The sequence below is a fragment of the Pigmentiphaga sp. NML080357 genome (assembly GCF_002188465.1).
Lineage (GTDB): Bacteria > Pseudomonadota > Gammaproteobacteria > Burkholderiales > Burkholderiaceae_B > Pigmentiphaga.
The window spans coordinates 112,128-227,470 of the sequence record NZ_NINW01000037.1 but is presented as its reverse complement, the minus strand read 5'-3'; the positions used below and the strand labels follow the sequence as shown (position 1 = coordinate 227,470).

The 115,343-nt window shown below is 67.9% G+C and carries 94 protein-coding genes and 3 pseudogenes (2 of these 97 cut by a window edge); 64 read left to right on the top strand and 33 right to left on the bottom strand.

Features of this window, described 5'->3' with window-relative positions; translation table 11 throughout:
- Nucleotides 1-3,242, top strand: the end of a protein-coding gene (locus CDO44_RS16190) for a filamentous haemagglutinin family protein (RefSeq protein ID WP_087781296.1). It extends 10,222 nt beyond the left edge of the window; the window shows 3,242 of its 13,464 coding nt (coding positions 10,223-13,464); its start codon lies beyond the left edge, outside the window; it ends in the stop codon at nucleotides 3,240-3,242.
- A gap of 62 nt (nucleotides 3,243-3,304) precedes the next feature.
- Here CDO44_RS16190 and CDO44_RS16185 read toward each other — a convergent pair whose 3' ends face one another.
- A complete protein-coding gene (locus tag CDO44_RS16185; RefSeq protein ID WP_087781295.1) occupies nucleotides 3,305-3,664 on the bottom strand; it encodes a hypothetical protein in 360 nt (119 codons plus the stop codon).
- A 347-nt stretch (nucleotides 3,665-4,011) separates the two neighbouring features.
- Between CDO44_RS16185 and CDO44_RS16180 the strand changes: the two genes are divergently transcribed.
- The 15 genes from CDO44_RS16180 to CDO44_RS16110 all read left to right on the top strand — a co-directional run bounded on the left by CDO44_RS16180 (nucleotide 4,012) and on the right by CDO44_RS16110 (nucleotide 29,352).
- The gene (locus CDO44_RS16180; protein ID WP_087781294.1) at nucleotides 4,012-5,664 is read left to right on the top strand and encodes a ShlB/FhaC/HecB family hemolysin secretion/activation protein; all 1,653 of its coding nucleotides are present in this window, start codon (nucleotides 4,012-4,014) and stop codon (nucleotides 5,662-5,664) included.
- Between the two features lie 55 nt (nucleotides 5,665-5,719).
- The gene (locus CDO44_RS16175) at nucleotides 5,720-7,513 is read left to right on the top strand and encodes a DUF2341 domain-containing protein (protein ID WP_087781293.1); all 1,794 of its coding nucleotides are present in this window, start codon (nucleotides 5,720-5,722) and stop codon (nucleotides 7,511-7,513) included.
- A gap of 14 nt (nucleotides 7,514-7,527) precedes the next feature.
- Nucleotides 7,528-7,938, top strand: coding sequence for a biopolymer transporter ExbD (locus tag CDO44_RS16170; protein ID WP_087781292.1), 411 nt, complete (start codon nucleotides 7,528-7,530; stop codon nucleotides 7,936-7,938).
- A gap of 10 nt (nucleotides 7,939-7,948) precedes the next feature.
- A complete protein-coding gene (locus CDO44_RS16165; RefSeq protein ID WP_233146215.1) occupies nucleotides 7,949-8,665 on the top strand; it encodes an energy transducer TonB in 717 nt (238 codons plus the stop codon).
- Nucleotides 8,666-8,715: 50 nt separating this feature from the next.
- Entirely contained in the window at nucleotides 8,716-10,548 is a 1,833-nt protein-coding gene (locus CDO44_RS16160; RefSeq protein WP_087781456.1) for a putative porin, read from the top strand.
- A gap of 10 nt (nucleotides 10,549-10,558) precedes the next feature.
- Nucleotides 10,559-11,257, top strand: a complete 699-nt coding sequence (locus tag CDO44_RS16155) for a hypothetical protein (protein ID WP_144389536.1) — start codon at nucleotides 10,559-10,561, stop codon at nucleotides 11,255-11,257.
- 105 nt (nucleotides 11,258-11,362) lie between these two features.
- Nucleotides 11,363-12,295: a peptidylprolyl isomerase gene (locus CDO44_RS16150; protein WP_087781290.1), complete on the top strand. Its 933-nt coding sequence runs from the start codon at nucleotides 11,363-11,365 to the stop codon at nucleotides 12,293-12,295.
- A gap of 51 nt (nucleotides 12,296-12,346) precedes the next feature.
- Nucleotides 12,347-12,874, top strand: a complete 528-nt coding sequence (locus CDO44_RS16145; protein ID WP_087781289.1) for a YbjN domain-containing protein — start codon at nucleotides 12,347-12,349, stop codon at nucleotides 12,872-12,874.
- A gap of 45 nt (nucleotides 12,875-12,919) precedes the next feature.
- On the top strand, nucleotides 12,920-13,198 hold the full coding sequence (locus tag CDO44_RS16140) for a hypothetical protein (protein ID WP_087781288.1): 279 nt from the start codon (nucleotides 12,920-12,922) through the stop codon (nucleotides 13,196-13,198).
- Between the two features lie 132 nt (nucleotides 13,199-13,330).
- Entirely contained in the window at nucleotides 13,331-14,029 is a 699-nt protein-coding gene (locus CDO44_RS16135) for an STN domain-containing protein (RefSeq protein WP_144389535.1), read from the top strand.
- Between the two features lies 1 nt (nucleotide 14,030).
- A complete protein-coding gene (locus tag CDO44_RS16130; RefSeq protein ID WP_087781286.1) occupies nucleotides 14,031-14,552 on the top strand; it encodes an RNA polymerase sigma factor in 522 nt (173 codons plus the stop codon).
- Nucleotides 14,549-15,619, top strand: coding sequence for a FecR domain-containing protein (locus tag CDO44_RS16125; protein WP_087781285.1), 1,071 nt, complete (start codon nucleotides 14,549-14,551; stop codon nucleotides 15,617-15,619). The genes CDO44_RS16130 and CDO44_RS16125 overlap by 4 nt, the downstream gene beginning before the upstream one ends.
- Before the next feature lie 86 nt (nucleotides 15,620-15,705).
- Nucleotides 15,706-26,982: a filamentous hemagglutinin family protein gene (locus CDO44_RS16120; protein ID WP_087781284.1), complete on the top strand. Its 11,277-nt coding sequence runs from the start codon at nucleotides 15,706-15,708 to the stop codon at nucleotides 26,980-26,982.
- A gap of 5 nt (nucleotides 26,983-26,987) precedes the next feature.
- Nucleotides 26,988-27,581, top strand: a complete 594-nt coding sequence (locus CDO44_RS16115) for an RNA polymerase sigma factor (RefSeq protein ID WP_087781282.1) — start codon at nucleotides 26,988-26,990, stop codon at nucleotides 27,579-27,581.
- A gap of 121 nt (nucleotides 27,582-27,702) precedes the next feature.
- Entirely contained in the window at nucleotides 27,703-29,352 is a 1,650-nt protein-coding gene (locus CDO44_RS16110; RefSeq protein ID WP_087781280.1) for a tannase/feruloyl esterase family alpha/beta hydrolase, read from the top strand.
- Nucleotides 29,353-29,385: 33 nt separating this feature from the next.
- On the opposite strand, the pseudogene CDO44_RS16105 reads toward CDO44_RS16110, so the two are convergent.
- Nucleotides 29,386-29,846: pseudogene (locus tag CDO44_RS16105) on the bottom strand (isochorismatase family protein).
- A gap of 157 nt (nucleotides 29,847-30,003) precedes the next feature.
- Complete coding sequence (locus CDO44_RS16100) at nucleotides 30,004-30,870, bottom strand: pirin family protein (RefSeq protein WP_087781278.1); 867 nt, start codon at nucleotides 30,868-30,870, stop codon at nucleotides 30,004-30,006.
- A 116-nt stretch (nucleotides 30,871-30,986) separates the two neighbouring features.
- Between CDO44_RS16100 and CDO44_RS16095 the strand changes: the two genes are divergently transcribed.
- A complete protein-coding gene (locus tag CDO44_RS16095; RefSeq protein ID WP_087781455.1) occupies nucleotides 30,987-31,889 on the top strand; it encodes a LysR family transcriptional regulator in 903 nt (300 codons plus the stop codon).
- A gap of 42 nt (nucleotides 31,890-31,931) precedes the next feature.
- On the opposite strand, the gene CDO44_RS16090 is transcribed toward CDO44_RS16095, so the two are convergent.
- Entirely contained in the window at nucleotides 31,932-32,726 is a 795-nt protein-coding gene (locus CDO44_RS16090; RefSeq protein ID WP_087781276.1) for an SDR family NAD(P)-dependent oxidoreductase, read from the bottom strand.
- Between the two features lie 183 nt (nucleotides 32,727-32,909).
- Between CDO44_RS16090 and CDO44_RS16085 the strand changes: the two genes are divergently transcribed.
- Complete coding sequence (locus CDO44_RS16085) at nucleotides 32,910-33,836, top strand: LysR family transcriptional regulator (RefSeq protein ID WP_158213307.1); 927 nt, start codon at nucleotides 32,910-32,912, stop codon at nucleotides 33,834-33,836.
- An 18-nt stretch (nucleotides 33,837-33,854) separates the two neighbouring features.
- Here the strand turns inward: CDO44_RS16085 and CDO44_RS16080 are convergent, their stop codons facing one another.
- A complete protein-coding gene (locus tag CDO44_RS16080) occupies nucleotides 33,855-34,829 on the bottom strand; it encodes a tripartite tricarboxylate transporter substrate binding protein (protein ID WP_087781272.1) in 975 nt (324 codons plus the stop codon).
- 155 nt (nucleotides 34,830-34,984) lie between these two features.
- Between CDO44_RS16080 and CDO44_RS16075 the strand changes: the two genes are divergently transcribed.
- From CDO44_RS16075 to CDO44_RS16055, 5 genes are all read left to right on the top strand, one after another.
- The gene (locus CDO44_RS16075; RefSeq protein ID WP_087781270.1) at nucleotides 34,985-35,698 is read left to right on the top strand and encodes a class II aldolase/adducin family protein; all 714 of its coding nucleotides are present in this window, start codon (nucleotides 34,985-34,987) and stop codon (nucleotides 35,696-35,698) included.
- A 250-nt stretch (nucleotides 35,699-35,948) separates the two neighbouring features.
- The gene (locus tag CDO44_RS16070) at nucleotides 35,949-36,860 is read left to right on the top strand and encodes an SMP-30/gluconolactonase/LRE family protein (RefSeq protein WP_087781269.1); all 912 of its coding nucleotides are present in this window, start codon (nucleotides 35,949-35,951) and stop codon (nucleotides 36,858-36,860) included.
- A gap of 23 nt (nucleotides 36,861-36,883) precedes the next feature.
- Nucleotides 36,884-37,861, top strand: a complete 978-nt coding sequence (locus tag CDO44_RS16065) for a tripartite tricarboxylate transporter substrate binding protein (protein WP_087781267.1) — start codon at nucleotides 36,884-36,886, stop codon at nucleotides 37,859-37,861.
- Nucleotides 37,862-37,914: 53 nt separating this feature from the next.
- Complete coding sequence (locus tag CDO44_RS16060) at nucleotides 37,915-38,679, top strand: enoyl-CoA hydratase/isomerase family protein (RefSeq protein ID WP_087781265.1); 765 nt, start codon at nucleotides 37,915-37,917, stop codon at nucleotides 38,677-38,679.
- A gap of 65 nt (nucleotides 38,680-38,744) precedes the next feature.
- Complete coding sequence (locus CDO44_RS16055; RefSeq protein WP_087781264.1) at nucleotides 38,745-39,566, top strand: IclR family transcriptional regulator C-terminal domain-containing protein; 822 nt, start codon at nucleotides 38,745-38,747, stop codon at nucleotides 39,564-39,566.
- 68 nt (nucleotides 39,567-39,634) lie between these two features.
- Here CDO44_RS16055 and CDO44_RS16050 read toward each other — a convergent pair whose 3' ends face one another.
- From CDO44_RS16050 to CDO44_RS16035, 4 genes are all read right to left on the bottom strand, one after another.
- Nucleotides 39,635-40,609, bottom strand: a complete 975-nt coding sequence (locus CDO44_RS16050; protein ID WP_233146214.1) for a fumarylacetoacetate hydrolase family protein — start codon at nucleotides 40,607-40,609, stop codon at nucleotides 39,635-39,637.
- 110 nt (nucleotides 40,610-40,719) lie between these two features.
- Nucleotides 40,720-41,508 (bottom strand): helix-turn-helix domain-containing protein, encoded by a 789-nt coding sequence (locus tag CDO44_RS16045; RefSeq protein WP_087781263.1) that lies wholly within the window; start codon nucleotides 41,506-41,508, stop codon nucleotides 40,720-40,722.
- Nucleotides 41,509-41,661: 153 nt separating this feature from the next.
- Complete coding sequence (locus CDO44_RS16040) at nucleotides 41,662-43,008, bottom strand: hypothetical protein (protein WP_087781261.1); 1,347 nt, start codon at nucleotides 43,006-43,008, stop codon at nucleotides 41,662-41,664.
- A complete protein-coding gene (locus CDO44_RS16035; protein ID WP_233146213.1) occupies nucleotides 43,005-45,683 on the bottom strand; it encodes a tannase/feruloyl esterase family alpha/beta hydrolase in 2,679 nt (892 codons plus the stop codon). The genes CDO44_RS16040 and CDO44_RS16035 overlap by 4 nt, the downstream gene beginning before the upstream one ends.
- Nucleotides 45,684-45,792: 109 nt before the next feature.
- Between CDO44_RS16035 and CDO44_RS16030 the strand changes: the two genes are divergently transcribed.
- Both CDO44_RS16030 and CDO44_RS16025 read left to right on the top strand, forming a co-directional pair.
- The gene (locus CDO44_RS16030) at nucleotides 45,793-46,704 is read left to right on the top strand and encodes a LysR family transcriptional regulator (protein ID WP_087781258.1); all 912 of its coding nucleotides are present in this window, start codon (nucleotides 45,793-45,795) and stop codon (nucleotides 46,702-46,704) included.
- Nucleotides 46,701-47,732: a tripartite tricarboxylate transporter substrate binding protein gene (locus tag CDO44_RS16025; RefSeq protein ID WP_087781256.1), complete on the top strand. Its 1,032-nt coding sequence runs from the start codon at nucleotides 46,701-46,703 to the stop codon at nucleotides 47,730-47,732. Before CDO44_RS16030 ends, CDO44_RS16025 begins: the two co-directional genes overlap by 4 nt.
- A 15-nt stretch (nucleotides 47,733-47,747) precedes the next feature.
- Here CDO44_RS16025 and CDO44_RS16020 read toward each other — a convergent pair whose 3' ends face one another.
- The gene (locus CDO44_RS16020; protein ID WP_158213306.1) at nucleotides 47,748-49,163 is read right to left on the bottom strand and encodes an MFS transporter; all 1,416 of its coding nucleotides are present in this window, start codon (nucleotides 49,161-49,163) and stop codon (nucleotides 47,748-47,750) included.
- 128 nt (nucleotides 49,164-49,291) lie between these two features.
- Between CDO44_RS16020 and CDO44_RS16015 the strand changes: the two genes are divergently transcribed.
- Nucleotides 49,292-50,158: a LysR substrate-binding domain-containing protein gene (locus CDO44_RS16015; protein ID WP_087781453.1), complete on the top strand. Its 867-nt coding sequence runs from the start codon at nucleotides 49,292-49,294 to the stop codon at nucleotides 50,156-50,158.
- A gap of 6 nt (nucleotides 50,159-50,164) precedes the next feature.
- Here the strand turns inward: CDO44_RS16015 and CDO44_RS16010 are convergent, their stop codons facing one another.
- Nucleotides 50,165-50,677, bottom strand: a complete 513-nt coding sequence (locus tag CDO44_RS16010) for a hypothetical protein (protein ID WP_087781252.1) — start codon at nucleotides 50,675-50,677, stop codon at nucleotides 50,165-50,167.
- 44 nt (nucleotides 50,678-50,721) lie between these two features.
- On the opposite strand from CDO44_RS16010, the gene CDO44_RS16005 reads away from it, so the two are divergent.
- The 3 genes from CDO44_RS16005 (at nucleotide 50,722) to pnp (ending at nucleotide 54,726) form a co-directional block, all read left to right on the top strand.
- Nucleotides 50,722-52,005 carry a branched-chain amino acid ABC transporter substrate-binding protein gene (locus tag CDO44_RS16005; RefSeq protein ID WP_369824684.1) on the top strand — a complete coding sequence of 428 codons (1,284 nt, stop codon included), beginning with the start codon at nucleotides 50,722-50,724 and terminating at the stop codon, nucleotides 52,003-52,005.
- 141 nt (nucleotides 52,006-52,146) lie between these two features.
- Nucleotides 52,147-52,416 (top strand): 30S ribosomal protein S15, encoded by a 270-nt coding sequence (rpsO, locus tag CDO44_RS16000; protein WP_087781249.1) that lies wholly within the window; start codon nucleotides 52,147-52,149, stop codon nucleotides 52,414-52,416.
- Between the two features lie 207 nt (nucleotides 52,417-52,623).
- Nucleotides 52,624-54,726 carry a polyribonucleotide nucleotidyltransferase gene (pnp, locus tag CDO44_RS15995; RefSeq protein WP_087781247.1) on the top strand — a complete coding sequence of 701 codons (2,103 nt, stop codon included), beginning with the start codon at nucleotides 52,624-52,626 and terminating at the stop codon, nucleotides 54,724-54,726.
- A gap of 244 nt (nucleotides 54,727-54,970) precedes the next feature.
- Here the strand turns inward: pnp and CDO44_RS15990 are convergent, their stop codons facing one another.
- Nucleotides 54,971-55,873: a LysR family transcriptional regulator gene (locus tag CDO44_RS15990; protein WP_087781245.1), complete on the bottom strand. Its 903-nt coding sequence runs from the start codon at nucleotides 55,871-55,873 to the stop codon at nucleotides 54,971-54,973.
- Between the two features lie 184 nt (nucleotides 55,874-56,057).
- Here CDO44_RS15990 and CDO44_RS15985 point away from each other — a divergent pair, with 184 nt between their 5' ends.
- The 4 genes from CDO44_RS15985 to CDO44_RS15970 all read left to right on the top strand — a co-directional run bounded on the left by CDO44_RS15985 (nucleotide 56,058) and on the right by CDO44_RS15970 (nucleotide 60,090).
- Nucleotides 56,058-56,480, top strand: a complete 423-nt coding sequence (locus CDO44_RS15985) for a sel1 repeat family protein (RefSeq protein WP_233146212.1) — start codon at nucleotides 56,058-56,060, stop codon at nucleotides 56,478-56,480.
- A 112-nt stretch (nucleotides 56,481-56,592) separates the two neighbouring features.
- Nucleotides 56,593-58,107: an ABC transporter ATP-binding protein gene (locus tag CDO44_RS15980; protein WP_087781241.1), complete on the top strand. Its 1,515-nt coding sequence runs from the start codon at nucleotides 56,593-56,595 to the stop codon at nucleotides 58,105-58,107.
- Complete coding sequence (locus tag CDO44_RS15975; protein ID WP_087781239.1) at nucleotides 58,094-59,167, top strand: ABC transporter permease; 1,074 nt, start codon at nucleotides 58,094-58,096, stop codon at nucleotides 59,165-59,167. The genes CDO44_RS15980 and CDO44_RS15975 overlap by 14 nt, the downstream gene beginning before the upstream one ends.
- Nucleotides 59,168-59,172: 5 nt before the next feature.
- Complete coding sequence (locus CDO44_RS15970) at nucleotides 59,173-60,090, top strand: ABC transporter permease (protein WP_087781452.1); 918 nt, start codon at nucleotides 59,173-59,175, stop codon at nucleotides 60,088-60,090.
- A gap of 25 nt (nucleotides 60,091-60,115) precedes the next feature.
- Here CDO44_RS15970 and CDO44_RS15965 read toward each other — a convergent pair whose 3' ends face one another.
- Nucleotides 60,116-62,557, bottom strand: a complete 2,442-nt coding sequence (locus CDO44_RS15965) for a penicillin acylase family protein (RefSeq protein ID WP_087781237.1) — start codon at nucleotides 62,555-62,557, stop codon at nucleotides 60,116-60,118.
- A gap of 233 nt (nucleotides 62,558-62,790) precedes the next feature.
- Entirely contained in the window at nucleotides 62,791-64,236 is a 1,446-nt protein-coding gene (locus tag CDO44_RS15960; protein WP_087781235.1) for a catalase, read from the bottom strand.
- Nucleotides 64,237-64,472: 236 nt separating this feature from the next.
- Here CDO44_RS15960 and CDO44_RS15955 point away from each other — a divergent pair, with 236 nt between their 5' ends.
- From CDO44_RS15955 to CDO44_RS15945, 3 genes are all read left to right on the top strand, one after another.
- On the top strand, nucleotides 64,473-65,651 hold the full coding sequence (locus CDO44_RS15955) for a BMP family ABC transporter substrate-binding protein (protein WP_233146211.1): 1,179 nt from the start codon (nucleotides 64,473-64,475) through the stop codon (nucleotides 65,649-65,651).
- Nucleotides 65,652-65,824: 173 nt separating this feature from the next.
- On the top strand, nucleotides 65,825-68,353 hold the full coding sequence (locus tag CDO44_RS15950; protein ID WP_233146210.1) for an ABC transporter permease: 2,529 nt from the start codon (nucleotides 65,825-65,827) through the stop codon (nucleotides 68,351-68,353).
- Between the two features lie 26 nt (nucleotides 68,354-68,379).
- Nucleotides 68,380-68,814 carry a group II truncated hemoglobin gene (locus CDO44_RS15945; RefSeq protein ID WP_087781233.1) on the top strand — a complete coding sequence of 145 codons (435 nt, stop codon included), beginning with the start codon at nucleotides 68,380-68,382 and terminating at the stop codon, nucleotides 68,812-68,814.
- Nucleotides 68,815-68,825: 11 nt separating this feature from the next.
- Here CDO44_RS15945 and CDO44_RS15940 read toward each other — a convergent pair whose 3' ends face one another.
- Complete coding sequence (locus tag CDO44_RS15940) at nucleotides 68,826-69,746, bottom strand: LysR family transcriptional regulator (RefSeq protein WP_087781231.1); 921 nt, start codon at nucleotides 69,744-69,746, stop codon at nucleotides 68,826-68,828.
- Between the two features lie 99 nt (nucleotides 69,747-69,845).
- Between CDO44_RS15940 and CDO44_RS15935 the strand changes: the two genes are divergently transcribed.
- From CDO44_RS15935 to phoU, 15 genes are all read left to right on the top strand, one after another.
- Nucleotides 69,846-71,204 carry an FAD-dependent oxidoreductase gene (locus tag CDO44_RS15935; RefSeq protein ID WP_087781229.1) on the top strand — a complete coding sequence of 453 codons (1,359 nt, stop codon included), beginning with the start codon at nucleotides 69,846-69,848 and terminating at the stop codon, nucleotides 71,202-71,204.
- 40 nt (nucleotides 71,205-71,244) lie between these two features.
- Nucleotides 71,245-72,207: a tripartite tricarboxylate transporter substrate binding protein gene (locus CDO44_RS15930; RefSeq protein WP_233146209.1), complete on the top strand. Its 963-nt coding sequence runs from the start codon at nucleotides 71,245-71,247 to the stop codon at nucleotides 72,205-72,207.
- 109 nt (nucleotides 72,208-72,316) lie between these two features.
- Nucleotides 72,317-73,798, top strand: coding sequence for a DNA recombination protein RmuC (gene rmuC / locus CDO44_RS15925; protein WP_087781228.1), 1,482 nt, complete (start codon nucleotides 72,317-72,319; stop codon nucleotides 73,796-73,798).
- Nucleotides 73,799-73,879: 81 nt separating this feature from the next.
- A complete protein-coding gene (locus tag CDO44_RS15920) occupies nucleotides 73,880-74,398 on the top strand; it encodes an SRPBCC family protein (protein ID WP_087781226.1) in 519 nt (172 codons plus the stop codon).
- The gene (locus tag CDO44_RS15915) at nucleotides 74,382-74,711 is read left to right on the top strand and encodes a helix-turn-helix transcriptional regulator (RefSeq protein ID WP_087781224.1); all 330 of its coding nucleotides are present in this window, start codon (nucleotides 74,382-74,384) and stop codon (nucleotides 74,709-74,711) included. Before CDO44_RS15920 ends, CDO44_RS15915 begins: the two co-directional genes overlap by 17 nt.
- 31 nt (nucleotides 74,712-74,742) lie before the next feature.
- Nucleotides 74,743-75,147 (top strand): VOC family protein, encoded by a 405-nt coding sequence (locus CDO44_RS15910; RefSeq protein ID WP_087781222.1) that lies wholly within the window; start codon nucleotides 74,743-74,745, stop codon nucleotides 75,145-75,147.
- Nucleotides 75,148-75,220: 73 nt separating this feature from the next.
- On the top strand, nucleotides 75,221-75,535 hold the full coding sequence (locus CDO44_RS15905; protein ID WP_087781221.1) for a helix-turn-helix transcriptional regulator: 315 nt from the start codon (nucleotides 75,221-75,223) through the stop codon (nucleotides 75,533-75,535).
- Complete coding sequence (locus CDO44_RS15900) at nucleotides 75,535-76,020, top strand: SRPBCC family protein (RefSeq protein ID WP_087781219.1); 486 nt, start codon at nucleotides 75,535-75,537, stop codon at nucleotides 76,018-76,020. Before CDO44_RS15905 ends, CDO44_RS15900 begins: the two co-directional genes overlap by 1 nt.
- A gap of 132 nt (nucleotides 76,021-76,152) precedes the next feature.
- Entirely contained in the window at nucleotides 76,153-76,356 is a 204-nt protein-coding gene (locus CDO44_RS15895; RefSeq protein WP_087781217.1) for an MAPEG family protein, read from the top strand.
- A gap of 118 nt (nucleotides 76,357-76,474) precedes the next feature.
- Nucleotides 76,475-76,936: a (2Fe-2S)-binding protein gene (locus CDO44_RS15890; RefSeq protein ID WP_087781215.1), complete on the top strand. Its 462-nt coding sequence runs from the start codon at nucleotides 76,475-76,477 to the stop codon at nucleotides 76,934-76,936.
- An 11-nt stretch (nucleotides 76,937-76,947) separates the two neighbouring features.
- Nucleotides 76,948-79,194, top strand: coding sequence for a xanthine dehydrogenase family protein molybdopterin-binding subunit (locus CDO44_RS15885; protein ID WP_087781213.1), 2,247 nt, complete (start codon nucleotides 76,948-76,950; stop codon nucleotides 79,192-79,194).
- Between the two features lie 43 nt (nucleotides 79,195-79,237).
- Entirely contained in the window at nucleotides 79,238-80,200 is a 963-nt protein-coding gene (locus tag CDO44_RS15880; RefSeq protein ID WP_087781448.1) for an AraC family transcriptional regulator, read from the top strand.
- Nucleotides 80,201-80,269: 69 nt separating this feature from the next.
- Entirely contained in the window at nucleotides 80,270-81,934 is a 1,665-nt protein-coding gene (locus CDO44_RS15875; protein WP_087781211.1) for an isovaleryl-CoA dehydrogenase, read from the top strand.
- Between the two features lie 110 nt (nucleotides 81,935-82,044).
- Entirely contained in the window at nucleotides 82,045-82,731 is a 687-nt protein-coding gene (gene rpiA, locus CDO44_RS15870; protein WP_087781209.1) for a ribose-5-phosphate isomerase RpiA, read from the top strand.
- A gap of 128 nt (nucleotides 82,732-82,859) precedes the next feature.
- The gene (gene phoU / locus CDO44_RS15865; protein ID WP_087781447.1) at nucleotides 82,860-83,558 is read left to right on the top strand and encodes a phosphate signaling complex protein PhoU; all 699 of its coding nucleotides are present in this window, start codon (nucleotides 82,860-82,862) and stop codon (nucleotides 83,556-83,558) included.
- Between the two features lie 245 nt (nucleotides 83,559-83,803).
- Here phoU and CDO44_RS15860 read toward each other — a convergent pair whose 3' ends face one another.
- Complete coding sequence (locus CDO44_RS15860; RefSeq protein WP_087781207.1) at nucleotides 83,804-84,073, bottom strand: oxidative damage protection protein; 270 nt, start codon at nucleotides 84,071-84,073, stop codon at nucleotides 83,804-83,806.
- Nucleotides 84,074-84,167: 94 nt separating this feature from the next.
- Nucleotides 84,168-84,884 carry a GntR family transcriptional regulator gene (locus CDO44_RS15855; RefSeq protein WP_087781205.1) on the bottom strand — a complete coding sequence of 239 codons (717 nt, stop codon included), beginning with the start codon at nucleotides 84,882-84,884 and terminating at the stop codon, nucleotides 84,168-84,170.
- Between the two features lie 156 nt (nucleotides 84,885-85,040).
- Here CDO44_RS15855 and CDO44_RS15850 point away from each other — a divergent pair, with 156 nt between their 5' ends.
- Together CDO44_RS15850 and CDO44_RS15845 are read left to right on the top strand one after the other, a co-directional pair.
- Nucleotides 85,041-86,198, top strand: a complete 1,158-nt coding sequence (locus tag CDO44_RS15850) for a hypothetical protein (RefSeq protein WP_087781203.1) — start codon at nucleotides 85,041-85,043, stop codon at nucleotides 86,196-86,198.
- A gap of 73 nt (nucleotides 86,199-86,271) precedes the next feature.
- On the top strand, nucleotides 86,272-87,270 hold the full coding sequence (locus tag CDO44_RS15845) for a tripartite tricarboxylate transporter substrate binding protein (RefSeq protein WP_087781202.1): 999 nt from the start codon (nucleotides 86,272-86,274) through the stop codon (nucleotides 87,268-87,270).
- 49 nt (nucleotides 87,271-87,319) lie between these two features.
- Here the strand turns inward: CDO44_RS15845 and CDO44_RS15840 are convergent, their stop codons facing one another.
- Nucleotides 87,320-87,904: a hypothetical protein gene (locus CDO44_RS15840; protein ID WP_087781200.1), complete on the bottom strand. Its 585-nt coding sequence runs from the start codon at nucleotides 87,902-87,904 to the stop codon at nucleotides 87,320-87,322.
- A complete protein-coding gene (locus CDO44_RS15835; RefSeq protein ID WP_144389533.1) occupies nucleotides 87,904-89,673 on the bottom strand; it encodes a hypothetical protein in 1,770 nt (589 codons plus the stop codon). The genes CDO44_RS15840 and CDO44_RS15835 overlap by 1 nt, the downstream gene beginning before the upstream one ends.
- A 194-nt stretch (nucleotides 89,674-89,867) precedes the next feature.
- Here CDO44_RS15835 and CDO44_RS15830 point away from each other — a divergent pair, with 194 nt between their 5' ends.
- Entirely contained in the window at nucleotides 89,868-90,200 is a 333-nt protein-coding gene (locus CDO44_RS15830; RefSeq protein ID WP_087781197.1) for a DUF962 domain-containing protein, read from the top strand.
- A 10-nt stretch (nucleotides 90,201-90,210) separates the two neighbouring features.
- Here CDO44_RS15830 and CDO44_RS15825 read toward each other — a convergent pair.
- Nucleotides 90,211-90,966, bottom strand: a pseudogene (locus CDO44_RS15825) (amidase family protein); the annotation flags it as partial.
- A 44-nt stretch (nucleotides 90,967-91,010) separates the two neighbouring features.
- On the opposite strand from CDO44_RS15825, the gene CDO44_RS15820 reads away from it, so the two are divergent.
- Together CDO44_RS15820 and CDO44_RS27645 are read left to right on the top strand one after the other, a co-directional pair.
- Complete coding sequence (locus CDO44_RS15820) at nucleotides 91,011-91,775, top strand: IclR family transcriptional regulator (protein ID WP_087781194.1); 765 nt, start codon at nucleotides 91,011-91,013, stop codon at nucleotides 91,773-91,775.
- On the top strand, nucleotides 91,772-91,939 hold the full coding sequence (locus CDO44_RS27645; protein WP_158213305.1) for a hypothetical protein: 168 nt from the start codon (nucleotides 91,772-91,774) through the stop codon (nucleotides 91,937-91,939). The genes CDO44_RS15820 and CDO44_RS27645 overlap by 4 nt, the downstream gene beginning before the upstream one ends.
- Nucleotides 91,940-91,955: 16 nt before the next feature.
- On the opposite strand, the gene CDO44_RS15815 is transcribed toward CDO44_RS27645, so the two are convergent.
- Nucleotides 91,956-92,348, bottom strand: coding sequence for a RidA family protein (locus CDO44_RS15815; protein WP_087781192.1), 393 nt, complete (start codon nucleotides 92,346-92,348; stop codon nucleotides 91,956-91,958).
- Nucleotides 92,349-92,411: 63 nt separating this feature from the next.
- Between CDO44_RS15815 and CDO44_RS15810 the strand changes: the two genes are divergently transcribed.
- Nucleotides 92,412-93,128: a GntR family transcriptional regulator gene (locus CDO44_RS15810; protein ID WP_144389532.1), complete on the top strand. Its 717-nt coding sequence runs from the start codon at nucleotides 92,412-92,414 to the stop codon at nucleotides 93,126-93,128.
- Nucleotides 93,129-93,134: 6 nt separating this feature from the next.
- Here CDO44_RS15810 and CDO44_RS15805 read toward each other — a convergent pair whose 3' ends face one another.
- A complete protein-coding gene (locus CDO44_RS15805; protein ID WP_087781189.1) occupies nucleotides 93,135-93,350 on the bottom strand; it encodes a DUF3820 family protein in 216 nt (71 codons plus the stop codon).
- Nucleotides 93,351-93,394: 44 nt separating this feature from the next.
- Between CDO44_RS15805 and CDO44_RS15800 the strand changes: the two genes are divergently transcribed.
- Together CDO44_RS15800 and CDO44_RS15795 are read left to right on the top strand one after the other, a co-directional pair.
- The gene (locus tag CDO44_RS15800; RefSeq protein WP_087781188.1) at nucleotides 93,395-94,267 is read left to right on the top strand and encodes an endonuclease/exonuclease/phosphatase family protein; all 873 of its coding nucleotides are present in this window, start codon (nucleotides 93,395-93,397) and stop codon (nucleotides 94,265-94,267) included.
- A 97-nt stretch (nucleotides 94,268-94,364) separates the two neighbouring features.
- A complete protein-coding gene (locus CDO44_RS15795) occupies nucleotides 94,365-96,065 on the top strand; it encodes an amidohydrolase (RefSeq protein ID WP_233146207.1) in 1,701 nt (566 codons plus the stop codon).
- A 20-nt stretch (nucleotides 96,066-96,085) separates the two neighbouring features.
- Here the strand turns inward: CDO44_RS15795 and CDO44_RS15790 are convergent, their stop codons facing one another.
- From CDO44_RS15790 to CDO44_RS15775, 4 genes are all read right to left on the bottom strand, one after another.
- Nucleotides 96,086-97,255 (bottom strand): zinc-dependent alcohol dehydrogenase, encoded by a 1,170-nt coding sequence (locus CDO44_RS15790; protein ID WP_087781186.1) that lies wholly within the window; start codon nucleotides 97,253-97,255, stop codon nucleotides 96,086-96,088.
- Between the two features lie 228 nt (nucleotides 97,256-97,483).
- Nucleotides 97,484-98,659: a 4-hydroxybenzoate 3-monooxygenase gene (locus CDO44_RS15785; protein ID WP_087781184.1), complete on the bottom strand. Its 1,176-nt coding sequence runs from the start codon at nucleotides 98,657-98,659 to the stop codon at nucleotides 97,484-97,486.
- Nucleotides 98,656-99,495, bottom strand: a complete 840-nt coding sequence (locus tag CDO44_RS15780; protein WP_087781183.1) for a class III extradiol dioxygenase family protein — start codon at nucleotides 99,493-99,495, stop codon at nucleotides 98,656-98,658. The genes CDO44_RS15785 and CDO44_RS15780 overlap by 4 nt, the downstream gene beginning before the upstream one ends.
- Before the next feature lies 1 nt (nucleotide 99,496).
- A complete protein-coding gene (locus tag CDO44_RS15775; protein ID WP_087781181.1) occupies nucleotides 99,497-99,859 on the bottom strand; it encodes a protocatechuate 3,4-dioxygenase in 363 nt (120 codons plus the stop codon).
- Between the two features lie 143 nt (nucleotides 99,860-100,002).
- Between CDO44_RS15775 and CDO44_RS15770 the strand changes: the two genes are divergently transcribed.
- A complete protein-coding gene (locus CDO44_RS15770) occupies nucleotides 100,003-100,542 on the top strand; it encodes a MarR family winged helix-turn-helix transcriptional regulator (RefSeq protein WP_087781180.1) in 540 nt (179 codons plus the stop codon).
- Between the two features lie 18 nt (nucleotides 100,543-100,560).
- Here the strand turns inward: CDO44_RS15770 and CDO44_RS15765 are convergent, their stop codons facing one another.
- The 5 genes from CDO44_RS15765 to argA form a co-directional block, all read right to left on the bottom strand.
- A complete protein-coding gene (locus CDO44_RS15765) occupies nucleotides 100,561-101,562 on the bottom strand; it encodes a tripartite tricarboxylate transporter substrate binding protein (RefSeq protein ID WP_087781178.1) in 1,002 nt (333 codons plus the stop codon).
- A 60-nt stretch (nucleotides 101,563-101,622) separates the two neighbouring features.
- A complete protein-coding gene (locus tag CDO44_RS15760) occupies nucleotides 101,623-102,678 on the bottom strand; it encodes an aromatic ring-hydroxylating dioxygenase subunit alpha (protein WP_158213304.1) in 1,056 nt (351 codons plus the stop codon).
- Between the two features lie 170 nt (nucleotides 102,679-102,848).
- Entirely contained in the window at nucleotides 102,849-105,152 is a 2,304-nt protein-coding gene (locus CDO44_RS15755; protein WP_087781175.1) for a molybdopterin-dependent oxidoreductase, read from the bottom strand.
- A 47-nt stretch (nucleotides 105,153-105,199) separates the two neighbouring features.
- Nucleotides 105,200-106,171 (bottom strand): tripartite tricarboxylate transporter substrate binding protein, encoded by a 972-nt coding sequence (locus CDO44_RS15750; RefSeq protein ID WP_087781174.1) that lies wholly within the window; start codon nucleotides 106,169-106,171, stop codon nucleotides 105,200-105,202.
- 276 nt (nucleotides 106,172-106,447) lie between these two features.
- The gene (argA, locus tag CDO44_RS15745) at nucleotides 106,448-107,800 is read right to left on the bottom strand and encodes an amino-acid N-acetyltransferase (protein ID WP_087781172.1); all 1,353 of its coding nucleotides are present in this window, start codon (nucleotides 107,798-107,800) and stop codon (nucleotides 106,448-106,450) included.
- On the opposite strand from argA, the pseudogene hrpA reads away from it, so the two are divergent.
- Nucleotides 107,695-111,696, top strand: a pseudogene (gene hrpA, locus CDO44_RS15740) (ATP-dependent RNA helicase HrpA); the annotation flags it as partial. The gene argA and the pseudogene hrpA overlap by 106 nt on opposite strands.
- A 52-nt stretch (nucleotides 111,697-111,748) precedes the next feature.
- Here hrpA and CDO44_RS15735 read toward each other — a convergent pair.
- Nucleotides 111,749-112,129, bottom strand: a complete 381-nt coding sequence (locus tag CDO44_RS15735) for a thioredoxin family protein (protein ID WP_087781169.1) — start codon at nucleotides 112,127-112,129, stop codon at nucleotides 111,749-111,751.
- A gap of 84 nt (nucleotides 112,130-112,213) precedes the next feature.
- Here CDO44_RS15735 and CDO44_RS15730 point away from each other — a divergent pair, with 84 nt between their 5' ends.
- Together CDO44_RS15730 and CDO44_RS15725 are read left to right on the top strand one after the other, a co-directional pair.
- Nucleotides 112,214-112,993 (top strand): EI24 domain-containing protein, encoded by a 780-nt coding sequence (locus tag CDO44_RS15730; protein WP_087781167.1) that lies wholly within the window; start codon nucleotides 112,214-112,216, stop codon nucleotides 112,991-112,993.
- Nucleotides 112,990-113,799 (top strand): molybdopterin-binding protein, encoded by an 810-nt coding sequence (locus tag CDO44_RS15725; RefSeq protein ID WP_087781165.1) that lies wholly within the window; start codon nucleotides 112,990-112,992, stop codon nucleotides 113,797-113,799. Before CDO44_RS15730 ends, CDO44_RS15725 begins: the two co-directional genes overlap by 4 nt.
- A 14-nt stretch (nucleotides 113,800-113,813) precedes the next feature.
- Here CDO44_RS15725 and CDO44_RS15720 read toward each other — a convergent pair whose 3' ends face one another.
- Nucleotides 113,814-114,785: a tripartite tricarboxylate transporter substrate binding protein gene (locus tag CDO44_RS15720; RefSeq protein ID WP_087781163.1), complete on the bottom strand. Its 972-nt coding sequence runs from the start codon at nucleotides 114,783-114,785 to the stop codon at nucleotides 113,814-113,816.
- Nucleotides 114,786-114,942: 157 nt separating this feature from the next.
- Between CDO44_RS15720 and CDO44_RS15715 the strand changes: the two genes are divergently transcribed.
- On the top strand, nucleotides 114,943-115,343 hold the 5' portion of the coding sequence (locus CDO44_RS15715) for an isochorismatase family protein (RefSeq protein ID WP_087781161.1). It continues 334 nt past the right edge of the window; 401 of the gene's 735 nt are visible here — the first part of the coding sequence; it begins with the start codon at nucleotides 114,943-114,945; its stop codon lies off the right edge, out of view.

Here is a 115,343-nt window from a genome sequence, read left to right as displayed (position 1 = left end):
GCGCCACCGGCCAGACCGATCCTTACGGTACGAGGCTATTCGGCAATGCCCCTTTCCTGGTGGGCTTCACCGGCATCGGCACGCTCGGTGGCGGCAATCTAGTCGTGGAGGCCGGCGGCGATGCCGGCATGATCGATGCGCGCGGCCTTCAGGCGACCTGGAACGAGACGCGCCATACGCCGCGCAGCCAGGGTCTGCATCTGGCCGTGGCCAGTACCGGTCGCATCACGCCGAGCGGCGAACTGGTGCAGACCGGCGGCGGTGACCTCTCGCTGCGCCTGGGCGGTACCTTGAATCCGAACCCGGAACTACGGGTCAACGAGCACGACCTGAACAGTACCTTCGTCAATCTGCGCGGCGCCACAACGATCGATGCCGGCGCCATTGGCGGGGTGAAGCTCGGCTATGGCGGGCGGGATCAGATGGATTCCCGCCGGGGCGACGTGTACGCGGCCGGGGGCGGCCAAGCCACCGGCGGGCCTATTCTGGTGCTGGGCGATTCCGCTGTCCGCATCGAAACCCGTGGCGATCTGGTGTTGGGCGGTACGGCCGACCCCGGCCGGACCCTGCTGCTCAATGCAACCCCTTTCACCTACCAAGGCGCGGATTACGCCGGTGACGGTTGGACCTGGTTCTCGCTGTGGACGCCGGCTACCGCCATCGATCTGTTCAGCGCAGGCGGCAACCTGACTCCCACCACGACCTGGGACGAAAGGGATATCAACGAAAACGTGCGCGGAGGCGGCAAGGGCCGCAACCAGTCGGCCAACGGTGACGGCTCTTTCTACCCGTCCGTCCTGCGAGCGGCCGCCGCCAATGGCAGCCTGTACTACGGCGCCAGCGCCAGCAGCGCGCGCCATTTTTCCACCGGAATCATGCGCTATGCCCACGGCACTGTGCTGGCGCCTTCGCCGGTCGGCGCGCAGTTCGTCAATGCTACCGGCAAGGGCGAACTGCAGCTGCTGGCGCAGGATTCGATTCATGGCGCAGGCTATGTGTTCTCGACCTCAACGGCCGACCCGTTGGGGATGGCCAGCCCGTTCCGTCCCGGTTTTGTCGGCATGCTGGCTCAAACCGGTGGCGGCCAGTACGGCACCGATCCGCTTCTGGTCCACAACGCGTCGGCCGAAGCGGCGCTGTACCACGATTGGCTGGGGAGCCAAACCTTGGGACGCATCAATACTGCCGCGTTGTTTACCTTTGGCGGCACGGCGACCTTCGCCGGGGCGGCCGTGGGACGGGAGCCGGCGCGCTATTACGCGGTGCAAGGCGACATCGTCGGCCTGCGCGTCGGCCAGGAAGTGTTGCTGGGCTATCCGGCGGGCTCGGCAGGGTCGCGCTACGAGGCGTCGGGTCCGGTGGCGATACGCGCCGGCCGCGACATCACGGATTCCGGTACGCCGCTGGGCCAGAAGGATCCGACGGCAGGGCGCCTGGACTCGACCGCCTCGACCCGCGGCAACCTGATCGCTCATGCCTATGCCGACGAGATATCGGTGGTGCAGGCCGGCCGCGATCTGCGCAGCAGCAGCTTCTATATCCTCGGCCCGGGCCTGCTCGATGTATCGGCTGGCCGCCACGTCTATCTGGGCAACAAGGGCGAGATCAAGAGCCTGGGGCCGCTCGGCGGTGTCGAGGCGTCGGGCGGCCGCAGCGGCGGCGCCAGTATCTCGGTGTCGGCGGGAATGGGCGAGGGCGCTTACTGGGATGCCTTTGCCAGGCGTTATCTGGACCCGTCCAACCAGGCCGATCCGGGCCGGCCCTTCGCTGACCAGCCAGGCAAGGCCTTGATCGTCTACAGCGGCAAGCTCACGCTGGCGCAATGGCTGCAAAGCGAGTTCGGCTACACCGGCGACGAGGCCGGCGCGCAAGACTTCCTGGCGCAGCAGCAGGCGCAGCTGGATGAGGCGCGCGCCGCCGCGCTGGCCCAGGGCCGCACCGCCAGCAACCGTTCGCTGGCGCGCGAGTTCCAGCAGCAAAGCCAGTTGCACCTGGTGAACTGGCTGAGCGACCGCTTCGGCGGCGCCAATGGCCTGGGCCTGCATTTCGATGCGGCGACTACAGACGCGCGCGCCTTCTTCGATGCACTGCCGCCGGAGCAGCGGCACGCCTACTTGCGCAATGTCTATTATGCCGAGTTGCGCGAGTCCGGCCGCGAGTACAACGATGCCGACGGCAAGCGCTTCGGCAGCTACCTGCGCGGCCGTGAAGCCATCGCGACCTTGTTCCCCGAGCAGGACGCGCGGGGCAGGGCACTGACGTACGAAGGCGACCTGACGATGTTCAGCAGCGCGCTCTACTACAACGCCGACTATGCAAACAACCCCGCCGGCCAGGCGCGTCCGACACCGGGCACGACCTACATCACCAAGGCGCAGTGGGAGGCGCTGGGTAGCCCCGGTTACAACGTGTCGTTCTACGATGTGCTGGACGCCGGCATCCACACCAACTTCGGCGGCGACATCAGCATCATGACGCCGGGCGGCCGCACGCTGGTCGGCATCGACGGTGGCTTCAACCCGGGGCCCGGCTCCGGTGTGATGACACAAGGCGAGGGCGACATCAGCATCTATTCCCACGACAGCATCCTGTTGGGGCAGAGCCGCGTCTTCACCACCTTCGGCGGCAATATCCTGGGCTGGTCGGCGGCCGGCGACATCAACGCGGGACGGGGCTCCAAGACGACGGTGGTCTATACGCCCTCGCGGCGCACGTACGACAGCGTCGGCAACGTCACCCTGTCGCCGCAGGCGCCGAGCACGGGCGCCGGCATCGCCACGCTGAACCCGATCCCGGAGGTGCCTCCCGGCGACATCGACCTGATCGCGCCCTTGGGCACGATCGACGCGGGCGAGGCGGGGATCCGGGTGTCGGGCAACGTGAACCTGGCGGCGCTGCGCGTGGTGAACGCGGAGAACATCCAGGTGCAGGGCAAGGCGGTGGGGATTCCGGTCGTGGCGGCGGTGAACGTGGCGGCGTTGACCAATGCCAGCGCGGCGGCCTCGCAGGCGGCGACGGCGGCGCAGGAGGTGCTGCAGCGCGAACGGGCGGCTTCGCGCCAGGCCCTGCCGTCGGTCTTTACCGTGCGGGTGCTGGGGTTCGGCAACGAGACCGCGCCCGCGTCGCAGGAACCTGCGGCGCCGCGTGCACCGGAACCTTCGGCTTATCGGCCCGAGGGGCTGGTGAAGGTGGTGGACCCGTCGGCGCTGACGGCGCAGGAGCGGGCGCGGCTGGGGCTGTAGCGGCGATGGCGTAGTCGGAGCGGTGCGCGGTCGGGATCTCCGGACCGCGCACCGTTCTTTTATCAGCGCGGCCCGAACACCGGGCTGCCGTACTGCGGCGCGGGCGGCCGCTGCGGATACACCGACGTGCCGAAGGTGTTGCCCATGCGGTTCGCCGTGGCCGCCCGGTTGAACAGACCCAACTGGTTCGAGGAGCGCTGGACGATGGCTTCGGAGGCCAGTTCCGGCGTGCCTTCCAGGTTCCTGGGCGCGGGAGTGGGCTGCAGTTTCTGGGTCAGGCACCCGTAGGAGGGCGAGCGCTGGCCGTTTACCTCGACTTCGATGCAGGAGGACGCCGGCGCGGCATCGGCCGCCGACGCCGCGCCGGCAAACAGGTGGGCGGCCAGCAGTGCGGCCAGGGAAACGAACGATTTGCGGTTCATCGGGGGATCTCCTGCGTCCCGACCCTGCAAAAGGCGGCGGGAATCGATGCCGGGCAAGGCAAGCGCGCTCGACAGCGCCTTGATTCCATCCTAGCACCGGAGCAGGAATCGGACCACCTCGCGCGCGTGTCTCGGGACGCTCCGCTCGGCGGCCGGATTTCTTTCATGAACTTTTCGTGACAAACGGCAGTCCGGCGCTTCCTCATCCGTCTATGCAAACGTACGCAACGCCGACATGCGCACGCTCCGACATGTCGAGCGGCGCTGTCCGGACCCTGTGTCCGTCCAGCCGTGGGGGCGAGGACGGCATGCCGCGAAGGCTACTACTTGAGAAACGATTTCGACACATGCATGAGCTGAAAAAGAACGGGCCGTCGGCGGCATGGCGAGCCCTCTGCCTGGCGGCGATGTCGCTGGGCCTTCCCGGCGTTGCGCCGGCCCAGGCACCGGGCGCCGGAGCGGCGCCTGCCGCCGACGTTTCGACCGGCGCGGAACGCCGGGTCGACATCAACGAATACATCGTACGGGGCAACACGGTGCTGGACGCCAGGTCGATCGAGAAGGCGGTGACGCCGTTCCTCGGACCGGGCCGTACCCTCAAGGACATGGAGGCCGCGCGCGACGCATTGCTCGCGGTCTACCAGGCCAAGGGCTACCAGTCCGTGTACGTCGACCTGCCCGAACAGCAGGTCGTCGGCGGCATCGTGTTCCTCCAGGTATCGGAGACCAAGGTAGGCCGGGTGCGTGTGGTTGGCGCGGAATACTCGTCGCCGCTGGCGGTGCGCGACCAGGTGCCGGCCCTGAAAGAGGGCGAGGTGCCCGACTTCAACCAGGCGCAGTCCGAGTTGACCGCCTTGAACCGCACCGGCCGCCGGCAGGTCATGCCGCTCGTCAGGCAGGGCAGCCTGCCCGGCACCATGGACGTCGACCTGAAAGTGGAAGACAGCAGTCCGTGGCGCGCCAGCGTGGGCCTGAACAACGATCGCAGCCCCGACACCAAGCCGCTGCGGGCCACGGCCTCTATCGGCCACGACAACCTGTGGCAGCTTGGGCACAGCGCGTCGCTCAGCTTCTTCGGCACGCCCCAGGACCTGAACCAGACCAAGGTTTGGTCGGGATCCTACATCGCTCCGTTGAAAGATTCGAACTGGAGCCTCGAGATGTCGGGCTACGTTTCCGACAGCAACGTCTCGACGGTGGGCGGCACGACGGTGGGCGGCACGACGGTGCTCGGCAAGGGGCACTCCATCGGCCTGAAGGCCACCTACACGGTACCCAACGCAGGCGACTGGTGGCACGCGTTCAGCGCGGGCGTCGATTTCAAGCGCAACAAGGAACAGCTGTGGCTGGGCACCACGGGCGACGACGTCCCGCTCAGGTACGCGCCGATCACCTTGTCCTATTCCGGATTCCGCCAGACCGAGCGCGGCCAGTATGCGCTCGGCATGTCGTTCCTGACCGGTACGCGCAGCCTGTTCGGCTACGGCAGCAATTGGCGCGAGTTCGACTACAAGCGCTATAAGGCGTCGCCCAGCTTCATGGTGCTGAAGGCCGATGTGAACGCCACCTACAACTTCGCCAACGATTCGCAGCTGGGGTTCAGGCTGGCGGGCCAGATGACCGATTCGCCGCTGGTGTCCGGCGAACAGATCGCCGCCGGCGGCATGAACTCGGTGCGCGGCTACATGTCGGCCGAGTCCACCGGCGACTACGGCCTGGTCGGTTCGGCCGAATGGCGGACCAAGCCCTTGCCCTGGGCCGGCTCCTGGGTGGAGAACTGGCGTGCCTATGTATTCCTGGATGCCGCGCAGTTGCGGCTGCGCGATCCGCTGCCCGAACAGGATGCCCGCTTCACGCTGGCCTCGGTGGGAATGGGAACGAGCTTTCGCATCGGCCAGCGCGTGACCGGACGGCTCGACTTCGGCTATCCGCTCAAGGACGGTCCTCGCACCGAGCGGCACGATCCGCGCCTGACCTTCAGCATCAACGCCAGCTATTGATCAACGCCACTAGCTTCTATTCATGTCTTCCAGACAAGTCTTCGGAGAGTCTTCCATGCGTCGCATTCTGCTTTTCGCGCTCACCATGCTGAGCGCGGTCCTGCCCGGCCTGGCGCAGGCCTGGTGGCAACCCGACTGGGCCTACCGCAAACCCATCACCATCGATGCCACGCAGCAGGGCGCCGCGCTGGGCGGCGAGGCGGGGCGTACGCCGGTGCTGATCCGCCTGCACACCGGCAACTTCAGCTTCGAGGGCGTGAGCGAGAACGGTTCGGACCTGCGCTTCGTGGCGGGCGACGACAAGACCGTGCTCAATCACCAGATCGAGCAGTTCGATCCCTTGCTGGGCATCGCGCTGGTATGGGTCGACGTGCCCAATGTGTCGGCCAATGGCGCCCAGCAACTGTGGATGTACTACGGCAACCCCAAGGCTCCGGCTTCGGCCAATGGCCAGTTGACGTTCGATCCGGACTACACGCTGGTCTATCACTTCTCCGAAGCCAACGTGCCGCCGCGCGACACCACCGCCTATGGCAACCATGGGCAGACCGCCGTCGTGAGCGTGGACGGCACAGTCATCGGCAAGGGCGCCCAGCTCGGCGTCTCGCCCCTGATGCTGCCCGCCTCGCCGTCGCTGGCGCTGCAGGCCGGCGCGCCGTTCACGTTCTCCGCCTGGGTGCGGCCCGATCAGCTGGGTGCCGAGCAGGCCATCTATGTGCGCCGCGACGGCGCCAACGAGTTCGTCGTGGGGGTGAACCAGGGCGTGCCGTTCGTTCAGGTCAACGGGCAGCGCAGCGCGCCCGGCCAGCCCATCCAGGCGGGCCAGTGGTCGCACATCGCGGTCAAGTCCGAGGGCGGCAATGTCGCCCTGTACGTGAGCGGCCGCCAGGCCGCCGCCGTGGCGGCCAGCGTTCCCGCTTTCAACACTGCCGCGGCGATCGGTGGCGACGTGGCGCGCAACGGCGCCGCCGCGCCCGCCGCGCCGGCGCTTGGCGCCTTCACCGGGGCCATCGACGAACTGCGTCTTTCCAAGACCGCCCGTCCCGACGCGTTGATCCTGGCCGATGCCATTTCGCAAGGCGCCGATTCGCGCCTGACCGCCTTCGGCGCCGACGAGCAGCAGGCCGGCAAGAGCCACTTCGGCTTCATCCTCGCGGCAATGCCGCTGGACGCCTGGGTCGTGGTGGCCATCCTGGCCCTGATGATGCTGGTTTCCTGGGCCATCATGATCGGCAAGGGCCGCAGCTACGGCGCGATGGCACGCGCCAACGACGCGTTCATGGCCTTCTTTCGCGAATCGGCCGGCGCGCCGCTCGACCACCTCGCCAAGAGCAACCGCGTTCCGGAGGACGTCAAGCAGGATTCGCCGCTCTACCGCCTCTATGAAGTGGCGATCGATGAAATGCGCCGCCGCCAGGAGCGCGGGTATGACATCAACGCGGTATCGGATGCCACCATCGGGGCCATCCGCGCGGCGATGGACGGTGTGATGGTGCGCGAGAACGAGCGCATGTCCAAGCGCATGAACTGGCTGTCGACCACCATCGAAGGGGCCCCGTACGTGGGCCTGTTCGGCACGGTGATCGGGATCATGCTGGTGTTCGTGGTGGCGGCCATGGCCGGCGCGGTGGACATCAACTCTGTCGCGCCCGGCATGGCGGCCGCGCTGCTGTGTACCGCGGCCGGCCTGGGCGTCGCGATTCCCGCGCTGTTCGGCTACAACTGGCTCGCCTCGCGTTCGGAAGCCATCGGCGCCGACATGGCCGTGTTCGTGGACGAGTTCTCCACGCGCCTGGCCGAAGAGCAGGGCGAGGGCCGTCAGGCCCGCCCGGCCCTGCAGCGCGCTTGACGGAGCGGGCGACCATGGCAACCGCTGTCAAGTTCGGCACCAAGAAGCGCGCCAACGGCATCAACATCACGCCTTTCGTCGACGTGCTGCTGGTGGTGCTTGTCATTTTCATCCTGACCAGCAACGCCAGCATTCCCGGCATCCGCGTGGACCTGCCCAAGGCCAGCGCCTCGGTCCCGCTGGAAAAACCCAAGACCAAGGCCATCACCATCGACAACGCCGGCCAGGTATTCCTCGATGCCTATCCGGTCACCCTGCCTGAACTGGAAGAGCGGCTGCGCACCGAAAAGGCGTTGTCGCCCGATTTCCCGGTCATCGTCCGCGGCGACGCGTCGGTCCAGTACGCGAAGGTGGTCGAAGTGCTGGACCTGCTCCGCCGGATCGAGCTCAACCAGGTCGGCCTGGTGACGGGCAAGCCGGCGTGAGGAGAGCAATGTGATCAGTCGCGATCCCATCCCTCGCGAGACGTCGGCCGGCAGCCGCCTGTGGCGGCGCTGGGGGGGACTTGTCATCGGGTTGGGCGTCCTGGCCATTCTTGCCGGGCTGCTGTGGTATCTGCTTGCCGATACCGCCAGTACCAAGCGTGAAGTAGCGGCCCCCCCCATGCTGATGCTTCCTCCGCCGCCTCCGCCGCCGCCCGAGCCGGAAAAGCTTCCGGAGCCCGAGCCCGAGGTCAAGCCGGAAGTGGTCGAACCCGAGCCGACGCCCATCGAACCGCTCGATACGCCGCCGGAAGAAGCGCCCCCGAGCCCGTCGCAGGACCTGGGCGATCCCGTCACCATCGACGGGGCCGCGCAGGCCGGCACGGACGCCTTCGGCGTGGCCGCGGGCCGGGGCGGCGGATCGACCGGAGCAGGGCGCGGCGGGCTGGGCAATTCCGCGTACTCCGCGTACTACGCGAGCGCCTTGCAGCGGCTGTTGGCCCGCGATGCGCGGACCCGCCACCTGGCGTTCCAGGACATGCGCGTCGACCTCTGGCTGAGTGCAGAGGGCCGGGTGGCGAAAGCTCAACTGGTCCAGGGCACCGGCGACGCCGACATCGACAAGACCGTCCTGGCGGCGCTGCGGGATGCCGACGTGATCGACGAACGTCCTCCCGCCTCGATGCGCTACCCGATGCGGATCACCATCAAGGGACAGCGTCCGTCATGAACCTGCCGCTGCCGTCCCATCCGTTTCCATCCCATTCCGTGAACTCGCTCATGAATCAATCGACAACCTCCGAGCGCCGCGCAGCCCGCGGCAGCCATCCCCGGGAACAGCGGCCGGCCGCGGGTGCGGCGCGCAGCCGCCCCGGTCTCCGCGCCATCGCCGCCGCCGTCGCGTCGGTGGCAGGACTGCTGGGAACGGTCCCGGCCCATGCCCAGACCGCGGCGGCGCCCACCGAAAGCGCGATGGTCCGCCTGATCCGAGGCCTGATCCAGAGCGGCGCCCTCTCCAAGGACGTGGGCGAAGCCTTGCTCGCCCAGGCGCAGACCGAAGCCCTGGCGGCCCAGCAGGCGCAGCGCCAGGCCGCGGCCGCCGCGACGGCCACCGCGCCGGCGGCAGGGGTGCTGCGCCCCGAACCCGGCGACGTGCGGGTGCCCTATATCCCGGAGACCGTGCGCGACCAGATCCGCGACGAGATCAAGGGCCAGGTCATGGCCCAGGCCAAGGCCGAAGGCTGGGCCGCGCCCAACGAGACGCCCGAATGGACCAAGCGCATCCGTGTGGAAGGCGACATCCGGGTCCGCAACGAGTCCCGCTTCTACTCGGGCGGCAACAGCAACATCGAGGTGGACTGGGCGGCCATCAACGAGGGCGGCGGCTACGACGTCAATCCGAACACCAACCTGGGCCTGCCCGATACGATCAATACGCGCCAGAACCGCAAGAACCTGTTCCGCGCGCGTGCCCGCCTGGGCGTCTACGCGGATATCTCCGACCGCACGACGGCCGGGATCCGGCTTGCCACCGGCAGCGATACCAGCCCGGTGTCGACCACCCAGACGCTGGGCGGCGGCCTGGGCAAGAAGAGCGTCTGGCTCGACCAGGCCTGGCTGTCGTACAAGCCGACGGAGTGGCTGACGGTTACCGGCGGCCGCTTCGGCAATCCGTTCTTCTCCACCGATACGCTGTTCTCGTCGGATCTGAATTTCGACGGTATCGCCGCGACGGCGGAGCGTCCGCTGGCGGCCAATCCGGACGTCTCGCTGTTCGGCAGCCTGGGCCTGATTCCGCTGGAGTACTCGTCGGACAGCTTCCCCGGCACCAGCCAGGACAAGATGCGCAGCCGGAACAAGTGGCTGATCGGCGCGCAGGTCGGCTCCAACTGGAAGGTGAACGAGGACAACCGCCTGCGCGGCGCCGTCGCGTACTACGATTTCCGCAACATCAGCGGCAGGCTGTCGGAGCCCTGCGCCCTGTACGCCGGCGCGGATCACTGCAGTTCCGACTGGTCGCGGCCGGCGTTCATGCAGAAGGGCAACACGCTGATGCTGTTGCGCAATATCGCGCTCGATCCGCTGGATCCCGCCAATACGTCCATGCCGCAATACGTGGGCCTGGCTTCCAAGTTCCAATTGCTGGACCTGAACTTCCGCTGGGACACCAAGGTGGCGGGCGGCTACGGGCTGCGCCTGGACGCCAACTTCATCCGCAACCTAGCCTACGACGCCGACGAAATGTGGACCCGCTCCAACGGGGGCATCGTCAACAACTTCGGCGGTTCCGGCGGCACCGGCCGTCCCGATTTCAAGAGCGGCCCCAATGCCTACATGGTGCAGCTGACTTTCGGCAAGCCCAGTCCGACCGCGAAGGGCGACTGGAACCTGCTGGCGGGATACAAGCGCATCGAGCCCGACGCGTTGCCGGATGCCTACAACGACTCGTCCTTCCACCTGGGCGGCACCAACGCCAAGGGCTATTACCTGGGAGGTTCGTATGCCGTCGACAAGAGCGTCTGGTTCACCGGCCGCTGGATCTCGTCGAAGGAAGTCTACGGTCCGCCGCTGTCGATCGACATGCTGCAGGTCGAGTTCAACGCTCGCTTCTAAGGAGACCGACGTGCACAGAGCATCCTGGAAGCCGGCCGGGCGGGCGATGCGGCGAACCGCATGGGCGCTGGCGCTATCGCTGGCCGCCGCGGGGTCCGCCTCGGCCCAGCAGGCGCAAAGCATGGAAGAGCGCTTGCGCGCCCAGCTGCGCATCACCACATCGCAGCTCCAGCAGGCGCAGAACGAGCTGGCCGCGCTGAAAGCGAAGGGCGGCGGGGTCTCCGCCGCCCCGGCCGATGCGGGGGAGCTGGCTGAACTGAAAGAGGAACTGTCCCGGGCCAAGGCGCAACTGGCGGCGGAGCGGGAATCCCGCCAGAAGGCGCGCGACGACAGCGTGCGCCTGAAGGAGCAGGCCGAGGCCGCGCTGGAGAAGGCCTCCGGCCAGGTGGCGCAATACCGCAACGCCTATGACGAGCTGCTCAAGATGGCCCGGGCGTCGGAGGGCGAGCGGCAACGCCTGGCGACGGAAGCGGCGAGCCACCGTACCGCCATCGGGCAGTGCGAGGCCAAGAACGCGCAGCTGTATGCCGTCGGCCAGGAAATCCTGCGCGCCTACGAGACCATCGACCTGGGCACGGTGATGTCTGCCCGGCAGCCGTTTGCCGGCAAGGCGAGGGTCAAGCTCGACGAGATCGCCCAGCAGTACGGGGACAAGCTGTACGAAGGACGTTTCGATGCCCGCGGCGCGGCGCAGCCCGCCGCGCAATAGGGAAATCGTGCGGACGCACGGGGTTTTTCAGTGGCCGAGGTGGTTTTGTCATATTGCTTCGCTGCAATAGCCGCCAGCTGCCACTACAGAAGGAAGTTGAACGATATGAAAGTCAAACATCATCAGCCGGCCTGCCGCCGGTCGGCCATCGCGGCGGCATTGATCGCCGCCTGCCTCGGTACCGCCGGCCTCGCTCATGCCGCGGAAGGCGGCGCCACCGTGGCCAGCATCGGCAACGTGTCCATCAAGCAACAGGAGATCGAACGCCTGCTGCAGTCGATGCCTGACGCCGAGCGCAATGCGGCCAAGGAGGATCGGTCGAGCATCGAAGGCTGGCTGCGCCAGCGGCTGGCCAGCGAGGCCTTGCTGCAGGAAGCCCAGGGCAAGGGCTGGGAGCGCCGTCCCGAGATCAAGGCGAGGATAGACGCCGCCGTGCGCGAGGTCACGGACCGGATCGTCGCCACGTCGTACCTGAATTCCGTGGCCCAGGTTCCCGACGCCTATCCCTCGGACGCCGAAGTGCGCGAAGCCTATGAACGCGCCAAGGACGGATTCCAGATTCCCGCCACCTACCACGTCGCCCAGATCTTCCTCGCCGCGCCTGGCAACGATTCGGCAGCCGTGACCAAGGCCCGCGCGCAGGCGCAGCTACTGGCGGCCCAGGCCAAGAGCGGCGATTTCGCCGACCTGGCCCGCAAGAACTCGCAGGACGAACGGTCCGCGGCCCGCGGCGGCGACGTGGGCACCTTGCCCTTGACCCAATTGCTGCCCGAGGTACGCGACACGGTGGCTCGCCTCAAGCCGGGCCAGGTCAGCGAGCCTGTCCAGTCGGCCGCCGGATTCCACATCCTGAAGCTGCTGGAGTCTCATGCGGCGCGCACCGCGTCGCTGGACGAAGTCAAGCCACGCCTGCGCCAGGTCCTGCGGCAGCAGCGGCAGCAGGAGCTGATCGACGCCTACATGGCCAAGCTGGCCCCCTCCGGTTCGGTGAAGATCGACAACGCCGCGCTGGACGAGGCGCTGCGCAAGGCGAACTGAGCGCGTCGCCCGGTATCCGACACCACAACACCATTCATTTCAGGAAACATCATGAGCAAGAACGCCACGCCCGCCGAGGCCGAGAAAACCGGAACCCAGATGCTGACCTTCGTCGGCCCCGATCAAGTGGCCGACGCCATCAAGGCCGCCGGCTGCGCCGTGACACCTATCGAGCAGGACGGCATCGTCCGCCTGCACAGCGCCTGCCACGGCGTCGGGTTCCAGGTGCTGTGGGGCAACGCCCAGGCCAAGGACCAGTATGCGGATTTCACGTTCAGCTGCCCGCTGCGCGTGCAAGGCGGCGACCTGCCCGCGGCGCTGCTGACCGAATGGCACCGTACCAAGCGTTTCGCCCGCGTGTCCCGGCATGGTGATTTCGTCGTGCTGGAGATGGACGTGGTGGCCGCCGGCGGCGTGTCCGCCAGCCACCTGGTAGTCGCGGCGCAGATCTGGACGCAGATGATGGGCCAGTTCTTCCTGTACCTGCGCAACTTCCGCGCCGAGCAGGCCGGGGCGGACGCTGCCGCGACGCAGGCAGCCGTGCAGGCGGAGGGGGAACCCGCGGCCGTTTCGGCTTGATTTCCCGCCCACTGCCGTAGTCCTCTGCAACACCGGAGAAACACGATGACGGAGACGGCCGAGTTCCACTGCGATGCGGATGCGAACCTGCACGAGCACATGCGCCGGCAGTTGAATGCCACCGCGCGACAGCTCGAACGGACGCGACGGGTGGAGACCGTGCGCATCCGCCAGCGCGAGCGGCTGCTGCGCCTGCTGGTGGAATCGATGGTGGAGCTCGGCATTTCCGGCGCCGAGCTCCAGGCCGCCCGGCGCGCCTACAAGCAGGCGGGGAGCAAGGCGAAATCGGCCGCGGAGCAGCCGCGCAAGGCCGGGCGGTCCTGATCCGCGCGACGGCCGGGTCGCCATATTTCACACCGGCGTCACAAACGGCTTCTACCATCACGGGCTTCCCGGTAAGGGGAGCCCGGGTTTGCTTTCAAAGACCTCCGAACATGGATTTCCTGGCTGCCGCGGATGGCAAGGAAAGTAGCCTTCGCCGCGAGATGGGCCGTAGCGATGCACCTGGCCGCCGCCGCGTTGTCGCCCATTCCCGGATGGCCGGAAGACATGACGCACGATGCGCAGGGACATCTCATCCATTTCGATCTGCCGGCACAGCCGCTCGCCGCGGCGCTAGACGCCTACGCGGCGGCATCCGGCCGTTCCGTACTGTTTCCCGATACGCTGGTCGCGGGCAGGGTGTCGGCGCCGATCCACGGTTCGTATGGCGGGCGCGAGGCGCTCGACCTGATGCTGGCGGGGACGGGGCTCATCGCGGACGACGTGGGCACTCCGGGCATCGATGCCTTCGTGCTGAAACCGTCCGGGGCGTCCGGGCCCGAGCCGCCGCCACCCGCCGCGGCATCGGCACACGCAATCGACCGCTACGGGGGCCTGGTCCAGGCGAGGCTGCTGCGGGTGCTGTGCGACGATATGCTGACCGCGCCCGGCGATTATCGGGCGCTATTGCGCCTGGCCGTCGATGACCGCGGCAAGGCCGACGTGCGGTTGCTGGGGAGCACTGGCGACGGCCGGCGCGACGCGGCGATCCTGCGGGCGCTGGGCCGGACCCGTTTCATCGCGCCGCCGGCCGACGTGCCCCAGCCTCTGACTCTTCTCATCCTGCCCAGAACCGAGATCGCGGGCACGGACTGCCCGCCGCGAGCCCCCTAGCATGGCGCAGAAAGACGACGCACGACCGCTGCTCAGATCGTTGCTGGTGGAACGCTACAACGACCTCAAGCGCCAGCTGACCCGCAGGCTGGGCAATGCCGAGCTGGCGGGGGACGCGTTGCAGGATACCTGGCTGCGGCTGCAGGCGCAGGACGATCGCGGAGGCATGGTTGCCAGGCCATACTCCTATCTGCTGCGCATGGCGGTCAACATCGCCGTCGATGCCCAACGCAGCCAGACCCGGATGCTCTCGGCGGAGGAAATCGAGGCACTGGCCGAATTGCCCGATCCCGCGCCCGGACCGGTACAAACCGCCGAGGACCGTGCCCAGGTCGAGGCCTTGCTCAAGGCCGTCCAGCGCATGCCCGAGCGATGCCGGCAAGTGCTCGTGCTGGTGCGCTGGGAAGGTTTGCCCCAGGTGGAGGTCGCCCGCCGGCTGGGCATCTCGGTACGCGCGGTCGAATACGAGCTCAAGAAAGCCCAGGACTTGTGCATGGCGCGCATTGGCCGGGAGAAGCGATGAAAAAAGATTGGGAATCCGGCCGTTCGGGAACGTCTTTTCATCACGAACCCGAGCAGGTCGACACCATGAACACGCCGCCTACCCACGACCATGGCCATGCGCTGGATGAATCGCTGCGGCGCGAGGCCCGGGCATGGCTGCGGTTGTTCGCGTCCGGCAAGGTCAGCCAATGGGACGCCATGTCGTTCAACCGCTGGCGGGCGGCGAGCGACCGGCATGGCGCGGCGTTCGACGAAGCCAGGCGGGAGTGGCGGCTGTTGGGGCCGGCCATCGGCAGCCTGCTGGCCGGCGACCCCGCCGTGGCCGGTGCGCACCGGCGGGCGGTCCAGGCCGACCGCAGGCAGCAACGCCGCGCCTTCATCGGGGCGGCGGCGGGCGCCGCGGCCGTGGTGGCCGTTGCGGCGGTTCATCCGCCGTTCGGCCTGTGGCCGGCCATCGCTGATTGGGATGCCGATTTCGGCACCGGTCCCGGCGAGCGCCAGCGCATCGTCGTCGCCGACGGTGTCGACGTGGAGCTGAATACCCGCACCCGGGTACGCCGGCAGGTGGCCGATGGCAGGGACGTCGGCATCGAGCTGATCCAGGGCGAGGCGGCCATCGACCTGCCGGAAACCCCGGCACCTTTCGTGGTGCTGGCCGGATCCGGCCGGAGCATCGCCCGTGCGGCCCATTTCCAGGTCAAGTGCGTTGCGGACACGGTTTCCGTGACGTGCATCGACGGCAGCGTCCGGATCGAGCATCCCGCCGGTGTGCGAACCTTGCATGCGCGGCAGCAGCTCGCCTATGGCGAGCGGGGGCTGGGCGGGACGCAGCCCGCGGTGCCGGAAGATGCCTCGGCGTGGCGGCGAGGCATGCTGGTGTTCAGGCAGGCCCGGCTCGCCGAGGTGATCGAGGAGATCAACCGCTATCGCGCCGGACGCGTGGTGCTGATGGCCAAAGAGATGAGCGACAACAAGGTCAGTGGCCGCTTCTCCACCAGGGACCTAGAGGCCGTCTTGCTGCAGATCCAGCACTCCTTCGCGCTCAACGCGCGCACGCTGCCGGGCGGGGTCGTCATCCTGAGTTGAACGCCTTCAAAATTTAATTCGGGGAATCGGGCCGCGGTACCCGTCTCTAGGAGTAACAGGATTTCGTTACTCGAGCGAGAGAACAGATGATCACATGCGTACGCGCCGCCGCGGCCTCCCGCGCTTCCGATATCACCGCGGGCGGAACCCTGCGCCTGGCGCCGCTGGCCCGCGCCATCGCGCTGGCTGCGGCCTCGGGCGCAATTGCAAGCGGCGCGCAGGCCCAGCATGCATTCAGTCCCGCGTGGTTCAGCGCCAAAGGCGCGCTGCAAAGCACCGCGACCGCCACCGGCCGCCTGCCCAATGGCCAGCCGGCTTCGTCCCTGACCGACCCGTCCCGCTACCAGGCCCGCGCCAATGAGCAGGTCCAGCGCTCCATCCGGCACCTGAACCAGGCAGCGCAATCGATCGCGGCCCAGCAGGCCGCGCAGGCCGCCGCCAGGCTGGCCGCCGCGCAGGGCCAGTCGCTCATTCCGGACGGCCTGGCCGAGGGCGGCCTGGAGGTCGACGCCGGGTCGCTGACTGCCGGCTGGCTGAACGCCAAGGCGCCGGTGCAGAGCGCCCAGGGAGGTCAAACCACCGTCACCATCGAGCAGACGGCGGAAAAGGCGATCCTGAATTGGGAGACCTTCAATGTGGGGCGCAACACCACGGTCAACTTCGACCAGCGCGCGGGCACGAGCGCGACGGACGGAAGCAACCACTGGATCGCCCTGAACCGGGTCAACGATCCGTCCGGGCGGCCCAGCCAGATCGCGGGCCGCATCAACGCCGATGGCGCGGTGTACATCATTAACCGCAACGGCATCGTGTTCACCGGGAGCAGCCAGGTGAATGCGAGCACATTGGTGGCGGCCAGCCTGCGCCTGACGGACGAACAGTTCAACAAGGGCATCAACAAGCCATCCTATTTCCCCGGATTCGCCGGCACGGACTATGCGATTCCGACTTTCGGCGACTACGGGGAAACCTTCCTGCCGCTGTTCGGCAGCGAGATGTACACGCCCGGCGCCGCGCCGGGCGCCGTGGAGGTGCAGGCGGGCGCTCGACTGGACGTGGATGCCGGCGGCAAGCTCATGCTGTTCGCGCCCAAGGTGCGCAACGCCGGCCGGCTGTCGGCTCCGGATGGCCAGATCATCATGGCGGCGGGCGAGAACGTCTTCCTGAAGACGGCGGAAAACGAAACGGGCACGAGCGGTCCGCCCGAGGTGCGGGGGCTGGAGGTGGCGGTCGCCGCGCCGGCGCCCAAGCATTTCAGCTACTACCAGGCGCGCGATGGCGTGTATGGAATCGGCAACGGCGTGGAGCCGATGCGCGAGGTCATGGACATCATGGACGCGCGGGCCGCCCAGATCGGCTATGAAGTCGTCAACGCCGGCATGGCCGAGGCGGAGCGCGGCAACATCACCATGCAGTCGCTCAACGTCACGCAGAATGGCGTGTTGTCGGCCACTACGGCCTTGAACAACCGGAACGGGTCCATCGTGCTGCGCGCCTGGGGGCAGGGCACCCATGCCTTCGCCGACAGCGTGAGGCAGATGCGCAGCTGGTCCTCGGGCACGCTGACGCTGGCGCCAGGCAGCGTGACGACGGTCACGCCGGACGCCGGCGATACCAGCGAAATCGAGGCCTCGGCCCTGGCGACACGCTACGCGCCCGGCAGCGTGAGGCTGTACGGCAAGCTGGTCGACATCCAGTCCGAGGCCACGGTACGCGTGCCCGCGGGGATCATCGACGTGCGGTCGGCGGCCAGCGCCTTCACCATCCAGGAGCACGACCTGCCCGGCACCGCGCCGGACGGCAGCCGCATCTATCTCGACGGGAATGCTTTCCTGAGCGTCGCGGGGCTGCAGGAGGTCGAGGTGCCGATGGCGCGCAATTTCATCGAGGCGGAGCTGCGCATCAATGAGCTGCGCGATTCCCCGCTGCTGCGCGATTCGTGGCTGCGCGGCAAGAAGGTCGTCATCGACCGGCGGGCGGCGGGGCAGTTCGGCGACGGGGTCATGTCGGGCGTGCAATGGGTGCCGGACGGCAAGGGCGGCTATGTGCCCGGGGCCTGGGTCGGTACGCCGCTCGGCGACATGACGGGCTGGGTGGGCGTGGGCAAGACGGACCTGGCGGAGATCTCCACCAGCGCCGGATCCATCTCGCTGGTGACCGATGGCGGCGAAGTCGTCGCGCGGCCCGGATCGCTGATGGACATCGCCGGCGGGTCGGTGCGCTACGGAGGCGGCATGAATACCGCCACCAAATTGGTCGGCGCGGACGGCCGCATCTATCCGATCGCGCAGGCGACGCCCGACATGATCTATGTCGGCATAGCCGGGCAGTACGAACAGCAGCACGGCCGCTGGGGCGTGTCCAATACCTGGAAGAGCGCCGTGCTCGGGGCCGACCACCACGAGTCCGGCTATCTCGAGGGACGCAGCGCCGGCGCCATCCAGATCAATGCGGGCGCCGCCATCGTGCTGGAAGGCGAGATATGGGCTGGCGCAACCCAGGCCGACCGGGACCAGGCCAAACCCGCTCGGCCGGGCGGGAGCCTGACGGTGGGGGGCGGCGCGTTCACCGATACGGTCTGGTCGCCGGGGCACGTGATCATCACGCCCACGCCCCTGCAGTTGCCGGCGGACTTCGGCGCCGACGCGCCCATCCCGGCCGATTGGTATGTCGCCGAACGCCCCGATGCCGGCGACGGGAAAACCTCCTTCGAAAAGCATACGTACCTCTCCGACGCCATGCTGAACCGGTCCGGCCTGGGCGTCATCAATCTGTTCGCCACCGACGATTCGACGATCGTGGATGCCGCGGCCCTGGACCTCTTTCCGGGCACGCAGTTCAACCTGTACGCCGTCGAGAACGCGGGCATCGACATCGCGGTGCATGGGCAAATACGCGCGCCCGGCGGAGCCATCCGGCTGGAGACCCAGGGCGGCGACGTGATGCTGGGCGCGGGCAGCCGCCTCGACGTGGCCGGCATGTGGGCCAATGCCTGGCAAGGAGGCGGGGCGGGCGCGCCGTGGGCCGTCGATGCGGGCTCGATATCCATGCTGCAGACCAATCCGGGAGACGGCCGGCTGATCGCCGAGGCCGGCGCCGTTCTCGACGCGTCGGGTGGCGGCCGCATCTATCGCGCGGCGAACGGCAAGCCGGCCATCGGGCGCGGCGATGGCGGCGAGCTGATGCTCGGAGGCGTCGATGCCGCGACGGGCTTGAGCGGGATCGCGTTCATCGGCCATGCCCCCGGCGCCGGCGCGAGCCTGCTGCTGGGGGTTGCCGCCGACGTGCAAATGGGCGGAACCGATGCGCCCGATGGAACGATCGTGCTGCCGCCTTCGCTGTATGCGGACAAGGGATTCCGCGAATTGGCCATCCGCGGCTCGGGGCGTCGCGTTACCGTGCCGGACGGCGCGAAAATTTCGCAAGAGGTCGTCAGTGTCGATCTCGGCAATGCCGGACTTGCCGATTGGACGAAAGGAGCCTCCGGCATGCCGGAGCGGCTGGCTACGTTGCGTCCCGATCAGCGCCTGGCCAGGTCGCCGAACCGGCTCGCCATCGATGCCGGCGAGATCGTGATCGGCCAGGGAGCTTCGATCCGGACGGACCTCGGCGGCGCGATCGAGTTCGGACATCTCCAGTCCGGGGCCTCCATCGACGTACGCGGCACGCTGGAAGCGCCGGCAGGGAGCATCCGATTGAACGCCGCTCGCATCGTCCTGGATGACGGCGCGCAGCTCCTGGCCCGCGGCGCCGATGCAACCTATCGGAACAGCCAGGGCTGGCGCGTGGGCACCGTGCTGCCCGGCGGCCGCGTCGAACTGGCCTCCGAGAATCTCGACATGCGGCGTGGGGCCCTCATCGACGTGTCGGGTGCCGCCGGCATCATCGACAGTCCGCCTGGCATCGGCGGTTATCGGTTCGGCGACACGCACGGCGTGGCGATCGCCAGCCGCGGCGGAAGCATCGCCGTGACGGGCGGCGGCGTCGTCGAAGGCACGCTGCGCGGGCACGCCGGCGGCGCGGGGACGGCGGGCGGCAGCGTTTCGTTCGAATTTGCCCCGCCGCCGGGCGATCCGGGCGGCTCGCCCCTGGAGCAGATCCAGTCGATGCTGAGCGTCATGGATCCCGATTGCTACGGCATCGCGGGAGACGGCATTTGCGGCTCCAATGACTGGAGCGAGGCGCTGGGCGTGGACTGGCGTCCCTACTTCCTGGACTTCTGGGGCATTGCCATCGAGACGCCCATGGTCTTGCCGCCCGAGCTGCAGACCCTGCTTGCCGGAAGCCGGAACTTCATCGTTTCGGACACCGTGCCGGGGAATATCGCCGTCAAGCCCCCGCTGGACCCCGCGGACTTCGGCCTGACTCCGGAAGCGCTGGACCTGTTCCGGGACTATTTCATTTATACCGACGCGCTGCGCGAGGCGTTCCAGTCGCCGGGTCAGGACCTCGCCATGATCGTCAGGCCTTCGACGATCTCGGGTGGCGGTTTTGCAGATCTTGCCCTGTCGACCGTGGAGCAGGCGCCGATCCGACTGGATGGCGTCTCGTTGACGCTGGGCCGATCCATTTCCATTACCGGCGAGATCGCCCAGTACCGCGAGGCGGCATCCCGGCTGAGCGCGCCCGTGATCTCCCTGGGCGGAACCGCCGCCTCGGCCGAGCCGGCACGAGCCGGTGCGGGGGGGCTGGCAGGCCGGCTCACGCTGGATGCGCAACTGGTCGATGTCCGGGGCGAGACGACAATAACCGGCTGGGGAAGCCGCATCGGCGGATTCGATCAGACCCTGATCGAGGCGGATGAGGTACGGCTCGGACGCCTGCCAGGCGAATCCGTCGATTTCGCCGTGGATGGAAGTCTCGTCATCCGGTCCGCGCAGATCTATCCCGGGACGGCGACGTCGGCGACGGTCCGCGCAGGCGACCTGCTGCGCATTGAACGGATGGGAGGCGCCTCGGCGCCGCTTTCCGCCGGCGGCCGCCTGACGATGCAGGCCCCCGTCATCGAGCAGCATGGCGTGCTGCGCGCGCCCCACGGCCAGCTCGTTCTCGACGCCGCGGAAAGACTGGTGCTGGGCACAGGCAGCGTCACCTCCGTGTCGGGCACGGGCGTCGTCGTGCCCTATGGCGTATTGCGCAACAACGAGCATTGGCGCGACCCGGCCCAGATCGTGATCGACGAGACCGATCCTACCCAGGGCCTCCTGGACGCCCCGCCGGAGAAGCGCGTCGAGCTCAAGGCTCCCGAGGTGGACATGGCCGACGGCGCGCTGGTCGACATTTCGGGCGGGGGAGATTTGTATGCATGGGAGTTCGTTCCCGGCCCGGGCGGCTCGCACGATGTGCTGACCCAGCCGGGCATGTACGCGATCCTGCCGGGCTACGATGGCGCCTCGCCCGAGGCGGGCGCGGCGGCCGGCGAGCGGATCTGGCTGGCCGGCGGCCCCGGGCTCGCGGCGGGCTGGTATGCCTTGCTGCCCGCACGCTATGCGCTGCTGCCCGGCGCTTTTGCGGTCCAGCCCACCGACAAGACCTGGACCGGCATCGCGGCGGGAGCGACGCAAGCGGCCGACGGAAGCCTGGTCATGCAGGGACGCCGCGGCAATGGCTACGGCGAGACGCAGGATGCCCAGGCTTCGGCATGGCGGGTGCTGTCGGGCGACATCGTACGGCGCTATACCGAATACAACGAGGCGATGGCCAACGACTTCTTTTCGTCGGACGCCTTCAAACTCACCCAGTACCGCCTGACCGGCCAGAATATCGTGACGCCCCGCCTGCCGCGCGACGGCGGCGCCGCGGTGTTCAGCGCGGGACGCTCGCTGACGCTCGATGGCCGGTTGCATTCGCAGCCCGGCGAGCAGGGGCGAGGCGGGTTGCTCGATATCACGGGCGAGAAAATCGCCATCGTGGGCGCCGGCCAGGACCCCGCGGATCTCATCGACGCGGGCTTCCTGCTGATCGATGCGCAGGATTTGAGCGGCTTTGGCGCCGGCAGCGTGCTGATCGGCGGCACCCGCCGCGGCGACCCCCTTGGCCTTGCGCTCGACGTGACGGCCAGCAATATCGTCGTTCGCAACGACGCCGGCTCGGTGCTGGCGGGGCCGGAGATCATCCTGGCGGCCAGCGAGCTGCTCAGTATCGACGCCGGCAGCGTGGTGGAGGCCAGCGGCACCCCGGCCGCCGCGAGCGACCTGATCGTGGCGCCGCAGCAGGCGGCCGAGTACAACGACAGCGGCACGCCCGACGATCCCGCGGACGATACGCTCATCGTGCCGGAGCGGGATTGGGGCACGCTGCTGCGCGTCGCGGCCGGCGATGCCGCGCGTGTCGTGAGGCACAGCGTCGATACCACGCGCGGCGGCCAGGTGCGCATCGGCGAACGGGCGCGGGTAGAGGGTTCCGGCGCGCTCCTGATCGACGCGACGCGCACGACCGACATGGCCAGTTCGGCGGTGCTGGGCGGGCGCGACCTTTCTGTGGCGTCGGGGCGCATAGGCTTCGGTGGCGATGGCGAGGGGCTGCTGCTGGATGCGGCGGCGCTGGCGCAGTTGTCCCGGACCGAGTCGCTCACGCTACGCAGCTATTCGAGCTTCGATTTCCACCAATCCGCCGACCTGCAGGCAGCGGGCCTGCGCGCGGTGATATTCGATGGAGGAGAATGGGCCGGCTACGGCGACCAGGATGTGACGGTGCGGGGCGCCACCGTCATCTTGCTCAACAGCGGCCAGGAGCACGGTCCCGCCGGGGGCGGCGCCGGGAGTCTGATCCTGGCCGCCGACACGATCGTCCTCGACGAAGGCAAGAAGCGCATTTCGGGCTTCGGCACGGTGGCGCTGGAAGCCGCCGATCGCATCATCGGGCAAGGGCAGGGCGAGCTCGACGCCGGCGCGGCTGCGCTGACGCTGCGCACGCCGCTCCTTACCGGCGGCAGTGCGGCCAGTCTCGCGCTGCGGACCACCGGGGTGCTCGACGTGCTGGCCAGCGGAGATGCCAACGGGCCCGGCCAGGAAGCCGCGCCGCACGACAGCCTGGGTGCGCGTCTCGCATTGACCGGCGGCAGCGTACGCGTGGGCGGCCGGATCGCGGCCTTGGGCGGCACCATCGCGGTGACGGCCGTCGGCGGCGACATCACGCTCGAGCAGAGCAGTATCGTGGACGTGGGCGGCTTTGCCAGACAGTTCTACGACCTGTCCGAGTACGGGGACGCGGGCAGGGTCGAACTGACCGCGGTCGATGGGAGCGTACGGATCGAGGCGGGCAGCCGGCTGAACCTGTCCGCCCAGGCCGGGGGCGGCAGCGCCGGCACGCTGGCGCTGGCCGCGGGCAACGGCGGCCGCGTGCTGCTGGAGGGAGACGTCCGCGCGCATGCGGGCGAAGGCGGCCTGCCCGGATCATTGAGCCTGGACATCGACGCCCTGCCGGATTTCGCCGGCTTCAACGCCCGCCTGAATGACGCGGGCTTCCTGTACGCGCGCGAGTTCCGCATACGCACCGGCGACGTGACGGTGGATGGCGGCACGACCGTGGAACGGCTGCTCGTGGCCGCCGATCGCGGACATGTGAACATTGCCGGCAGGATCGACGCGCGCGCGGCCTACGGCGGTTCCATCCGCATCGTCGGCGGTGGCGGCGTCTCCATGAGCGACGGAGCGGAGTTGCTGGCCGGCGCCACGGCCGCCATCGGCAGCGGCCGCGTCACGCTGGACGCGGCCGGCGGCAGGCTCGACCTGGCGGGCGGATCGATCGACGTGAGTGGTGGAGAAGGCGGCAGGATCCTCGTCCGCGCGCAGCGTACGGAGAATAACCTCGACCTGGCCATGGACCGGCTCGCGACGCGCATCGCCGGCGCGAGGTCGGCCGTGGTCGAGGGGACTCGGACGTACGAAAGCGATTCCGTCGATGCGGTCAGGCAGGCCGCGGTCGACGAGGCCAACGCGTTCGCGGCACGCCGGGATGCCATCGCCGGGCGCCTGGGCACGGCACCGGGCTGGAGCGTCGCCGCCGGCATAGAAATCGTCGCCGACGGCGATCTCGCCCTGGCGGCGGACTGGAACCTGTTCGAGGACCTTGCCGCTTCCCGTGGCGGCAGCCTGACCTTGCGCGCGGCCGGAAACCTGATCATCGGCGGCCATCTGAGCGATGGGTTCGACCGTGCGGACCGCACCGGCGCGCTGCAAGACACTCAAGGCTGGAACCTCAACCTGGCCGCGGGCGCGGACCTGTCCGCCGCCGACCGACTGGCGCTGCGTCCTCATGCCGCCATCGCCGAGAACCAGGGTTCCATCATCGTCGGCAGGGCCGACACCGATCCCGGCGAGGAAGACAATGGCGCCGGAAAACTGGTTCGCACCGGCACGGGCGATCTGTCGGTGCGCGCCGGCCGCGACGTCAGGCTTGCCCACGAGGAGTCCGTGATCTACACCGCCGGGCGGCGCGACCCGACGACCTGGGACGATTTCACGACGGCGCGGGCCGATGCGGTCTATGGGGTAGAAGGCGGACACCTCGATATCGTCGCCCAGGGCGCAATCTCCGCCCAGCCATCCGGCCAGCGTTTCGTCCAATGGCTGAACCGGCAGGGCGCCGTCAACGCGGACCACTATTTCGGCGACTATCTCGGCGGCGAGTACGGCGAACTGCCCGACGGCAGCTACGGACCCATCCGGCGGCCGGCCGAGCAGTCGAGCTGGTGGATCGACTATGGCATGTTCCAGCAGGGCGTGGGCGCGCTTGGCGGCGGAAACGTGTCGGTCCATGCAGGCGGCGATCTCTCCAACCTGGTGGTGGCGCTGCCGACCAACATGCGCATGCGCGGCGGCCGCAGCGCCACCGAAGCGCGAGTCATGGAGACGCGCAACGGCGGCGCGCTGACGGTCGAGGCGGGCGGCGCGATCCTCGGCGGGCAATACTACGTGGCGCGTGGCGTCGGCCGCATCCGCGCGGGCGAAACCGGCACAGGGCACGAGGTCACCGTCACCATTGCCGACTGGGACGGGGGCCGGGACTACGTGTTCCCGCTTTCGCCCATCCTCGCCGTAGGCGACGCGACCTTGAGCGTGCGCACCCAGGGCAACCTGCAGGTCCAGTCCGTCGTCGACCCTTTGATGGTGCGCTACGGTAGCGACGGCAGCGGCGACCTGCCGCAGATCGTCCGTGGCGCCTACATGAGCGGCTACACCGGCGCGACCGCGCTGGATCTCGTTTCGGTGGGCGGCAGCATTTCGCTGGTCAACCAGGCCGACTACGCATTCCGCGACGTCACGCTGGAAAGCCATACCACGGATCAGGACAATCTCATCGGGTATGGCGGCAATCTCTACCCCGCGCAATTGAAGATCGTCGCCATGAACGGCGGTGTGGAAATCCAGGGACCGCTGTACGTCATGCCCTCGACCGACAACGACGTGACGCTGGCGGCGCAGGCCGATCTGCGCTTCGGCAGGCCGGACGCATTGCGCTATGCGCGCGACGGCTACCGCCTGCAGCTGGCCGAGCCGGGCCTGTACATGGCCTACGCCACGCCGGAAATGATTCCTTCTCCGGCGATGCCGGTGGGGTTCGAAGAGCATCTGATCACCGGGATGGCGACGCTGCTGCGCAACGAGATCGGCACTGCCTCCTTGCCATTGGGCAGCGCCTATTTCAACAGCGTGGCCAACCCCGAAGTCTTGCCCCTGGCGAACGACCACGCCCCCAGCCGCATCTATGCCGGCGGCTCGATCGACGGGTTGAACCTGATCGCCAGCGAGCAGACCTGGGTGCGCGCCGGCCGCGACATCCGCGGCTTGCACGTGCTGGCGCGCAACCTGCGTCCGTCGGACGTGACCTTGCTGGAAGCCGGCAACGACATCCTGGAAGTGGGGACGCCGCTATCGGAATACTTCAACCACATCGAGGTCCAGGGCCCGGGCGCGCTCGTGCTGTCGGCCGGCCGCGACATCTATGCCAACAAGCTGCGCGCTATGACGCTCGGCAATGTCGGCCGCTACGACGACAACAACCGGCCCTTGAACAACGCGGTCATACGCGGCCTGCCCGCGCAAGGCGCGAGCATCAGCGCGCTGGCGGGCATCAACGGGGATGTGGCCTACGACGCCTTCGCCGATGCCTACCTGAACCCCGGCCAGGTCGCCGGCATGCCGTCCTACCTGACGCAGACGGCGGCCGACGGCACGGTACTGCCGCTGTACCTGACGGATGGCACCGAGGCGCGCGAAGACGGCACGAGCAAGACCACCCGGCGGGGCCTGGTTTCCTACGTGAAGGCGATGACGGGCGAGGAGCTGGCTCCGCTCGCGGCCTGGGAGCGTTTTCAGGAATTGCCGGCCCTGGTCCGGCAACAGTTCCTGCGGCAGGTGCTGCTCCTGGAGCTGCGCGACGCCGGCCGCGACCAGAATTTTCCCGGCGAGAACGGCTTGCCGCGCAACGGCGGCTACAACCGCGGCTACGCGGCCATCGAGGCGTTGTTCCCCGGCGACGGCTGGCGCGGAGACATCGCCGCCAACAACCTGATGCTGCGCACCATGGCCGGCGGCGACATCAGCGTGCTGACGCCGGGAGGCGGTTTGCAGCTCGCCGCGCTCGGCGCCACTGTTCCGCCGGGTCATGGATTGGTGACGTTGGCTTCGGGGCACATCAACGTGTTTGCCCGCGACGATGTGACCGTCAACCGCTCGCGCCTCCTGTCGTTCGTCCCCGCCGCCACGCGCGAGGGCAGCGACCAGATCGTCTGGTCCACCCTGGGCGACATCGACGCCGGGCGGGGCGCGAAGACCGTGAGGGTGCCTTCGTCGGCGGACATCGTGACCGACGAGGACGGCAACACGGAAATGCGCGAGCGCTCCGACATGAGCGGCAGCGGCATCGGGACCGTGGGCGATGGCGACGTGGACCTGGTCGCTCCGGTGGGAACGGTCAATGCCGGGGACGCGGGCATACGGGTGGCGGGCAATCTGAACGTGGCCGCGCTCTACGTGCTCAATGCCGAGAACATCCAGGTAAAGGGCAAGGTCACCGGATTGCCCGCCGTGGCGGCGGTCAACGTGGGCGCGCTGACTGCCGCCAGCGCCGCGGCGTCGCAGGCCGCGGCCGCCGCGCAGGAGGTGTTGCAGCAGGAGCGCAAGGCCGCCCGCAACAGCCTGCCCTCCGTGTTCACCGTCAGGGTACTCGGCTTCGGCAGCGAACCGGCTCCGGCCACGGACAGGCAGGAAGGAGCCATGGGCGATGAGCCCGCCACCAGCGCGCGAGGCAGCGATCCGGCCAGCTACATCCAGATCGTCGGGGCTGGCCGGCACTTCGACGCCGGCCAGCTTGCCCGTCTCACGCCCGCCGAGCGGCACCAGCTGATGCAGGAAAGGTAGGCGACATGAGCTTTCCGGACCGCTCGGAGGCTTCGGCCTTGAAGGCGGCCGTGGCTGGCCGCCACGGCCGCTTGCAGGATGTCCTTGCCGGGAACTATGCCGGCTTGCACAAACGCCTTACCCGGCAGCTCGGTTGCCCGGACCTGGCCAGCGAGAGCCTGCACGAGGCCTGGCTGCGGCTGGGCGGGGCCGTGCTGGTACGAGAGCCGGAGAACCCCGAAGGTTACGTGTTCCGTGTCGCGTGCAATGCCGCCGTCGACCTGGTGCGCGCCAGCCGGACGCTCCGGTCACGGGAGGACGCCGATGCGCTCGACGGTATCCAGGATGATGCGCCGGGACCCGAGCGCATCGCCGCCGCGCGCGCATCGGTCCGGGCCTTGGACCGGGCCTACCGGCGCCTGCCGGGGCGGCACCAGACGATCCTGTTCGCGCTGTGCGTCGACGAGTCGCCGCGCAGGGAAGTGGCGGCGCGCCATGGGTTGTCGCTGCGCAACGTCGACACCGCCTTGCGCCAGGCAATACGCCGATGCGCAACCGAAATGGAGGCGGCGCCCGAGGCACCGGCGGGGCGCCGCGAGCAATCCGTTTCTTATTGGTAGGGCTTTTTTTAGTTTACTTTGTGAACGATTTGGGGCATGGTTGGCGCCATGCACGCGCGATGGCCGTGTGTCGGCCGACGCGCGCGAGAACGACAAGAATCCCGCACCCGGAGGAGACATCATGGAGATTCGTCGCGCCCCGTTTCCGGCATTCCTGCTCGCTGCGTTGGCCGCCTGCGGCGGCAGCGACGACCCGGCCCCGAACCCGCCGCCTCCCGGGCCGTCCGCCGAGCAGTCCTGCAGCGACCTGAACGGCAGGATGATCTCCAAGGCCGAAATCGGCAAACCTTCTTCGGGCGCGGTCGTGCAGTCGGCCGTTTTGGTCAAGGCGGACGCGCAAGGCAACGCCAACGGCGAGTATTGCGCGGTGCGGGGCATCGTCATGCCCGTGGATCCTGCCGCGCCCAACCTGGAGTTCCAGGTCAACCTGCCCACCAACTGGAACAAGCGGGCGCTGCAGCTGGGCGGCGGCGCCTTCAACGGTACGCTGGTCACCGGACTGGGCAAATATCCCCTGCAGCCGGCCGAATCCCAGGCTCCCCTGGCGCAGGGTTACGTGACGCTCGGCAGCGACGGGGGGCACAAGTCCAGTGCGGGGTTCGACGCGTCGTTCGCGTTGAATGCCGAAGCATTGATGAACTTCGGCCAGTTGTCCATCAAGAAGACGCACGACGTCGCGATGGCGCTGATCAAGGCGCGCTATGGCGTGGCGCCCGAGCGCTTCTATTTCATCGGGGCCTCGCAGGGCGGCCACGAGGCGCTCGACGCGGCGGCCCGCTATCCCGAGGACTACGACGGCGTCGTGTCGAACTATCCTGCGTACAACGTGACCATGCTGCACCTGGGATCGCTGAACGCGGGCCGCGCCATGTACGGCAACGGCGGCGCCAACTGGATGAACGCCGCCAAGGTCAAGCTGCTGACCGACGCGGTCTATGCGGCATGCGATCCGCTGGACGGCACGAAAGACGGCATCATCAGCGACGTGGCCGGCTGCGATGCGGCCTTCGGCATTGCCGGCGTCCGCCGTACGCTCCGGTGCCCCGGGGGCGGGGACACGGGCGATACCTGCCTGTCCGACGCGCAGATCAGCGGCGTGGAAACCATTGCTTCGCCCTACGAGCCGGGCGTCGAGATCGCCGGCATGACGCGATTCGAGCGCTGGCCCATCCTGGAGGGCGCGCTGTTCAACGTGTCTTCCTACGGCAGCGTGCCCCAGCCTTCCAATCCGCTGTCGGGCAAGGAGGCGCTGCTCTATTCGGTCGGCGCCGCCACCACGAAGTACATCATCACCCGCGACGTCAACTTCGACCCGATGACGCTCGATCCCAAGGCATACGCCACGCGGATCAAGGAAGTGGGCGGCATCATGGACGTGTCCGACGTGGATCTCGGGCCGTTCATGAAGAAGGGCGGCAAGCTGATCATGATCCACGGTACCGCCGACGATTTCATCACCCCGCACAATTCCGTCGTCTACTACCGCAAGCTGGTGGCGCAGAAGGGCCAGGCCGCCGTGGACGGATTCGCACGGTTCTACATCGTTCCCGGCCTGGGCCACGGCTTCGGGCCGTTCAACGCGACCTACGATGCCCTGGGGGCGCTGACCGGCTGGGTGGAGCAGGGAACCGCGCCAGGCGTGTTGACGGCCATCGACGCCAACCCGGGCGCGTCGCGCACCAGGCCGATGTGCCTGTTCCCGGGATGGCCGAGGTACAAGGGCGCTGGCCCCGTCAATGACGCGGCCAGTTTCGAGTGCGTGACGGAGTGAAGGAGGCCGGCACGGTGTGCCGGCGACAGCCCCTTACTTCGACGCCTTCACCGCATTGTGGCTATGGATCAGGTTGCGGTAGTCGGGAATGTGGTTGGAGAACAGGTTGGCGAGTCCTTCCACGTCATTGCGCCAATCGCGGTGTAGTTCGCATGCGGCGCCGAACCAGGTCATCAGTTGCGCCCCGGCGCGCGACATGCGGTCCCATGCCGCGTCGCGGGCAAGGGCATTGAAGGTGCCCGACGCGTCGGTGATCACGAACACCTCGAAGCCTTCTTCGATGGCCGACAGCGCGGGGAAGGCTACACATACTTCGGTGACGACGCCGGCGATGATGAGCTGCTTCCTGCCGGTTGCCTTGACCGCCTTCACGAAGTCCTCGTTGTCCCAGGCGTTGATGTTGCCGGGGCGCGCGATATACGGCGCATCCGGAAACTGCTTTTTGAGCTCCGGCACCAGGGGACCGTTGGGCCCGTCCTCTGATGGTCCACCATCAGTACGGCGGCGTTGTCCTTGTCGAGGCGGATGTAGGGTTGGCTCATGGTTGGACTCCTGTTCGGATGATGTCCGGATTGGACGGGAGACAGAATTCGGCGGTCATCGGGATCCGCAGGTGGGCGGCGGACCCCGTCGGGCGAGGCCCGGTTGTTTTCAGGCGGCCGACCGCTCGAAGCGGCCGGCGTTGTAGTCCTCGATGGCCTGCTGGATCTCGGCCTTCGTATTCATCACGAAGGGGCCGTAACCCACCACGGGCTCGTCGATGGGCTCGCCGGCGAGCCACAGCACGGTTGCGTCATTGTTGGCCTCGATCGTGACACCGGTGCCGGCGCGCTCGAAATGCACCAGTTGGCCTTCGCGCGCCACCGCGTCGCCGTTCACCAGCACGGTCCCGTGCAGTACCACCAGCGCCAGGGTGTGGCCCGCCGTGGCATCGAAACGGGCGATGCCGCCCTGCGCGATACGGATATCCCGCAGGTCGATGGGCGTGTGCGTGCGCGCCGGTCCCCTGGCGCCTTCGAATTCCCCGGCGATGACACGTACCCGGCCGGCTCCGCCCGGCAGCGCGACGGAAGGTATGTCGGCATCGAGCAGGGTCTGGTAGCCCGGTTCGCCCATCTTGTCCCGCGCAGGCAGGTTGACCCACAACTGCACCATCTCGATGGTGCCGCCGCGTTCGGTGAAGGCGCGGGAATGGAATTCCTCGTGCAGGATGCCGCCCGCGGCAGTCATCCACTGCACGTCTCCAGGGCCGATCAGGCCGCCGGCGCCGGTGGAGTCCCGATGTTCCACCTCGCCCTGGTAGACGATGGTGACCGTTTCGAAGCCGCGGTGAGGATGACGGCCTACGCCCCGGGGCTGCGCCGCGGGCGGGAAGGACGTCGGCGCAGCATGGTCCAGCAGCAGGAACGGGCTCAGGTGGCGGCCCAGGCCGTCATAGCCGAACAGCGAGCGCACGGGAAAACCGTCTCCCACCCAGTGGGGCCGGGGGGCGCTGTAGATGCCGAGAATCTTTTTCATGACGATCTCCGAATGGCCAGGGCGTTTCAGGCCCGATGGATAAAGCATATCTACGGGACGAAAGCGGCGGTAGGTGGCAAAATTCAGATGCAGCGTTCTATTTGGGGAACGATGACGTGCAAGACCTCAACGACCTCTATTACTACGTCCAGGTGGTGGACCACGGCGGCTTCGCCCCGGCCGGGCGTGCCCTGGGCATTCCCAAGTCCAAGCTCAGCCGCCGTATGGCGCTGTTGGAGACCCGGCTGGGGGTACGGCTCATCCAGCGCTCGACCCGCCGGTTCGCTGTCACGGAAATCGGCCAGACCTACTACAACCACTGCAAGGCCGTGCTGGTCGAGGCGGAAGCGGCCGACGAGGCCATCGCGGTCATGCATGCCGAGCCGCGCGGCATCGTGCGCATGACTTGCCCGGTGGCTCTGCTGGACACCCTGGTCGCCGACATGGTGGCCGAATTCATGGTGGCGCATCCCCATGTGGAGATCCACCTGGAGGAAACCAACCGGCGCGTGGATGTGGTCGGCGAGGGAGTGGACGTCGCCATCCGCGTGCGGCCGCCGCCGCTGGAGGACAGCGGGCTTGTCATGCGCGTGCTGTCCGAGCGCAGGCAATACCTGGTGGCCTGCCCCGAGCTGCTCAAGCACGGCATCCCGCGAGTGCCGGCCGACCTGGCCGGACTGCCCAGCATGGCGCTGGGCGTACCGCAGCAGGAATACGTCTGGAACCTGGTAGGCCCCGGCGGCGCGCACGCCGCCGTGCGCCACCGCCCTCGGCTCATTACCCGCGGCATGCCCGCCTTGCGCGCCGCCGCGGTGGCCGGGGTGGGCGTCGTGCAACTGCCATCCATGATGGTGCGTGACCAGGTCATGAGCGGTGAACTGGTTCACGTCATTCCGGGTTGGGCGCCGCGCCGGGAGATCATTCACGCGGTATTCGCGTCCCGTCGCGGCCTGCTGCCCGCGGTCCGGGCACTGGTGGATCACCTGGCGCGGCGGTTCGCGGAACTGGGCGAGGACTGACCCGCGGCGGCCGTTTTCCGCCCGGCCGGGTATGCACAGGCTCTAGGCGATGGTATCGACCACGCCGCCATCCACCCGCAGCGCGGCGCCGGTCGTCGCCGAGGCCTGAGGCGAGGCGGCGTAGACGGCCATGTTGGCCACTTCCTCTACCGTGGCAGCGCGCTGGATGATGGAGCTGGGGCGGTTTTTCATGACGAATTCGCGCGCCACCTGGTCCAGCGGCTTGCCGCTGGACCGGCGCTCTTCCTCCAGCATTTCCTGCAAGCCCTCAGACAGCGTCGGACCGGGCAGGATGGCGTTGACCGTCACGCCCGTGCCGGCCATGCGCTTGGCCAGTCCGCGCGAGATCGACAGGACCGCGGTCTTGGTGAAGCCGTAGTGGATCATGTCGGCGGGGATGTTGAGCGCCGATTCCGATGATACGAACAGCACGCGGCCCCACAGGCGGCGCGCCATGCCGGGCACGTAGGCGCGCGAGAGCCGCACGCCGGACATGACGTTCACGTCGAAGAATGTCTGCCACTCGGCATCGGGCGTCTCGAAGAAGTCCCGAGGGCCGAAGATGCCGACATTGTTGACCAGGATGTCCACGTCGGGCACGGCAGCCACGACCGTATCGCAGCCTTGCGCCGACCCCAGGTCGGCGGCCACGCCGCGCACGCCGGCCGACGGGACCTCTTGCCGCAGCCGGGAAACGGCCTGCTCCACGCTTGGCGCCTTGCGTCCGTTGAGCACCACCGCGGCCCCGGCGCGTGCCAGTCCTTGGGCGATGGCATATCCGATGCCCTCGGTCGAGCCGGTGACGAGGGCGGTCTTCCCGGTAAGGTCGATTCTCATGATGCAGCTCCTTCGATGTGCATGGCGGATCGGTATCCGACGATACGGAGCAAGCGGCATGCCGGCAAGGCCCGGGCGTGCGGCAAAGGCGCCTGCCCGGGAGTAGACTGCCGGCTGGAAATGTTCGCGAATGGAGTCCACATGGGGCCGCGAGGCGGCGATCGAATGGCGTCCGGAACGGAAATGCGCGGGAAACGCAAGGACGAGGACGCCCGGGGCTTTCCCGACTACAGGCAGATCAGTATCTTCGTCGCCTTGTTCGAGGTCTCGGGCATCGCGCGCGTGGCGGCGCGATTGGGGATGAATCCCTCGACGGTCAGCATGGCGCTGGCGCGGCTGCGCGACATCTACCAGGATGACCTGTTCGTGCGCAGCGCGGTCGGCATGATCCCCACCATCAAGGCCGAATCGATCTATCCCGGGCTCAAGCAGGCGCAGCAACTGCTCCAGGCGAGCACGCTGGCGCGCGATGCGTTCGATCCCGCATCGGCCACACGGCATTTCCGCGTGGCGATGAGCGAGATCGGCGTGTACGTGCTGATGCCCCATCTGCGCGCGCTGCTGGCCAGCGAGGCCCCGGGCGTCAGCCTGGAGCAGATCGAGATCACGGCCGATACGCCTTGGCACCTCGAATCCGGGACGCTGGACCTGGTGCTCGGCCACGTGCCGACCATGGGCAATGCGGTCATCCGGCAACGGCTGTATCGCGAGTACTACGTCTGTCTCGGCCGCGCCGGCCATCCCGCGTTGCAGGCGGGCATGCCGGTGGCCGAGTTCCTGCGGCTGCCCCATCTGTCGGTGGCGAGCCGGGGGCGCAACCGGCAACGCTGGGAAGACTATGCCGCCGAGAAGCTGGGCGCACGGCCCAACATCAGGCTCCAGCAATCGAGCTTCGCGGGCATCGAGCACCTGCTCGCCGACAGCGACCTGGTGGCCGTGGTGCCCGCGCGCCTGAGCCGGGCGCTGATGCGCTTCGCGCCCTTGATGGCGATCGACCTGCCGTTCGAGTCGCCCAGCTACATCGTCCACCAGCATTGGCACCCGCGGCACAAGAAGGATGCCGGGGCCACGTGGTTGAGAAAGGCGCTCGCGCGGGTCGCGCAGGGTTGAGGAGCGCCGGGCCGGAGCCTATTCGACGGTAATGTGGTTGCGCTCGATCAGGGCCTTCCACATGGCGCGCTCGGCCTTCAATTGCTGGCCGAACTTTGCGGGCGTGTCGGAGACCGGTATGTAGCCTTGTTCGATCAGGCGCTGCTTGACCGACGGCTCCTGCATGGCCTTGACCACCGTCTGGCTCATCTTCTGGACGATGGCCTCGGGCGTGCCGGCGGGCGCCATCACGCTGAAGGACTGCGGCACGTCGGGCAAGCCCTGTTCCGTCCAGACCGGCAGCTTGGGAAACAGCGGCGACTTGCTGCTGATGGCGAGGGGGACGGCCTTGCCGGCCTTGATGTGCGGCAGTACCGAGGCGACGTCCGATTGCAGGAAGTCCAGGCGGCCGCCCAGGAAGTCCTGCATGGTGGGCGCCATGCCTTTGTAGGGCACGTGGGTGAAGGACGCGCCGGTCTTTTCTTCCATGACCTTGACGCCCAGGAAGGTGGGCGAGCCATGGCCTGCCGAGCCGAACGCGAGCTTGCCCGGATCGCGTTTGCCGGCGGCGATCAGGTCGTCGAGTGTCTTGAGGCGGGAACCGGGGGGCACCACGTAGACCAGCGGCGCATCCACGCCGCGCGCCACCGGCAGGAGGTCCTTTTCGGCGTCGTAGGGCAGGTTCTTGTACAGGTAGGGATTGACCGCGATGGCCGGGGTGGCGGAAACCAGGAAGGTGTAGCCGTCCGGCGCGGCGCGCGCCACCGCCGCGGCCCCGATATTGCCGCTCGCCCCGGGCTTGTTTTCGACCACGATGGTCTGCTTGAGCTCCTTGGTCACGCCTTCAGCCAGCAGCCTGGCGTAGATATCGGTGCCGCCGCCGGGCGAGGATGGAACCACGAAGGTAATCGGCTTTGCGGGCCAGGCGTCGCTTGCGATCGCGGCCAGGCCGAACGACATTGCGAAAAGGCCGCCCAGCCAGGCGAGGCGGCGCGCGCGGGATGTGGAATGCATGGTTGTCCTCCAGGATTGCTTTTTCTTGAATCGAGTATTTCACAGGCGGACTGGCATTTTCATCACCGACGTTGACGATGAACGTCAAGAAAATTGACGTGCGGTTCGGGTGCACAATAAGCCGGTCATCCATCCAGAACAAAGCGGGAGCAATCATGAGCGACATCGTGCGAGAGGCGCGCCGGGACCTGGCGCGGGCGAACCGGATTCTCTACCTGAAGGGCGTGGTCGACGGCTTCGGGCACGTGAGCTGCCGGCATCCCGAGATCCCCGGCCACTACCTGATCTCGTGCAACCGCGCACCCAATCTGGTGAAGGAGGCCGATATCGTCGAACTGGATGCGGAATCGAATCCGACCGGCGGCGACACCCGGCGGCTCTACCTGGAGCGCTTCATTCACGGCGAGATCTACCGTACCCGTCCCGACGTCCGCGCCGTCGTCCACAGCCATTCGACTGCAATGATCACCATCGGCGCCACCGATGTTCAGATCAGGCCCATGTTCCACATGGCGGGTTTTCTCACCCGCGCCGCCAAGTTCGACATCCGCGAGGCCACGGGACGCGAAACCGACATGCTGATACGCGACCATGAGCTGGGCCGTCACCTTGCCGAGACCCTGGGCCCGGCGAGCACGGTGTTGATGGCGGGTCATGGCGCCACCATGGTGGGGACCAGCCTGGAAGAAGCGATCTATCGGGCCGTCTACGCGGAGGTCAACGCCGGCATGCAACTGGGGGCGATGCGTGTCTCCGGGAATGTGCGCTACCTGTCCGAGACCGAATCCGACCTCGCCACCGAGGCCAACCGCGGCCAGCTCAAGCGCTGCTGGGACCTCTGGTGCGCGGAAGTGGACATCGACGATTGACGTTCCGCGCTCCGGCCGGCAAGCGGCCGGAGCGCCGCCGCGGCGCCGCGCAAATCGCCACTCGCAAGGCTTGATCGCTTCCTAGAGGCGCCGCATCCTCTTCTTGCTATCTCTGCCGCCTGGTCGTCCGATACCGGGCGTGCCTGGTCACGCCCGTCCCGACCGATCCCCTCTTGACTTCTCCTTCCCGTGCGTGCACTATTTATTCGTTAAGCGAAAAATAATTCGTCTAGCGAAATAAGGAGGAGGTATGACGGTACGCAGCACGACGAAGCCGATCGATATGGTCGGTTCCGTCATCGATGTCGTCGACGCAGGGCAGGACATCCTGGGCGAGTCCATCGTCTGGGACCACCGGCACCAGCGGCTCTGGTGGGTGGACGGCATCGGCCAGTTCATCCACCGGCTCGATCCGGCGAGCGGGCAGAAACAAAGCTGGAAGATGCACGAGGAGGTCGGCAGCATCGGCTTGCGCGCCCAGGGCGGGCTCGTGGTGGGCATGCGGTCAGGCTTCTATTTCTTCTCGCCCGAGACCGGGACGCTGGCCGATATCGCGCGACCCGATGCCGAGCGACCCGGCAACCGCTTCAACGATGGCAAGGTCGATCGCTACGGGCGCTTCTGGTCGGGCACCGTCGAGGCCGCCGCCTATACCCCGCGCGGCCGGTTGTTCAGGCTCGATCCCGATCTGAAGACGACGCTGATACTGGAAGGCATCACCGCCATCAACGGGATCTCGTTCAGCCCGGACAACCGGCTGATGTACATGACCGATTCGTTCAGCTGCAGGATCGACGTGTTCGACTACGACTCGGTCGATGGCGCCATCTACAACCGTCGCCATTTCGCCGACGTTCCCCTCGGGCGCGGCATCTGCGACGGATCCACCGTGGATGCCGATGGCTGCTTCTGGAGCGCCAACATGGACGGCTGGTGCGTGACGCGCTACGACCCGCGCGGGCGCATCGATACGGTCATCAACCTGCCGGTGCGCCGCGTGTCGAGCCTGTGCTTCGGCGGACCGGATCTCGACATCCTGTACATCACCACCGCCCGGCGCCGCATGCAGGACAAGGAGCTGGCGCAGCAACCGCTCGCGGGCAACGTGCTGGCGGTCAGGCCGGGCGTGCAGGGGCTGCCGGAACCCGAGTTCCTGGGCTAGAGAGACCGAAGGAGGGAGACATCATGAGAACCGCGATCGTACGCCGCCTGTCCTGCGCCGCGCTGCTGGCCTGGGCCGGCGGCGCGCATGCCGGGGCACCCGGCGCCTATCCCGACCGGCCCGTCCGCATCGTCGTGCCCTACACGCCTGGAGGGGCCACCGACACCGTCGCCCGCAGCATTGCCTCCCGGTTGGGCGACAAATGGGGCCAACCCGTGATCGTCGAGAACCGCGGCGGCGCATCGGGCATGATCGGCGCGGCGGCGGTCGCCAAGGCGCCGCCCGACGGCTATACGCTCATGCTGTCCGACAGTGCCCCATACGTCATCCTGCCGTCGTTGCACGCGAACATGGCGTACCACCCGCTGAAGGACTTCGCGCCCGTCACCGTGGTCGCGCGGCAGGTTCCGATACTCGTCGTGTCGAGCAAGCTGCCCGTGCGCAACGTGAAGGAGCTGGTTGCCTATCTGAAGGCACATCCGGGCACGCCATACGGATCGCTCGGCCCCGGCTCCTATCCGCACGTCGCGATGGAGGAGTTCCTGCAACTCAGCGGCACGCGCATGCTGCACGTGCCCTACAAAGGGACCGCGCAAGTCATCACCGACATGATCGGCGGCCAGGTCAGCCTGTACATAGGCACGCTGGGCGCATTCCAGCAGCAGGAGAAGGCCGGCGTAGTCAGGATCCTGGCAGTCGCCACGGACGCGCGCGTGCCGTTGCGTCCTGACCTGCCCACTGTCGCCGAGGCCGGCGTGCCGGGGTTTTCCGTCAATGTCTGGTTCGGGCTGGCGGGCCGGGCCGGCACGCCGCCCGAGATCCTCGACAAGATCCACGCCGATGTGCATGCCGTCCTCAGCGACAAACACTTCGTGGACGAGGTGCTCATGCCCCAGGCGCTGACACCGGGCGGCGACAGCCGCGTCGATTTCGGCAAGCTGATGCGCAGAGACACCGAGCGCTGGCGGCGGTCGATACAGGAAGCCGGCATCAAGTTATGAAGGCGGCGAGCAGAGCGCGGGCGCAGGCGCCCACTCATATATAGGAATGGACCGTGAGCAATTTCGACGAATACGCAAACAAATTCGAGACCATCAGGATGGTCCGCAACGCCGGCGTGCTGGAGATGCACTTTCATCACCAGGGCGGGCCACTGCAGTGGAATCTGCTGTCGCACCGCGAGTTCGAGCAGGCTTTCCTGGATGTGGGGCGCGACCGCGAGAACGAAGTCGTCATCATGACCGGAACCGGCGACGCCTTCAGCGGTCCGCCCGTGGCGCCCGGCGGGCACGTCAACCGCAACTCGATGACGCCTACGATCTACGACCCGATCTATTGGGAAGGCAAGCGTCTGCTCATCAATCTGCTCGACATCGAAGTGCCGGTCATCAGCATCATCAACGGTCCCGCCGTGCGGCACGCGGAAATTCCGCTGCTGGGCGACATCGTGCTGGCGTCCGATACGGCCACGATCCAGGACACGGCACATTTCCAGGGAGGAATGGTGCCGGGCGACGGCATGCATCTGATCATGCCGTTGCTGATGGGGCGGGCGCGCGGGCATTACTTCCTGCTGACCGGACATGAGATCGATGCGAGGCAGGCGCTCGAGATGGGGTTGGTGAACGAGGTGCTGCCCGCGCAGGACCTGATGCCTCGCGCGAGGGAACTGGCCGCGATGCTCCTGAAGCAGCCCAGGTTGGTGCGCCGCTACACACGCGTGTGCCTGAATCAGGAGCTCAAGGCGCGCCTGCATGATGTCCTGGGTTATGGCCTCGCGCTCGAAGGCCTGGCACGGATGAAGGAGCCCGCAGCTTAGCCGGCGTTCATGGGGAGCGCTGTAAAATCCGCGCGGTGCCGTAATCCGGATCGACAGCAATCCCCATGAGCGAAGGCAAAACCATCAAGGAGTCGGGCGATTTCGTGTCCGCGCTGGCGCGCGGCCTCGAAGTGATCCAGGCGTTCACGGCCGAGCGCCCGGAAATGAACCTGAGCGAGGTGGCTGCGGTTACAGGCATGGCGCCGGCGACGGCGCGCCGATGCCTGCTCACCTTGAAGGAGCTCGGGTTCGTCGGGATGAACGGCCGCCGGTTCCTGCTGCGGCCCAAGGTGCTGGCCCTGGGGTCCGCATTCCTGATGTCCATGAACCTGAGGCAGGTGGCGCAGCCTTTCCTGCAGGATCTCGTCGAGGAGTTCCACGATTCGGCATCCCTGGCGGTCCTGGACGGGAACGACGTGGTGTATGTCGCCCATGCTCCCAGCAAGGAGACCAAAGGTTTTCGCGCCGGCGTGGGATATCGCTCGCCGGCTTATGCCACCTCGCTGGGACACGTGCTGCTGGCCAGCCTGAGCGAGCCGTTGCTGCGCGAGTACTTGCGAGCCGCGCCTTTCCCCGCCTATACGTCCAAGACCTACACCGATGCCGAGGCGATCGCTCGGGCATTGGATGCGACGCGGGAGCGGGGCTACGCGCAGATTCAGGACCAGTTCGAGTACGGGGTGCTCGCGGTGGCGGTCCCGGTAAAGGACGGGAGCGGCCGTACGGTGGCCGCGGTGAATTGCTCCAGCAACATCGCCAGGGTAGGCATGGACGAGCTGGTGAAGACCCGCCTGCCGAGGCTGCGCGACACGGCGCGCCAGATCAGCCTCGCGCTGGAGCGCAGCCCGTCGCTCATCCACTCGGTGATGAGCGATCCAAGGTTCTGAGCCGCAGCCGGCCACGCGGCGCGATCGCAGGCGGCCGCAGCCTGCCGCGGCGGCGGCAGCGGGGGCCGTCAGCCTGCCTGCACTGGATTGCTGAGTCTGCCTATTCCCGCCACGGTCACGCTGACCGGGCCGCCGATCTTGTTGAGATCCGCATTCTGGACCGCGCGCCCAGGCTTGCCTCCCGAGGCCAGCGCCGTGCCCATCGAGACCACGTCGCCGGGCACCAGCGTCATGTAGCTGGATACGAAGGCGAGGACCTCGGGCAGTTTGTGAAAGAGGTTGGCCGTGTTGTCGCTGGCGTACTGTTCTTCCCGGACGTGGCACGAGATGTCCAGCGCGTGCGGGTCGGCGATCTCGTCGCGGGTGACGATCCAGGGGCCCAGCGGGGAAAACGTGTCCGAACCCTTGTAGCGGCCGCTGTAGGACACGTGGCTGTCGACGTAGCGGATGCCTTCCCCTTCCAGCGCCGGATGGATGGCGCGATAGTGGAAACTGTCCTCGTCGCGCATGGTGGGCGAGGTCAGGTCGTTGTGGATGGTGTAGCCGAAGACGTGGTCATAGGCGTCGGTCGCGTCGATGTCGCGCGCCAGCTTGCCTATCACCACCGCCAGCTCAGGTTCCGGATGCACGCGGCCATAGTGGGGTTTCAGGCGTATCGGCTCGCCATGGCCGACCAGCGCGGACCAGGGCTTGGTGAAGACCGCCGGGTGCCGGGGCCCCTTGACGATGCGGTCGCTGTTGGCGCTGTTGTTCAAGGCCAGGCAGCACAGCTTCGAGGGGCGCGGCACGGCGGGAAGAAAGCGGATCGTATCCATGGGCAGGCGCGGCAGGCCGGCCTGCCCGAGCGCGACATGTACCTCCCGGAGCCGGTCCCAGAAATCCGGGCCGGCCTCGATCAACCGATGCATGTCGAGCGGGCCCGGGAAGCCGGGGGCGAATTGGCGGCATGCGGTTTCGGCGTCGATCAGTTCGGAGTCGGAGACCACGAATCCGACACGCGCGGCGTCGGGGCTGTCGAAGGTGGCGTAGCTGGCGAGTTTCAAGCGAGGCTCCAGTGCGGAAAAAACGGGGCGACTGCACAGGTCGCCTCGTGGCACGACAGCTTATGTTCCCGGGAGGGTTGCGCGGAACTGCGCCGCCACGTCTTTCCGTGTCACGGAACGCGTGGGCCGGGGGCGAGCCGCGTACTCACGGCGGCGCAGATTTCCTTGCGCGTGCGTTCCAGATGGCCCAGGCATTCGCGCAGGCGTTCCGGGGTGAGCAGCGCGCTGAAGGTGGTCAGCGACAGGACGCCCAGCACGTGCTCGCCGTGGGTCAGCGGCACGGCCAGCGTGGTGCTCGATCCACGGCCCTGGCCCTTGCGCAAGCCGTAGCCGCGCCGGCGCGTGGTGGCCAGCTGATCCTGGATGTCTCGTTCGACCGGCGGCCACAGGCTCGGCTCGGGCATCGAAGCCTGCATCCATTGCAACAGGCGGTCTCGTTCAGGCTGGCCGCAGTAGGCCAGGTACGCCTGGCCCATGCCGGAATGCACGAGATCGTGGACATGCCCGACCGTAGTGTGCTCGGAGCCGATGGGGCTGTAGGGCATGGAGCTGTAGCGCACGACGATGTGGCCACGGTCCAGCGTGCCGAGCGCCAGCGGCAGCCCCGTGGCGCGCGTGCTTTTGAGCACGATGGGCGCGCCGACCTCCACCACCATTTCAGGGTCGGAAAAACCTTCGCTCAGGCAACGGACTTTTTCGGTCAGCGTATATGTGCCCTTGACCACGTCCGCGCGCACGTAGCCTTCGCTCTTGAGCGTCGCCAGCAGGCGGTGGATGGTGGACTTGGGCAGTCCGGTGGACTGGTGCAGCGACTGGAGCGAGCTCTGAGGCTGGTGATTCAGCGCCCGCAGGATGTTCAGCGCCCGGACTACCGGCCCGATGGCGTTCGTTTCGGACATGCCTGCCGTTCCTTCTTCGTGTGCATGGCGTTCCGATGATAGCGCCGCGCAGCGGGTTCTCGCGCGACGCGGGCCCAGGCCCAGGCGTTCGAGAAGAACGAGCGCGCGGCCTGGGTGCCGTTCATCCGCAGCCTGGGCATCGATCCCTGGCCGTCAGCGCGGCGGCACCCGGGCGGACAGCGGCGGCGGCTGGTAGCCGACCTGGAAGCGGCAGGTTTCCTTGCCACCGTTGCCGTAGTCCTGTTCATAGCCCTTGCACAGCCGCGCCACTTTTTCGGGCGTCGGCTTCTCTCCCTTGTCCACCCAGTCCATCAAGGCGGTGAACAGGGCGGGATACTGGGGCTCGCTCAGGTAGCTGTGCTCCGCCTCGTCGGTGAAGGTCTGCACCAGCCTGTCGCCATGGCCCGCACGCTCGACGATTTCGCGATAAGCCGATTCGAGCTCCACGAAGGCCGTGGGGTCGTGGATGGCATGCAGGGTCAGTACGGGCATGCCGATCCTGCCCGTGGGCGTGCTGTCCACCATGAGCCGGCCCACGGCCTGCGGATCGGCCGGATAGCGGGCGATGCCGGCGTTGAGGGCGGCATCGTCGGCCGAGCCGCTGTAGATGACCTTGTCGTTGCCGAACGGGTTGCGTCCACCCAGGCGTTCCTGCGTGAGGTCCTGGAACAGCCATGTCGCCCAGTTCATGTTGGACACGAAGGTGCGCTCGGGAATCTTCACGACGGACAGGATGGTCTTCAGCCGGGCCACCTGTTCGGGGCTGCGCTGCGCAGCCGGTTGGCCGATGCCCGTGCATTCCTTGATGCGGGCGGCGAGTTCGGCGCGAGTCAGCCGTGAGTCCTTGGGCAGGCCCATCCACAGCGGATACTGCGCTTCGTCAGGCCGCGGATGATTGCGGCAGACATATTGGTAGACCGCGCGCAGGTCCATGCGGAAGTCGTAGGCGGTGTTGCCGCCGCCCAGCACGCCGCTGGTCAGCAGCACGGCGTCGTAGGGACCGGGCCTGCCACCGACGGGGCCGTACAGTTCCGCCGCCTTGGCCGCCACGCCGCCGCCGTAGCTCTGGCCGTGCAGCAGGGTGCGGCGGGGCTGGCCGAATTGACTGACGAAGAGCCGCCGCAGCCGCTCGGTGTCCTCGGCGGCCATGGTGACCCCGTAGCCGCCGCGGCGATACGACGAGCCGGCCCAGGCATAGCCGGCCTTGACCGTCACCGCCCAGCGCGTCAGGTCTTCCTGGCTGCGCTTGAGGGTCGAGGGGCCCAGGTCGGGACCGCCGTGGGCGTGCATGACGAGCACGCGGTTCCAGTTCGACGGGATGGCTATCCAGTAGTAGGCGCCCTCGCTGTCCTGCCCGTTGTAGCAGCGGGCGTCGGCAGGGACGTCCTTGGGGCAGGGGGCCGGCCGGGCCCGGTCTGCCGAGGCGTGGGCCGACGCGGCGCCCAGCGCCAGCGCAGCCAGCAGGATGGCGCGCGAAATAGGGCGGATCGATGTGTTCAATGGCGTACTCCGGTGGCGAAGATGGCGGCCGATCCCGCGGCCGATGCGTAGCCCAGGATGCCGTTGGTGAAGAGGAAGTGATCGCCGCCCGCGGCGCCGGCCTGCGCGACGCCGGGCACCGGCGTGTCGTAGGCTACGGCGGCCGCGTCGTCGCCCAGCTGGAGCTTGGCGCCGGCCAGGGTGGCCTCGAGGTTGCGCGCGCCGGTGGCCGCGACCGCATAGCCGCCATCGGCGGTTCCCGCGGCCAGCGATTGCTGCGGCGCGTATAGCCGCATGCCGTAGCTCGACGCCGATTCGCGCACGAGCTGCAGCGGGACCGCATTGCCGTTGACCAGGCCGATCACCATGGAGCCGGCGGGTGTCCCGCCGGTGGTCGTGGCGCTGTCCGTGGGCGAGGTGGCCATCAGGTCGAAGGCGCCGCGTGCCGCGTTGTAGGTGATGTAGCCCTTGCTCGTGGACGTGCAGGCGGCGTCGTAGGTCATGAAGCCGCCCGTGACGGGGTCCCGGCACAACTGGAAGGTGCCGGCATTGCGGAGGCGGCCGGAAGCCTTGTAGGCCGCGGCGGAGCCGTCCGCGCCATGGTGCACGCCCACCAGGTTGTAGATGTCGGCCACCGGGTTGAAGGCGGTGGGCGAACCGGCGTTTTCGAATGTGGTGGAGAAAGCCAGCAGCGGCGCGAAACCGGCGCCCGCGGCCGGCATGACGCCGCCTTGCAATACGCCGCCCGCGCCGAAGGCGAAGACGGCGCCGCCTTCGTCGCTCGCATAGGCGCAAGTTGATTGCGCGCGCAGGCTGCCTTCGCGCACGGTGCCCGGCGCACGCTGTAGGCTGGCGTCGATCGCGATGGCGTAGCGCAAGGACGTTGGGTCCACGGTGACGCTCAACTCTTCGCCCAATGCGTTGCCGCCCTTGTAGCGCGTGACCGACGCGGGCAGGTAAGGGCAGGCCAGCGGATCGCCCGCCTCTTGCACGCAGTGGTAGTTGACGGCGGCATCGAGGCTGCCGCTGCCGCGGTATTTCGGCCACGCCGGATACTGGCAGAGCGGACGGGTACGCCCGTAGGAGCCCGCCACTGCATCGGACGCTATCGGCGTGCCGGGAGGCAGGCCATGCTCCACCCATCCCTCCAGCGCCGCGAGCGAGTCCCAGTTGGGAATGAACACGCCGGTGCCGTGGCCCATGCCGGGCACGGTGTAGAAGCGCACGCCCTGGTCGACGGCTTGCTGCCCAACGGTTGAGACCACGCGCTGGTAGTAGTCGATGGTGGAATTGGGGCTGATCACCTCGTCCGCCAGGCCATGCAGCATGATGAGCTTGCCGCCCCGGGACAGGAAGGGGCGCAGGTCCGGGTCGGTGGCGTCGGTGATGGCGGACACTTCCTGCACGCGGGCCGTGTGGACGCCCGGATCCAGCGGATCGAAGGCCAGGGTATCGAAGGTGGCCGAGCGGGTGATGAAATACTTCACCCATTGGTCGCCGGTCACGTACATGTTGGCGTCGGCCGTGGTGGCGGGGTTGCCCGGCGTGCGGCGCGTACCCAGGTCGCGCGAGGTATAGGGCCCGGCCACGAGCGCGCCTTCGAGGATGTTGTAGCCGCCCGCGCGCGTGACGCCGTGGGCGAGTTCGTAGCGGGTGAACTCCAGCGGCGACTCCAGCGTCCCGATGGTGGCCAGCTGCGGATCCGACAGGCAGTGGTCGCCTTCGTCGGCGCCCGAGGGGCAACGCATGGCGGCGAGGTTGGCGGCGTTGAGCTGACGGCAGCTTTCGACGTTGCTGACGATACCGTCGGCCGCGCCATCCAGTTTGTCGCATGCCCGCTTGACGGTGTCCTGCACCATCAGCGTCTTGGCCACGTTGATCCAGCCGGCGCCGCCGTTGGCATACAGCGCGCGGCCGAGCGCGACGTTGGACAGGCGGGTGCCGGAATAATTGAGCGCGGGTTCGTTGGCGATCACGCCGTCGTAATCCGCGGGCCAGCGCTGGATGTGCGCCAGCGCGTCGCGCCCGCCGGTCGAGGTGCCGAGGAAATAGGCATGCTTCGGCGCCATGCCGTAATAGTCCCGCACCAGTTGCAAGGCGACGTCTCGGGTTTTCTTCAGCGACTGGCCGCCGTAGTTGGCCAGCGCCTCGTCGTCGGCCGCGAACTTGCCGTCGGTGATGCTGCCGCTCTGGTGGCCGGAGTCGTCGCCGTAGGTGGCATAGCCCAAGGCCAGGGGGGCAGGCTTGTCGGCGGGGCCGAAGCGTATCGTTTCGGTGCCGTCTATCAGGCGGCCGTTGAAGCCGCCGCCGCCGAAGTGGATGGTCTTGCCGTTCCAGCGCAGCGGCAGGTTCAATGCGAAGTTGATGTCGGGCGCGCCCGCGGCGGCCGGCTTGATGGCGCCCCGTATGCGGCAATAGGCGCCCAGGCTGTTGCCTTGCGCGCCGGCGGCCACCTCGACCGCCTCGGATACCGTGGCGCCGCCCGAGGAGAGCGTCAGTTGCGAGGGGGAAAAACTGCGTCCGCCGAGCGCGGCGCACGCCAGCGCCGGCGCATAGGGCGGTCCCGAAGCCGCCGGCGGATCTTCGGGCGGATTGCCGCCTTGGGCGTCGCCATCGCCGCCACAGCCCGACAAGGCTGCGAGGGCGACGAGCATCAGGGGCAGTGGCCGTACGCGGCCGGTGCGCGGTGCGCTCATCGTCGTCTCCATGGCCGGCCCTCGACGCGGGGCCGTGCAGGCGGATGATGCGAGCACGCAAATCGGTACGTCAAATATAATAAAAAGGCAGAATCGATATATAAAAAATATGGAATTGCGTCATCTGCGTTACTTCGTCGCCATCGCCGAGGCCGGCCACATGACCCGCGCGGCCGAGCAACTGGGCATCCAGCAGCCCCCGTTGAGCCAGCAGATCAAGGCGCTGGAGCGGGAGCTGGGGGTGGAACTGTTGCGCCGGCATCCGCGCGGCGTGTCGCTCACCGACGCCGGCCGGCAATTCCTGCGCGAGGCCGAATCGCTGCTCGAAGGCTTTGCGCAAATGCGGCAACGCATGGCGCGCGTGGCCAATGGGCAGGAAGGGCTGCTCACGGTGGGATTCACCAGTTCCGCCGCGGCGCATGCCTTCACGCCCGAGGTCCTGCGCCTCTACCGCCGGGACTACCCGGGCGTGGAACTGGACATCCACGAGGACAACGCGGCCGGCCTGACGGAGGCGATCGCTTCCGGACGCCTGCATTGCGGCCTGCTGCGCGTGCCGGTATCGCGGCCGGAAAGCCTGGTATTCGAGACCTTGCTGAACGAGCCCGCGGTCGCGGCAGTACCGTGCGACCATCCGCTCGCGCAGGGACGGCAGGGCCGCAAGCCCAGGCCGATCTCGCTGGCCGAGCTGTGCCAGGAGAAGATCATCCTGGTGCGCCAGCCGGGCGCGCCAGGGCTCTACGCCAACCTGCTCGCCTTGTGCGAAAGCCAGGGGCTGCGGCCGCGCATCGCGGCGGAGGTCGACCGGATGATGACCAATCTCAACCTGGTGGCCGCGGGGGCGGGCGTGTCGATCGTACCCAAGTCCATGAGCGGTGCGCACGCGCATGCGGTGACCTATTTGCCGCTGTCGCGGGCCGAGCGGCTGGATGCCCCGCTGACCCTGGTGTCGCGCCTTGGCGAAGATAGCCTGCCGGTGCTGCATTTCGCCGCGATGGCGCGGCGGCTGGCGGCGCGATGAAGCGGGGCGGCTTCCGCGGCGATGCGCGTCGCGCCGCGCTGGGCGCGCTGCTGGGTTTGCCCGTCGCGTACCTGGGCCGCACGGGTGCTGCCTGGGCGGGCGCGGCGGGAAGTGCCTGGCCCGCACGGCCCATCCGGCTGCTGGTGGTCTATCCGCCGGGCGGCGTGAGCGACACCATCGCGCGGATCCTGGCCGAGGTGTTGTCGCAATACCTGGGCGTGCCGGTATGGGTCGAGAACAAGGGCGGGGCGGGCGGCAGCGTCGGCATGGAGGCCGTGGCGCGCGCGGCGCCCGACGGCTACACGCTGGCCTTTTCCGCCTTGACGCCGCTCACGCTCAATCCGCTCCTGAATCGTCCGCTGGATGATCTTCCTCCCTTGCGCGAGATCGCGCCGATTGCCGGCGTCATGCGCACGCCGGTGCTCGTGGTCGGCACGCCGGCATTTGCCGGCCGCGATTTCGCCGAACTGGTGGATCTGGCGCGCAGTGCGCCCGGCGCGGTTCGCTGGGCCAGCTCGGGCATCGCCACGACCGGCCACATGGTGCTGGAGCAGGTGGCTGCCGCCAGCGGCGCGCGTATCACCCACATTCCCTATCATGGGGGCGGCCCGCAATTGAACGATGCGCTCGGCGGGCGGTTCGAGGTCTTGTCGACCAACGTCGCCGCCTTGCAGCTGGAATACGTGCGCACGGGCCGGCTGAAGGCGCTCGCGGTGGGTGCCCCGGCAAGGCTGGGCGCGCTCCCGCAGGTGCCCACGTTGGCCGAGCTGGGCTATCCCCAGGCCAACCTGATGTCCCTGTTCGGCCTCTTCGCTCCCGCCGGCACGCCGCGGCCGGTACAGGAGCGCATCAATGCCGAGGTCAACCGCGCGTTGGCGGACGGCGTGCTGGCCGAGCGCCTGGAGCGCGCCTACAACCTTCCGGCGGCCGGCAGCGTGGCGGCCTTTCGCGGGGCGGTCCTGGCGGACTACGAGGCCAATCGCAAGCTGGTCAGGAACGGCACGTTGCGCAGCCGCCAGGCACCATGAGTCCGCCGTGCCCGTTCAAAGAGGCCCTTGGGCGGCGGGCGCGCGATCGGCGTGCAGCCGGCGAAGCACGATCAGCCAGGCCGCTGCATAGCCCGAGGCAATCATGGCGAGGGCCACCGGCATGCCATTGTTCCAGTCCGGCAGAGCATGCAGCAGGCTGCCCATGGCGGCCACGCCCACCAGTGTGCCGATCTGCCGGCTGGCGTTGAGCACCGCCGCGGCACTGTTTGCATGTTCCTTGCCGCCCGCCTGCATCACCGTTGCCGTCATGGCCGGGATGGCGATGGCGACGCCGAGGTTGCCGCCGACCAGCAGGGCCATGAATAGCCCGTAGGGGAGCGCCGTGCCATGGAGGGCGGCGCAGGCCGTGGCCAACGCGGCCAGCCCGGTGCCCGACAGCATCGAGAACCGCGTTCCGCGCCGGGCTGAGATGCGGCCGGACACGAGGTTGCCCAGGACCAGGATGAGCATGAGCGGCAGCAATTGCAGGCCGGTGTCCAGCGGTCCGGCGCCGCGCGCTCGCTGCAGGTAGAGGCTGACCAGGAACAGCTGGCCGTAGACCGAGAAGTTCGCCAGGAAACCGATGCCGTTGGCCGGGATGAAGCCCGGGGCGGCCAGCAGTTCGCGCGGGACCAGCGGTGCGCCGGACCGTTTTTCCCGCCTGGCCAGCAGGCTGCCGGCCACCAGCGCGGTCGCCGCGGTCAACAGGATGGCGGGCGCGGTCCAGCCTTGCTCGGGCCCCTGGATGAGGGCATAGCAAAGCGCGGCCAGCGCCGCGATGCCCAGCGCGTGGCTGCCGAGATTCAGGGCGCGCGGCCGCGCCGGGGCGGGCCGGACCAGCTTGAGGGTGAGCAGCGCGCCCGCCAGTCCGACGGGGACGTTGATGAGGAAGACGCTGCGCCAGCCGAAGTGGGCAATCAACAGGCCGCCGACCAGCGGCCCGGCCGCCACGGACAGGGTGACGATGGCCGACCACAGCGCCACCATGCGGGCACGGACTTTCTCGTCGGCGTAAGCGTGGACGAGAAGGCTGAGCGAACTGGGGATGAAAAGCGCGGCACCCGCTCCTTGGGCCAGGCGGGCGCCGACCAGAGACGTTCCATCCCACGCGAGGCCGCAGGCGACGGAAGCGACGGTGAACGCCGCCAGTCCCGCCAGATACACGGCGCGCGCGCCGAGGCGGTCGGCCAGCGCGCCTCCGGCGAGCAGCAGGGCCGCGAATGCCAGCGTATAGCCGTCCACCACCCATACGAGGCCCGCCAGGGATACCTCCAGGCTGCGGGAAATGTCGGTCAACGCCACGTTGACGACGGTGACGTCCAGCATGGCCATGATGAAGCCGACCGCCAGCGCGGCCAGGGGCCGGGGGTCGGCGGGCGCCTGCCGGGCTGGCGCGGCGGCCACGGCGACGTCGGGACAGGGATACCTCACGATGTGTCGTCCAAATGGAAGCGAAGGAGGTATCCTAGGCGCCGGATTGATGCAAAAAAAGTGGTGAAGATGCAATGCGCTGATGCAAAAATGCATTCAACGGAATGCTGCCGCGGCAGGGGCCGCGCATGAATTGGGACGATGCCCGGGTCTTTCTCGCCATCCGGCGTGCCGGCACGCTGCGCGGGGCCGCGGCGCTGCTGCAGGTGGACCAGGCCACGGCCGGCCGCCGGCTGGCCGCGCTCGAGGCGGCCCTGGGCGCGCGCCTGTTCCTGCGCACGCCCGGCGGTTATGTGCCGACGCCCGCCGGGGAATTGGCCGGAGCCGCCGCCGAACGGATGGAGAAGGCCGCCGATCAATTGCAGCGGCAGATGCAGGGGCTGGACGAAAAACTGTGCGGCGTGGTGCGCGTGGCCACCTCCGACACCATGGCCAGCTTCTACGTGATTCCCGCGCTGACGAAGCTGCGAGAGGCGCATCCCGACATCAAGGTAGTCCTTGGCACTTCGACCCAGGTCACGAACCTGACGCGGCGCGAGGCCGACCTCGCGGTGCGCACGGTCAAGCCGACCAGCCCGGACCTCATCTCCCGGCGGCTGGCGCGCCGGCAGCTTGGTGTCTACGCTTCGCGTTCCTATCTGCGGCGGCGCGGCGAACCCATGCAGGATGCCGCGCTGCAAGGCCATGACGTCGTCCTGTACGACCGTCCGATGGGCCCCTCCGATGGCCGACAGCTATGCGGCGTGCCGACCGGCAATGCGCGCGTAGCGCTGGAGGTGAATTCGGGCCTGATGATGCTGGAAGCGGTGCGTGCCGGCATCGGGTTGGGCGAACTGCCCGTGCAGATGGCCGAGGGCGATCCGGAGCTGGTGCGAGTCTGGCCGGAGCGCAGCGACCGCATCGACGTCTGGCTGGTGCTGCATGCCGACCTCAGCCGCACGGCCCGCGTGCGGGCCGTGGCGGACGCCATCGTCGAAGCCTTCGGCAGCGGCTGAGCCCGTTTACCGGCCCAGCTGGAAGCGCGGCTCCATCAGCGGGTCGGGTCCGGGGTGGTAGCGCGTGACGATGCCCTGGTCGTTGACGTAGACGTACATCAGCGAATTCCAGACCCCGTCTTCGCGGAAGCGGTAGCCCCATACGATTTGTTCGCCGCGGAGGCCGACGCGGGTGATTTCCGCCGGCGGGCCGAACTCGAACAACAGCCGGTCGGTATCCCAGCGGCCCGAATCCAGCATGCGGAAGCGTTCGCTGGTGAGCGCCTGGGTGGTGGCGATGACCTTGCCGTCGGGTCCGACGTCGGTGATCCACGCGTATTGACCCATGGGCTGGGACGAATAGATGAGACGTTCGCCGCCATTGGGAAGCGGGCGCTGCAGCGTGGGCCGGCCCAGGCGGGCCGTCACGGCCGAGCCGGACTCGCCCGGCTGGATGCCGGCGGGGCTGGCGCAGGCCGCCAGCAGCGCGGCGATGCCGAGCAGGCAGGCGCCCCGGCGCAGGGTCGTAGCGATACTCATACAATTCTCCTTGTTCTTGGTCGCTACCGGAGACAAGAGTGGTTTTGTCACGCAGGCGTAGCTGGCATACGCTGATTGTAGGACTTGCGCTGGCCGGCGCAGGTTCCGTTCCCGCCCTGGCCCAATCCGATGCGCGCGCGCCGGTGCGCATTGCCGTCATCGAGGCCATGTCGGGGCCGTTTGCCAATACCGGCGAGGCCATCATGCGCAACCTGCGCTTCGCGGTGGAACGGATCAACGCGCGCGGCGGCGTGAAGCTCGCCGACGGCGCGCACAAGCTGGAGCTGGTCCCCTTCGACAGCAAGAACCAGGTGGACGAGGCCTTGCTGCTTCTGCGCGGCGCGGCCGACCAATCCATACGCATCGTCATGCAGGGCAACAGCTCGGCCGTGGCGGCCGGACTGATCGAGGGGGTGAACCGCCACAATCAGCGCAATCCCGGCCAGCGCATGGTGTTCCTGAACTATTCGGCGGTCGATCCTGCCTTGACCAACGAGAAATGCAGCCCCTGGCATTTCCGCTTCGACGCCAGTTCCGACATGCGGATGGCGGCCCTGACCGAGGTCATGCGGCGCGACCGCGAAGTGCGACGGGTCTACCTCATCAACCAGGACTACAGCTTCGGCCAGCAGGTGTCGCGCAGCGCCCGGGAGATGCTGGCCCGCAAGCGGCCGGACGTCGCCGTGGTGGCCGACGAGTTCCATCCCATCGGCAAGGTCAAGGATTTCTCGCCTTATGCGGCCAAGATCCTCGCGAGCGGAGCCGATACGGTCATCACCGGGAACTGGGGCAACGACCTCACGCTGCTGGTCAAGGCGGCGCGGGAAGCGGGATTCAAAGGCAGCTTCTATACCTTCTACGGCAACGCCCTGGGTGCGCCGGCGGCCCTGGGCGATGCCGGCGTCGGCAAGGTGCGGGCGGTGGCCGAGTGGCACTACAACGCCGGCGAGCCGGGCATGGACCGCGCGTACGAGGCCTATCGGCGGATGTTCCCGCGTCCCGCGGACGATTACCTGAACGCCCGCATGCTGCACATGACCGACATGCTGGCGGCGGCCCTGGAGCAGGCCGGCACGGTGGACGCCGCGGCCATCGCCCGGCGGCTGTCCGGCATGCGCTGGACGGCCGAAGGGGCGGACCTGTGGATGCGGCCGGACGACCACCAGGCGATCAAGCCTTTATATGTTTTCACCATGCGGAAAGTCGGGGAGGGGGACGTGAAGCGCGACGTGGAAGGGAGCGGGTATGGCTTCCAGACGACGCTGAAGGTGCCGGCGGCCGACCTGGCGCTGCCCACGACCTGCAAAATGGCAAAATTACCGGAATAAGGCTATACTTTCTGGCTGACTTTTTGCGTTTTTACCGGGCGGCGGAAGCATGCGCCGCCTTTTTTCGGTGCCGATGCCATCGGCGCTTAACAACCTTCACGGCAAGGCGCCTCGGCCTTGCCGCCAGTTCGAGAGGAAATCATGTCCGTAGCCGACATCAACAAAGCCAATATCGTTTCCGAATTCCAACGTGCCCAAGGCGACACCGGTTCGCCTGAAGTGCAGGTCGCGCTCTTGACCGCCCGGATCAACGAATTGACCAACCACTTCAAAGAGCACACCAAAGACCACCACTCCCGCCGCGGACTGCTGCGCATGGTCAGCCGTCGCCGCAAGCTGCTCGACTACCTCAAGGGCCGCAACGCCGACGCGTACCGCGCCTTGATCGAGAAGCTCGGTCTGCGTAAGTGATTTTCCAGGGGATCGGAAACCCGGCGGGCGCTGCCCTCGCAGCGCCGCTCGGCGTTTCCGGTGGTTGCCGGTTTCGTCGCTTCCTGTTCGGGCGCGACGCAACCGGCACTCTAGCAACACCCTCCTGAAAAATGAGAGTGCCTGTGTCAGGAATCGCCTGTCACAGGCATTTTCGTTTCAGAAGGGCAACCGCAAAGGATGCCTGTCATGTTCAATAAAGTCACAAAAACCTTCCAATATGGCCAGCATACCGTCACGCTCGAAACCGGCGAGGTTGCTCGCCAGGCCTCGGGCGCGGTAATGGTTTCCATCGAGGACACCGTCGTGCTGGCAACCGTGGTCGGGGCCAAGAAGGCCAAGCCCGGCCAGGATTTCTTCCCGCTCACCGTCGACTACATCGAGAAGACCTACGCCGCCGGCCGTATCCCGGGCGGCTTCTTCAAGCGCGAGGGCAAGCCCTCCGAAAAGGAAACGCTGACCTCGCGCCTGATCGACCGGCCGCTGCGTCCGCTGTTTCCGGAAGGCTTCTACAACGAAGTCCACGTGGTCATCCACACGCTGTCGGTGAATCCCGACATCGATCCCGACATCGCCGCCATGATCGGCGCCTCGGCCGCGCTGGCCATTTCCGGCATTCCGTTCAACGGCCCGATCGGCGCCGCCCGCGTCGGCTGGATCGATGACCAGTACGTGCTGAACCCGACGGCCACGCAGCTCAAGAGCTCCAAGCTCGATCTGGTGGTGGCCGGCACCGACGCGGCCGTGCTGATGGTCGAGTCCGAAGCCGATCAGCTGTCCGAAGAGGTGATGCTCGGCGGCGTGGTCTACGGCCACGAGCAGATGCAGACGGTCATCAACGCCATCAACGACCTGGTGCGCGAAGCCGGCAAGCCCGAGTGGGACTGGCAGCCCGCTCCCAAGAACGAAGCGCTGATCGCCTCGGTGCGCGCCGTGGCCGAGGAAGGCCTGAAGGCCGCCTACCAGATCCGCTCCAAGCAGGATCGCACCGCCAAGCTGCGGGAGGTCTATGCCGACGTGCAGGCCAAGCTGGCCGCGCAGGCGGAAGCCGCCGGCAATGCGATCGATTCCGTCGAAATCGACAACATCCTGTTCGACTTCGAGGCCCAGATCGTCCGCGGCCAGATCCTGAACGGCGAGCCGCGCATCGACGGCCGCGACACCCGCACGGTGCGCCCCATCAGCATCCGCCTGGGCGTGCTGCCCCGCGCGCACGGCAGCGCGCTGTTCACCCGCGGCGAAACCCAAGCCCTGGTGGTCGCCACGCTGGGCACCAAGCAGGATGAGCAGATCATCGACGCGCTGATGGGCGAGTACCGCGATCGCTTCATGCTCCACTACAACATGCCGCCGTTCGCCACCGGCGAAACCGGCCGTATCGGCACGCCCAAGCGCCGCGAAGTCGGCCACGGCCGCCTGGCCAAGCGCGCGCTGGTGCCGCTGCTGCCCGCGCCGCAGGACTTCCAGTACACCATCCGCGTGGTGTCGGAGATCACCGAGTCCAATGGCTCGTCGTCGATGGCTTCCGTCTGCGGCGGCTCGCTCGCCATGATGGACGCCGGCGTGCCGGTCAAGGACCACGTGGCCGGCGTGGCCATGGGCCTGATCAAGGACGGCGGCAAGTTCGCCGTGCTGACCGACATCCTCGGCGACGAGGACCACCTGGGCGACATGGACTTCAAGGTGGCCGGCACCGTCACCGGCGTCACCGCGCTGCAGATGGACATCAAGATCCAGGGCATCACCAAGGAAATCATGCAGGTTGCGCTGGCGCAGGCCCGCGAAGGCCGCCTGCACATCCTGGGCAAGATGCGCGAGGCCATCGAGGGCTCGCGCGGCGAGCTGTCGGCCTTCGCGCCGCGCATGCTGTCCATGAAGATCAATCCCGAGAAGATCCGCGACGTGATCGGCAAGGGAGGCGCCACCATCCGCGCGCTCACGGAAGAAACCGGCACCCAGATCGACATCTCCGACGACGGCACCATCGTCATCTCCAGCGCCGACCTGGACCGCGCCAAGGAAGCGCAGCGCCGCATCGCCGACCTGACCGCCGACGTGGAAGTGGGCCAGATCTACGAAGGCGCCGTGCTGCGCCTCTTGGATTTCGGCGCCATCGTCCAGGTGCTGCCGGGCCGCGACGGCCTGCTGCACATATCCGAAATCGCCAATCACCGCATCGCCAACATCAACGATGTGCTGAAGGTCGGCCAGCAGGTCCGCGTCAAGGTCATCGAGGCCGACGACAAGGGCCGCCTGCGCCTGTCGATGAAGGCCATTGCTGCTGAACAGTAGGCTCCTCCCTGCGCGCTGACGCGCGCCCGGCAGTGAGCCCCCCGCCGCTACGCGGCAGCCCCCCGAGGGGCGGGGACCCGCCTTGAGGCGGCACTGGCGGACCGGCAAAGCCGGATCCGCGGTGCCCTGGATCTGGGGGAGGGGAGTGTTGCCGACGGCGTCCTGCGGGGCGCCGTTTTTTATTTGTGCGACGCGAGCACGGCGCGCCGCCTGGAACCAGAAACGCTGCCGACCGCGGAGCTGGTTACGGCGGCCGGCCGGTCTTGTCCGAAGCCAGATGCGTCAACAGGTCCCGCACGGGAGCCGAGAGGCCGGTCCAGTCGCGGAAGCACAGGCACAGACGGCGGTGAGCCCAGCTTTCGGCCAGGGCGACGCGCTGGTAGGGGTGGCGACGGCGATAGCGCCGGGCGATGCTGTCGGGGACGATGCCCACGCCTACGCCGTGGGATACCATTTCGCACAGGCCGCCGAAATTGTTCATCTTGATGCGGAAGGCAAGGGTGTGCCCTGTACGGCGCGCGTGTTCGTCGATGTAGTCCTGCAGCGCGCTGCCCGGCGCCAGCCCGACAAAAGGTTCCCGCACGATCTCGGCGAAGGGGACCATGCGTTTTTGCGCCAGGCCGTGCCCGGCGGGGGCGATCAGCACCAGGTGGTCCGTGGCCACGGGTTGTAGTTGCAGGCCCGGCGCGGCGACCTGATCGGAGGTGACGCCCGCTTCGACCAGTCCGGCGGAGACGGCCTTGACGATCTCGCCGCTGGTGCGTTCCCTGACGTCGATGTTCATGCGCGGACGCGCGGCCATCCAGGGGGCCAGCTTGCGCGGGAGGAACTCCGTCAGCGCGGCGGTATTGGCGTAGAGCCGGATGGTGCCGCGTGCGCCGGCGGCGAAGTCCTGCAGTTCGCCCTGCATCAGTTCCCGCTGGCGCAGTATGAGCCTGGCATGATGGGCGAGCGCTTCGCCTGCCTCCGTGGGCACCACGCCGCGATGGCGGCGTTCCAGCAGTCGTACGCCGGCGTCCGCCTCGATGTTGCGCACGCGTTCGCTGGCCGAGGCCAGCGCCAGGTTCGCCCGCGCGGCGCCTTGCGTGATGCTGCCCGCATCGACGATGCAGAGGAACAGGCGGAGGTCGGCAAGATCGAGTCGCATGGTGCCGCTCCTGTGTGGTATGCCTTCGGCCAATCCGAAGCCATGAAAGAAAGAACCACATTGTGCCAAAGCACGGGGAATGGCCCAATAGACCGTGCGCGCATACCGCCGGGACGATGGCTCGGTTCCCGCGATCTCCCAGCATGCGCGACTCCCTACATCCCGCGGAACGAAGGAGACGGCAGTGGCGCGGTCGCAAGTTTTTCATCGCATGGTTTTCTCCTTGGGATTGGCCGCTTCCGCGGCTTTCGCGCCGGCGGCGCCGGCCGCGCCGCTACTCGAGGAAATCGCCACTCCCGAACAGATCTACCAGATGGCCCTGGAGGCGCGGACCGAGCGCAACTATCGCGCCATGTTGGCGCTGCTGAGGCAGGCGGCCGGCACGGGCGACCTGGAGGCGCAGGAAATGCTGGCCTCGGTCCTGATGGCCGGATCCGCCCTGTACGGGAAAGGCGTGCAAGCCGATCCCTGCGAGGCGATGCACTGGGCCCGGCTTGCGGCGGTCCAGGGGAGCGAGACCGGACGGCATCAATCGATGATCCTGAACGGCCTGCGGGACGTGCCCCGTGCCCGGAAGGATTGCCGTTCGGCGCCGGCATACAGATAGACAAGTCGATGGGTCGAGCCGGGAACGGCGGCGGGCACGCTGCAGGCATGTCGGCGCTCCCGGCGGGGGCGCGGTCTACAATGGGCGCCTCGTCTCCACCCGCCCTTGTTCCATGGCCGTCCATCGACTCGAATTGCGCGGGATCACCAAGCGGTATCCCGGCGTCCTCGCGAACGACGATGTTTCGCTGGCCGTTGCGCCGGGCGAGATCCACGCCGTGCTGGGCGAGAACGGCGCCGGCAAGTCGACCCTGATGAAGATCGCGTATGGGGCGCTCGCGCCCGACGCGGGGCAGGTCGTGTGGAACGGCCGTCCGGTGGCGCTGCGCGCGCCGGACGATGCGCGGACGCTCGGCATGGGCATGGTGTTCCAGCATTTCGTGCTGTTCGAGACCCTGACCGTGGCGCAGAACGTGCTGCTGGGACTGCCGGCCGCTTTCGCGCGACGAACCCGGCACGGCTGGCTGGCGCCATTGATCGAGCGCTATCGGCTGGGCCTGGACCCCGATGCCTATGTAGGCGATCTGTCCGTGGGCGAGCGCCAGCGCGTCGAGCTGCTGCGCGCGCTGGCCGCGCGTCCGCAATTGCTCATCCTGGACGAGCCGACGTCGGTGCTGTCGCCCGAGGCCAGGGCAGCCCTGTTCGCCACGTTGCGGCAGCTCGCGGCCGAGGGCTGCAGCATCGTCTACATCAGCCACAAACTGGCGGAGATCCGCGAGCTGTGCGACCGCTGCACGGTGCTGCGCGCGGGCCGGACGGTGGCGGTGGTCGATCCGCGCGGGATGGCGCAGGACGAACTGGCGGCCTTGATGCTGGGCAGCGCGGTGGACGAGGTGCGAACCGCCGCGCCTCGCCCCGCGGGCGATCCGGTGCTGACCGTGCGAAGGCTGTCGGTGCCCGCTCCGGCCGGCCAGCGGGTCGGCCTGCGCGACGTTTCGTTCGATCTGCGGGCCGGGGAAATCCTGGGCGTGGCCGGCGTGTCGGGCAACGGCCAGGCCTTGTTGCTCTCGGCGCTGTCGGGCGAGGAGACGGGCATGCCCGACGACATCATCCGCCTGATGGGCCGGCCCATCGGCCGGCTGCGGCCGTCCGCGCGGCGTGCGCTGGGGTTGCGCGCCATTCCCGAGGAGCGCCTGGGGCGTGGCTGCGTGCCCGAGATGGGGCTGGACGACAACGTGCTGCTGACCATGGCGCCTGCGCAAGCGGCTGCGGGGGGATGGGTGCGCCGCCGGGGCCTGGCCGCGGCGGCTTCCGGCATCATCGCCCGGTATGGCGTGCGTGCCGTCTCGCCGCGCGTGCCGGCGCGCAGCCTCTCGGGCGGCAACCTGCAGAAGTTCATGGTGGGCCGCGAGCTTCAGGGCGCGCCGCGCGTGCTGGTGGCGGCCCAGCCAACCTGGGGGGTGGACATCGGCGCGGCCGCGCGTATCCACCAGGCACTGATCGACTTGCGCAATGCCGGCGGGGCGGCCTTGATCATTTCCGAAGACCTCGACGAATTGCTCGGCATCTGCGACCGCCTGGCCGTCATGGCGGGTGGGCGGCTCTCGCCCGCGGTGGCGCGCGCCCGCGTCGGCGCCGACATGCTGGGCCGTTGGATGGAAGGACGGTGGGACGATGATCCAGCTTGAGGCGCGCGCGTCCGCCTCCCGGCTGGCGACGTGGCTCTCGCCGCTCGCCGCGCTGGTGCTCACCATGCTGGGCGGCGCGCTGCTGTTCGTCATCCTGGGCGTCGATCCCTGGCAGGGGTTGCGGCTGTTCCTGGTCGAGCCTTTCAACGGCCTCTATGCGTGGGGCGAGCTGGCCGTCAAGGCGGCGCCGCTGGCGCTGTGCGCGGTGGGGCTGTCGATATGCTTTCGCGCCAACGTCTGGAACATCGGCGCCGAAGGCCAACTGGTGGCGGGCGCCATCGCGGGCGGCGGCGTGGCCTTGCTGGCGGGCCCGGAAACATGGCGCGGCTACGTGCTGCTGGTCATGGCCGCCGGCATGCTGGGCGGCATGGCATGGGCGGCGCTCACGGCCTGGCTCAAGGACCGCTTCGGCGCCAACGAGATGCTGGTCAGCCTGATGCTGACGTACGTGATACAGCTGCTGCTCGGCTATCTGGTGTTCGGCCCCTGGCGCGACCCCTACGGCTACAACTTCCCGCAGTCCCGGTCGTTCGACGAGGCGGCCCTGCTGCCCAAGCTCTGGGAAGGTACCCGCGCGCACGCGGGGCTGGCGCTGGCCTTCGCCGCGGCGGCCGTGGCGTGGCTGTTCCTCGCCCGTTCCTATCCGGGCTTTCGCCTGCGCGTGGTGGGAGCCGCGCCTGCCGCGGCGCGCTATGCGGGGTATTCGCCGCGGCAGGCGCTGTGGACCTCGATGCTGGCGTGCGGCGCCCTGGCCGGACTCGCCGGCATGGGCGAAGTGGCGGGGCCCATGCAGCGGCTCACGACCTCGGTGTCGCCGGGCTATGGGTTCGCCGCCGTGATCGCGGCGTTCCTGGGCCGCCTGCATCCGGCCGGCGCGCTCGTGGCCAGCGTCGTCATGGCCGCGCTCTACATCGGCGGCGAATTGGCGCAATCGCGCCTGGGATTGCCGGCGTCCATCGTGGGCGTCTTCCAGGGCCTGGCGCTGGCGCTGCTGTTGCTGGGCGACACCCTGGTGCGCCACCGGATCCGGTGGCGCCGGCCGGCGCCGGCGGCGAGGTGATCGGCATGGAAAACCTGCTGCCGCTCGTCGCCGCGACCTTGAATGCCGGCACGCCCCTGGCGCTGGCCGCGCTCGGGCTGGCGATGCACGAGCGGGCCGGCGTGATCAACCTCGGCGCGGAGGGCATGATGCTGCTGGCCGCCGCGGCCGGCTTCGCCGCGGCGTTCCATACCGGCAGCCCGTGGTGGGGGCTGGCGGCCGGCGCCGCGGCGGGCGCGGCGCTGGCCGCCGGTTTCGCGCTGCTTGTCGTGGTGTTCAATGCGAGCCAGTACGGCAGCGGCCTGGCGGCGATGCTGCTGGGGTCCGGGCTTTCCGCTTTCGCCGGCGTGTCCTATGCGGGCCGGTCGTTGGCGCGCGGCGAAACCGGCCTGCCGCTGCTCAGGGAGCTGCCCTGGGTCGGAAACACCGTGTTCGCGCTGCATCCGCTGGTGTACGCCACGATGGCCCTGGCCGTCCTGCTGGCCTGGTTCCTGTATCGCACGCGTGCCGGCATGCTGTTGCGCGCCGTGGGGGAATCGCCGGAGTCGGCGCACGCGCTGGGATATCCCGTGGGGCGCATCCGCACGCTCGCCATCCTGGCCGGCGGCCTTTGCTGCGGACTGGCCGGCGCGTACCTGTCGGTGGTCTATACCCAGCTATGGAGCGAAGGCATGGTGGCCGGCAGGGGCTGGATGGCCCTGGCGCTGATCGCCTTCGGCATGTGGCATCCGCTGTGGATCCTGCTGGGAGCCTATCTTTTCGGCGGCCTGACCATGCTGCAGTTCCAGCTGCAGGGCATGGGCGTGCAGGTGCCGTCGCAGTTCCTGGCGATGCTGCCTTACGTCTGCACCATCGCCGTGCTGGCCTTGCGTGGCGCCAATCCCGGCTGGCTGCGCCGGAACATGCCGCGCTCGCTGGGTCGGCCCTTCCTGCCCGAGCGATAGCGCGACGGAATCGTACCCGGTCCGGTCAGTGGCCGGCTTCGGCGGGCGCCAGGGTCAGCCGGTGGGCGTCGGGCCCGGGCAGGAAAGGGCTCGCCTCGCCGGCTACCCATGCCGAGTGGCCGGCGAGGAAGAAGGGCGAGAGCGGATGGCCGGACGCACCCCCGGGCATCTCGAGTACGCCGTGTTCCTCATGGCCGGGCGACACCACGAAACGCTCGGAGGCGCCGAAGGCGGCGCCCTGGACGCGCGGCATGTGGATGTCGCCCGGCATCGGCCGCCGGGGCGCCGACAGCCAGCGTCCCACCGGCGCCGGCAGGACGCGCGCCAGCGGGTGCGCGATGGCCAGGCGATTGCGGTCGCCCCAGCGGATCTTTTCCAGGGGCCGTCCTCCCGCGGTGAGCGCGGCAATCGACGTGTCGATGCGTTCGAGCATGAAGGCGCGCCAGTCGGCGGCGTAGGCCGGCTTCCAGGCCTGCGCACGCACGAGGTCCTCCATGACGGCCAGCAGGCGCGACGAAGCCCGGCGTACCGACAGACCGGGCTCGATCGCGGCCAGCCTGTCGTCCAGCGCGCCGAACCAGGCGTCGTACAGCGCGTCGTAGTAGGCGCGCAGCAGCGCATAGCCGGCGCTGTCGGCATCGGCCCGCCCGTTCCAGGATTGCAGGATGCGGCGGGCGGCGGCCCGCTGCGGATGGTCCGCGACGGCCGCATCGTCGAGCACGGCCAGGGCCTGCTCGCGCAGGAACGCGATCCACGGCGCCCGGTCGTCCAACTGGATGGCGAGGAGGTCGCGCTCGTTGAAACGCTCGGCGGCGAAGAGCGCATCGCGTATCTGCGTGGCGCGCGCGCCGACGTCGGCGCCGCCGTCGCCGATCTTGCGCTGCGCGTCGCCATCCGCGAGCTGCGTGCTGTTGGCGGTCCACAGGCGCCCATAGGCCGGATCGATGATCGCGGGGTAGTCCGCGGGAGCAAGGCGGGCGAGCGGGGCGCCGGCCCGGTCGGGTTCGGCCGGGAAGCCGAGCGGGTCGAGCGTGGCGGCAGGCAACGGGCCGGCCAATGTCCAACCTATGCCGCCGCCGCGGTCCGCCGCCACCAGGTTCTGGGTAGGAATGCCTGCCGCCTGCGCGACGCGCAGCGCCTGTCCGAGGTCGCGCGCGTTTTCCATCTCGGCCAGTACGACATTGGCGGCTTCAGGCAGGTGGGCGATCCAGCGGACCGCATAGGCGTGCGCGCCGGTCTGCAGCACGGGGCCCCAGCGGGTCTCGCGCACGGGCAGCATGACCGGCGGCCCGTCCTTCACCTCGATGCGCTCCATCGTTTCGGACGCGGGTTCCCACGCGTCCGCAGGTCCGCGATAGCGGGTCGGATCCGCCGGATCGGGATCCAGCCGCACCAGGTCCATGAAGTGGCCGTAGCTGTTGGTGAAACCCCACGCGATGTCGCCGTTGCTGCCGGCCACCACGATGGGGGCGCCCGGCAGGCTGACGCCGCTGATGCGCCGTTGTCCCGCGGCCGACGGAAACTCCAGCGTCAGCCGATACCAGACGTTGGGCAGGCGCAGTCCGAGATGCATGTCGTTGGCCACGAGCGCACGGCCGTCCGCGCCACGGCGCGCATCCACGGCCCAGCCGTTGCTGCCCAGCGCCGACGCGGGCGTGCCGGCATCGACCATCAGTTCGGCGGGCGTTGCGCCCCGGGTCCGCGGCGGGCGGGGCCTGTCTATCCAGTCGGGCCGGGCATCCAGCAGCGCCGGTGCGGGCGGGACCTCCGGCGGGGCGGATGAAGGAGGGCGGTCCAGCGGCGCATCCCAGCGGCTGCCCACAGGTATCAGGGCGGCAAGCACGGGTTCGGGCAGCAGGCTGCGCAGGGCTTCGCGCGAGCGTGTCCGGACCAGCTCGCCGCCTTGCAGGTCCAGGTACATCGCATAGATAGCCAGCAGCGTATCGACGGGTTGCCAAGGCTGGGGCGGGGCGCCCAGGAGCACATACTCGAACGGGCGGGCGTCGAGCGAAGCCAGGCCCGCGTTGACGCCATCCGCGTAGCGTTCGAGCAGCGTCCGGTGCGCCGGCGGCAGCGCCGCATAGGCCCGTTCGGCGCGCGTCCGGAACCGGTGCAGGCGCACCCGCCGGTCCATCGGCACCGCGGCCTCGCCCACCAGCGCCGCCAATTCCCCCGCGGCCGAACGCCGCACCAGGTCCATCTGGAAGAAGCGGTCCTGGGCGTGGGCGAAGCCGGTGGCGTAGGCGGCATCGGCCCGGTTCTGCGCGCGGATGGTGACGCTGCCTTGCGCATCGCGCGCGATCGTGGCGGATTGCATGGTGCCGGCGCGCACCTGGCCGTCCAGTTGAGGCAGGCTCGCCCGCAGGTACAGCCAGGCTCCCGCTGCGCTCATCACCATGAGCACGACAAGACCGGCTGTCGCCAGCGCGGCAAGACGGACGGCACGGGAAGCGACGCGGCGGGTCATGGTGCGCGGCCCGTTGTCTCGGGGCGGACGTGCGGACGCAGGGCGCGGGTCGAGGAACTGGCGCGGAGCATGACGGTTTCCTGGAGCGTATTGCCCGGCATTGTGCCTGTTCCGTGTTGCAGAGGATATGGGCAAGAATGCCTTCACTCTGCGCAGCCCATTGTAAAAAAGCCGTGCCTGGCGGCACGGCTTTCAAGCCAGGGCCGGTTCCGGCCGGCCCTGATGCCGGGGAGTCAGCCCTGGCTGGCTTCGATGCCCAGTCCCTTGGCGACGCCTTCCCCGTATCGCGGGTCCGCCTTGGCGAAGTGCGCGATCTGGCGCTCCTGGATGTCGCGCGGCACCGTCTTCATCGAATTGACGATGTTCTCGATCAGCAGCGCCTGCTGCTGGGGATTCATCAGCCGGAACAGGTTGCCGGCCTGCGTGTAGTCGTCGTTGCCCACGCGATGATCGTATCGATCGGCGTCGCCCTCCAGCCGCAGCGAGGGCTCGCGGTAGGCAGGGTCCTGCTTGGGCGCGTCGCTGAAGCTGTTGGGTTCGTAGTTCGGTTCGCCGCCGAAATTGCCGTCGAAACGCATGGCGCCATCGCGCTGGTAGGTACGCACCGGCGCATGCGGCCGGTTGACGGGCAGCGCCTGGTAGTTGGTGCCGACGCGATACAAGTGCGCGTCATGATAGGCGAAGAGGCGCGCCTGCAGCATCTTGTCGGGGCTGAAACCGAGGCCGCGCACGATGGAGGCCGGCGAGAACGCGGCCTGCTCGACTTCGGCGAAATAGTTCTCCGGATTGCGATCGAGCGTGATGACGCCGACTTCGATCAGCGGGAAATCCGCGTGCGGCCAGACCTTGGTCAGATCGAACGGATCATAGGGCGTCTTGCGCGCCTGCTCCTCGGTCATGACCTGGATACAGAAGCGCCACTTGGGAAAGTCGCCGCGGGCAATCGCGTCGAACAGGTCGCGTTGCGCGTAGTCGGGGTCCTCGCCGGCCAGCCGGACGGCGTCGCGCGGGTGCAGGTTCTTGATGCCCTGCAGGCTGAGCACGTGATACTTCACCCAGACCCGTTCGCCACGGGCGTTGATCATGCTGAAAGTATGGCTGCCGAAACCGTGCATGTGGCGGTAGCCGTCTGGCGTGCCGCGATCGGAGAACAGCGTGGTGACCTGGTGCAGCGACTCGGGCGACAGCGACCAGAAGTCCCACATGGCGGTCGGGTTCTTCAGGTTGGTGCGCGGGTCGCGCTTCTGGGTATGGATGAAGTCGGGAAACTTGATGCCGTCGCGAACGAAGAAGACCGGCGTGTTGTTGCCCACCAGGTCCCAGTTGCCTTCGTCGGTATAGAACTTGATGGCGAACCCGCGCGGATCGCGCTCGGTATCCGCCGAGCCCTTCTCGCCGCCGACCGTGGAGAACCGGATGAACACGTCGGTCTTCTTGCCTACATGCGAGAAGAGGTCGGCGCTCGTGTAGCGCGTGATGTCGCTGGTGACTTCGAACACGCCGTAGGCGCCCGAGCCCTTGGCATGGACCACGCGTTCGGGAATGCGCTCCCGGTTGAAGTGCTGGAGTTTCTCGATGAGATGGAAGTCTTCCATCAGGACCGGGCCGCGGGCGCCGGCAGTGCGCGAATTCTGGTTGTCGGCGACGGGAGCGCCCGTGGCGGTGGTGAGTTTCGTCATCGTTGGCTCTCTGGGGCGGTTGAGGAGCCCACACGATAGGATGGATCTCGTTATTAGTAAATTGAATTAATCAAATTGAATCAATAGTGATTGACAATCGATCCTCGTCGGCGAGCTATCGTGCGGCGCGGGCGCCTCCCGGCCGCTTGGTAAAATCGTCCCTCGATCCCGTCCGGCCAGCGTGCTTCCCGCTGGCCGGACATCCAACCTGGAAGCCGTGTTCGAGGAGAACCTGCGTGAAAAACCTCGTTTCGGTGCCGGCCGCGCACCGCGAACAAACTTGTCCCCCCGAAACGGAACGCCTGGTCCGCCCCGCTCTTGCCAGCGGCGGGCGCCGCCGCGTGCTCGGCTGGCTGGCGGGCGTGCCGGCGGCGTATGCGGCGCTGGCTGTGCCGCGTCCTGCCTGGGCGGCGGCCGAATCCCTGTCGGTGGGTTTCGTCTATATGTCGCCGATTACCGACGCCGGGTGGACGCGCCAGCACGAAGACGGCCGGTTGGCGATGGTGCGCGCCTTGGGGGACCGCGTAACCACCCGCGTGGTGGAGAACGTGCCCGAGAACGCAGACGCCGAGCGCGTGATCCGCGATCTGGCCCGCCAGGGGTGCAAGCTCGTCTTCACCACCTCGTTCGGCTATATGGACGCGGTGATGCGCGTGGCGCGCGAATTTCCCAAGGTCGTGTTCGACCAGGCCTCGGGCTACCGGCTCGCGCGCAACCTGGGCGCCTACAACATCCGTTTTTACGAAGGCCGCTATCTCGCCGGACTGGTGGCCGGCGCGATGACGCGCAGCAACGTGCTGGGCTATGTCGCGGCGCTGCCGATTCCCGAGGTGATCCAGGGCATCAACGCGTTCACGCTGGCGGCACGCAGCGTCAATCCCAAAGTGCAGGTGCGCGTGGTCTGGACGCAGAACTGGTTCGACCCGCCCCGCGAGCGCGATGCCGCGCAAGCCGTGCTGCGCCAGGGGGCCGACGTGCTGACGAACCACTCGGGCTCCTCCGTGGTGGCGCAGGCGGCAGAAGCCGCGGGAGCCTGGATGCTCGGCTACACGTCGGACATGAGCAAGTACGCGCCGACGCGGCAGCTCGGCGCGGTGGTGCATCGCTGGGGCGACCACTACATCCAGGCCGCGCGCGAAGTGCTGGCGGGCACCTGGACGTCGCGGGCAATCATGGGCGGCCTGCAGGACGGCATGATCGCGCTCGAGGCGCTTTCTCCCCAGGTGCCCCAGGCCGTGCGCGCCTCCGTGGAGCAGGCCCGGCAACGGATCGCTGCGGGCGCGCTGCATCCTTTCGGCGGCCGCCTCGTCGACAACCAGGGCACGGTGCGCCAGCAGTCCGGCGTGCCGAGCCAGCGCGACGTGGACCATATGGACTGGTTCGTCGAGGGGGTGGTGGGCAAGGCGGTGGCCTGAGGAGAAGTCTGCGGACGTATCCCCTCCGATGCCGGTAAAGTATGGGACGCATGTGAACCGCCGCCTCCGGGCGTTGTCCCACGAGAGTGCGCCGCCCTGGCGGTTCCGCACGTTCCCGCCGGCGGGCGCCATGCGGCGCTCGCCTTCCCAGCCTTCTTTTCCTTGCGCCGGCCATGAAACCTGACGCACGTCCGTTTTCTTCGTTTTCGTTCCTGGCCCAGGCCTGGCGCATGACCGTCCGCGACTGGCGCGCCGGCGAACTGCGGCTGCTGGCGATGGCGCTGGTCGTCGCGGTGGCGTCGGTGGCCAGCGTGGGTTTCCTGGCCGACCGCATTCGCCAGGCACTGGAACGCGATGCCGCCCAGCTGCTGGGCGGCGACCTGGTCCTGATTTCCGACACGCCGGTGTCGGACGCCCAGCGCGAGGAGGCGCGGCGACTGGGGCTGTCGCTGACCGAGACTCTGCAGTTCCCCTCCATGGCCAGCGCCGGCAGCGGCGATGCGGCGCGCTCGCAACTGGCGGCGCTCAAGGCGGTGCAGCCCGGCTATCCGCTGCGCGGCAACCTGCGCGTGGCGGAAGGTCCGGCGATGCCCGATGCGGTCACGCGGGACATCCCGGCTCGCGGCGCGGTCTGGGTGGATCCGCAATTGCTCTCGCTGCTGGACGTGCAGGTGGGAGCCAGCCTGCAGCTGGGAGACAAGCGCTTTCGCATCGACCGCGTGATCGCGGTGGAGCCCGACCGCGGCATGAACTTCATCAACGTCGCGCCGCGGGTCATGATGCGCGCCGACGACCTGGATGGTACGGGACTGGTGACCTTCGGCAGCCGCGTGTCCTACCGGCTCCTGGTGGCCGGGCGGCCTGCCGCCGTGCGCGACTACGCTGCGTGGCTCCAGGCCCATCCGCAGCGCGGCCAGCGCGTGGAAACGCTGGATTCCGGCCGGCCGGAAATGCGCCGCACCATCGACCGCGCCCAGCAATTCCTGTCGCTGGTGGCCCTGCTGGCGGCGTTGATTGCCGCGGTAGCCGTGGCGCTGGCGGCGCGCCGCTTCACGCTGCGGCATTTCGACAGCGTGGCCGTGATGCGCTGCCTGGGGGCGACGCAGTCCTTGCTGACGCGACTGTTCGCCGCTGAATTTCTCATCATCGCGCTCGGGGCCGCCGCAGTAGGGAGCGTGATCGGGTATGCCGCCCACGAGGGGCTGATCGCGGCGCTCGGGGGACTCATCACGGCGGATCTGCCGCGCGCCGGTCCGTTGCCGGCCGTGCAGGGCTTTCTTGCCGGCGTCTGGCTCCTGCTCGGCTTCGCGCTGCCGCCGCTGGCCCAGCTGCGGCACGTGTCGCCCGTGCGCGTGCTGCGCCGCGATACCGGGGTTGCCCAGGCGCGCACGGCGGTCGGCTATGGCATCGGCGCGCTCGGCTTCGCGCTGCTGCTGCTCTGGTTCGCGCGCGACCTGAAGCTGGGCCTGATGGTGGCCGGCGGCTTTCTCGCGGGTTTCCTGCTGTTCTCCGGCGTGGCCTGGCTGGGCGTGCGATGGCTGGAGCCGCTGCGGCAGTGGCAGCGCGGCCCGGTGGCGCTGCGCTTTGCGCTGGCCGGCGTGGTGCGGCGCCGGGGCGCGACCGTGGCGCAGGTCTGCGCGCTCGCGGTGGGGTTGATGGCCTTGCTGCTGCTGTCTATCACGCGCAGCGACCTGGTCGACGGCTGGCGCCAGGCCGCGCCGCCCGATGCGCCCAATCGTTTCCTCATCAACATCCAGCCGGACCAGCGCGAGGCGGTGGCGCAGCGGCTGGCGCAGGCCGGCCTGGACCACGTGGACCTCTACCCCATGATTCGCGGCCGCCTGCTCGAGATCAACGGGCGCGCCGTCGGCCCGGCGGATTACCAGGACGATCGCGCGCGCCGGCTGGTGGACAGGGAATTCAATCTTTCCTACATGGACCGGATGCCCGGCCACAATCGCGAGGTGGCGGGCCGCTGGCTGGACCCGTCGGCGGCCGAGGTGTCCATGGAAGAGGGCATCGCGCAGACGCTGGGCGTGAAGCTGGGCGATACGCTCAAATTCGACATCGCTGGCAACCAGGTCGACGTGGCGGTCTCGGGCCTGCGCGCGGTGGATTGGGATTCCATGCAGGTCAATTTCTTCGCCATCCTGTCGCCCGCCGTGCTGCGCGACATGCCGCAGAGCTGGATCACGGCGCTGCACTTGCCGGACGACAAGGCCGGCCTGTCCAATACGCTGATCCGCGAGTTTCCCAATCTCACCATCTTCGATACCAGCGCCATCCTGCGGCAGGTGCAGGGCGTGCTGGACCAGGTGGTGGCCGCGGTGCAGTTCCTGTTCCTGTTCACCCTGGCGGCGGGCTGCCTGGTGTTGTATGCCGCGCTGGCCTCGACCCGTGACGAACGCGTGCGCGAGGCGGGCCTGCTGCGCGCGCTGGGGGCGACCCGGCGCCAGCTGTCGACGGCGCAGTGGCTCGAGCTCGGCGCCATCGGGGGCGCCGCCGGCATGCTGGCCGCGGCCGGCGCCTCGGTGATCGCCTGGCTGCTGGCGCGTTTCGTGTTCGACTTCGCGCTGGCGCCCAATCCCTGGGTATGGGCGGCCGGTTTGCTGATAGGCGTGGCATGCGCGTTGGCCGGCGGATGGATGGGCCTGCGCGGCGTGCTGCGGCACCCGCCCCTGGCAACGCTGCGGGAAGTGTAGAAGGTGCCGCGCTTTGGAAAACCGATATGCAGAATGACAAGACGATATTGATACAGGAACCGGCCGAGCCGGCACCGGCCGGGCAGACCGTGTTCGAACGCATAGGCGGGGAAGGGCGGGTGCGGGAGCTGGTCGACCGCTTCTATGACTTGATGGACCTGGACGCCGACCTGTCTGACCTGCGCGCGGCGCACGGCCCTTCGCTGGAGCAGGCGCGCGACAAGCTGTTCTGGTTCCTGTGCGGCTGGATGGGTGGGCCGGACTACTACATCCGGCGCTTTGGCCATCCGCGCCTGCGGGCGCGTCATCTGCCGTTTTCCATCGGCACGAAAGAGCGGGACCAGTGGGTGGTCTGCATGGGACGCGCGATGCAGCAGGTCGGGATCGAACCGGAGCTGGCCGACCGGCTGCTGGCCTCGTTCTACAACACGGCCGACTGGATGCGCAACCGCGCGGAGTAAGCCAAGGGGCTTCAGGCACCCGGCGCGGTGGCGCCGGGACGTTCCCATGGCGGCGTGCCGCCCAGGTGCTCGCGCAGCCATGCCAGCAACACCTCGAGTCGCGGCGTGTGGCGCTTGCGTGCCGGTATCAGCGCCTTGAGCCACACGTCCTGCAAGGGGTGGTCTTCCAGCAGCGCCACCAGGGTGCCGTCGGCCAGCGCCTTCCCCGCGACGTAGCTCGGCAGGACGGCTATGCCGTTGCCCGCGCGTGCGGCCGCATAGAGCGCGTAGTTGTCGTTGGCGCCCAGGCGCGCCGGAACGTCGACGCTGACCGGGCCGCGCGCGCTGTTGAAATGCCAAGTATGGCCCGTGGGATTGAACACCAGACAGTCGTGATCGGCCAGGTCGCGCGGATGGCGCGGCGCCGAGCGGCGCGCCAGATAGGCGGGGGCGGCGCATACCACCTGCCGCAGAGGGCACAGCGGTTCGTCGACCACGCCCTCGTAACTGTCCGCGCGGCCGCTCACCGAGATGTCGAAGCCTTCCTCGGCGGGATTGGCCGAGCGGTCCAGCAGCATGATCTCCAGGGTCAGCCGGTCGTAGCGCTGCTGGAAGGCAGCCAGGATATCCGCCAGGTACAACACCGTGAGCGACGTGGGGGCGCGCAGCCGGATGTGGCCTTCGAGCACGTCTTCGTCTCGCTTCAGCTCGGAGGCGATGTCGTCGAAGTCGCTGACCAGCGCTCGCGCCCGGGCGTGGAATTTGTGGCCGGCCTCGGTCAGCGTCACCCGGCGGCTGGAGCGGTCGAACAGGCGCGTTCCCAACGTCCACTCGAGATGGCCGATACGCTTGGCGATGACCGAGGGAACCGTATCGAGCTGGCGTGCCGCTTCGGAGAAATTGCCGCCCCGCACCGTGGCTAGGAAGGCGCGCAAGTTGGCCAAGGTGTCCATATCTATTCCAAATTGCGAAAGCTGGTTCCTCAAATTAGACCAGATAATCCAATTTGAAACAGATACCATGTCCGCTTCGCAGAATGACGAGGTGGAGCAATGACATTGGGACATCCGGCCAGCGTTTCGGAGCCGGCCCGGCAGACCCCGGTACTGGGCGAATACGACGTCGTGGTGCTGGGCGGCGGCCCGGCCGGCATGACGGCGGCTGCCGCCGCCGCACGCCATGGGTGCCGCACGCTGCTGATCGAGCGCTATGGCTTTCTCGGTGGCATGGGCACCGCTGCGGGCGTCACCAACTTCTGCGGCCTGCATGCCAATGTGTTCGGCGACAACCGGCGCGTGGTCCATGGCCTGGCCGACGAACTGCTTTCCACGCTGGAACGCCTGGGCGGCCTGTGCGAACCGCATCGGATGTTCCAGGACAAGATCATGGCCCAGGCCTATGACAACGCGGCGTTCAAGCTGGCGGCGGACGACCTGGTGGTGTCCAGCGGCAGCCAGGTGCTGTTCCATGCCCAGGCCGCGGGCGTGCTGATGCGCGCGCCGGGCGAGATCGCCGCCTTGCTGGTGGAGACCAAGTCCGGACGCGGCGCCGTGATCGGCAAGATCTACATCGATTGCTCGGGCGATGGCGACATGGCGGCCGCGGCGGGCGTGCCCTACGAGAAAGGCGACGGGCATGGCGGCATGCTGTATCCGTCGACCATGTTCCGCGTCAATAACGTCGATCCCGCGCGCGCGGGCAATGCCTGGGAGCACTTCGGCCGTCTGATGGAAGAGGCCGCCCGGCACGGCCGCCGCTTCGCGCGCAAGACGCCCATCGTCCGCCCGCAGAAGAATCCGGTGGAATGGCGCGCCAACGTGACCCAGCTGAGCAACCCCGACGGCTCGGCCATCGACGGCACCGATGCCTGGCAACTGAGCGAGGGCGAGCTGCAGGGGCGCCGCCAGGCGCGCGAGTTCTTCGAGTTCCTGCGCGAATACGCGCCCGGCTTCGAGTCTTCCTACATCCTGGAAATCGCGCCCCAGGTCGGCATCCGCGAGACCCGCCGCATCGTCGGCGAGTACCAGTTGACCGAGGACGACGTGCTGGGCTGCGCGAGCTTCGACGACACCATCGGCGTCAACGGCTGGCCGGTGGAGGCGCACGTGGCGGGCGACATCGTCTTCAAGTTCGTCGATGTGCCCAATTGCCGGGGCTTCAATCACCTGCCGTACCGCATGCTGCTGCCGCTGGGCGTGGACAACCTGCTGATGGCGGGGCGCTGCGCCTCGATGACCCACATGGGCCAGTCGGCGGCGCGTGTCACGGGGCCGTGCTTTGCCATGGGGCAGGCGGCCGGAACGGCCGCGGCGCTGTCGCTGCGGGCGGGCGTGGCGCCGCGCAGGCTCGACGTCCCCCGCCTGCAAGAGGTCCTGCAGCAGGACGGCGCCTACCTGGGCCGGGACATGTAGCGCCCGGCGCCTGCTTCATTCATCACAAGGAGACAATATCGTGATCAAACACCTGGCCGCGGCCATGCTCGTCGTTCCCATGCTGGCCGTTCCCGCCCATGCGCAGTGGCCCGAGCGGCCGGTGCGCATCATTGCGCCCTTCGCGCCGGCCTCCACGCCGGATACGCTGGCCCGGGTCCTGTCCGAGCGGCTGTCCAAGCAGCTCAAGCAGACCTTCATCGTCGAGAACAAGGCCGGCGCCGGCGGCATGATCGGCACCGACCACGTCGCCAAGGCGGCGCCCGACGGCTATACCCTGGGCGTCAGCATCACCGGACCGCTGGTGAACAACAAGCTGCTCTACAAGAAGATGCCGTACGACCCGGACCGCGACCTGACGCCGATCACGGTGGCGGTGATGCAGCCCAGCGTCATCGTGACGCGGGGCAACCTGGACGCCGCCAATCTCGAGCAGCTCATCGCGCAGCTCAAGCAATCGCCCGGCAAGTTCAACTACGCCTCCATCGGCAACGGCTCGCTGTCGCACCTGACCATGGAGCTGGTGGCTTCGCGCAGCGGCACCAACATCGTGCACGTGCCGTACGGCGGATCGAGCCAGGCCGTGACGGCCCTGATCGCGGGCGACGTGGACATGGCGTGCCTGCCGGCCGCGGCGGTGCAGTCCTTCGTCAAGGCCGGCAAGCTGCGCGCCATCGCCGTCACCACCGGCAGCCGCACGCGCTTCATGCCCGACGTGCCGACCCTGGCCGAGCAAGGCATGGCCGGCATCGACACCGGGGCCTGGATGGGCATCGTCGCGCCCGCCGGCATGGATGAAGCGCTGAAGCGCCGCATCCACCAGGAAGTGGTGCGTGCCTTGCGCGATCCGGAGGCCCGCAAGGCCTTCGACACCCAGATGATGGAAGTGGTGGCCGGCACGCCGGCGGAGTTCTCGGCCTACCTGAAGGAAGAGGCCGACCGCTGGTTCCCCGTCATCCGCAAGAACAAGATCGAACTGGATTGACGCGCGGCCCGGCTCCGCGTTCTCCGGCGCCCGCGATGCGCCGGCGGCGCAAGGAGCCGCTGCGGCTTTCCCGCAAGGCTCTAAAATCCCTCGTTTTGGGGGCCGAGTCTTGACCGAATACTTGTTGTGGAGCAGCGCCGCCGCTGCCGTGCTCGCCGCGCTGTTCGCACTGCTGGCGCTGCTGCGCAAGCCGGGAACGGGCGATCCACGTCCGGACCAGATCCTGGAGGCGCAGGAACGCCTGGAGCGCTCGCTGCGGGCCGAGATCACCGAGAGCCAGCGCGGGCTGCGTTCGGAACTGGCCGAATCCACGCGCGGCCTGCGTACCGAACTGGGCCAGACCCTGGCGCAAGGGCTGCAGGCCATGGGCGGCCAGCAGGCGCAACAGGCGCAGGTGCTCAACCAGCAGCTCGACGCCTTTGCGCAGAATCTCACCACGCTGACGGCGCAACTGCAGGAGCGCTTCGAGGCGCTGCGCATTTCGCTCACGCGCGACGCCGCCGTCAACCGGGACGAAAGCGCGCAGGCCCTGCAGCGTTTTGCCGACCGTTTTTCGGAACAGCTGCGCGTGCTGACCGAGGCGAACGAGCGCCGCATGGCCGAAGTGCGCACCACCGTCGAACAGCGGCTCAAGGACATGCAGGCCGATAACGCCGTCAAGCTGGAAGAGATGCGGCGCACGGTGGACGAAAAACTGCATGCCACGCTGGAGCAGCGGCTGGGCGAATCCTTCAAGCTGGTCTCGGACCGCCTGGAAGCCGTGCACAAGGGGCTGGGCGAGATGCAGTCCCTGGCGGCCGGCGTGGGCGATCTCAAGCGCGTGCTGACCAACGTGAAGACGCGCGGCACCTGGGGCGAAGTGCAACTGGGCATGCTGATCGAACAGACCATGACCCCCGCGCAATATGGCCGCAACATCAAGCCCGTGCCCGGCAGCGACGAACTGGTGGAGTTCGCCATTCGCCTGCCCGGCCGCGACGACTCGGCGCCGGTATGGCTGCCCATCGACGCCAAGTTTCCCAAGGAGGAATACGAGCGGTTGGTCGACGCGCAGGAACGCGCGGATCTGGAGGCCGTGCGGACCGCCGGCATGGCGTTCGAGCGAGGCGTCGAGCTGGAGGGCCGGCGCATCGGGTCGAAGTACATCGCGCCCCCGCACACCACCGATTTCGCCATCATGTTCCTGCCCACGGAAGGGTTGTACGCCGAGGTGCTGCGCCGGCCCGGCCTGATGGACAAGCTGCACGCCCTGCGCATCAACGTGGCCGGCCCCAGCAATCTCGCGGCCCTGCTCAACAGCCTGCAGATGGGCTTTCGCACGCTGGCGATCGAGCAGCGCTCGTCGGAGGTCTGGAAGGTGCTGGGCGCGGTCAAGTCGGAGTTCGGCAAGTTCGGCGACGCCCTGGCCAGCGTGAAGAAGACGCTGGAAACCGCCAGCAACAAGATCGGGCAGACCGAAGTGCGCACCCGCGCCATGCTGCGCAATCTCAAGACCGTCGAGGCGTTGCCGGAAAACGAGACGCGCCGGCTCCTGGGTTCGGACGACGACAACCTCGCGGCCGACGAGGCCGACCGCGAAGCCGACGCGTAAATGGTTTGTGCAACTTTCCGGTTGCATGATTCGGCGGCCTCGCTATATTGCAACTAATCGGTTGCACAAAAGGAGACGCCGATGAGTACCCATGACCGTATCGAAAAGCAGATCGTGCTGCGCGCGCCCGTCGAGCGCGTCTGGCGCGCGTTGACCGACGTCGGGGAGTTCGGCCAGTGGTTCGGCGTGAAGCTGGACCAGCCCTTCGCGCCCGGCCGAACCATGACCGGCACGTTCGAAGGCGGGTTCGACGAGGAAGAGTTCAGGCAGTACCAGCACGCGCTGGGGCTCCCGCCGTCGGACATACGGCAGCCCCTGCCCAATGCCGTGTTCTGCACGGTCGAGCGCATGGAGCCGCCGCGCGTCTTCAGTTTCCGCTGGATTCCCTTCGGCATCGACGCTGAATGCGATCCGGAGCAGGAACCCACCACCCTGGTCGAGTTCCTGCTGGAAGCCGTTCCCGAAGGCACGCGGCTGACCATTACGGAATCGGGGTTCGAGCGCGTGCCGCTACACCGCCGCCAGCGCGCGTTCATGATGAACGATGGTGGCTGGAGCGCGCAGGCGGAGAATCTCAGGCGCCATGTCGAACCGGCGTGAGCACGACCTGGCCGGGGTCTTTGCCGCGCTGGGCGATGCCACGCGGCTGGCCCTGGTTACCCACCTGCTGGCGGCGGGGGCCTTGTCGGCCACCGCGCTGGCGCAGGGGCGGGACATTTCCCGCCAGGCGATCGTCAAGCACCTGCAAGTGCTGGAAGCGGCGAAACTGGTGGTGCACGAACGCCGCGGCCGGGAAGTGCTGTATGCGCTCGATCCGCACCGCATCGAGGAGGCCCGCGCATTTCTCGCCGCCATCTCGGCCGGTTGGGACCGCGCGCTGGGCCGCCTGAAGAACCTGGTCGAGTCGCCATGACGGGCGGCGGCCTGGAAAGAGAGGGGAATCCATGAAAGACGTCGTCACTTTTCTGATGTTCTCGGGCGAGAGGCACGGGCAGGCCAAGGCGGCCATCGAGACCTACGTGTCCTTGTTCCCTGGATCCGCCATCGAACGCATCGACTGCTACGGGCCGGGCGAGGACCAGCCCGAGGGGACCGTCCGCACGGCCTGGTTCAAGCTCGGTGCCCGCCGCTTCATGGCGATCGACAGCGCGGGCCCGCACGCCTTCAACTTCACGCCGTCGATGTCGCTGTTCGTGGAATGCGAGACGGAAGACGAGCTCGAGCGCTGTTACGCCGCCTTGTCCGAGGGCGGCCAGGTGCTGATGCCGCTCGACAACTACGGCTTCAGCCGGCGCTTCGGCTGGGTCAACGATAGGTTCGGCGTGTCCTGGCAGCTCAATTTCACTTGATGCGGCCTGCGGGCCACAGTGCGATTGTGGGAGTGACGACTGAGACCGGTAAGTCTATGCTTACACGTAAGTTATGACTTACGCGAACGAAAGTTGGACTGCACTGGCCGATCCGACGCGGCGGGCAATCTTCGACCTCATCGTCGAACGCCCGTGCTCGGTAGGCGAGCTGGCCCGTGATCTCCCGGTTACTCGGCCGGCGGTCTCGCAGCACCTGAAAGTACTCAAGGAGGTCGGTCTCGTGATCGACTCGAGGTCAGGCAAGCATCGCATCTACAGGATCGATCCCAAGGGGCTCGCGAAGGTTCGCGCGGAACTCGATCGGTACTGGGACAAGACGCTGGCGGCCTACAAGGTGGCCGTCGAGCAACCACCAGAGGAAACGTAATGAGTTCGCATCCATCGGACACTTCAGTCAAGCGTTCCATCGTCGTCGAAGTGCCGCTTGAGCGGGCATTCGAGGTCTTCACGAAGCAGTTCGGCAAGTTCAAGCCCGCCGAGCACAACTTGCTCGCGGTGAAGATTGCCGAGACGGTGTTCGAGACTAGAGTCGGCGGCCATATCTACGACCGCGGCATCGACGGCAGCGAATGCCGATGGGCGCGCGTGCTCGCTTACGAGCCGCCGCACCGTCTGCTCCTGAGTTGGAACATCAGTCCGCGATGGCAAATCGAGTCCGACCCGGACAAGGCCAGTGAGTGGGAAGTCCGCTTCATAGCCGAGACGCCGCAGCGCACCCGGGTGGAAATCGAGCATCGAAAGTTGGACCGCCACGGCGACGGTTGGGAAGGCGTGCGCGACGGCGTCGCCGCCGATCGAGGATGGCCGCTGTACCTGCAGCGATATGCCGATCTCGTGGCGCACGGAACCTGACGCCGCGGGCCGCGCGAACGTCGAGCGCGAGCCCGAGAGATCCCCGGCCGCGGTCTGGCTCGACCGCGGCCGTGCCGACCACGAGGCATTCAGGGCGGACCCTAGATAGTGCAGTTTCGTCCGGAGGTTGATGTGCAGGCTTACTACTCTGTCGCCATCACTACGCTGATAGCGGGAATCGTCTATTTCGGCATGGCGCTTACCGTGGCGCGTGCACACAGCAAGACCGGCATTCTTGCGCCGGCGATGACGGGTGATGCGTACCTTGAGCGCTGCGTTCGCGCTCACACCAATACGCTCGAATGGATGCCGATCTTTTTGCCCGTCGGCGGCTGATTTGCAGGATCAGGCAAAAGCCAGGCAGGAATCGGTATTGTCGTCCGGGGCGTGGTTTACGTAACCTCTGTCACGAGCCGGACAAGGGTCCGGCGTATTTTCCGCAGGGGACGTGGCAATGGCGATTCAGCTCAAGATCAACGGCAAACCGACTACGCTCGACGCGCCCGGCGAAATGCCGCTGCTGTGGGCGGTGCGCGATCTGGCAAACCTGACCGGCACCAAATACGGCTGCGGCATGGCCTTGTGCGGCGCCTGTACGGTGCATGTGGATGGCGAGCCGGTGCGCTCCTGTGTGACCCCGGTATCGACCGTCGCCGGCAAGGCGGTCACGACCATCGAAGGGGTCGGCCAGGACCGGGTCGGCCAAGCCGTGCAGGCCGCATGGCAGGAGCTCGACGTGGTCCAGTGCGGCTACTGCCAGTCGGGCCAGATCATGTCGGCCGCGGCACTGCTGCGCAGCAACCCCCGTCCCACCGACGACGACATCGACGCGGCCATGAGCGGCAACGCCTGCCGCTGCGCCACCTACGTCCGCATCCGCGCGGCCATCCACCACGCCGCGCAGGCGCTGGCTTGAGGGGACGCGCCATGATCTTCGCCATCGACGAGAACACTGACCGCGCCGAGGCCGCCCTGGTCAACGTCAGCCGCCGCCGCTTCGTGCAAGGCGCCGGCGTGCTGGTCCTGGGCTGGCAATTGCCCGCGGCCTTTGCCGCGGCGCCGCAGGCAGGGAAGGCGGACGCCTTCACGCCCAACGCCTTTCTTTCCATCGATGCCCAGGGCCGAGTGACGGTGTATGCCAAGCACGTGGAAATGGGGCAGGGCGCCTATACCGGGCTGGCGACGCTGGTTGCCGAGGAGCTCGACGCCGACTGGTCGCAAGTCCGGGTCGAAGGCGCGCCGGCCGATACCGCGCGCTACAAGAACCTCGCCATGGGCATACAGGGAACCGGCGGCAGCACGGCCATGGCCAATTCGTTCCAGCAGATGCGCGAAGCGGGCGCCGCCGCCCGCGCGATGCTCGTGGGGGCGGCGGCGCAGGCCTGGAAGGTCGATCCGGCCACCATCACGGTGCGCGCCGGCGTGGTCCGGCACGCCGCCTCGGGGCGGCAGGCCGGGTTCGGCGAACTGGCCGCGGCCGCGGCCAGGCAACCGGTGCCTGGCAAGGTGAAGCTGAAGTCCCCGAAGGAATTCGGCCTCATCGGCAAGTCGTCGCTGCGGCGCGCGGACTCGGCGGACAAGGTGCATGGCCGCGCCATGTTCACGCAGGACGTCAAGCTTCCCGGCATGCTGGTGGCGATGGCCGCGCACGCGCCGCGTTTCGGCGCCACCGTGGCGAGCTACGACGCGAGTGCCGCGCTGGCGGTGCCCGGCGTCGTGGCGGCCGTCGCTTTCGAGGGGTCGCCGCATCGTTCCGCCGGCGTGGCCGTCCTGGCCCGCAATACCTGGGCCGCGCGCACCGGCCGCGATGCCTTGAAGGTGAAGTGGGACGAAAGCCGCGCCTACACCGAAGGGAGCGCCGATATCCTGGCCAGGTACCGCGAGGCGGCGTCCCGCCCCGGGACGCCTGCCGCCGCGCGCGGCAACGTCGAGGCCGCATTCGCGAACGCGGCGACGGTGATCGAGGCGGACTACGAGTTTCCCTACCTGGCCCATGCCAGCATGGAGCCGCTCAATTGCGTCGTGCAATTGGGTGAAGGCCAGTGCGAAATCTGGAACGGCGAACAGTTCCAAACCATGGATCAGAAGGCGGTGGCCGAGTACCTGGGCATCGCCGCGGAGCGTGTCCGGATCAACCAGCTTTACGCCGGCGGCAGCTTCGGCCGGCGCGCCAGCCCGCAGGCCGACTATGTCCTCGAGGCCGTGGCCATTGCCCGCGCCGCACGCAAGGCGGGTATCGAAGCCCCCGTCAAGATGGTGTGGACGCGCGAGGACGACATGCGCGGCGGCTATTACCGGCCGCTGTACCTGCATCGGGCGCGCCTCGCGCTGGACCCGAAGGGGCGGTTGCAGGCCTGGCATGTGCGCGTGGTCGGCCAGTCGCTGATCAAGGGCACGGTATTCGAGCAGGGCATGATCAAGAACGGCATCGATGCCACCTCGGTGGAAGGCCTCTCCGACCTGTCCTACCAGGTCCCCAACCTGAGCGTCGAGCTGCATACGCCCGATGACGTGCCCGTGCCCGTCCAGTGGTACCGTTCGGTCGGCCATACGCACACCGCGTTCACGGCGGAAACCTTGATCGACGAGGCGGCCCATGCCGCGCGGCGCGATCCCGTGGCATTGCGCCGCGAACTGCTCAAGGGGCATCCCCGGCACTTGGCGGCGCTGGACCAGGCCGTGCGCGCGGCGGGGTGGGACCGGCCCCTGGCCGCGGGCAGGGATGGCGCGCGCCGCGGCCGCGGCGTGGCGGTGCACGAGTCCTTCAATACCGTGGTGGCACAGGTGGTCGAGATCACCGTGAACCGGGACGGCGAGCTCAAGGTGGATCGCGTGGTCTGCGCGGTCGCGTGCGGGCTGGCCATCAATCCCGACGTGGTCAAGGCGCAGATGGAGGGCGGGATAGGCTTTGCGCTGTCCATGGCCTTGCACGGCGCCATTACCCTCGAGAAGGGCGCGGTCGTGCAGAGCAATTTCCACGACTACCCGCTGCTGCGCATCAACGAGATGCCGCGCGTGGAGGTCCATATCGTGCCGTCCCAGGACGCTCCCACCGGCGTCGGGGAGCCCGGCGTGCCGCCGCTGTCGCCCGCCCTGGCCAATGCGATCTTCGCGGCGACCGGCGAGCGGGTGCGGACCTTGCCCATCAAGACGCCTTTGCGCAAGGCCGTCTGAGCATGGCAATATCGGTGCTTCTTTCCCGCCGTTCGCAACGATGATGTCCGTGCCGGTCCAGTTCGCCGATTCCGCCCCGGTTGCCGAGGACGCCGGCCGGCTCGCCGCCGCGCGGCGGGAGCTGGCCCAGCGCATCGCGCGGCATGCGCCGGTCGACGGGCAGCATCCGTGCGCCTATCCGGGCCTGTCGTTCGTGCGATTCTCCGGGCCATCCGATTCCAGCTGCGGAATCTACCGGCCGTCCCTGGCCGTTGCGGCGCAGGGCGCCAAGCGGGTCGAGCTGGGCGAGGACGTCTACGAATACGACCAGCGGCACTTCCTCCTGTCGTCCTTCGATCTGCCGGTGCAGGCGCGCATCACCTGTGCGTCTCCGGCCGAGCCGTACCTGTGCGTGGCGCTCGACATCGACCCACAGCGCCTGGGCGAGCTCATCGGCGAGCATGCCCTGCCGCCCGCGCCCGAGCCGCCAAGCATGCGCGGGCTGGCGGTCGGCACGACCTCGCTCGACCTGATCGAACCGATGCTGCGCCTGGTCCGGCTGCTGGATACCCCCCAGCACTTGCCCGTGCTCGGACCCATGGCCGAGCGCGAGATCCTGTACAGGGTTCTGACCGGCGAACTGGGGCGGCGGCTGAGGCAGACCGCCTTGCCGGCCGGCGCTTCCAGCCAGATCGCCCGCGCCATCGCCTGGATCAAGGAGAACTACGCCGCGCCGTTGCGTATCGATGACCTCGCGCAGGCCCTCAATATGAGCCCGTCGTCGCTGCATCATCATTTCAAGGCCGTCACGGCGATGAGCCCGCTGCAATACCAGAAGCAGCTGCGCCTGCGGGAGGCGCGCATGCTGATGCTGTCCGGACTGCTCGACGCCGGCACCGCCGCGCGCCGCGTCGGCTACGAGAGCCCGTCCCAGTTCAGCCGCGAGTACAGCCGCCTGTACGGCTCGCCGCCCTTGCGCGACGTCGCCCGTCTGCGCAGCGGCGAGTCGGCCGAGACCGCGCCCTGATCTCCCGCCCCGAGGGCGGCGCTACACTGGGGACTGGCGACGATGCCGCCTCGGCGGCCGGGAGCGATCATGGCGGACGGCGAGCTGGACGACGCGGTCAATGTGGTGGAGCCGCGAACCGACTATTCCCTGTACGAGACCGATGTCGCCCTGCGGGAGGCGGTGATACGCGAAGGCGCCGCCCATGCGCAGGACGCGCTGCGCGAGCACGGAAGTTGGCTGGGCAGCCGGCAAGCCATGGAGGCCGGGCGCGATGCCAACGCGTATCCGCCGCAGTTCGTGCCCATCGACCCGGTGGGGCATCGCATCGACGAACTGCGCTTCCATCCGGCTTGGGACCTCCTGATGACGGGCATCATCGCGCGCGGCCTGCATTCGGGGCCGTGGTCGTCGCCCCGGGCCGGCGCCATGGTGGCCCGCGCAGCCGGCTACATCATGCAGGGGCAGGTCGAGGCAGGCACCCTGTGTCCCACGACCATGACCTTTGGCGCCATCCCCGTCCTGGCGCGGGAAGCGGCGGGCGACGTCGATTTCGCCAGGGATTGGCTGCCCGTCCTCTATTCGCGTTGCTATGATCCGGCGAGCGCGCCCGTGGCCGCCAAGCGGGGCGCCTTGATCGGCATGGGCATGACCGAGAAGCAGGGCGGATCGGACGTGCGCGCCAATACGACGCGCGCCGTGCCGTGCGCGGCGCCCGGCCGCGGCCGGGCTTATGCGCTCACCGGCCACAAATGGTTCTATTCGGTGCCGCAATCCGATGCCCACCTGGTGCTGGCCCAGGCCGATGCGGGCCTGTCGTGCTTTTTCGTGCCCCGCTACCGGCCGGATGGGCGGCGCAACGCCATCCGGATCCAGCGCTTGAAGGACAAGCTCGGCAATCGCAGCAACGCCAGCGCCGAGGTTCAATTCCATGGCGCCTGGGGCGTCATGGTGGGCGAGCCCGGGCGGGGCATACCCACTATCGTGGAGATGGCCACCTACACCCGGCTCGATTGCGTGCTGGGCAGCGCCGCCTTGTTGCGGCAGGCCACGGTCCAGGCACTGCATTTTTGCTCGCGCCGGCAGGCCTTCGGCAAGCCCCTGCTGCGGCAGCCCCTGATGCGGCATGTGCTGGCGGACATCGCGCTCGAGAGCGAGGCCGCCACCGCGCTCGGCCTGCGCCTGGCCCGCGCGTTCGAATCCGAGGCGCCGCTGGAGCGCGCGATACGGCGCATCGTCACGCCGGCGGCCAAGTACTGGGTCTGCAAGCGGGCCGAGGGCGCCATCGGCGAGTGCATGGAAGCGTGCGGCGGCAACGGCTACGTCGAGGACGGCCCCATGCCGCGGCTCTACCGCGAGGCGCCGGTCAACGCGATCTGGGAGGGATCGGGCAACGTCATGTGCCTGGACGTGCTGCGCGCCATGCGGCGCGACCCCGAGGCGGCCGAGGCCTTGGCCGAATACCTGCGCGAGCGGGGCGGAGCCAGCGCCGAATTCCGCGCCGCCTGGCAAGCCTGGATGGACCTGTGCGCCGCACCGGACGAAGCGGAATTCAAGGCGCGCCGCATCGCCGGCCTGATGGCGGCGCTGATGCAGGCGGTCCTGTTGATGGAGGCGCCGGGCGGCATGACGGCCGATGCCTTCATCGCGGCGAGGCTGGCCCAGCCAAGCTGGCTGCACGGCGACAGTGATACCGGCCATGGGGACGCCGCCTGCGCCTTCCTGCTCGCGCGGGCCTGGCCGGAAGCCGGATGAGGCCACGGGCGGGGATTGGGCGCCGCCGGGTCCCCAAGGCGGTGGCTTCCTTCCGCCCAAGTGCTAAAGTGTCCCTTGGGTACTCCTTGCACCGTTTTTGCATCACTATCATGCTTTCTCAACAGCAGCTCAAACAGCAGGCCGCCGACGCGGCGCTTGCCTTCGTCGCCGATGTGGCGGCCCCGGACGTGGTCATCGGCGTCGGCACGGGGTCGACCGCCGACCTGTTCATCGACGGCCTGGCCGCCTACAAGGGGCGCATCCGCGGCACGGTCGCCAGCTCCGAGCGCAGCGCCGCGCGCCTGGCCGGCCACGGACTCGAGGTGTTCGACCTGAATGACGTGGCCTTCATGCCCATCTACGTGGACGGCGCCGACGAAATCGACGATCACTTGCACATGATCAAGGGCGGCGGCGGCGCGCTTACGCGCGAGAAGATCGTCGCTTCGGTGGCCGAGCGCTTCATCTGCATCGCCGACGAGTCCAAGCTGGTCGCGCAGCTGGGCGCGTTTCCGCTGCCCGTGGAAGTCATCCCCATGGCGCGGGAGGCCGTGGCGCGGGCGCTGCGCCTCCTGGGCGGCCAGCCCCGGCTGCGAGAAGGCTTCGTCACCGACAACGGCAATGTCATCCTAGATGTGCATGGGCTGCAGATCGCCGAGGCGCAAAGCCTGGAGAAGGTGATCAACGACGTCCCGGGCGTGGTGACCTGCGGCCTGTTCGCGCTGCGGGGCGCCGACGTGGCCTTGCTGGCCACCCAGTCCGGCGTACGGCGGCTGGACAAACCGCGCCACGCGTAGCCGCGCGGGGACGCCAGGACGGGAGCCGAGACATATTCCTGTCACATGACGTTCATAAACTTGGCGACGCATTGCCCATGGGGCCCGGGCACGACGTCCAGGCCCATCGTTCTTCGCTGGGAGCCGGCATGACTGAACATACTCATAAACAATACGACGCTGAACTCGAGGAGGTCAGGTCGCGTTTCCTGCAAATGGGCGGCCTGGTCGAGGCGCAGATCACCGGTGCCATCGACGGCCTGGCCAACGGCGACCTCGCGGCGCTCGAGCGCGTGATCGTCCGCGACGCCGAGGTCAACAAGTTCGAAATCGAGCTGGACGAGGCCTGCAGCCATATCCTGGCCCGCCGCCAGCCCACGGCCGGCGACCTGCGGATGATCATCACGGTCATCAAGATGATCACCGACATGGAACGGGCCGGCGACGAAGCCGAGAAGATCGCCCGCATGGCCAAGATGATCCATGAGGCGGGCCGCATGAACATGCCCGCCGTCGAGCTCTGGCACATGGCCAACACCGTGGTCACGATGCTGCGCAAGGCCCTCGACGCCTTCGCGCGCCTCGACGCCCAGGCCGCCGCCCAGGTGGTCAGGCAGGACAAGGGCGTGGATGCGGAATGGCAGGGCGTGATCCGCCAGCTCATCACCTACATGATCGAGGACCCGCGGAAGATCTCGCGCTCCATCGAACTGCTCTTCATCGCGAAGGCGCTGGAGCGCATCGGCGACCACGCCAAGAACATGTGCGAACTGGTGGTCTACATGGTCAAGGGCCGCGATGTGCGCCACACGGGCGTGGATAACGTCGAGCGCGAAGCCGCTAGTTGAGGGCCCCACCCCCTTGCGCTTCGCGCTCCCTCTCAAGGGGGCGGCGCTGGCGGACCGGCAAAGCCGGATCCGCGGCGCCCTGGATCTAGGGCCGCTTTCTCGGTTTGCGGCACCGTTGCTGCCGCTGGCAGCCAGCGAAGCACAGGCGCTCCAATCCAAGAAAGCGGCCCTAGACCCAGGATGCGGTGGATCCGGCTCCGCCGGTCCACCCGCATCCTGGGGGGCGCGTCAGCGCGTAGGGGGGGTCAATTCGGCGGGACATACCCCTGAGCTTCGACGTTGCCGTCCTCGAACAGATAACGTTGCATCTGTTGTTGCAGGTATTTGCGCGCGCGGGCGTCGGCGAGGTTCAGGCGGTTTTCGTTGACCAGGCGGGTCTGGGTCTGCATCCATTCCTGCCAGGCCTGCTTGGAAATGTTCTGCCAGATCTTGGTGCCGAGTTCGCCGGGGTAGGGCGGGAAGTCCAGGCCTTCGGCCTCTTTCTTCAGCTTGACGCAATAGACCATGCGAGTCATGTGGACACCTGTTCCGCGATTGTTTGCAATGGGCCTATTGTAGCGAAGGGAGGGGGGCGCCTCGCCCTTGTCCGGCGGCCATCGGGGCCGGTCTCTACTTCGCGGGCCGGCGCAGCGCGTCCATCCTGAGTTCGTAGATGCGCCGCTTGTTGTCACGGCTGCGCCGCACGTGTTCGCGCATCAGGTTCTCGGCCCGCGCACCTTCGCCTTGGGCGATTGCCGAGACGATGTCCTCGTGGTCCTGCTGGGCCCGGTGGATGAAAGCGTACTCGGGGCGCGGCATGGTCTGGTCCAGCCCAAGGCCGAGCACCGCCGCCCCCACTAGCGGGATCTGGGATACGTGCTCGAGCGCGCTGGCCAGGAGCGGGTTGCCGGCTGCCTGGATCAGGGTCGCATGGAATTGCTCGTTCATGGCCGACCAGCGCGGCGTTTCCACCCGATAGCCGTTTTCCGCGGCGTCCTCCAGCAGGCTCCAGCCTTCCTCCACGCAACCGCGCAGCGCCTCCATCGCCTCCGGCGCGAGACCGCGCTCGGCCACCAGCCGCGCCGCCATGCCTTCCAGCGTGCCGCGTACATCGAGCGCATGGGCGAGGTCGTCGAGGTCGAATGCCTTGACCCGGAAGCCGCGCGTAGGCAGCCGTTCCAGCAGGCCTTCCTTGACCAGTTCCTCGAAGGCGAGCCGGATCGGAGTGCGCGAAACACCGAGTTCCGCCGCCAATTGCAATTCGACCAGCCGTTCGCCTTGGGAATAGGCGCCGGACATGATGCGTCGGCGCAGTTCGCCTGCAACCGTGTGTATTTGAGTGGCCATCTGCCGGGAAGAGCTTCGCTGCTGTCGTGTACGGATAGTAACTGTTATGCCGTTTCGATCCCTTATTGCATGCAAAACTATAAAATGTTTGCTTTTATGGCTCATATATCCAATAATTGCATGCAATTTAATTAGATCTCTTAGTATGAGGCATCCATGATCCCAACCTCGGCATACATCGGCCTGCCTCCGCCGCTGGCTGATTCCGTCGTTCAAACCAAGCATTTCTTCCAGGCGCTCGACAACTTCGCCAAGGTGTTCGCCATCAGGCCGGGCGAGCGGGTGTTGATGCTGACCGATCATCTGCTCGACACCCGGGTGGTCGATGCCGTGGTGGGCCTGGCACGGGCGCGGGGCGCGCAGGTGCGCGTCTACGCCGAGCCGAATTCCCGCGTGACGGCCGTGCCGGAGCCGGTAAAGGGGTTGCTGGAGCAGGCGGATTTCGTCGTTTCGACCTGGTTCTGTTCGATCGAAGACCCGTTCTGTATCGCCATGCGGAAGCGGGGACAGCGCTGGGTGAAGATCACCTATTTCCGCAATCTCGACCTTCTGCATACCCCGCAGGCCCGGTTTCCGAATGAGATCGTGGGCGCGCTGTGCCGCGCCACGGCCAGGCGCTACCCGCAGGGCGAGCACTTCGACCTGCGCTTCACCGACTCGCGCGGCACCGATTTCCGTATCGGCTTCACGCCCGAGACGCGCGACACCATGCTTGCGTCGAACCGCTGGCGCGGGGTGACGACGGCCGAGGAGCCGGGTTGCTATGTGCACTACCTGCCCACGCACGGTCCCAATCTTTGGGACCGGACGGCGGTGCGCAACGACCATGCCGCCAAGACGCCGATGTCGGGCGTGATCTATCCGCAGTGGGCCGTGGGCTTTGCCAAGCCTTTCGAGGAACGCATCGCCGTGCGCTTCGAAGGCGAGTACGTCAGCGCGGTCGAGGGCGAATCCGACGAAGCGGAAATCCTGCGCGACATGCTGGTGGGCGGACGCATGATCGAAGGCGGCGGCTGCGGCTTCAATCCCAAGGCGCCGCGCCATACCGTCTATCCCGCCGGATCGAATGCGCCGGGCGCGCTGCACTTCGGCATCGATCTCGCCAAGCCGAGCGACTACATCCGCCGCGTGTTGCCGGATTGGGAAGAGCCCCCCGTGCATATGGACCTGGTCTGCCTGGATGCAACCGTTATGGCGGGAACGAACACCTTGATCGACCAGGGTTTCCTGTGTGCGCTCCGGGATCCGGAGGTGGTCGAGATCGCGGCGCGCTATGGCGATCCGGTCGAGCTGCTCGAGGCCGGGGTGGATTGAGCCGTCGTGGCCTGTCGTGCCGGCAGCCTGCCATTGGCGAATGCCGGCTTCAGAAAGATAAAAGGAGACGCTTATGAACCCAGGAAAATCCGGGAAGGCCCCGGTGCGTATATTGGCCGCGCTTGCGCTATTCGCCGCCACGGCGACCGGCCCGGCCGCGGCCGGGAACGATGCGGCATGGCCGCAGCGCCCCCTCACCATGATCGTGCCCTTCGTCGCGGGCGGCGGCGGCGACACGCTGGCGCGGCTGTATGCCCGCGAATTGGAAAAGCAGATCCGCCAGCCCATCATCATCGACAACCGGGCAGGCGCGGGAGGCAACATCGGCACGGCGGTCGCCGCCCGCGCCACGCCGGACGGGCAAACGCTGGTGTTCGGCACGAACGGCACCATGGCCACCAATCATTGGCTCTACAAGTCCGTGGGCTATGCCCCCGACGATTTCGAGCCGGTCGCGCGCTTTTCGGTGATCTCCATGGTGTTGTTCGTGAGTCCCGAGTCGCCGTTCAATTCCGTGCAGGAATTGATCGGGTTTGCCAAGAAGCACCCCGGCGAGTTGACTTGTGCGTCGGCAGGGAACGGCACCGCTTCGCACATGGCCTGCGGACTGCTCCAGCAGATGGCGAAGGTCGATTTCACCCATGTGCCGTACAAGGGCGGGGCGCCGGCGTCGACCGACGTACGCTCGGGCCGCGTGTCGTTCATGATCGACGTGGCGCCCTACCTCGTGCCGCTGGCCAGAAGCAAGCAGATCAAGGTGCTGGCCGTATCGACGCCGCAGCGCATCCCGGCGTTGCCGGACGTTCCCACCATTGCCGAGAGCGGCGTGCCGGGCTATGAGCTGTTCGCCTGGGATGGCCTGTTCGCGCCCAGGGGGACGCCATCCGAACGCCTGGACCGGCTGCACCAGGCGGTGAACGCCGTGTTGAGCGACCCGGCGTTCGACCGCGCCATGCAGGAGCGCGGGTCGATCAACTCGCCGATGAGCCGCGGCGAGTTCGCCGCTTTCGTGCACAAGGAGTATCAGCGCCTGGGCGAGATCGTGAAGCTGACCGGCGCACGGGTGGATTGAGCATGGCGTCGCCGGGCGAGATGACCGGCGACGCCCCCCACGGGCAAGGCTAGCGGGCGGCACCGCCGGAGCGGGTTTCCTGCGCGGGCAGCACGACGAAGCCGCCCTGGTTGGGTACGGACTGCTTCCGGTTCTGCGCGGCAGCCTGTCCGGCATCCAGGCGCACCGACAGGGCACTGTGCCGTCCGTTGGCAGCGATATAGACGTTCAGGTAGTGCACGCCCGTACCCAGCACGGTAAGCGGCACCTCTACGACAGCACGCCGCTGAGCGTCCAGCGGGACGATCGTGGGAGAGGCGCCGTCCACGCGTAGCGCACCTTCGGCGCCGTATTTCAATTCCACTTGGGTTACGCCCGGCGACCCGCGCAGAGCCAGGCCGACGGTGGTGGCGCCGACGGCGAGCGGCGCGGCTGGTGCCCGAACCGAGACGGCAACGACGTCCCCAGGCTTGCCGGGGCGTGCCACGAAGGCGTCGGCGTTCGTTGTGGCACCCGCCGCGGCGGGTGCCTGGCGGGTTTCATGGGCGCAGGCGGGAAGAACGGGAAGCGCCGCCGCCAGCAGGACGGCCAGGCGGGCGGTGACAAGGCGCGGCGCACGGGCGCGCGCGGCATGATGGTTCAGAGGGGGGCGCATCACAGGGCTCCTGCGGAAATTCGTTCGAAACTCACCTGATAGCAGACTCGGGTGTTGGCGGGAGCGGCAGCGCCGCCGTCTTCGTCTTCGTCGTCATCGCCGCCGTTGCTCAGGACAGTATCCACCAGGAAGGCGGTATAGGTGCCGGCTTCGAGCACGCTCTCGACTGCGTCGTCGTCTTCCTGGATCGGCTCGCCCTGCCGGGACAGCCATATGTGCGCCTTGGATGTGAAGCCAGGGGGCGAGACGAGGGACGCGCTCAGCCTGTAGGTGCCCGCGCTCGGTGCTTCGAGCCGCAGGAACCGGCCCTGGTCCAGCTTGTTGTAATCCTCGCCCAGCAGATTGGAGACGCATACCTGCTGAGGTGTGGCGGGTGTTCCCGCCGGCGGCGCGTCGAACCGCATGTAAGGCTTGGCGAGGGCCGGCGGCACGGCCGGAATGGTGTAGGACGCCGGGCCGCCCCAGTCGTCCAGTTCGTCCAGCGTGGGCGTGCCGATCGAAGCCAGCAGCGTGTTCACGTTCCCGATTACGGCGCTGTCGGCCAGTCGCTTGGCCAGCGCGGCGCCGAACGGGAAGATGCTGGTGAAGGCCGGCGTGTGCTTCTGCTCGTTCCGGAGAATGGCGAGCGTCGTCTCGAAACCGCCGGGCTGCTGCGCCAACTGGTAGATGAAATACTGCATCGCCGCCTCGTTGTACCAGGCGGCATCGTTGGGCGGCGCGGGCGGAGCGCTGACGTCGAAGAAGAAGCTGTCCTGCTGGTTCCGACCCGAGGTGTCCACATAGAGCGGATCGTTGCGCACGATGCCGGCCAGTCCGTTCCCCCAGCCTTCGCCCCAGGCCACGCGCATGTCGAGCTTGTCGCCTTCGCCATGCTGGCCCCCCACGGAATCCGAGCGCGAGATGCGGGCTTCAACGTAGTGGCCCCATTCATGGACAACCACGCCGGTGTCGTATTCGTCGGTGTCCACGTCGGCCTTGCCCAGGATGTACAGGCCGGGGGCGGGGCCTTCCGGATTGAAGTGGCTAGTGCCGATGTCGCCGTTCTCCGGTTCGCCTTCGGAGCTTCGATTGTTCTCGCTCCAATAGATGTCCAGGTGGGGGAAGTTCAGGTCCGGCGCGACCACCAGGAAGCGCTGCATGGCGCCATAGACCTGGTCGAGCACGGAGAAGGGCGCGGCCGCGCGCGCGCCGGTGTAGCCGCCCGTGGCGTTGCTGCCTATCCAACCCGATGCCGCGTGCAGGTCGAGCAGCATGCCCTCCCGGGGTACGGACAGCGGCTTGCTCTCCATGGCATAGATAGGGGCGTTGGTGGGCACCGCCGTATAGCCCGGCTTGGTATTGTCGCGTATCGCCACGCTCCAGGCCCCTTCCTTGCCTTCGCGCAGCAGGCGCGCCTGCACCCGTATCTGGATCTCGCGACCGGGAGGCAGAACGAGGGAATACTTGCCTTGGGCGTCAGTCACGGTGCTGCCCAGGGTCTCGGTCTTGCTGAAGGCTTCCACTACCGCGCCGCGCACGGGCAGCGAGCGCGTGGCGGTGTAATCCAAGCCTTCGGACTTGACGGCCGGCACCGCATCGTAGGTGACGGTGCCGGACACCTTGCCCGCTTCGGGAGGCGGCTTGGCTCCGCTGCCGCCCCCGCAGGCGACCAGCACAGTCGATAGCAGCAGGACGGCCGTAGCCGTCCCGTGCCGCCACAGGATAGGTGTGTTCCGGCACGGCGGAGCGCCGGCGGATATGCGTGTTCCTGCCTCGGCAAATAATCTCATCGATGCGATTCCCACATGAGTTAGGTTTTTTGTTACGTAATGATACATGGTGACGCATCCCGGGCGTTTCGGGATGCATGAGGAGCCGCGATCAAGTGACGGAAACGTTAGACGATGGAAGGTTGGCCGCATAATGTGAAAGCTGAAGGCAGCGGCCAGGCCGCCAGCCGGCGGCACCCGGAAAGGGGAGGCACATGGACAGCGCCCATTCGCGCCCGCCCCAGGGCGAGCGTTATCGCAGCTTCGACGAGTTCTACCGCTTTTACCTGCGGGAGCACACGCATCCCGTCTCCAGGCGCCTGCACGTGACGGGCACGTGCCTGGCCCTGTTGCTGCTGGCCCTGGCGGCTGTGCTGCGCGCGCCGTGGCTGCTCCTGGCGGCGGCGGTCTGCGGCTACGGTCTCGCCTGGGCGGGGCACTTCTTTTTCGAGAGGAACCGGCCCGCCACCTTTACCCATCCTTGGTGGTCGCTGCGGGGAGATTTCCGGCTGCTGGCGGAAACGCTGACCGGCCGGCGGAAATGGTGAGCATCCGGCCCTAGGCCGCCAGTGCGCCTTCGATAGCGAGGCCCAGCGCCAGCAGCGCATCGTCGCGCCCCGTCGCCATGGCAAGGCTCATGCCCACGGGCAGGCCGGAACCGTCGGTTCCGCACGGCAGGGCGAGCACCGGCATGTCGAGATAGCTGCCGATCATGGTGTTGCGCAACACACGCGCGTTGCATTGGGCGAACCAGGCCGGATCCGCTTCCAGCGCCGCGATGGGCGGAGCGGCCATGGGCACCGTCGGGAACAGCAGCGCTTCGTCGGGAGCCAGGGCGGCGGTCATGGCGGCGATCAGGCGAGGCCGGTTGTCGCGCAGGGCTTGCCTGTTCGGCGCAGGGATGGCTTGCCCCGATCGCAGGCGCTGGACGATGCGGGCGTCCACGCGCGCAAGCTCCGGACTGTCTAGCAATGCGCGGTGCACATCCGCGGCCTCGATGCCCACCAGCGTGCCGAAAGTGGCGAACAGATAGTGGGTCAGGTCGAGCACGGGAACGGCCCGGTGTTCGATGGCGAAGCCGCGTTGCGCCAGGATGCCTGCCGTCGCCTCGAATGCGGCGGCCACGCCGGCCTCCAGGCCATCCAGCATGATTCCCGAGGGAATTACCAGTCGCGCCCTCTTGTGTTCGCTTTCCTTGAAAGCCGGAGCGCGCCCCAGCAGGGCGTCGTCGATGAGGCACGCGTCGGCGACGGTGCGGACCAGGGGGCCGATACTGTCCAGCGAGGGAGCCAGCGGAAAGACGCCGCGCTGGTCGTAGCGGGCCGACGTCCAAGAACCGGTCCCTGCTGGAACGGCAGATGGAAGTGATCGAACTGGTCGCGAGGCATCCTGCCGGCCTGCCGTTTGGCGAAATACAGACCGCGCTCGACATGCCCAAGGGCACGCTGCACCGGATGCTGGCCGGACTGTGCCGTGCCGGCTGCCTCGATGCCGAACCGCCGTTCGAGGCTGTCGCGGGAAATGTGCGCCGCACTTATCTGCTGGGAGGACGCATGCGCCGGTTGCTGGGGACGGCGATCTCGCCGGACCAGATGGCGGCTGTCGCGCACACGGTGCTCTATGGCCTGGTCGAGCAGTTCCAGGAAACGGCGTTCCTGAGCATGCTGCGCGGCGACCGCATCGAGAGCATCGTCATGGCCACGCCGCCCAAGGACTGGCACGGCTACGTCAATCCCGGCCATGTCATGCCGCCCCATGCGGCGGCTTCGGCCAAGGCCATCCTGGCCTTCCGCGACGAACGGGAATGGGAGGCGCTGCTGGACGAGCCGCTGCCCGCGCTGACCGATCGCACCATCACGTCGCCGCAGCAGTTGCGCGACGAATTGCGGCGGGTCCGCAAGGCCGGGATCGCCTATTGCCGCGAGGAAATCGACCGCGGGCTGGTGGCGGTCGCGGCGCCGATCCCGCTTTCGCAGATCGGCGTGATGTTCTCGGTGTCCATCGTCGGACCTTCGCAGCGCATGCAGGGCTACGACGACGAAAAGATGAAGCGCGCGCTGCTGGACGCCGCCAGCAAGCTGGCGGCCATTTTCTCGAAGCAGATGAACGCCGACCTCAAATGAGCAAACCCATCATTGCCGTGATCGGGCTCGGCGGAATCGCCCGCAGCCTGCTGGACGCGCTGGCGGACGACGATCTGCTGCGGATGCTGAAGGAAGAGGCGGTCCGGGCCGGACGCGGGCTGCATTTGGTCAGCGGCCCCAACGCGCTCACGCTGCAGGGATGAACGCTATTTGCCCCGGTCAGGCGTCCCGGTAGAAGCAGAACTCGATCTCCACCGAGGCATTCAGCGGCAGGGCCGCGACGCCGACTGCGGTGCGGGCGGGAGGCGTGGTGCCTTCGGGGAAGTAGCCTTCCCAGACGCGGTTGATCTCGGCGAATTGATCGAAGCGGGTCGTGAAGATGCGCGCGATGACGAGCTGGTCGAGCGCCAGCCCGTACTCGGGCAGGGCCGCCAGCATGTTGCGCATGATCTTGTCCGTTTCGGCGGCGACGCCGCCGCTTTCCAACTGGCCGCTTTCCGCATCGAGCGCGATCATGCCGGCCAGTTGATAGTACGGGCCGGCCTGGATGCAGGGCGTGTAGCGGAAGCGGGGCTTGGGCAGCGTCTTGGCGTAGTGGGCTTGCAGGGGCATGGCGGATGGCCTCGCAGTGAAAGGGCCCGTAGTCTACTCCGCATAGGGTCGTCCGAGTTCGGGGTGCGCCCGCAGATGGGCCTGCAGGGCTCCACGCATGCCGCCGTTCTCGATCATGATGCGTATTTCGGGCGCCCGGGGCGGGTAGTGGCGCGCGACGCCATTACCGAGGGGGTCTATCTTCCGGGCGACAAGCTGACCGAGCGGGAGCTGTGCGAGCGTTTCGCCGCCAGCCGCCCGTCGGTGCGCGAAGCCATCCGCCAGCTCGATGGCGAGGGGCTCCTGGAAGTCGCGCCCCATCGCGGCCCCGCCGTGCGGGCCATCGACGAAGCGCAGTTTCTCGAACTGCACGAAGTGCGGGTGGCGCTGCAGAAACTCGCCGCGGCGTGTTTTGCGATGCGCGGCCCGGCCGAGCAGATGGACGCGTTCTCGGACCGCATCGATGAATTCGAACTGGCGCTGGCGTCACGCGACGTGGCGCGCATCCGGGCGACCAAGCACCAGCTGTTCGAGGCTTTCATCGCCGGCGCGCGCAACGAGCCGCTCGCGGCGTTCATCCGCAAGATCAATGCGCGCCTGGGTTTCCTGTGGGCATCGTCGATGAACCACCCGAACCGGCCGGCGGAAAGCGTGGACGAATTCCATCGCCTGCTGGGCGCCATTCGCGAGCGCGATCCCGAGGCGGCCCAGGCGGCCATCGTGTTGCAGAACCAGCGTGCACGCGCCGTAGGGCTGCACGCGCTCGAACTGTTCCAGAAGCGGCGCCGCGCCTCGTCGTGAGCCGCGCTAGCGGTGCCGGCGCAGCGGGCCCAGCAGGGACGACAGGCCGTTGTGATCGATCTCGTGCATCAATGCGAGCAGGCGCCCCAGTTCGCCGGGCGGGAAACCCTTGCGGGCGAACCACGCCAGGTAGGGACCGGGCAGGTCGGCAATCAGGCGGTCCTTGTACTTCCCGTACGGCATCGTGACCGTTACCAGGCGTTGCAGATCTTCAGGATTCATCGATAAAGATAGCGTGGCAGCATAGGCGGCGAAGGAGGCCCATCATGCGCCTGTTGAACTGGAACATCCAATGGGGACGAGGCGCGGACGGCCGCGTGGACCTGGCGCGCATTGTGCACGAAGCGCAAGCGCTGGGCGAGTTCGACGTGCTGTGTTTCCAGGAGGTCAGCCGCGGGTTCCATGCGACGTCCGCCAGCGCCGGGCTGCCCGGCGGCCCCTCTGCAGACCAGTATGCCGAGCTTGCCGCGCTGTTGCCGGGCTATGCGGTTTTCGACGCGGTCGCCACGGATCTGGCCGGATTGGCCCCCGGCTTGCCCCGCCGCCAATTCGGCAATGCCATCGCCGCTCGCCTGCCGGTTGTCCGCGCGCTGCGCCACGCGCTGCCGTGGCCTCCCGATCCCGCACGGCCGTCCATGCCCCGCGTCGCGCTCGAGCTGCATGTCCAAACCGGAGCGGGACCGCTGCGCGTGGTGACGACACACCTGGAGTTCTATTCCGAAATCCAGCGCCTGGCGCAAGTGCAGGCGCTGCGCGGCCTGCATGCGGAGGCGGTGGCGCACGCCCGGGAGCCCGCGCCCGCCGAGCGGATCGACAGTCCTTTCGCGGAGACCGCCCGGCCGGCAAGCGCCATATTCTGCGGCGATTTCAATAGCGCGGCCGGGAGTTCCGCCTACCGGCGCATGCTCGAACCGCAGGCAGGGGTGCCGTCCTTTGCGGATGCATGGGTCTGCGCGCATCCTGGCCGCCGCCACGATGCGACCGTCGGGCTCCATGACCGTGCACAGTGGCCCGATGGACCGTTCGCATGCGATTTCATCTTCGTGACCGAGGACCTCGCCGGCCGGGTGGCACGCTGCGAAGTCGACCCCCGCAGCGCCGCGTCGGATCACCAGCCGCTCATTCTTGAGCTGGCCTGAGGCGCAAGGCGGACATGGGCGAAACGCCGGAAAGTGTTTGACATTTAAATATTTGAGGTACCAAACTAGCGTCTTCCGACGACGAGTGGGGCGCGCCATGGACGCAATGGTTGGCAGGGCTTGGGTGCGGGGGCTGGTTGTGGCGGGCGCCGCGGCTTCGATGGCGGCATGCGCGGGCGGCAACCCGGGAGGCGGCGCGGCGCCGGAGATCGCCGATGCCATTTTCGTCAACGGCAAGGTCGTGACCGTGGACCCACGTTCGTCGGTAGCCCAGGCCTTCGCCGTTCGCGGCGGCAGGTTCGTCGCGGTCGGCACGAACGAGCGCGTCAAGGCCTCTGCCGGGCCCACTACGCAGGTGGTCGATTTGCATGGCCGTACGGTCATTCCCGGGTTGGCGGATTCTCACCTGCATGCGGTGGGCGGAGGTCCCGGCATCGACCTGTCGGCGACACGTTCGCTGGCCGAGCTCTTCGCCAAGGTGGCCGAGGCGGCCAAGGCGGCCAAGCCGGGACAGGTGCTGGTGTCCAACAGCGATTGGCACGAAGCGCAGCTGAAAGAACAGCGCTTGCCCACCGCGGATGAACTGGAGGCCGCGGCGCCCGGGGTGCCGGTCATACTGGTGCGCGGCGGGCACAGCTATTTCCTCAACGACACGGCGCTCGCCAAGTATGGCATCACGCCCGCCACGCCGGTGCCGCCGGGCGGCGCCATTCCCCGCAATGCCGCGGGCCGCTTGACGGGCGAACTCACCGATGCGGCCAAGCGCCTCGCGCCGCTGCCGCCCCCGCCGCCGATGAGCCAGGCCGTTCTCCAGGCGCAGCAGAAGAAACTGAACGAGTACGGACTGACCAGCATCCGCATACCAGGCACGACGGTGGCGGCCTATCGCCAGTTCCAGCAACTGCGCGACAGTGGCCAGGCCACCGTGCGCTACAGCATCCTGTTCCGCCCCAAGGACCTGGCGGATTTCCGTTCCAGCATCGTCGAAGCCGGCATTCGGCAGGGCGAGGGTGACGAGTGGGTGCGGGTCTGGGGCATCAAGATCAGCGTGGACGGCGGCTTCGAGGGCGGCTACATGACGCGCCCGTACGAAGGCGAGCTGGGCAAGGGCGGCACGTATCACGGCCTGCAGACCATTCCGCAGGCAAGCTTCAACGAGTACGTGGCAGGCATCAATCGCGCGGGGTGGCGCGCGGCGGTGCATGCCGTGGGCGATGCCGCGGTGGACGAGGTGCTGCAGGGATTCGAGCGGGCCGATGCCGAGCGCGACATCAACGGCCGCGGCTGGACCATCGAGCACGCCTTCGTCACACGGCCCGACCAGTATCCGCGCATCCGCGCGCTGGACCTGCGGATGTCGGTGCAGGACCACCTCTATCTTGCCGCGCCGGTCCTCAAGCGCTATTGGGGCATGGACCGCGCCTCGCAGGTCACGCCGCTCAAGACCTACATGGAGCAGGGTTTCATGCTGGCGGGCGGCACGGACTCCCCGGTCATCCCGGTCAATCCGTTCTGGGCCATGTACCATTTCCTGACGCGCGACACGATCTCGGACGGGATCTATGGCGCCGACCAGGCCGTGCCGTCGCGCGATGCCGTCTTGCGGCTCATGACCATCAACAATGCTCGCCTGACCGACGAGGAAGCGATCAAGGGTTCGATCGAACCGGGCAAGCTGGCCGATTTCGTGGTCCTGTCGGCGGACTACCTGAGCATTCCGGCCGCCGAGGTGCAGCGCCTGAAGGCCCTGGCCACCTATGTCGGCGGCAAGCAGGTATATCGCGCCGCGGCTTTCTGAGTCCGGCCGCGCGACGCCGCTCAGGGCTTGAGCACGACCTTCACGCAGCCGTCTTCCTTGTCGCGGAAGATCTCGTACATGTCCGGCCCGTCCTCCAGCGCCTCGGTATGGGTGATGACGAAGGAAGGGTCGAGTTGCCCTTCGGCGATGAGGCCCAGCAGCTCGCCGCTCCAGCGCTGGACGTGGGTCTGCCCCATGCGCCAGGTCAGGCCCTTGTTCATCGAGGCGCCGAACGGAATCTTGTCGATCAGTCCGCCATAGACCCCCGGTATGGACAACACGCCGGCCGGCCTGCAGACGTAGATCATCTCGCGCAGCACGTGCGGCCTGTCGCTCTCGAGCATGACCGCCTGCTTGGCACGGTCGTACATGGCGTCCAGCGAGCGCGCCGCATGGGACTCGAGGCCTACCGCGTCGATGCATTTTTCCGGTCCCTTGCCGGCGGTCAGGTCGCGCAGCCGCGCCACCACGCTTTCCTGCTCGAAGTCGATGGTCGTGGCGCCGGCCGCGGCGGCCATGGCGAGCCGTTCGGCAATGCGATCGATGACGACGACCTGCCGTGCGCCCAGCAGCTGCGCGCTGCGCATGGCCATCAGGCCCACCGGGCCGGCACCCCAGATCGCCACCGTGTCCGTGGGCTGGATGTCGCACTGGAAGGCCGCCTGCCAGCCGGTAGGCAGGATGTCGCCCAGGAACAGCACCTGCTCGTCCGTCAATCCTTCCGGCACCTTGATGTGCGTGGTGTCGGCGTAGGGCACGCGCACGTATTCGGCCTGCCCGCCTGCGTAGCCGCCCGTCAGATGGGTATAGCCGAAGAGCCCCGCGGTGGAGTGGCCGAAGGCCTTTTCGGCGAGTTCCTTGTTGCGGTTGGTGCGCTCACAGACGGAATAGTTGCCGCGCAGGCATTGATCGCATGCGCCACAGGCGATGGTGAAGGGTATGACCACCCGGTCGCCGACCTTCAGGTCCCGCGTTCCGGGGCCCACTTCCATCACTTCCCCCATGAATTCGTGTCCCATGATGTCGCCGGACTTCATGCCGGGGATGAAGCCGTCGAAAAGATGCAGGTCGGAGCCGCAAATGGCGCATGCGGAGACCTTGACGATGGCATCGCCCGGTTGCTCGATGCGAGGGTCCGGGACGGTGTCGTACCGGATGTTTTTCTTGCCATGCCAGCACAGCGCTTTCATCGCCTTCTCCTTCCGCCGGATACGCGCCGCAAGTACGCGAGCCGAAGCATGCAGCAAACGCCGTGCCGGCCGCATGGCGCACGCCAAATTCCACGCATGGGCAGGCATTCCCGCGTACGCCGCATCGCGGGCGTCGATCGAGCCATGGCCGTGCAGCCTGGCGTCGACCCCGCGCAGTTTCCTTCTTGCTCAAGCAGGCGGGCCCGGAGGCGGGCGCCGGCGTCGGTCCTAGGCTTCGACCGGCAATCCGGTGAAGTTCTCGGCAAAGGCCAGCCGGCCCGGTACCGAACCCGTCATGTATTCCAGGTCGGCGCGTTGCAGGCGTTTCACGAATTCATTCTGCCCTGGAAAGCTGTGCACCATGGTGCACAAGCCCGCGGAGAAACGCTGGACCAGCCACATGCGCCGCAGGCAGGTCTCGGAGTAGCCATCCAGGAGCCGGGCGGATCCGTGCCGGTAATACTCGGCCAGCGCACGGCCGAGCACGCGTATGTCGGCGACGGCGGAGTTCAACCCCTTGGCGCCGGTGGGCGGAACGATGTGCGCGGCATCGCCCGCCAGGAACAGCGCGCCGTGGCGCAGCGGCTCGACCTGAAAGCTGCGCATGGCGGTCACCCCCTTTTGCACGATGGGACCCTCGATCAGCGGCGGCATGCCGGGAACGTCCAGGCGCTCGTGCAGCGTGTGCCAGATGCGGTCGTCGGACCAGTTGCCGGGATGGTCGTCCGGTTCGCATTGAAGGTAGAGACGGCTGCGCGTAGGGGACCGGAAACTCAGCATGGCGAAGCCGGTCTCGTGGCAGCCCCAGGTTACGTCGGGCGCGGCGGGGGGAACCTCGGCCAGGATGCCCAGCCAGCCGAACGGATAGACCCGGTCGTAGGTCGTCAGCGCGGAAGCGGGAATGGCATCGCGGCAGATGCCGTGGAAGCCGTCGCAGCCCGCGATGAAGTCGCAGCGCACCGGCTTGCCTTCCGGGCCGGCCACGATCGTCGGCGAGGGACCTTCCACGTCGAGGAGGGCCGTGACCGGCGTGTCGAAGCGCAGGTCGCCGCCAGCGGCCAGTCGCGCTTCGATCAGGTCATGGACCACTTCGTGTTGCGGATAGACCGTGACGGTGCGGCCGATTTCCCGGGTGAAGTCTATGCGGTGCGAGGCCTGGGCGAAGCGGAAGTCGATGCTGGTCTGGGGCATGCCCAGGCGCCGCATGCGCTCGCCCAGCCCGACCTCGGCCAGCAGGTCGACCGTGCCTTGCTCCAGCACGCCCGCCCGCAAGCGCTGCTGCACGTGTTCGCGGCTGCGGCTATCGAACACGATGGATTCGATGCCCTCCCGGTGCAGCAGATGGGACAGCAGCAGCCCGGCAGGGCCGGCGCCGACGATGCCGACTTGGGTGCGCTCGATCATGCGGGCTCCTCCAGGGTGATCAGGCCCATGCCGGTGGTCATGGGAGCGTAGTAGTTGCGGTGGACGCGCCGCACCCGTTCGGAGAGGGCGCCGCGCATGACCAGCCACATGATCAGCTCGATGCCCTCGGCGCCATACCGTTCCATGAGCGTCTGGTGCGTCAGTTCGCACAGGCTGCCGGGATCGTGCTCAATCCGGTCGAGGAAGTCCTGGTCCCAGTCCTTGTCCATCTTGCCGAAGTGAGGGCCGGTCAACTGGTGCGACATGCCGCCGGTTCCGAGGATCACGACGCGCAGATCGTCGGGATAGGATTCGACGGCCTGCCGTATGGCCTGTCCCAGCCGGTAGCACCGGCGCGCCGTGGGCAGCGGATGCTGCAGGACGTTGACGGCGATGGGCACGGCCGCCACGTTCCAGCGGGGCGTGTGTTCGAAGCACAGGTGCATGGGGACCAGGAAACCGTGCTCGACCCGCATTTCCTGGCAGACCGTCAGGTCGAATTCGTTGTAGACCAGCGATTCGCACAAATGCTGCGAGAACTCCAGGTGGCCTTCTATGGGCGGCAGGGGACGCACGCCGAATCCCTCGTCGGCGATGTCATAGCGGTCGGCCGCGCCCACGGCGAATGTCGGGTATTTGTCGAAGAAGAAATCGGCGCCGTGGTCGTTGTAGACCATGATGGCCACGTCGGGCTTGAGTTCTTCCAGCCACTCGCGCACCGGGACGTAGGCGTCGAACAGCGGACGCCAGGCCGGCGTGGCTTGCCTGCCGCGGTCGTATGCCGCGCCTATGGACGGCACGTGGGAAGTGCCTATGCCTGCGATGATGCGCCCCATGTCAGACTGCTCCCTTGTCGTTGCGGGTGGAGAGGAAGGCTTCGTAGGTTTCTCCGCGCATCCGGGCTCCCATGACGTAGAGTCCGTTGCCGGTGACCACGCCCAGCTTGAGCAGGAAATAGATGTTGGCGCCGGCGTCGAGCAGGCCCGTGAAGTCACGCGCGCGTATCAGCGCCTTTTGTTCTTCGGACAGGCCGAAGCGTGCCATGTAGGCCTCTTCGTCCGCCTGGTAGGCGGCGCGGTTGGCGGCCTCGCTGAGGGAATTGCAGAGCTTGTTGATGCGGTATCCCTTCCATGAAAGCTGCAGGTCGAAGACGTGCGATTCGGCGATCGGCCGTGTCCGGTCGCGTTGATGGGGTGTCATGGGAGATGCTCCTTGGGTCGAGGGAAAATGGGGAGGGCCGCGCCGACGTACGGCGTTGCGGCCACTGCGCTTTTTATGGAGAATGACTCTAGCTTTCATGTCCTTGATTGTTCTAATCAACCGCCGTCGGCGCAGGAGCGGCCATGTCATTCGAGCAGCCTGCAAATTGCGAAGAACTCCTGAACTACCGGATCGCGCGGTTGCTGTCGGTCAGCGGGGCGCTGGTGATCCGGCTGTGCGAAGGCCGCTACGGCATCAGCCGGCGGGAATGGCGCCTGATCGCGATGCTGGCCGACTACGGCACGATGTCGCCTTCCGAGCTGGCCGAGCGAGCCCATACCGACCGCCCCCTCGTGTCCCGCGCCGTCAGCGACCTGGTCGCCAAGGGGCTGGTGTCGCGCGTCGGCCGCAGCAGCGACAGGCATCGCGTGGCCATCGAGCTGACCGGCAAGGGCAGGGCTCTGCACGCCGAGCTGTTTCCCATCACCGCCGACATCAACGGCCGCATCCTCAAGGCGCTGCCCCCGGATGCGATCCAGGCGCTCGACGGCATGCTGAACGTCCTGACCCATACGGCCGAACAGCTCAACCAGGACTATCCCTTGAAGGAAAAAGCCGACCGCCGCAATGGCGGAAGCCGTCAATTGGCCTCGTCGAAGCCGGACCTGGCGGGTGTCTGGTAGGAGGCCCCCGCCGTCGATTCAATTCGACGTGGCGCCCGACGCCTTGATCAAGCGTGCCCATTTCGTGATTTCCGCCTCCTGGAAGCGCCCTAGCTGCGCCGGCGACGAAGCGGAGACCGTGAGTCCTTCCTGCACGAACGCTTCGCGCGTCGCGGGTTTGCCCATGGCTCGCGCGATTTCCTGGTTCAGCTTGAGCACGATGTCGGCCGGCGTGCCCTTGGGCGCGAACACCGAGAACCACAGCACGATCTCGTAGTCGGGTATGCCGGCCTCGATCATGGTCGGCAGCCCGGGCGCGGCGGGAGAGCGTTCCCTGCTGGTGACGGCCAGCGCCCGCAGCTTGCCGGAGCGCACGATGGGCATGCCGATGGCGACCGAGTCGAACAGGATGTCGGCATGCCCGCCCATGACGTCGCTGACGGCCTGGGCGGGACCGCGCGCGGGTACGTGGACCATGTCTATGCCCGCCAGCGACTTGAACAGTTCGCCCGACATGTGGCCCGAGGTACCGATGCCCTGCGAGACGAAATTGAGCGAGCCCGGCTTGCGCTTGGCGAGCTGGACCAGTTCCTGGACGCTGTGCGCCGGTACCGAGGGATGCACCATGAGGATGTTCGGCACCGTCGCCAGCAGGCTGACGGGCTCGAAGTCGCGCACCGCGTCGTAGGGCAGGTTGGCAAGCAAGGTGACGTTGATGGCGTGGGTCGCATGGGTGCCCAGCAGGATCGTGTAGCCGTCGGCGGGGGCCTTGGCCACCAGGTCCGCGCCTATGGTGCCGCCCGCGCCGGGCTTGTTCTCAACGATGACCGGCTGTTGCCAGGCTTCCTGCAGATCGTGCGCCACGCTTCGCGCCAGCTTGTCCGTCAGTCCGCCGGGCGTGAAGGGGACGATGAAGCGGATGGGCCGGCTGGGGTAGCCGTCGGCGGCGCCGGCACAGGCCTGCGTTGCCGACAGGGCGAGCGCCAGGCCGGCCAGCAGCGACGAGGCGCGAGGGATACGGGGATGCGGACGGTGGGACATGGTGGCCTCCTTGGGCGGCACGCAAGCGGAGCGGGTGGACGGACTGGCGATCGGCGGGCGTCAGGACGCCGTCGTGGTCGCAGGGGAAGCGGCTGCGGACTCGACGGCCGCCATCTTCTCGATCATGCGGCGGGCGCGGGTCGGGCCCGCGTCGATGCGCAGCCAGGCCAGCTGCCGCAAGCCGGTGGCGTCCTGTTCGCGCTGCATGGCGGAGACGATGACGTTGTCCTCTTCGAAGGTCCGGCCCATCTCGCGTCTCAGGCGCTCGTCGAGTTCCTTGTCGCCCACGCCGAAGTTGCGCACGTGCAGCCAGAAGAAGTGCGTGGCCGTATCGTTCTCGGGCGTCAGGAACTTGTAGCTGAACGCGCGCAGGCCGCGGTCCATGTTGGCCTCCGTGTGTTCCTGGCCGGCCTGCATCGTCACCACGTCCACCCGCGAGGTGCAGGGCGGGAAGAAGTGGTAGTACTGGCACCGGTCGGTCAGTCCGCTGAAGTTGCCGTTCTTGCGGTCGATGGGGGGCGGCTCGGCGTCGAGGGTCCAGCGGTAGGTGACGATGTGGCCTTCGGTTTCCTCGATGACGGGAGGAATGTCGCTCGAGGCGGGATTGCCGATGGTGGCCGGATGGACGTAGGTCGTGTGGGCCGGGTCCTGCAGGTTCTCGACGATGTTCAGATAGTGCGAGCGGTGATATTGGGGCGCGCCCCAGATGACCGTCCAGCCCGGCGCGCCATAGCGTTCGATGGCCGGGATGCGGCGCGGGTCGGCCTGTCCGGGATCGCCCATCCAGATCCAGGCGGCGCCATACCGTTCTTCCACGGGAAAGCTGCGGACCCGGGCGGCGTCGGGGATGTTCGCCTGCCCTGGAACATGCACGCAGACGCCGGTGCCGTCGTATCGCAGTCCGTGATAGCCGCATTGCAGTGTGTCGCCGACCACGCTGCCCAGCGACAGGGGAACGAGGCGATGCGCGCAGCGGTCCAGCAGCGCGGCGAGCCGGCCGTCATGCCGCCGGAACGCGACGACGGGTTCGTCCAGTATTCTCCGGGCGAAGGGCCCTGTGCCGATTTCTGCTGTCCAGCCCAGTACGTACCAGGCGTTGCGAACGACGTGCTCCACGGACGAGTCTCCTTCTCGAAACGCAGGTCGGGGGATATCCAACCGGGCCGCCACGGCGTGGCGGCCTCGATGCGGAAGACTCTATCGGCGGGAAACTGAATTGTTCTATACAACGACGGGCGGGGATTTCCCGGCCCGCCGCCCCATCGTCGCGGCCGGCGACGGCCGGGTCAGCCGATGATGGCCGGAGCGTCGAACGCCGTTACCGGCGGCGCCTCGCCATGCCTTTCGACCTCTACCAGCGCGGTCTGGGCGATGGAGCCCTGCGCCAGGCACGAGGTGCCGGTATCCAGGGTGACCAGGTTGGGATTGCCGTGCTTGTCCAGGGCGCCCGGCTCGCCGCCCTGCGCCGGGTCGTACCAGGCGCCCGTGGCGATCTGCACGACGCCGGGCAGCAGATGGTCGGCGAGCACCGCCCCGGCCAGGAACCCGCCGCGGTCATTGAAGACCCTGACCACGTCGCCGTCCCGGATGCCGCGCGCGGCGGCGTCCCGGGGATGGAGGGCGATGGGCTCTCGCCCGGCGATCTTGCTGGCGCGGCTGGCTGCCGCGGGGTCGAGCTGGCTATGCAGGCGCGTGGCCGGCTGGTTCGACAGCAGGTGCAGCGGGAAGCGCCGCGCCGTATCGCTACCCAGCCACTCGGCCGGCTCGAGCCAGGACGGGTGGGGCGGGCAGTCGTCATAGCCGTAGGCAGCGATCGTTTGCGAGTAGAGCTCGATCCGGCCTGAGGGCGTGCGCAGCGGATGGCGTTCCGGATCCGCGCGGAAATCGTGCAACAGCGGCGGCGCGGTTTGCGGTTGGGGAAATGCGTAGCGGCCCGCTTCCCAGAATGTGTCGAAGTCCGGCGGGGCGAAGCCCGCCTCGAGCGCGCGGTCGCGGGCCGCGGCGTACATGTGCCGCAACCAGCCCATTTCGTCGCGGCCTTCGGTATAGGCCTGGCCAAACCCCAGCCGTCCTGCCAGGTCGGCGAGGATGTCGAAGTCGTTGCGCGCCTGCCCCACGGGCTCGATCACCTGGCGCATGGCGATCCAGTAGGGCGAGTTCTCGTGCGCCAGGATGTCGTTGCGTTCCATCGTGGTGGTGGCCGGCAGCACGATGTCGGCATGGCGGGAGGCCGGGTTCCACCACGGCTCATGGACGATGACGGTATCCGGGCGTTGCCATGCCCGCAGGAAGCGGTTCAGGTTGCAGTTGTGATGGAAGGGGTTGCCGCCTATGGAGTAGACCAGCCGGATCTCGGGCAGCGTGATGCGCGCGCCGAAGCAGTCGATCCGGCTGCCGGGGTGCAGCAGCATGTCCGCCACGCGGCCCACGGGCACGTAAGTCTTGACCGGATTCGTGCCCAGGGCAAGGGTAGGGCGCGGCATGTTTTCTACCCGCGGCGCGGTGATCCCGTTTACCGCGCCGAAGCCCAGGCTGAAGCCGCCGCCGGGCAGGCCGATCTGGCCAAGCATCGCGGCCAGCGTGACTGTCATCCATACCGGCTGCTCGCCGTGGTCGGCGCGCTGGACGGACCAACTGGTGTTGATCAGCGTCCTGCCCCCCGCCATGTCGCGCGCCAGCGCGCGTATGCGCTGCGCCGGCACGCCGGTGATGCCCGCGGCCCACTCGGCGTTGCGGGCGATGCCGCTGTCGCGGCCGGTGAGGTAGGCTTCGAACCGGTCATAGCCTTCGCAGTAGCGGGCGAGGAAGTCCCGGTCGCAGGCGCCGTCTTCGACCAGGGTGTGGGCCAGGCCCAGCATCATCGCGACGTCGGTGTTGGGCCGTAGCGGAATCCATTCGGCGCGCAAGCCCGGCGGGAGGTCGGCGCGAGAGGGGCCGATGTTGACGAAGCGCAGGTCCGCATCGCCCGCCCGCCGCACCCAGTCGGGAGCGTCGTGGACCACCGCGCCGCCGGCATCGATCTGCGCGTTCTTGGGGGCGGCGCCGCCGAACATCACGACCAGCCGCCCCGAGGCGATCACTTCCGGCCAGGATGCCGCCAGGTTGGTGATGTCGGCACGGCCGAGGACATAGGGCATGATGCCGAGCGCCGCGCCGAAGCTATGGTTGCCGCGCTTGTCGACATAGCCGCCATGCAGGCCCAGGAAGCGCTTGAGGACGCTCGGGCCATGATGGAGCCGGCCGGCGCTCGCCCAGCCGTACGAGCCGCCGTAGATGGCCTCGTTGCCGAAACGCGCGCGCACGCGCCGCAATTCGTCCGCCACCAGGCTCAGCGCGTGATCCCAGTCCACCGGGACGAAAGGTTCGCCGCCGCGCTTGCCGGGGCCCGGGCCGTCGCGCAGGTAGCCGGCGCGCACATAGGGCCGGTCTATGCGCAGCGGACCGCGCACCATCTCGGGCAGGCCCTGCATGTACGCCGCCGGATGCGGATCCGCATCGAACGGCCGCGCGCCGAGAATCCCGCCGTGCGCGTCGGTCTCGACGTCGTAGACGCCCCAGTGCGAGGCGGTTTGCACGAAGCGGGTATTCATGGTCGGCCATCCTCGAGAGAGCCCGTTTCGCTCATTCTATTCGCCCGCTAGTCGGCGCGGATGCCGAGTTCGTTGATGATCTTGCCGAGCCGGCCATGGTCGGCCGCCACCAGCTGCTTGAGCCTGGCAGGCGGGCCGCCCACCGGTTCGGCGGCGAAATTCTTCAGGGTTTCGATCACATCCGGCATCCGCAGGATTTCGTTCAAGTGCCGGTTGAGCAGCGCCACCACGTGATCGGGCGTGCCCTTGGGCGCGAAGAAGCCGTGCCAGGCACCCACCACGACGTCGGGATACCCGGACTCCGCGATGGTCGGTACGCCCGGCAGGAAGGAAGAGCGAGCCGGATCGGTGACCGCGAGGGCTGTGGCTTTGCCCGCCTGCAGGTACTGGGCGACCGTGCCCAGCGTGACATAGCCCAGGGGCACGTGGCCGCCTATGATCTGGGCCGCCACGTTGGAGCGGTAGGGCACATGCTGGATCTCGATGCGGGCGGCGCGGTTCAGCCATTCTCCGGCGATGTGCATCGGCGACCCGGCGCCCGGCGTGGCGAACGACAGGGGGTGGCCGCCGCGCGCAGCGGCCACCACGTCGGCCAGGCTCTTGAAGCCGGTGGACGGGTTGGCGACCAGTATCAGGGGGCAGGTCGAGGTCTGTATGACGGGCGCGAAGTCGTTCAGCACGTCGTAGGTCAGCGCTTCGGGCTTCATGACCAGGGGCGCGGTGGCGACGGTGTTGGGCGCGAACAGCAGCGTGTACCCGTCGGGTGCCGCCTGGCTGACGTAGCGGCTGCCTATGGTGCCGGCCGCGCCGGGCCGGTTCAGGACCACGACCGGCTGCTTGAGGCGCGCCGACAGCTTGGCGGCATAAAGGCGCGCCATGGCGTCCGTATCGCCGGTTGGCGCGTAGGCGACCACCAGCGTGATGGTCCTGACCGGGTAGGCGTCCTGTGCGCCGGCGCTCCAGGGCGCGGCCGCGGCCAGCGCAGCCGCCATGGCGAATTGCCTGCGATGCATTCCCATACTTCCTCCTGGCTGTGCCGGCGCCACGGATGGCCGGGCGTCCGGTGGGTCGTCGATGTTGCGAAGCGATGCATTCGGCAAGACGCGAGGGCCGCCGCTCGGCTGGCGGCGAAGCGCGGCCGGCGGCCGGCACAGGCCACCGCGCGGCCGCCGGTCCGCAGTATTGCTTTAGGTTTAAGATAATTGCAGGGTTAAAGCATGTAAATACATTTTTTGTGCGTGTTTATGCTGATATGAATCACACAAAAAATATGTATTTACATTTTATTGTGTGCCTCAGAGGCGCTTGATGAACACCTGGCTGTTGCGGCTGCGGTTGTAGTGCGCCTGTTTGTCCTTGGGCAGGTCGGCCACGCTGCCCTGGGCGAAGCCGCGCTTGATGAACCAGTGGGCGGTGCGGGTGGTGAGCACGAACAGGCGCGTGATGCCGGCGGCGCGTGCGCGGCTTTCGATGTGGCGCAGGAGCTTGTCGCCCTCGCCCGAGCCTTGCCACTGCGGATTGACGGTGAGCGCGGCCATTTCGGCCATTTTCTCTTCGGGATAGGTGTAGAGCGCCGCACAGCCGTAGATCACCCCGTCGTGCTCGGCCACCGAGAATTTCTCCACGTCGCGCTCGATGCTGCCCCGGCCGCGGCGCACCAGCGTGCCGTCCACCTCCAGCGGTTCGATCAGGTGCAGGATGGCGCCGACGTCGTCGATGGTGGCGGGGCGCAGGTCGTCCAGGGTGTCTTCCACCACCATGGTGCCGACGCCATCGTGGGTGAAGACCTCCAGCAATACGCTGCCGTCGAGGTCGTGCGGCACGAGGTGGGCACGGGCGACGCCCTGCTTGACGGCGCGCGACGCGTGCTTGAGGACGACCGCGGTGCCGGGGTCGAAATCCGCTTGGGCGAGCAAGGCGTCGGCGTCCTCGCGAGCCAGTTCGGCGTCGACGTTGCCGTCCTTGTCGCGGATGAGCGGCGTGTCGGTCAGGAAAATGAGCTTTTCGGCGCGCAGGGCGACGGCCACCGCGGTGGCGAGGTCTTCCATGGACAGATTGAAGGCTTCGCCGGTGGGCGAGAAACCCAGCGGCGACAGCAGCACGATGGAGCCGTGGTCCAGGGCCATGCGCAGCGCCTCGGCGTCCACCTTGCGCACCTGGCCGGTGTGGCGGTAATCGACGCCCTCGATGACGCCGACTGGGCGGGCGGTAATGAAGTTGCCCGAGACCACCCGGATGTGGGAGTGCGACATGGGCGTGTTGGGAAGGCCCTGGCTGAAGGCGGCCTCGATGTCGAGGCGGATCTCGCCGGCGGCCTCCTTGGCGCACTCGAGCGCAGCCGAGTCGGTGATCTGCAGCCCGCGGTCGAACTGGAACGGAATGCCCTTCAGGCGCAGCTGCTCGTTGACCTGCGGACGCGAACCGTGGACCAGCACCAGCCGTATGCCCAGGGCGCTGAGCAGGGAGAGGTCCTGGATCAGGACGTTGAGCGCGCCGGCCTGTACCAGTTCGCCGCCGAAAGCCACCACGAAGATCTTGCCGCGGAAGGCATGCACATAGGGCGCCACCTCGCGGAACCACTGCACGAACCGGGCGTGCAGGTCGAGTTGGGCAGGATCGGGGTCGGGAGGTTGGGCGGCTGCGTTCATCCCAAAATTATAATGACGGGTTAATCCAAGTTCTTCTCATGGTCGCACAATCCAGCAAGAATGTGCCTTTGGCACGACGGCGCAATCCGGTTCCGTCCATTACCTACCCCGAGGATCTGCCCGTCAGCGGGCGGCGCGAGGAGATCGCGCGCGCCCTGGCGGCCCACCAGGTCATCATCGTAAGCGGGGAGACCGGCTCCGGCAAAACCACCCAGCTGCCCAAGATCTGCCTTGCGGCCGGCCGCGGCGTGGCCGGCATGATAGGCCATACCCAGCCGCGCCGGCTGGCGGCAACCTCGGTGGCGCGCCGCATCGCCGAGGAACTGGGCACGCCCCTGGGCGAGGTGGTGGGCTACCAGGTGCGCTTCAACGACCGCACGGCGCCGGGCGCCTCCGTCAAGCTGATGACCGACGGCATCCTGCTGGCCGAGTCGCAGCGTGATCCATGGTTGCGCGCATACGACACGCTCATCATCGACGAAGCCCACGAGCGCAGCCTGAATATCGACTTCCTGCTGGGCTACCTGCGCCAGCTGCTGCCGCGCCGGCCGGAACTGAAACTCATCATCACGTCGGCCACCATCGACGCCGAACGCTTCGCCCGGCATTTCTCCGAGCCCGGCAAGCCCGAGGTGCCGGTCATCAACGTCTCGGGCCGCCTGTATCCGGTGGAGGTGCGCTACCGGCCCGTCGATACGCGGGGCATGCAGGCCAGCGACGCCGACGACTCCGCGCCGCGCAAGCCCGAGCGCCCCCGCGAGAAGGAGAACCTCTCGCGCGACGAGGAGCGCGACCTGATCGACGCCATCGTGGACGCCGTGGACGAATGCGCCCGCCACGGGCCGGGAGACGTGCTGGTCTTCCTGCCCGGCGAACGCGAGATCCGCGAAGCGGCCGAGGCGCTGCGCAAGCGTCATCCGCCCGGTACCGAAGTGCTGCCGCTGTTCGCGCGCCTGTCGCAGGCCGAGCAGGAGCGGGTGTTCCATCCCAAGGGCAGCGGCCGCCGCGTCGTGCTGGCCACCAACGTGGCCGAGACCTCGCTGACCGTGCCCGGCATACGCTTCGTGGTGGATACCGGCCTGGTCCGGATGAAGCGCTATTCCTGGCGCAACAAGGTCGAGCAACTGCGCATCGAGCCGGTGAGCCAGGCGTCGGCCAATCAGCGCGCCGGGCGCTGCGGCCGCGTCGGGCCGGGCGTCTGTATCCGTTTGTACGAGGAAACCGACTACGCCGCGCGCCCGCCTTTCACCGACCCGGAAATCCTGCGGTCGTCGCTGGCCAGCGTCATCCTGCGCATGAAGTCGCTCAAGCTGGCCGACATCGAGCAATTCCCGTTCGTGGAAGCCCCGCCCGGGCGCGCCATCGCCGACGGCTACCACCTGCTGCAGGAACTGGGCGCCATCGACGAAGACAACGCCCTCACGCCGGTGGGCCGGGAACTCGCGCGGCTGCCGGTGGATCCGCGCATCGGCCGCATGATCCTGGCCGCGCGCGACCATGCCTGCCTGAACGAAATGCTGGTCATCGCGGCCGCGCTCTCCGTGCAGGATCCGCGCGACCGGCCGCTGGACGCGCAGGAAGCCGCCGACCAGGCGCATGCCAAGTTCGCCGACGAGCGCTCGGAGTTCATGGCGTTCCTGAAGCTGTGGAAGTGGTTCAACGAAGCGGTGGAGCACAAGCAGTCGCAACGCAAGCTGGTGGAGAACCTGCGCCAGAATTTCCTCTCGCCGGTACGCATGCGCGAATGGCGGGACGTGCATTCCCAGCTTGCCGCGGTGGTGGGCGAACACGGCTGGCGCCTGAACCAGACCGAAGCCACCCTGGAACAGATCCACCTGGCGCTGTTGTCGGGCCTCCTGGGCAATCTCGGCTACAAGTCGGACGAGGAGGCCCAGTACCTGGGCGCGCGCGGCATCCGTTTTTTCATCCATCCCGGTTCGCGCCTGGCCAAGAAGGCGGGGCGCTGGGTCGTGGCGGCCGAATTGGTGGAGACTTCGCGCCTGTTCGCCCGCTGCGTCGCGCGCATCGACCCCACGTGGGTGGAGCGCGCGGGCAGCCACCTGCTGCGCAAGAACTGGTCCGACCCGCGCTGGGAAAAAAAGGAGGGGCGGGTCGTGGCCAACGAACGGGCCACGCTGTACGGACTGACGGTCTACGCCGGCCGCCGCGTCGACTACGGCCGCATCGATGCGCGGCATGCGCGCGAAATCTTCATCCGCGAGGCGCTGGTCACGGGCGAGATCGACAGCAAGCTGCCGTTCATCGCCCACAACCGCAAGCTCGTGGCCGAGATCGAGAAGCTGGAACACAAGTCGCGCCGCCCGGACATCCTGGTCGACGACGAATTGATCCATGCCTTCTATGACCGGCAGGTGCCGGCCGACGTGAACCGCGTGGTGACGCTGGAGAAATGGTATCGCGAGGCGAGCTCGGCCGCCGGCCAGCAGGGCGGCAAGCTGTTGTTCCTGTCGCGCGACGAGCTGATGCGGCACGAGGCAGCCGGGGTGACCACCGAGGTGTTCCCGAAGAAGCTGTCGCTGCATGGCATAGAGATGGCGCTGGACTATCACTTCGAGCCCGGCTCGCCGCGCGACGGCGTGACGCTGTCGGTGCCGCTGTTCGCGCTGAACCAGCTCGATCCGGCGCGCTGCGAGTGGCTGGTGCCGGGCATGCTGAAGGAGAAGGTCCATCTGCTGCTCAAGTCGCTGCCCCAGAAGCTGCGCCGCCATTGCGTGCCGCTGCCCGACTACGCCGCGGGCTTCTATGACCGCTGGTTCGAGCGGGCGCAAAAGCCCGACCGCAGCCTGATCGAGGCGCTGATCGCCGATGTGCGCAACCAGAGGGGCGTGCAGCTGGCGCCGGCCGATTTCAAGCAGGAGACCTTGCCCGCGCATCTCTTCATGAACTTCCGCGTGGTGGACGAGCACGGCCGCATGCTCGACATGAGCCGCAACCTGTCGCATCTGAAGGCGGAACTGGGGCGCGAGGCGCAGGCCACGTTCCAACAGGTGGCGGCGCGCGACAAGGAGGTGGCGCAGGCGCTCGCGCACGAGAACCTGACCGATTGGACCTTCGGTCCCTTGCCTGAGCTGATGGAGATCAAGCGCGGCGGCCTGTCGGTGATCGGCTATCCCGCGCTGGTGGATCGCGGCACGCATTGCGACCTGGATGTGTACGACGACCCGGACGAGGCGGCCCGCCACCACCGGGCTGGCTTGCTGCGCCTGTTCCGGCTGCAGCTGAAGGAACAGGTCAAGTTCCTGGAGAAGAACCTGAACGGCCTGACCCAGATGAGCATGCTGTACATGCCGCTGGGTACGCAGGAAGAGTTGCGCGACCAGATCATCGACGCGGCGTTGGCGCAGGCCTGCCTGTCGGACCCTTTGCCGGCCGATGCGGAGGCTTTCGCGCAGCGGCGCGCAGAGGGCAAGGGCAGGGTGGGGCTGCTGGCGCAGGAGATCGCGCGGCTGGCGGCGACGGTGCTGGCCGAGTGGGCGGCGGCGCAGCGCAAGCTGCCGCAGGCCAAGCCTCATGCCGCCGCCCATGCGGACATGGAGCAGCAGATGCGAGGGTTGATGACCAAGTGGTTCGTGCGCGATACGCCGTTCGGGCAATTGGCGCATTTTCCCCGCTATTTCAAGGCGGTGCAGGCGCGCATCGACAAGCTGCGCGCCGATCCGGGCCGGGATGCGCGCCTGCTGGCGGACCTGAACCAGTTGCTGGTGCCTTACCAACGCGCCCGGATTGCGCGCAAGGGGGTGCCGGATCCCAGGCTGGACGAGTTCCGCTGGATGCTGGAGGAACTGCGCGTGGCGCTGTTCGCGCAGGAGCTGCGTACGCCGATGCCGGTGTCGGTCAAGCGGTTGCAGAAGAGTTGGGAAGCCTTGAACCGGTAGGGGAAGCCCATCCCCCAGGCGGCCGAAGGCCGCCGGGGTGGGCCTCCCCCCTCTAGATCAGGCTGCGCCGCAGCTCCGGCGCGCCGGGCAGGTTGGGGGGCGGGCTGTCGGTCTGCAGGCTCTCGAGCAGGCGTTCCAGGTGGCCGATGTGCGGCAGCATGGGGCCGTAGAACAGGGTCTGATGGCCGTTCTGGACCAGCAGGGTGGGGAAGTCCTCGATGTCTTCGTCGTCCAGCAGGTCCGGGTGTTCTTCGACGTCCACCCACAGGAAGACGTGGCCGGGAAACTGGCTCGACAATTCTTCGAATTTGGGCTGGTACTCGCGGCAGGTGCCGCACCAGGCGGCGCACAGACAGGCGACCAGCACGGTTTGCGGATCGTCGAGGCGCCGGGCAAGGTCACTGGCGCCGGTATCGGGGAGATAGACGGCCATGATGCGAGGAAGTGAGGATTTCATAGCCATTATGCCTGCGCCTTGCGTCATACTTGCAACCGTGGCTGAATTCACGGAGATCCAATGGCTTCCTCTCCCGACGAACGCAGCGTGGCCAGCGCCGGCCTGCAGGGCATCGGCCTGGCCTTTGGCCGCGCGCTGGTTTCCCAGTTCCGCGGCCCCATGCTGCTCGCGCTGCTGCTGCCGTTCCTGGTGGCGCTGATTGCCGCGATCGTGCTGATCTGGCTGTTCTGGACACCGCTCACCGAATGGCTGCAGGGCAGCCTGTTCGCTTTTCCGTTGATGAGCGAGCTCGACAGCATGCTGGTCGCCGTGGGCATCGCCTCGCTCAAGCTGTGGCTGATTCCGGTGGTCGCGACGCTGGTCCTGCTGCCCTTGTCCGGGATACTGGGCCTGGTGGTGGCGGCAGTGCTGATCATGCCGCTGGTGCTGCGCAACCTGGAGCAGCACGACTATCCCGGCCTGCAGCGGCGGGGCCGCAACGCCACGCTGGCGAGCGTATGGAACGCGGTGTGGGTGACGACGCTGTTCGTGCTGGGCTGGCTGTTCACCATGCCGCTGTGGCTGCTGCCGCCGCTGGCGGTGCTGCTGCCCATCGCCTGGTGGGCCTTCGCGTTCACGCGCATGCTGCGGCTCGACGCCATGATCGAGCATGCCTCGCCCGAGGAGCGACGCATCCTGATGGCGAGGCACAATCGCGGATTCTGGGTGCTGGGGCTGATCTGCTCGCTGATCAACCTGCTGCCGCCCGCCTGGTTCCTGTTGCCGGTATTCTCGGCGCTCCTGTTTTCGCATTTCGCACTCGAGGCGCTGCGCCGCTTGCGCAGCGAAACCACGCCATGAACGCAACGCCTGTTTCCAGCCGCCGCATCGGCCTGTTCATCATCGGTGATGAAATCCTGTCGGGACGCCGCCAGGACCGGCATTTCGCCAAGATCGTCGAACTGCTCGGCGCGCGCGGCCTGCGCCTGTCCTGGGCCGAGTTCCTGGGCGACGACCGCGAGGCGCTGACCGCCGCCCTGCGGCGCAGTTTTGCCAGCGGCGATGTGGTGTTCTCCTGCGGCGGCATCGGCGCGACTCCCGACGACCATACGCGCCAGGCCGCGGCGGCCGCGCTCGGCGTGCCGCTGGCCCTGCACGAGGAGGCCCGCGTCCTGATCACCGAGCGGTGCGCGGAAACCGCCGCCCAGGGGTCGGGCAGCGCCGACATGACGACGCCGGAAAACCTCCAGCGCCTGCGAATGGGCGAATTCCCCGAGGGCAGCGAGATCGTGCCCAACCCCTACAACAAGATCCCCGGGTTTTTCATCCGCGACCACACCTTCGTTCCGGGCTTTCCGGTCATGGCCTGGCCCATGATCGAATGGACGCTCGACCATCGCTATGCCAGCCTGCACCATGCCGTGCCGCACGTGGAGCATTCGTTCATGGTCTTCGAGCTGCCCGAGTCGCGCATCGCGCCTGTCATGGAAGCGATCGAGCAGCGCTGGCCGGGCGTGAAGGCCTTCAGCCTGCCCAGCATGGGCGACGGCAAGCGCCGCCATATCGAGCTGGGTGTCAAGGGCGACCCGGGCGCCGCGGCCGAGGCGCTGGCCTGCCTGCGCGAGGAGGCCCGCCGCCTGGGCGGCGTGTTCACCGCCGCCGAATAGCCGTCCCGCCGGCCTCAGTCCAGCGTGATGCCGGCCGCCTTGATCGCGTCGCCCCAGGTCTTCAGGTCGGCTTGTATCGTCTGCGCGAACTGCTCCGGCGTTCCTGCCCGGGGCTCCGAAAGGTTCAATGCGCGAAAGCGCGCCAGCATGTCCGGCCCCAGGAGGATCGCGTTCAGTTCGCGGTTCAGCCGCCGCACGACGGCGGACGGCAAGCCCGCCGGGCCGAACACGCCATACCAGACGTCCGCGTCGAAGCGCACGCCTTGTTCGTTCATGGTCGGCACCTCGGGCGTGGCCAGGCCGCGCCGCGAGCCGCTCACCGCGATCGCCCGCATCTTGCCGGCCTGTATCAGGGGCAGCGACGAGCTGCCGTCGGACAGCCCTACCTTGAGGCGGCCGCCTTGCATGTCCACCAGCATGGGTGGAATGGATTTGTAGGGGACGTGGCGGATGCGGATGCCGGTCTGCATCTTGATGCTTTCCATGACGACGTGGCCGCCCGATCCATTGCCCCATGAGCCGTAGTCCAGTTCGTCGGGGCGCTGCCTGACGTAGTCGACGAATTCCCGCAGGTCGCGCACGGGCAGGTCGGCGGCCACCACGAGATAGACGCCGCCGCCGCCGAATTGCGAAATGGCCGTGAAGTCCTTCACGCCGTGAGGCATTTGGCGTTGCAGAAACGTATTGGCGACGAGCGCGCTGGTGAAGGTGAAGAGCAGGGTGTAGCCGTCGGCCGGCGCCTTGGCGACGATCTCGCCGCCTATGACCCCCGTCGCCCCGGGCCGGTTGTCCACGACGACGCGCTGCCCCACTGCCTGCCCCAGCCGGTCCGCCAGGCTGCGCGCGATGCCGTCGAAGCCGCTCCCGGCCGAGGAGGGCACGACCAGCCTGATCGGCCGCGACGGCCAGGGCTCCGCCTCGGCCGTCGCCCCGGCGTGCCAGACGCCTACCATGACCATGCAGCCCAGCCAGACGATCCTGTTCATCGCGCCGCTCCGGCAATGCGAGGCGAGGCAAGGCACGGCCGCCTGTCTCGCGTCTCACGGTTAATGTTGTTTTAAGTGATTATTATAAGTACGATATTTTCCTCAAACAATAAGCCGGGCGCATTCACGCCGCGGCGGTGCCTCGTGGAGCGAACGTATGAGTGAACCGATCTGGAACAAGTACCTGAGCCAGGAAGAGAAGGAGGTCTTTGCCGGTTGCGGATGGGGAGCACGGGCGGGGTTCGGCAAACGGCCGGGACTGGCCGTGATCGACGTGAGCTACGGCTTCTGCGGCGAGAAAGGCCAGCCGATCGGGCAGTCGCAGCAGAAATGGCCATTGGCGTGTGGCCCCGAGGCCTGGGACGCGGTCGATCACATCAAGCGGCTGATCGACAAGGCCCACCGGGTGGGCGTGCCGGTCTTCTATACCACCGGGGAGAGGCGGCCCGACCGCTGGGACGCGGGGTCGTGGGCCTGGAAGAACTCGCGCACCCGGCTATGGGGCGGGGATCCTGCCCACCTCGACCATCACAAGATCGTCGACGAGATCGCGCCCTC

Coding starts and splice junctions, on each gene's coding strand:
- CDO44_RS16070 (WP_087781269.1), top strand. CDS start 35,949: ATGACGGTACGCAGCACGACGAAGCCGATCGATATGGTCGGTTCCGTC.
- CDO44_RS15890 (WP_087781215.1), top strand. CDS start 76,475: ATGGCGATTCAGCTCAAGATCAACGGCAAACCGACTACGCTCGACGCG.
- CDO44_RS15820 (WP_087781194.1), top strand. CDS start 91,011: ATGGAAGTGATCGAACTGGTCGCGAGGCATCCTGCCGGCCTGCCGTTT.
- CDO44_RS15795 (WP_233146207.1), top strand. CDS start 94,365: ATGGACGCAATGGTTGGCAGGGCTTGGGTGCGGGGGCTGGTTGTGGCG.
- CDO44_RS15915 (WP_087781224.1), top strand. CDS start 74,382: ATGTCGAACCGGCGTGAGCACGACCTGGCCGGGGTCTTTGCCGCGCTG.
- CDO44_RS15940 (WP_087781231.1), bottom strand. CDS start 69,746: ATGGACACCTTGGCCAACTTGCGCGCCTTCCTAGCCACGGTGCGGGGC.
- CDO44_RS15880 (WP_087781448.1), top strand. CDS start 79,238: ATGTCCGTGCCGGTCCAGTTCGCCGATTCCGCCCCGGTTGCCGAGGAC.
- CDO44_RS15725 (WP_087781165.1), top strand. CDS start 112,990: ATGAACGCAACGCCTGTTTCCAGCCGCCGCATCGGCCTGTTCATCATC.
- rpiA (WP_087781209.1), top strand. CDS start 82,045: ATGCTTTCTCAACAGCAGCTCAAACAGCAGGCCGCCGACGCGGCGCTT.
- CDO44_RS15875 (WP_087781211.1), top strand. CDS start 80,270: ATGGCGGACGGCGAGCTGGACGACGCGGTCAATGTGGTGGAGCCGCGA.
- CDO44_RS15790 (WP_087781186.1), bottom strand. CDS start 97,255: ATGAAAGCGCTGTGCTGGCATGGCAAGAAAAACATCCGGTACGACACC.
- CDO44_RS15910 (WP_087781222.1), top strand. CDS start 74,743: ATGAAAGACGTCGTCACTTTTCTGATGTTCTCGGGCGAGAGGCACGGG.
- CDO44_RS16025 (WP_087781256.1), top strand. CDS start 46,701: ATGAAGCGGGGCGGCTTCCGCGGCGATGCGCGTCGCGCCGCGCTGGGC.
- CDO44_RS15780 (WP_087781183.1), bottom strand. CDS start 99,495: ATGGGGCGCATCATCGCAGGCATAGGCACTTCCCACGTGCCGTCCATA.
- CDO44_RS16035 (WP_233146213.1), bottom strand. CDS start 45,683: ATGAGCGCACCGCGCACCGGCCGCGTACGGCCACTGCCCCTGATGCTC.
- CDO44_RS16015 (WP_087781453.1), top strand. CDS start 49,292: ATGAATTGGGACGATGCCCGGGTCTTTCTCGCCATCCGGCGTGCCGGC.
- CDO44_RS16160 (WP_087781456.1), top strand. CDS start 8,716: ATGAATCAATCGACAACCTCCGAGCGCCGCGCAGCCCGCGGCAGCCAT.
- CDO44_RS15970 (WP_087781452.1), top strand. CDS start 59,173: ATGGAAAACCTGCTGCCGCTCGTCGCCGCGACCTTGAATGCCGGCACG.
- CDO44_RS15980 (WP_087781241.1), top strand. CDS start 56,593: ATGGCCGTCCATCGACTCGAATTGCGCGGGATCACCAAGCGGTATCCC.
- rpsO (WP_087781249.1), top strand. CDS start 52,147: ATGTCCGTAGCCGACATCAACAAAGCCAATATCGTTTCCGAATTCCAA.
- CDO44_RS15730 (WP_087781167.1), top strand. CDS start 112,214: ATGGCTTCCTCTCCCGACGAACGCAGCGTGGCCAGCGCCGGCCTGCAG.
- CDO44_RS15860 (WP_087781207.1), bottom strand. CDS start 84,073: ATGACTCGCATGGTCTATTGCGTCAAGCTGAAGAAAGAGGCCGAAGGC.
- CDO44_RS15805 (WP_087781189.1), bottom strand. CDS start 93,350: ATGAATCCTGAAGATCTGCAACGCCTGGTAACGGTCACGATGCCGTAC.
- CDO44_RS15835 (WP_144389533.1), bottom strand. CDS start 89,673: ATGAGATTATTTGCCGAGGCAGGAACACGCATATCCGCCGGCGCTCCG.
- CDO44_RS15775 (WP_087781181.1), bottom strand. CDS start 99,859: ATGACACCCCATCAACGCGACCGGACACGGCCGATCGCCGAATCGCAC.
- CDO44_RS15815 (WP_087781192.1), bottom strand. CDS start 92,348: ATGCCCCTGCAAGCCCACTACGCCAAGACGCTGCCCAAGCCCCGCTTC.
- CDO44_RS16080 (WP_087781272.1), bottom strand. CDS start 34,829: ATGCATTCCACATCCCGCGCGCGCCGCCTCGCCTGGCTGGGCGGCCTT.
- CDO44_RS15855 (WP_087781205.1), bottom strand. CDS start 84,884: ATGGCCACTCAAATACACACGGTTGCAGGCGAACTGCGCCGACGCATC.
- CDO44_RS15735 (WP_087781169.1), bottom strand. CDS start 112,129: ATGGCCGTCTATCTCCCCGATACCGGCGCCAGTGACCTTGCCCGGCGC.
- CDO44_RS16135 (WP_144389535.1), top strand. CDS start 13,331: ATGGCAAGGAAAGTAGCCTTCGCCGCGAGATGGGCCGTAGCGATGCAC.
- CDO44_RS16115 (WP_087781282.1), top strand. CDS start 26,988: ATGAGCTTTCCGGACCGCTCGGAGGCTTCGGCCTTGAAGGCGGCCGTG.
- CDO44_RS15720 (WP_087781163.1), bottom strand. CDS start 114,785: ATGAACAGGATCGTCTGGCTGGGCTGCATGGTCATGGTAGGCGTCTGG.
- CDO44_RS15945 (WP_087781233.1), top strand. CDS start 68,380: ATGCAGAATGACAAGACGATATTGATACAGGAACCGGCCGAGCCGGCA.
- CDO44_RS16150 (WP_087781290.1), top strand. CDS start 11,363: ATGAAAGTCAAACATCATCAGCCGGCCTGCCGCCGGTCGGCCATCGCG.
- CDO44_RS15785 (WP_087781184.1), bottom strand. CDS start 98,659: ATGATCGAGCGCACCCAAGTCGGCATCGTCGGCGCCGGCCCTGCCGGG.
- CDO44_RS15750 (WP_087781174.1), bottom strand. CDS start 106,171: ATGGGAATGCATCGCAGGCAATTCGCCATGGCGGCTGCGCTGGCCGCG.
- CDO44_RS15920 (WP_087781226.1), top strand. CDS start 73,880: ATGAGTACCCATGACCGTATCGAAAAGCAGATCGTGCTGCGCGCGCCC.
- CDO44_RS15800 (WP_087781188.1), top strand. CDS start 93,395: ATGCGCCTGTTGAACTGGAACATCCAATGGGGACGAGGCGCGGACGGC.
- CDO44_RS15845 (WP_087781202.1), top strand. CDS start 86,272: ATGAACCCAGGAAAATCCGGGAAGGCCCCGGTGCGTATATTGGCCGCG.
- CDO44_RS16130 (WP_087781286.1), top strand. CDS start 14,031: ATGGCGCAGAAAGACGACGCACGACCGCTGCTCAGATCGTTGCTGGTG.
- CDO44_RS16055 (WP_087781264.1), top strand. CDS start 38,745: ATGAGCGAAGGCAAAACCATCAAGGAGTCGGGCGATTTCGTGTCCGCG.
- CDO44_RS15765 (WP_087781178.1), bottom strand. CDS start 101,562: ATGTCCCACCGTCCGCATCCCCGTATCCCTCGCGCCTCGTCGCTGCTG.
- CDO44_RS16085 (WP_158213307.1), top strand. CDS start 32,910: ATGCGCGGGAAACGCAAGGACGAGGACGCCCGGGGCTTTCCCGACTAC.
- CDO44_RS15755 (WP_087781175.1), bottom strand. CDS start 105,152: ATGAATACCCGCTTCGTGCAAACCGCCTCGCACTGGGGCGTCTACGAC.
- CDO44_RS16120 (WP_087781284.1), top strand. CDS start 15,706: ATGATCACATGCGTACGCGCCGCCGCGGCCTCCCGCGCTTCCGATATC.
- CDO44_RS15950 (WP_233146210.1), top strand. CDS start 65,825: ATGAAACCTGACGCACGTCCGTTTTCTTCGTTTTCGTTCCTGGCCCAG.
- CDO44_RS15905 (WP_087781221.1), top strand. CDS start 75,221: ATGACTTACGCGAACGAAAGTTGGACTGCACTGGCCGATCCGACGCGG.
- CDO44_RS16170 (WP_087781292.1), top strand. CDS start 7,528: ATGGCAACCGCTGTCAAGTTCGGCACCAAGAAGCGCGCCAACGGCATC.
- CDO44_RS16180 (WP_087781294.1), top strand. CDS start 4,012: ATGCATGAGCTGAAAAAGAACGGGCCGTCGGCGGCATGGCGAGCCCTC.
- CDO44_RS16045 (WP_087781263.1), bottom strand. CDS start 41,508: ATGTCCGAAACGAACGCCATCGGGCCGGTAGTCCGGGCGCTGAACATC.
- CDO44_RS16110 (WP_087781280.1), top strand. CDS start 27,703: ATGGAGATTCGTCGCGCCCCGTTTCCGGCATTCCTGCTCGCTGCGTTG.
- CDO44_RS16140 (WP_087781288.1), top strand. CDS start 12,920: ATGACGGAGACGGCCGAGTTCCACTGCGATGCGGATGCGAACCTGCAC.
- CDO44_RS15965 (WP_087781237.1), bottom strand. CDS start 62,557: ATGACCCGCCGCGTCGCTTCCCGTGCCGTCCGTCTTGCCGCGCTGGCG.
- CDO44_RS16030 (WP_087781258.1), top strand. CDS start 45,793: ATGGAATTGCGTCATCTGCGTTACTTCGTCGCCATCGCCGAGGCCGGC.
- CDO44_RS16100 (WP_087781278.1), bottom strand. CDS start 30,870: ATGAAAAAGATTCTCGGCATCTACAGCGCCCCCCGGCCCCACTGGGTG.
- phoU (WP_087781447.1), top strand. CDS start 82,860: ATGACTGAACATACTCATAAACAATACGACGCTGAACTCGAGGAGGTC.
- CDO44_RS15850 (WP_087781203.1), top strand. CDS start 85,041: ATGATCCCAACCTCGGCATACATCGGCCTGCCTCCGCCGCTGGCTGAT.
- CDO44_RS15935 (WP_087781229.1), top strand. CDS start 69,846: ATGACATTGGGACATCCGGCCAGCGTTTCGGAGCCGGCCCGGCAGACC.
- CDO44_RS15885 (WP_087781213.1), top strand. CDS start 76,948: ATGATCTTCGCCATCGACGAGAACACTGACCGCGCCGAGGCCGCCCTG.
- CDO44_RS16075 (WP_087781270.1), top strand. CDS start 34,985: ATGAGCGACATCGTGCGAGAGGCGCGCCGGGACCTGGCGCGGGCGAAC.
- CDO44_RS27645 (WP_158213305.1), top strand. CDS start 91,772: ATGAGCAAACCCATCATTGCCGTGATCGGGCTCGGCGGAATCGCCCGC.
- CDO44_RS16175 (WP_087781293.1), top strand. CDS start 5,720: ATGCGTCGCATTCTGCTTTTCGCGCTCACCATGCTGAGCGCGGTCCTG.
- CDO44_RS16090 (WP_087781276.1), bottom strand. CDS start 32,726: ATGAGAATCGACCTTACCGGGAAGACCGCCCTCGTCACCGGCTCGACC.
- CDO44_RS16185 (WP_087781295.1), bottom strand. CDS start 3,664: ATGAACCGCAAATCGTTCGTTTCCCTGGCCGCACTGCTGGCCGCCCAC.
- argA (WP_087781172.1), bottom strand. CDS start 107,800: ATGAACGCAGCCGCCCAACCTCCCGACCCCGATCCTGCCCAACTCGAC.
- CDO44_RS15770 (WP_087781180.1), top strand. CDS start 100,003: ATGTCATTCGAGCAGCCTGCAAATTGCGAAGAACTCCTGAACTACCGG.
- CDO44_RS15840 (WP_087781200.1), bottom strand. CDS start 87,904: ATGCGCCCCCCTCTGAACCATCATGCCGCGCGCGCCCGTGCGCCGCGC.
- CDO44_RS16065 (WP_087781267.1), top strand. CDS start 36,884: ATGAGAACCGCGATCGTACGCCGCCTGTCCTGCGCCGCGCTGCTGGCC.
- CDO44_RS16145 (WP_087781289.1), top strand. CDS start 12,347: ATGAGCAAGAACGCCACGCCCGCCGAGGCCGAGAAAACCGGAACCCAG.
- CDO44_RS16125 (WP_087781285.1), top strand. CDS start 14,549: ATGAAAAAAGATTGGGAATCCGGCCGTTCGGGAACGTCTTTTCATCAC.
- CDO44_RS15900 (WP_087781219.1), top strand. CDS start 75,535: ATGAGTTCGCATCCATCGGACACTTCAGTCAAGCGTTCCATCGTCGTC.
- CDO44_RS15990 (WP_087781245.1), bottom strand. CDS start 55,873: ATGCGACTCGATCTTGCCGACCTCCGCCTGTTCCTCTGCATCGTCGAT.
- CDO44_RS15975 (WP_087781239.1), top strand. CDS start 58,094: ATGATCCAGCTTGAGGCGCGCGCGTCCGCCTCCCGGCTGGCGACGTGG.
- CDO44_RS16010 (WP_087781252.1), bottom strand. CDS start 50,677: ATGAGTATCGCTACGACCCTGCGCCGGGGCGCCTGCCTGCTCGGCATC.
- CDO44_RS15830 (WP_087781197.1), top strand. CDS start 89,868: ATGGACAGCGCCCATTCGCGCCCGCCCCAGGGCGAGCGTTATCGCAGC.
- pnp (WP_087781247.1), top strand. CDS start 52,624: ATGTTCAATAAAGTCACAAAAACCTTCCAATATGGCCAGCATACCGTC.
- CDO44_RS15960 (WP_087781235.1), bottom strand. CDS start 64,236: ATGACGAAACTCACCACCGCCACGGGCGCTCCCGTCGCCGACAACCAG.